The following is a 115,343-nucleotide window of genomic DNA, read 5'->3' on the forward strand; positions in this document are numbered from 1 at the left end:
TATGATTTCGGACTGAATTTAGGAATTGCATTTCAATTACAAGACGATTATTTAGATGCGTTTGGAAATCCAGAAACCTTTGGAAAACAAGTTGGTGGCGATATCATCGAAAACAAAAAAACCTATTTATACTTAAAAGCAATTGAGTTTTCAAAAGTCGAAGAAAAACAACAATTGTTGCATTTGTTTTCTATTCAACCTTCAGAAAACACAGACAAAATAGAATCGGTAAAAGCCATTTTTAATTCTTCTGGAGCAAGTGATGCAACTAAAAAAGCAATTCAAGACTATACTTTCAAAGCATTTGAAACCTTAGGGAAAATGGATATCGAAGCTGAAAAGAAAGCTATTTTAAAAGCTTTTGGTGAAAATTTAATGGGAAGAAATGTATAATCCACCTGCAAATATTGAGGCGCTAATTTCGCAAGCCGAAGAAGAGCATCTGTACTTCAAATTGATTGAGCAGGTAAATAAAGATTTTGCTTTGGCGAATGAAAGTTTAGACGTTCCAATGGGTATATTTCCTTTTGAATTTAAAAATTTGGTACAAGAAAAAATCTACAGACTCATTCAATACAAATTTGCAGAATATCTCAATTTACTTTACATCATTGATGTTCCAGAAGAGCAAATTAAAAAACTAGATGGCTCTGATTTGGTAGAATTATCGGAACAAGTTGCTTTCTTAGTGTTAAAACGTGAGTGGCAGAAAGTTTGGTTTCGAAACAAATATTAAAAATAAACCCTCACAAAAGGCATAAAAGGCTCTGTATAGATATTATCTCTATCTTTATGCAAAATATTATAACGAATTCCAATAGTTATATTTTCATTACGATAACCAGCACCTAAAAACAAAGCGGTATTCCAAAAATCTTGTTTATCACTTCCATAAGAATCCTCAAAAGTTCTATTCACTCTTAATTGCTCTAATTCAGTTGATAATTGTAACTCTTCAATAGGATGAAAAAGCGCAATTAAACTACCACCATACAAATTTGCTTTGTAGAAATCTTTTTGCTTTACATAGCTATATTGTGCTCCTATACCAGCTGATACATAATGATTAAAGTTATAAACTGCACTAGGAGCTACCATAATATCTGCATAACCATTCCCAACACCTAAACCGAAACCTCCACCAAATTGCATATGATTCCAGAAATCACTTTTTGTTTTCATTTCAGTGTTTTCTTGTGCAGAAATTTCAGAATTGAAACCAAATAAAAACACAATAGTTAACAAAAATGTTAAATTCATTACAGAATTCTTTTTCATAATTCGATTTTCAAAAAATTAATGTTATAAAAGTATAAAAATCCTTGAAAGATTATCATAAAATGTTTTACTTTTGCGTAAAATTTTTAATTAAAAGGTCTTTCAGACAACACAATATGGATAGGTTTTCCTTTTTAAACGCTGCACACACTGCTTTTTTTGCAGATTTATACGAACAATATTTACAAAATCCAGATAGCGTAGAGCCAAGCTGGAGAAGTTTTTTTCAAGGATTTGATTTTGCTCAAGCCAATTATGGTTCAGAAGAAGTTGCTCAGCAAATTGCATATGTAGCTTCAGGTGATTCTGGTGAAATTTCTGAAAAAATGCAAAAAGAGTTCAATGTTCTGAAATTAATTGAAGGATATAGAACACGCGGGCATTTATTCACAAAAACAAACCCAGTAAGAGACAGAAGACTTCATGGACCATCATTAGCACTTGAAAATTTTGGCTTATCACAAGCTGATTTGAATACGGTTTTTGATGCTGCTAAAATGGTAAATATGAAGCCTTGTACTTTGGCTGATATTATCAAGCATTTAGAAAATGTGTATTGTCAATCTATCGGTGTGGAATACATGTATATCCGCGAACCACACAAATTAGAATGGATAAAAAATCGTTTAGATATTAACGACAATTTACCAAACTTTACAGCTGACAAGAAAAAACACATTCTTAAAAAATTAAACGAAGCTGTTTCTTTCGAAAACTTCTTACATACCAAATATGTAGGTCAAAAACGTTTTTCATTGGAAGGTTGTGAAGCAGTAATTCCTGCTTTAGATGCATTAGTTGAAGCTGCTGCTGATAAAGGCGTAGAGCAATTTGTAATGGGGATGGCGCACAGAGGACGTTTGAATGTATTGGCCAATATCTTTGGAAAAAATACACAAAATATCTTCTCTGAATTCGACGGAAAAGACTATGACGAAGACGCAAATTTTGATGGTGACGTAAAATATCACTTAGGACTAACTTCAGATAGATTAACAGATTCAGGTAAAAAAATCAACTTAAATTTAGCTCCAAATCCTTCACACTTAGAAACAGTAGGTGCAGTTATTGAAGGAATCACAAGAGCAAAACAAGATAGAAATTATCCAAATGATTTTTCAAAAGTATTACCAATTGCCGTTCACGGTGATGCCGCTGTAGCTGGTCAAGGTATTGTGTATGAAATTATTCAAATGGCTAAATTGGATGGTTATAAAACAGGTGGGACAATTCACTTAGTAATCAATAACCAAGTTGGATTTACAACTAACTATTTAGATGCTCGTTCTTCTACTTATTGTACAGACGTAGCCAAAGTAACATTATCGCCAGTTTTACATGTAAATGCTGACGATGCAGAAGCGGTAGTTCATGCAATGTTATTTGCTTTAGATTACCGTATGGAATTTGGAACAGACGTTTTCATCGATTTATTAGGATACAGAAAATACGGTCACAACGAAGGTGATGAGCCTCGTTTTACGCAACCTATTTTATACAAAGCCATTGCAAAACATAAAAATCCAAGAGATATTTATGCTGAGAAATTAACTCAAGAAAACGTTATTTCTACTGGCTATGTTAAAGAATTAGAAGAGGCTTACAAAGCAAAATTAGATGAACATTTAGAAGCTTCTCGTAAAAAAGACTTAACCGTAATTACACCGTTCATGGAAAATGAGTGGGAAGGTTATAAACAAGTTTCTGACGATGTAATGCTTCAAAAATTTGATACAAAATTTGACAAAAAACAATTAGCTGAGATTGCTAATACGATTACCCAACTTCCATCTGACAAGAAATTTATCAGTAAGATTACTAAGTTAATTGGGGATAGAAAGAATATGGTGGAAACCAATAAATTAGACTGGGCTATGGGCGAATTATTAGCTTACGGTTCCTTACTAAAAGAAGGTTTTGACGTACGTATTTCTGGGCAAGATGTGGAACGTGGAACATTTTCACACCGTCATGCTGTTGTTAAAGTAGAAGATTCGGAAGAAGAAGTAATTCTTTTAGATAGCATAAAAGATAAAAAAGGAAACTTTTATATCTATAACTCACACCTTTCAGAATATGGAGTTTTAGGTTTTGAATATGGATACGCATTAGCATCTCCAAAAACCTTAACAATTTGGGAAGCACAGTTTGGAGATTTCTCTAATGGAGCTCAAATTATGATTGATCAATACATTTCGGCAGGTGAAGATAAGTGGAACAACCAAAACGGATTGGTAATGTTATTGCCTCACGGATATGAAAACCAAGGAGCAGAACACTCGTCAGCACGTATGGAGCGTTACTTACAATTATGTGCAAAACACAACATGTACATTGCCGATGTAACTACGCCAGCTAACTTCTTCCACTTAATGAGAAGACAATTAAAAACAGAATTCCGTAAGCCATTAGTAGTATTTTCTCCAAAGAGTTTATTGCGTCATCCAGATGTAGTATCTTCGATGGATGATTTAGCAAACGGACAATTCCAAGAAATATTAGATGATCCAAACGTAACAGATAAAAAAGCTATTAAAACATTGGTTTTCTGTACCGGTAAATTCTATTATGACATCATTGCAAAACGTGCTGAATTAGGCAGAAACGATGTGGCTGTGGTTCGTTTAGAACAATTATTCCCATTAGCGGTTGACCAAATCAAAGCAATCATTGACAGTTATCCAAATGTGGATGATTATGTTTGGGCACAAGAAGAACCTAAAAACATGGGAGCTTATGGTTATATGTTGATGAATTTTGATTTAGTAAAATTAAGATTAGCATCACCAAAAGCATATAGTGCTCCAGCTGCAGGTAGTTACGAACGTTCTAAAAAACGCCATGCTAACGCTATCGCAATGGTTTTTGATAAAAAATTATTTCAATAAAAAAAACAACTCAATTATCACCCTGAGCTTGTCGAGGGGTAAACTTTTTAAATAAAAAGATATGATTTTAGAAATGAAAGTCCCTTCTCCTGGGGAATCGATTAAAGAGGTAGAAATTGCTACTTGGTTAGTAAAAGATGGTGATTATGTAGAAAAAGACCAAGCGATTGCTGAGGTTGATTCAGATAAAGCAACATTAGAATTACCAGCTGAAGCAAGTGGAATCATTACATTAAAAGCAGAAGAAGGTGATGCAGTAGCTGTAGGTGCTGTAGTTTGTTTAATCGATACAGGTGCAGCAAAACCAGAAGGTGGTGCAGCTCCAGCAAAAGAAGAAGCAAAAGTAGTTGAAGCACCTAAAGCTGAGGCTCCAAAAGCAGCTCCAGTAGCTGAGAAAACATATGCAACTCAAGCGCCATCTCCAGCAGCTAGAAAAATATTAGAAGAAAAAAACATCGAGCCTTCTGCAATTGTAGGAACAGGTAAAGGTGGAAGAATTACTAAAGATGACGCTGTAAATGCAGTACCATCAATGGGAACTCCAACAGGAGGAAATCGTGGAACAGAAAGAACAAAACTTTCTATGTTACGTAGAAAAGTTGCTGAGCGTTTAGTTTCTGCTAAAAACGAAACGGCGATGTTAACTACTTTCAACGAAGTAGATATGTCAGCAATTTATGCTATTCGTGATCAATATAAAGAAGAGTTCAAAGCAAAACATGGTTTAGGATTAGGCTTTATGTCGTTCTTTACTAAGGCGGTAACTCGTGCTTTACAATTGTATCCAGATGTAAATTCTATGATCGATGGTCAAGAGAAAATTTCTTATGACTTCTGTGATATTTCGGTAGCAGTTTCTGGCCCAAAAGGATTAATGGTTCCAGTTATGAGAAATGCAGAAACATTATCGTTCAGAGGTGTTGAAGCAGAAATCAAAAGATTGGCTATTAGAGCTCGTGACGGACAAATTACTGTAGATGAAATGACAGGTGGAACATTCACAATTTCTAATGGTGGTGTTTTCGGTAGTATGCTATCTACACCAATTATTAATCCTCCACAATCAGGTATTTTAGGAATGCACAATGTGGTAGAAAGAGCTATCGTTAAAAACGGTCAAATAGTAATTGCGCCCGTTATGTACGTTGCATTATCATACGACCACAGAATCATTGACGGACGCGAGTCAGTTGGATTCTTAGTTGCGGTTAAAGAAGCTTTAGAAAACCCAGCAGAATTATTAATGGGTGGTAATGTGAAAAAAGCATTAGAATTATAATTACTTCGTCAAACTGAATTTATTTCAGATTATAAATAAAAAAATCCCAAACTCAATATGAATTTGGGATTTTTTCTTTAACTACTTTTTTATGGTAAACCGTTTATTGCAGCAATCAATTGTGCTTCAGAGCCAACTACAGTTTCAGAAAGTGTAAAACTATAAATTGCATTAGCCGTTATCGTAACACTTTTAATAGCATAGCGCCATTGCCAATTATCTTCAGTAATAAAAATAATATGGCATGCTAAACCAATTGGAACTTGCCCATAATGTTCAGAGAATAAGTCGGTAACATCATCATATGTATCTAATTGAGCAAGTCCATTTCCTAATCCGTCATAATGTAAATAAACCGCCGAATTTTGATTATCATATCCAGTAGGAGCCGATACCAAAATGGTTGTTTTTGGATTTGGATCACTATAAAATCTATCAACATTTGTCCATCCAAAATTATTTAATAATGCATAATATGTAGCATTAGGGCCTTGACCTTCTACAAAAACACCTCCAGCCCCTCCAGCTGCGTCTTCCTGTTCTTCCCAAACAATTCCAAGTGTGTCATTTTCAATTCCATTCCACAAAGTCATTTCAGAATCACCTCCAGCGTCAGTTAACGAAGTTGGAATGTTTAACGTAATAGGGCATGTAATTGCTAATTGTTGTCCGTTTTTTGTTGCATTAATAAAAAATTCACCTCCAGAAACCAGCATAGCTTTGTCTCCACCAGGCGTAATTCCCATTGTTGTAAAATTTGTTGCAAGCATAGTTCCGCCATCAAAAATCTCAACAAATTCTATATCAACAGTACCAGTAACTGGATTTCCATTTAAAGTAAGGCAATTACCATCTATAGAAATAGACACACCTTTAGTTGAAGTAAAATTAGCCACACCTGATTCTGCAATAAATTGAAAATTTTGTGTAATAGAGCTTAAAGCATCATCTCTAAGAGATTGAAGTTCTGCTGCACTTGGCAAGTTATTGTCGTCGTCATTGTTACAACTAGTAACAAATAAACTCAATAGTAGAAAAGCAACTATTGAATAAACGAATTTAAATTTTAATACTTTTTTCATAATATTTGTTTTTGTTTATATAATAGATTGAACAAATGTTAAAAAGTTGCGTCAATATAAATAAATCTGTTAAAAAGAATTAAAAAACAGTTTAAATGCTCTATTTTTTATCACATAAGTAGTATCATATAAAAATCCTAATAAACCAAGTGGGATTTTTATTTAAAAAATAAATGCCAATAATAAAAAAACTATTCTTAGATATAATTCAAAAAACTGTAGTTTATTATTTAATTTAGCGCATCAAAAAAGCTTTAGTTTAATTTTTCAGTTTTTTCAAAATGCATAAATTTATTTATTCTATAATAATGCTATTATTTTTTTTCTTGACGTTTGCTCAAGAATTAAATGAATCAGAAATTAAAAAAACTCGAAGTATCCAAGAACAACTTATTTCAAATCCAGAAGAAGCCTATACCGAAGCTTTAAAAATTAGTAAATCTAAAAAAGAATTGTTTAGCTTTTATGGCAAATATTACGTAGCCAATTATTTTTACAATAAATCAGAGTTTACTTACTCAAAGAAACTTCTTATCATACTTATAGATAGCATCGAAAAAAGTAAGATGGATAAATCAAGCAAAGTGTATCAAGATTTGCTTGGAATGTGTGTTAACAAACTTTTTTATATCCATAAAAATTTAGGAGAATACGACACGGCATTGTTTTATCTTGATAAATATAAAGCGAGTGTACCAAACAATCATTTTAACGAACAATACGGCTCAATAAAAGTAGCTATGGGTGATTACGTTAATGGGATTGCATTACTAAAAAAAGAATTGAAGACCACACCTCATCTAAAATTAGGAGTGGGCGAAAAAAAAATAATGAATAAAAAATTATTCGCAGATAAATATAATATGATAGGAGAAGCTTATCAAAAGTATTATATCCAATCAAAAAAAACTCTTCTTTTGGATTCAGCAAACTATTACTTTAATGTAGCTGCAAAAATGATGCTACAAGATAATTTTTACCCTGAATATACAAAAGCATTATTAAGCATGCGGGAAGCAAAAAGTGCAGCCTTGGAAGGAAATTATGTTAAATCATTATCCTTGTATAGAAAGAGAAAAAAGTATCCAATAATTCATGAAAATATAAGAACAGAACAATTATTTGATTTAGGAATGGCCGATTGTTTTCATCATTTAAAGCAAGTTGATTCAGCTCTTTTTTATTGTGAAAAATATGTAAAAAACTACCAAATAACTAAAGTTTCAAAAGAAAATCTTTTAATGGCTTATAACATTATGACTCAATGTTATAGTAAAAAAAATGACAATAGAAATGCATATATCTATGCTCAAAAAAGCTTAGAGCTAATTCAATCAATAGGAGGAATAAAAAATAAATCCTTAAATTTTCTTCACAATTACGATCTTAATATTATAAAAAAAGAATCCAATGAAATCATTGCGTCTAAGAATTATTTCAAGATTTCTCTTTTTAGTATTTTGGCAATTTTAGCATTAGTCATTTTTAGTTTTTATTATTATCACAAACTTCTGAAAGAAAAGCATCATCGTTTTTTAAAAATTATTCAAAACCTCAGAGAATCTAAAGTCTCAGAAATTAACAATACACAAATCATCAAAACCGAAACACAACCAAAACAAATAATTGATAATGAGCTTATTGAAAAATTAGCGTTTGGTTTAAAAAAACTAGAACAAAAAGAGGCTTTTTTAGATCCTAATTTCAAGTTGGCTTTTGTTGCCAAAAAATTAAATACAAATACAGCTTATTTATCACAATACTTCAATCAGGTAATCCAAAAAACTTTTTCAGAGTACACACAAGAATTGAGAATACAATATGTACTCCAAAAACTTGTTGACGCACCTTATTTTCGTAAATACACATTGCAAGCTATTGCTGAAGAAGTTGGTTATAAAGATGCAAATACTTTTGTTCGCGTTTTTAAAAAGCAAACAGGGCTCACTCCAAATTATTATATTGAAAAACTAGAAAATACAGATTAAGTGTTTGTTAATCAGTTAAATAAACATTATTAAATCTTCTGATTATTTATAAATAGTCCAATATATAAATTGGTCTAGTACTTCTTATCTCATAGTTTTGATGGAAATTTATTCAAATTAAGCTTCAAAATCATCAAAAACTGAAAATGAAAAAAAGAATTACTTTATTCTGCCTATTGGCATTTTTGTATTTAATTCCTAATGCTGTTGCGCAATGTACTACTGCAACCAATGGATTATTTCCAGCTAATACCTATACCCCAAACTGTAGTGGAAACTATGAGACAATAACCAGCCAAAGTTGGACAGGTGAATACAGCAATGTGAATGTAATTGCAAACAAACAATATTCGTTCTCGAGCTCAGTAGCAACTGATTATATTACAATTACTAATGGAAATGGAACTATTGTTTATGCAAGCGGAACACAACCAGTAATATGGGATTCTGGTAGCACCACAGGCGTTATCCGCTATTACCTGCATTCAAATACTAATTGTAGTAGTGAACAAGTGAACAGATCTCGCTATATTCGATGTGCAGATGCATCAAATTGCGTACCACCTTCAAATTTGGCTGTGTCAAATATAACATCCAATTCTTGTAAAATCACTTGGACGGCTGCATCACCGGTACCTTCTTCTAATTATGATATTTATATCGTTACAACAAATAGCGCTCCTACTGCAAATTCTACTCCTACATTATTTAGTACAACTAACTTAACTACCACTATGTATTTAAACGTTGCGGCAGGTACTACCTATTACTACTGGATTCGCTCTAACTGTGGAGCTACAACTGGTGTGTGGGTTTCTGGTGGTAATTTTACTACACCACCTGCATTAACTTGTAACGGTGCAATTTATGGATTATATCCTGATGCAACTTTTACACCTGCTTGTACAGGAAATACAGAACAAATCGTTGCAGATGCTTATGCGGGAGAATATTCAAATGTAAATGTATTGTCAAATAAACAATATACTTTTACTAGTTCAATTTCTACAGATTTTATTACAATAACTAATGCTACTGGAACAACGGTTTTAGCCAGTGGTTTAACTCCTTTAACTTGGTTATCTGGTTCAACCTCTGGAGTAGTTAGATACCATTTGAATGCCAATTCTAGTTGTGGAACTCAAAACACAAACAGAGTAAGATCTATTACATGTGCTACAATTTCAGTTTGTAATGCTCCAACGCAACTATTTTATGATGGTTTAACTTCGTCTTCAAATAATATTGCATGGACGGCACCAAATCCTGCGCCAAGCAATGGCTATGTTTATTGTTATAGTACTGTCAATGATCCATTTTCTGCTAATGCAATCACAGGAACGACGACAGATACCTTTGCGGTTTTAAATAATTTATTGCCAAATACTACCTATTATTTTTGGGTAAAATCAAATTGTGGACAAACACAAACCAATTGGGTTTCGGGAGGTTCGTTTACCACATATCCAGCATCTGGATGTAACGCACCAACGCAACTATTTTACGATGGTTTAACATCAACTTCTAATAATATTGCATGGGTAGCCCCAACGCCCGCGCCAAGCAACGGATATGTATATTGTTACAGTACTATCAACGATCCATTTTCTGCTAATGCAATCACAGGAACTACTACAGATACCTTTGCGGTTTTAAACAACTTATCGCCAAACACTACCTATTATTTTTGGGTAAAATCAAATTGTGGTAACACACAAACCAATTGGGTTTCGGGAGGTTCGTTTACCACATATCCAGCATCTGGATGTAACGAACCAACGCAACTATTTTACGATGGTTTAACATCAACTTCTAATAATATTGCATGGGTAGCCCCAACGCCTGCGCCAAGCAACGGATATGTATATTGTTACAGTACTGTCAATGATCCATTTTCTGCTAATGCAATCACAGGAACGACGACAGATACCTTTGCGGTTTTAAACAACTTATCACCAAACACTACTTATTACTTTTGGGTAAAATCTAATTGCGGGCAAACACAAACCAATTGGGTTTCCGGAGGTTCGTTTACCACATATCCAGCATCTGGATGTAACGAACCAACACAATTATTTTATGATGGTTTAACTTCAACTTCAAATAACATTGCATGGGTAGAAGCTACACCTACACCAAGCAATGGCTATGTATATTGTTACAGTACTATCAACGATCCATTTTCTGCTAATGCAATCACAGGAACGACGACAGATACCTTTGCTGTTTTAAACAACTTATCACCAAACACTACTTATTACTTTTGGGTAAAATCTAATTGTGGACAAACACAAACCAATTGGGTTTCCGGAGGTTCGTTTACAACCCAAATGCTTACTACGGAATCATTCTCAATGAAAAATTTGAAGCTTTATCCAATTCCAGTAAAAGATATTTTAAACCTTTCATTTGATAAAGAAATTACTACTGTTTCTATATACAATTTATTAGGCCAAGAAGTTTTATCAAAGCTTGTAAACAACAATGAAACTTCAATAGATTTTACAGATGTATCTGCTGGGACTTATTTTGCAAAAGTAACTTCTAATAATGAAGTGAAAACAGCAAAAATCATTAAACAATAAAACGAAATGTTTCATTTATTGATTGAAAGCATTTCTTAAAAAATCAAACTTATTTTATTAACCAATTTAAACAAACAAATTTATGAGAGTATTATCTTTAATTTTTATGATTTTAGCCTTTTTAGTAGGAGGTTTTTGTGCAGGAGTTTTATTTAAAAACATTGAAAACAGAATGGGAACTGATGGTGATTCAGAAAAGCTGGAAGAAGTGTATCGTTTAGTAGAAAACGAACAAAAACAAATAGATCAATTAAAAAAAGACGGAATTGACGTTACTAAAATTGAAGACCCACAAATAAAAGAAAGTTTAGAAATTATCGAAAGTACACCTGCAAAATGGAAAGTTTTGTATGCGGGTAAATTAGGCATTGTATTAGCTGTTCTTGCTTTTGTAATGGTTGTAGTAGCATTTATGAAAAAAGAATTTGTTTCTAAATTAAGTATTCTTGTTGCTGTATTGTCAATAGTTCTATGGGCTATTACACCATACATGGAAGAGGGAACATTCTCAGGCGCAAATCCTAAATCTCTTGCTTTAATTGCATGTATTGGTCTTATAGTATGCTCAGGATGTGCTTTTATGAGCTACAAATTATACTTGAAAAAATCTCAAGCAACAGCTTAATTAAGGATTCAAATTAATTTCATTTCACAATTACAATCTATGAAAATCAATCGCTTACTATTATTAGTTTCATTACTTTCTTTTACTTTTTCTCAAGCTCAATTATCAGCATTTATTAATGGGAAAGAAGTAAAGTCTGGTGCTACGATTTCTAAAAAGGACTTAGCAACATTACAAGTTAGTTTCAAAAAAGCCAAAAGCGTAACCGTTTATTCTGGTTATACAAATCTGTATGTAGAGTTTTCAGATAATTCTAATACCTACATAAATAGTTGGAGTCTTCAAAAAGAAGGCTATACTGCCATGTTAGATTTTATGAAGAATACACCTATAACAAAAAAATTTAGTGTTTTTGAAGGCAAAGATTTTATAAATAGAGGGAATACACTTGAATGGATTTTAAATGGCGCAAATGGAGTAGAAAAACAAAAAACGATAAAAGTTGAAATAGGATTTTGGGTTAGAGAAGAAACCGGATATAAAGAATATGGACCAAAAGTTCAATTATTAGAACCAATTTACTTTAATGTGCCTATTTGGGAACCAAAAAATCTATACCTTCCTTATCTTGATCTAACTGTAGATAAAACGAATATAAAAGAAGATATCAATACCAGCCAGACAGGAAGTACAGACAGGAGTGATACAGAAGTTGGCTACCAAATACACAAAAATCAAGAAACTTATAAAATTTATGCATTCGAAAAATCTGCACATCCAGGTTTGACGGTTGATGAATTAGCTAAAGATTTCATTCATAGAGTTACTTATCATTCAAATAATGATAAAGTAAAAAAAATCCATGAATATGATTTCGAAAAATATAATTTACCTTGGTATCATATCTGCGTACTTTTCCGAGATGAACAAATACAAAATGTGGATTATTTTATAAACAAAGATGTGAAATCAAAAGATTTAATGAGTTTATATGAAAAAGTAGAATTTGGAAATATGAAAGGATACACATTTCAATCTGGTTTGTACAATACAGGAAGACAAGATGGAAAAACTTATAAAGATGTAGGACAATTCAGAATCTATATTCTTAACCATCCTACAAACCCAGATATAGTATTAATGATATGCAATGAAATTGGAAGAGGCACAGAAACAGCACAATCTATAGATACTTATATGCAAACTTTTTTAAAGAGTATAAAGCAATAATTTTTAAAACAGATTCTAATCCCAAACTTCATAGTTTATGTTGTTTGGGATTAATTTTAAAACAAAAACAAAATGGAAAATTTATCGATTATAGGAATGATAATGATGGCGTTAGGATTTATCAATGCCGCTTGGGTTGGAATTCTTTACATCATATCATTAAGCGCTGTTGCTGGAACCAAATTATCAAAAAAAGTTGGAACAGCAAATGAAAAAACCGACGAATATCTTGAACAAGGAAAATCAATGTCTAGCGGTTTATTGAAGAAGTTGATTTGGAGGTTAGCAATTGGATGTATGGGTTGGCTAATGTTTTATATAGCAACGGGTCATTTTTAAAAATTTGTATTTAAATATGAAAAGTATTCTAATAAAGTTAATCATTTTAATTTTATTATCTACTTATAATGTACAAAGTCAAGAGGTAAAAGTTGTATACGATAGAACCGATATAGACACAAGTGACGTTATTAATCATACGATAAAGTTAAGGATTGATAATTTCCCGAATAACACAAACAGATGTGAACTTATTGACGCTTATGCAACTGATGAAACACATCATAAAATTAAACCTGAATATTTTTTAACTCAAGCAAACAGTGAATTTTGGATAACTTTTACAAAAAGTAAAAAATCTAAAAAAATAATGTCACTCAATGGTAAAGCACGCTTTTTTAGTGTTTCAGAAGAAGCAGAAACAACAATAAAAATTGACAGTCTCTTAGAAAAAGTGAATAAAACTATCTACTCAAAAAATGAGACTAAAATTATTGTTGTCGACATTGAAGCTTTAAAAAATATAAAAGGTAAAAACCTTTTTGAGTATAAAAAAGAAGTTGCAAGAATTGTAAAGGAAAACAAATTAAATCAAGAAAGGTTTGAAAATACATTGAAAAAGACCTTTGAAAATTATATTGATCTTTTTAATATGATGATTTATTGTGAAGATTCAAAAAATAGTATTGAAGACATTGATTCGCTATTTACAGAGTATAATAAATATCCTGAAGGAATTAAAAATGATTGCATTAAAACTTTTCTTTTTTCTAGAAGTGATGCCACTAATTTAGCTAGAATTAGCATCAGAGATTCCTTGACATATAAAGAAATAGACTTCAACGTAGTTATAAGTGATGATTAACTATTGTGAATTTTACTTAAAAATTGAACTTTAAAATCTAAAATTCCAAAAGAGTTTGGAATTTTAGATTTTCTTTATGGTTAATTCACTTCATATACAAACAATGATTACTATAATCAATAATTGCTTTTCCTTTTAGCAAAACATCAGCACCAATAATACCATCAACCGGTTTAGTTTTATATTGTATTAAAGCTTCATTTACATGACTCATATCAAAAACAATTAAATGGAAATTGTCACTCTTCCAGCTTCCTAATTGAATATGATTATTTTTAGCTAATTGAGTTTCCATACCAACAGCTCCTGCCCCAGCTGCTTTAGTTTCAGAAAATTGTGCATTTAAAAAAAAGCGTTCAACAGATTCAAACCCTACACAACTATTACTGGCACCTGTATCTAAAATAAAATTACCCTTAATGCAATTTACCTTTGCAGTAATTAATAAATGTTGGGTTTTTAAAACCTTAAATTTTACTTTTTTATATTCTTTCTCTTTTAAAAAATATTGCAAATCTTCCATAATTCAAAAATATAAAAATTTCAGTCTTAATTCTTAATTCTTTAATCTTAATACTTTTATTCTAACTTTGTACTTTGTAATCCAACCAACAAATGATACTTACCGACACGCACACCCATTTATATTCAGAAGAATTTGATCAAGACAGGAATGAAATGATGCAAAGAGCCATCAATGCAGGAATTTCACGAATGTTTGTCCCTTCAATTGATTCAAATTATACCCAAAAAATGTATAAATTAGAAAAACAATATCCCGAAAATGTATTTCTAATGATTGGCTTGCATCCTACGTATGTGAAAGAAAACTATTTAGATGAGTTGGCACACGTGGAACGAGAGTTGGCTTCAAGAAAATTTTACGCTGTGGGCGAAATTGGAATCGACTTATACTGGGACAAAACTTTCTTAAAAGAACAACAACACGCTTTCAAACACCAAATTCAATTAGCGAAAAAGTATAAATTAGGGATTAATATTCACTGCCGAGATGCTTTTGATGAAGTTTTTGAAGTCCTAGAAAGTGAAAAATCAACAGATTTATTCGGGATTTTTCATTGTTTTACAGGCGATTTGAATCAAGCCCAAAGAGCAATTTCTCTAGGAATGAAATTAGGAATTGGTGGAGTAGCCACTTTCAAAAACGGAAAAATTGATCAATTTTTGAATGAAATTGATTTAAAACACATTGTTTTAGAAACCGATTCGCCATATTTAGCACCCGTTCCTTATCGTGGAAAGCGCAACGAGAGTAGTTATACATTGCTAGTTGCACAAAAATTGGCTGAAATTTATCAATTACCGATATCCGAAATTGCAAAAATTACGACAGAAAATTCACAACAAATTTTCGGAATTTAATTCAAAATTAAAGGACAAGTCATAAAATTTTTGTTCATTTGTGCATTGTTTTCAAAATTAACATGACAAAATTCGATTCTATTCGTCCGTATTATGATTCAGAAGTAAACGAAGCTTTAAAATCTTCGTTAAATCATCCTATGATGAAGGCTATGATGGATTTTACCTTTCCAGAAATGGAAGAATCTGTTTGGAAAGAACAATTGAGTAGAACTCATTCTATTCGTGATTTCCAGATTAATTTTGTGTACCAATCTATTCAACGCGTTTTAGAAAGAAGTTCAGAAGGTTTATCTACTTCTGGTTTTGAAAAATTGGAACCTAACACTTCCTATTTATTCATTTCAAATCACCGTGATATCATTTTAGATACTTCTCTATTAAATGTATCGCTGTTTGATCATGGATTAGTCATGACAGCCTCGGCCATTGGAGATAATTTAGTACAAAAAGATTTTCTTTTAAAATTGTCAAAACTAAATCGTAACTTTTTAGTTCAAAGGGGATTATCACCAAGAGAATTATTACAAAGTTCTAAGCTGATGTCAGAATACATGTATCATTTATTGTCAAAAGAAAATCGTTCGGTTTGGATTGCTCAACGAGAAGGAAGAACAAAAGACGGAAATGATGCTACCCATCAAGGTGTATTAAAGATGCTAGCAATGGCAAATGACGAGGAAAAAGTAATGGATTTCTTTAAGAAATTAAAAATTGTTCCTGTTTCTATTTCCTATGAATATGACCCAACAGATGCTTTGAAAATGCCACAACTATTAGCACTTTCAAAAGACGAAGTATATATCAAAGAAAAAAACGAAGATTTCATAACGCTTTTAAGTGGCATTATTGGTCAAAAGAAACGTATACACATACATGTCGGTGATGTTTTAGAAAACGAATATGAAAAAATTAAAGCCGAAACCGACAATAACAACAAGCAAATTCAAGCATTAGCACAAGTAATAGACGATTCTATTTTACAATCGTACAAGCTGTGGCCAACCAATTTTATTGCTTACGATATCTTGTACAAAACCTCAAAATTTACGCATTTATATGATGAAAAAGAGCGTCAATTATTTGAACGAAGATTAGAAATGCGCATTGATGCTGAAAATGAAACTATGAAAGAAGGATTTTTAGCTATGTATGCCAATCCTGTGGTGAACAAACTAAAATACACCCATGACATCGCATAAAGCAAAAATATTGCTAATTTATACCGGTGGAACCATTGGTATGGTGAAGGATTTTGAAACTGGTGCCTTAAAAGCATTTGATTTTAAAGAATTACTGAATCGAATTCCAGAATTACAACTTTTAGACTGTTTAATAGAAACCATCTCCTTTGAAACTCCTATTGATTCTTCTAATATGGATATTTTGAGTTGGCAAAAAATAGCTAAAATTATTGAAGAAAATTATCCAAATTTTGATGGCTTTGTAGTGCTTCATGGTTCTGACACCATGTCTTATAGTGCTTCCGCATTGAGTTTTATGTTAGAAAATTTAGCTAAACCTGTTATTTTTACAGGTTCACAATTGCCAATAGGTGATTTACGAACTGACGCTAAAGAAAATTTAATCACTGCTATTCAAGTAGCCTCATTGCAAAACAATAAAAAACCTGTAATTCAAGAAGTGTGTTTGTATTTTGAGTACAAATTATACCGTGGAAATAGAACAACTAAAATAAGTGCTGAACATTTTAATGCATTCACTTCTCCAAATTTTCCTGAATTAGCCGAATCAGGTGTACATTTAAGAGTAAACTCTGATTTGATTTTAACCAACAAATCAAATAAAAAACTTAAAGTACACACCGTTTTTGATGATAATGTAGCTATTTTGAAACTTTTCCCAGGTATGAATGAAAAAGTATTGACTTCCTTTTTTACCATTCCAAATTTGAAAGGAATTGTTTTAGAAACTTATGGCTCAGGCAATGCACCTACTGAAAAATGGTTTGTTGATGCTTTAGCACAAGCCATCAAAAACAATATCCACATCATTAACGTAACACAGTGCAGTGGTGGAAGTGTAGCCATGGGAAATTATGAAACTAGCACGCAATTGAAGACCATTGGCGTTATCTCTGGAAAAGACATTACCACTGAAGCCGCAATTACGAAACTGATGTATTTACTTGGTCAAAATGTAGCCAATTCTGTTTTCAAAACAATCTTTGAAACCTCTATTCGAGGAGAAATGCAGTAATAAATGAGCTAAAATTTTTATTCCATTATTTTTTTGCATTATTTTACATAGATTTTAGAGAGGTGTCCGAGTGGTTGAAGGAGCAAGCCTGGAAAGTTTGTATATGGGTAACTGTATCGAGGGTTCGAATCCCTTCCTCTCTGCTGATTTTCATTTTAAGGTAAAGACATGAAGAAATTTCACTACATCGTACTTTTTTTATACACTGCAATTGGTTTTGCGCAAACCGATGTAAAAGTGGCGGATTCATTGTTTAGAGAAGATCAAATTTACTTTTCTGTTTCCTATAATTTTTTGCAAAATAAACCCGATAATTTTAGTCAATATTCTTTTTCGGCTGGACTAACTGCTGGTGTTTTTAGGGATTTTCCAATTACAAAAAACCGTCATTGGTCTATTGCGCCAGGATTAGGCTACTCTTATAACGATTTAAAACAAAATATAGAAATTCAGACGGTTTCACCTTATTCGCCTACTCCAGAAACTGGTATTGTAAGAAGTCGTATGATTTTACATTATCTTGAAATGCCTTTAGAAATTAGATGGCGTAATGCTTCCCCTGATAGTCATAAGTTTTGGCGTATTCACACGGGTTTCAAAGCAAGTTATTTACTAGGTGGAAAATTTAATTATGAATCTACAACACTTGGAAATGGAAGTGAAAACATTAAAGATGTATTAAATAAATTTCAATATGGCGTTTATGTCTCTTTTGGATTCAATACTTGGAATCCGTATATTTATTATGGGTTAAACCCAATATTTGACAAAAACAAAACAGCTGTAGAAAATAATGTTACTGCCTTAAATATTGGTTTGAAGTTTTATATTTTATAACCAATACTTAAAAAGTAACACTTGTGGAAGTAATCCGATAGCAATTCCTGCGATTAATTCAATTGGAGTATGCGCTTTCATATATAATCTTGAAGAAGCTACTAATCCCATACAAACAATGCAAAAGGCAATTAAATTCACAAAAGGTAGTTGATAATATACACTCAATCCATAAACAAAAGCTGTTAACGCACTAACACCTATCATGTGTAAACTGGCCTTGAATTTTAACATAACTGATGCTAAAACCAACACAGCACTAAATAATCCACCTAAAAAGAAAAAATAGAGTTCTGTAAATATTTCTTTTGAAACACTATACTTTATTAACACAAATAACAAAATGGCTTGAACCGCAATTGGCATGCGTCGTTCTGTTAAACTGGCTTCTGTGAATGAACTTACAACACCAAGTAATCGAAATAAAAAATACATCGACAAAGGCAATAACAAAGTTAAAATAGTGACTTGTAGTAAAGTAATGTAAATTTGAGAATCATAATAAAAGTTACTCGTGATTAAAAAGAAAAACAAAGTACCATATATTGAAACAAATATAGGATGAAAAATATAAGAGAATACCGGTAAAAGCTTTTTTAAGTCCATAATGGTCTATATCTTCTTTCTCAATCGCGCTACTGGAATATCCAATTGTTCTCTATACTTTGCAATGGTTCTACGAGCAATTGGATAACCTCTTTCTTTTAAAATTTCAGCCAGTTGATCGTCTGGCAAAGGTTTTCTTTTGTCTTCTTCCGAAATTACTTGCTGTAAGATATTTTTAATTTCTATAGTAGAAACTTCTTCTCCTTGGTCATTCGTCATTGATTCACTAAAAAATTCTTTAATTAGCTTCGTACCATAAGGCGTATCCACATATTTGCTGTTGGCAACACGCGAAACTGTTGAAATATCTAATCCAACCATATCGGCAATATCTTTTAGAATCATCGGACGAAGTTTAGTTTCTTCTCCATCTAAAAAATATTCTTGCTGATAAAACATAATTGCATTCATGGTCACATATAATGTTTCCTGACGCTGTTTAATTGCATCAATAAACCATTTGGCTGAATCTAATTTTTGTTTGATAAATTGAACGGCATCTTTTTGTGCGCTCGACTTATCAGAAGTGTCTTTATAACTCTGCAGCATTTCTTGATAATCTTTAGAAACGTGCAATTCTGGAGCATTTCTTCCGTTTAACAACAGTTCTAATTCACCATCCACTATTCGAATCGTAAAATCGGGAACAATATGTTCTACCATTTTTTGATTGCCATCAAAACTTCCTCCAGGCTTTGGATTTAATTTTTCGATTTCGTCAATTGCTTTTCTTAATTGTTGTTGTGAAACATCAAACTTTTGCAATAACTTATCGTAATGTTTCTTACTAAATGCATCAAACTGTTGCTCAATTACATGAATAGCCAATGTTATAGAATCTGATGGTGTTTTATGTTTAAGTTGTAATAGTAAACATTCTTGCAAATCACGTGCTCCTACTCCAACGGGTTCTAATTCTTGCACCAGATGCAATATTCGCTCCACAGTTGTTTCATCAGTATAAATACCTTGGGTAAAGGCCATATCGTCTACAATGTCTTGTGTAGTTCGTCTGATATAACCCATATCGTCTATACTTCCAACTAGGAATTCGGCAATATCGCGCTCATCATCCGTTAAAATAAAAGTATTTAACTGATTAATTAAATCTTGATGAAAGCTCACTGGTGCAGCAAATGGTGATGATTTATCTTCATCATCATCACTGTAGTTATTGGTTTGGTATTTATAATCAGGTGTTTCGTCGTTACTTAAATACTCATCTATGTTGATGTCTTGCGCATCGATATGTTCGTTGTCATAATCGTCGTAATCATCATTTGAATTTACCTCATAATCATCTAAATCATAATTATCATCCTTACTGCTTTCTTCCAAAGCTGGATTCTCAACCAATTCTTCCTGAAGACGTTGCTCAAATGCTTGTGTAGGCAATTGAATTAACTTCATCAACTGAATTTGTTGAGGCGATAATTTTTGAGATAATTTGAATTGTAAACTGTGTTTTAACATTAATTTTTATTTGTTTAACTGATTAATCGTTTAACTGTTGAGTTGTTTATCAAATTTACGATTTAACAAATCAACAGTTAAACAATTTAACAAGATTCTAAAATTCTGCGTTTTGCGGTGTTCTTGGGAAAGGAATTACGTCTCTAATGTTTGTCATTCCGGTTACAAAAAGCACTAATCTTTCAAAACCTAATCCAAAACCTGAGTGAACTGCCGAACCGAATCTTCTCGTATCTAAATACCACCAAAGTTCTTCTTCGTCGATTCCTAAGGCTTTCATTTTTTCTACTAAAACATCATAACGCTCTTCTCTTTGTGAACCTCCAACGATTTCTCCAATTCCAGGGAATAAGATATCCATTGCTCTAACAGTTTCTTTTCCTGGCTCAGTATTGTCGTTCAAACGCATGTAAAATGCTTTGATTTTCGCTGGATAATCAAATAAAATTACTGGACATTTAAAGTGTTTTTCCACTAAGAAACGTTCGTGCTCACTTTGTAAATCAGCACCCCATTCGTTAATGATATATTGGAATTTTTTCTTTTTATTTGGTGTAGAATCTTTTAAAATATCAATAGCTTCAGTATAAGAAACACGTTTAAAGTTGTTGTCTAATACGAAGTTTAGTTTTTCTAAAAGAGACATTTCGCTTCTCTCTGCTTGTGGTTTTGCTTTTTCTTCTTCTAACAATCTACTTTCTAAGAATTTCAAATCATCTCCACATTTATCAACTGTATATTTGATAACGTATTTAATGAAATCTTCCGCCAAATCCATATTGTCAGCTAAATCATTGAAAGCAACTTCTGGTTCAATCATCCAAAACTCTGCTAAGTGACGAGACGTATTAGAATTCTCCGCACGAAATGTTGGTCCGAATGTATAAATTTGACCTAAAGCCATAGCGAAAGTTTCACCTTCTAATTGACCAGAAACAGTTAAATTTGTTTGTTTTCCAAAGAAATCTTCTTTATAGTTGATGCTTCCGTCATCGTTTCTTGGAGCAGAACCATCAACTGGTAATGAAGTTACTTGGAACATTTCTCCAGCACCTTCAGCATCAGAACCTGTAATAATAGGTGTATTTACATAGAAAAAACCTTTCTCTTGAAAATATTGGTGCACTGCAAAAGCTAGTGTTGAACGCACACGCATAACTGCTCCAAAAGTATTGGTACGCACACGTAAATGAGCGTTTTCACGTAGAAATTCTAACGAGTGTTTTTTAGGTTGCATTGGGAATTTTTCCGCATCACTATCACCTAAAATTTCTAATTTAGTTACTTGAATTTCTACTTTTTGGCCTGCTCCACGACTTTCTGCTAAGGTTCCTGTAACACAAATAGCCGCACCAGTAGTAATTCTTTTTAAGATTTCTTCAGGTGTATTTTCAAAATCTACAACACACTGAATATTATGAATGGTTGAACCATCGTTCAAAGCTATAAACTGATTGTTTCTAAAAGTTCTAACCCAACCTTTTGCCGTTACTTCATGTAATGTTTTCGTGCTGTTTAAAAGGTCTATGATTTTTGAATGTTTCATTTCTTTTATGTATTATATAATGCAAATATACTATTTCTCGTTTGAATTTTCTTCTTCAAAATCTTCTTCATCAAATTCGTTAAATTCAATTTTTTCTACTTCTCCAACTTCTTCATCACTTAAGATATTAATGGTTGGTTCTACAAATTCTTGCTGATTAGCTAATGTTTTATTCAATGTTAAAACCAGCGATGGTAAGAGTACTAAATTAGACAACATTCCAAACAATAATGTTATGGAAACCAACCCTCCTAAAGCAATTGTTCCACCAAAACTAGATAACATAAACACCGAAAAACCAGAAAACAAAACGACTGAAGTATAAAACATACTCAACCCAGATTCGTTAATGGTAGCAAAAACAGATTTTTTAATTTTCCAATTGTTTCTTGTTAATGCTTGTCGATATTCTGCTAAAAAGCGAATAGTATCATCTACCGAAAGACCAAATGCAATTCCAAATACTAAAATAGTGGATGGCTTCAATGGAATATTAAAATAACCCATAATTCCTGCAGTCATTAATAATGGTAATAAATTGGGCACTAAAGCAACAACTATCATTTTAATCGAACGAAACATAAAAGCAATCAACAAAGCCGTTATGAAAACCGATAACAATAAAGATTGAAGTAAATTATCTAATAAATATTTTGTCCCTTTTTGAAATACTACTGCTTTTCCAGTTATTGAAACTTCATACCTTTCTTTTGGGAAAATTTCATCAATTTTTGCTTGTAATTTAGATTCTATTGCGTCTAAATTATTGATTCCTTCGTCTTTTATAAATGTGGTAATTCGGGTATATTGACCTGTTTCGTCTACATAACTTTTCATTATGTTATCCTTACTGTTTTTTACCGAATTTTTTGCAAATGACAAAATGAAAGCTTGTTCTTGCGAAGTTGGCAATTCATAATATTCAGGATTGTTATTGTAGTAAGCTTGCTTAGAATATTTTACTAAATTAACAATAGATATAGGTTTTGACAATTCAGGAATAGAGTCTATAATTTCCTGAAGTTCATCCATTCTTTTCAAAGTAGTTAATTTCATGACACCTTTTTTCTTTTTGGTATCAATCATAATTTCAATGGGCATTACGCCATCAAATTCTTTTTCAAAAAACACAATATCATCATAAAAAGCAGCTTTTTTAGGCATATCTTCTATCAAACTTCCAGAAATTCTCATTTTGAAAATCCCAAGAATACCTGTTGCTAATAACGAAATTGCTACTATGTAAACTATAGTTCTCTTGCTTTTAATTGTTTTTTGAATCCAATTTAAAAAACTTACCGCATAACTTCTTTCTAAATGATCTAAATGACGTTCTTTAGGAATAGACATATAGCTATAAGCAACAGGAATTACAAAAAGACACAAGAAAAACAATGCTATAATATTAATGGAAGTAACTACTCCAAATTCTTTTAGCAACTCATTATTAGTTACAATAAATGTTGCAAATCCAAAAGAAGTTGTAAGATTTGTAATCAGTGTTGGTGTTCCAACTTTTGTAATTACACGCACTAAAGCTTTGGCTTGATTACCGTGAATTCTGCACTCTTGATGGTATTTATTTGTTAGAAAAATACAATTTGGAATTCCAATAACAATCATTAAAGTTGGTACTAAAGCGGTAAGAACAGTAATTTCATAACGCAATAACCCTAAAAATCCGAAAGACCACATTACCCCTACAATTACAATACACATTGAAATTAAAGTGGTTCTGAAAGAGCGGAAAAAGAAAAAGAAAATCAATGAGGTTATTCCAAGTGCTGCACCAATAAATAAGCTGATTTCACTAATTATATATTCTGAATTTAAAGAACGGATATAAGGCATTCCTGAAACATGTAAATCTACTTTTGTTTCTTTTTCAAAAGCTTCAATAGCTGGAATAATTTTATGTAGAACAAGGTTCTTTCGTTCAGGAGTGTTTACAATTTTTTTATCCAAATAAATCGCAGAACGAATAATTCCAGATTTATTGTACAACAATCCTTCATAAAAAGGCATTTTAGTAAGTAATTCTTTCTTTCTTTCTTTTAAATAAGTAGCATCAGTTGTTTTTGAAGAATCAAGTAATGCAGCCAATTCAAAAGTGGATAAGCTATCGTTTTTTTGTAATCTTTTTAAATCATTTAAAGAAATAATTACCTCAACTTCTTTGTTTTGTTTTAACTGAAGCATTAATTTTTCCCAAGAAGCGTATATTTTTGGCGAAAAAATAAGACTATCTTGTATTCCTACAACAATTAGATTTCCTTCTTCTCCAAATTTTTCTAAAAACGAATTGTATTCTATATTGGCTTTTTCAGAAGCTGGTAATAGATTCGCTTCTGTGTTGGTAAACTTTATGTACTTCCATTGCGAAGCCATAAAAAGGGTAAAAAGGGCAACTAAAATTAATAATCCTATTTTATTTCTTAGTATTTTACTGGCGATAAAATCCCAAAAACTGGTGCTTAACCACTTTAACATCTCTCAAAAATTAGGGTGCAAAGGTATGTATTTTTGCTTAATTTATTGGTTTAGAGTGTAAGATTTAAGTTAATTTTAAAAGCCTAAATCCAAATAATAAGAAACTTTTATTGCGATGTTATCTTCAAAGTTTGCCAATTGGTTTGGACCATATCTATAAAATGCAACTAAACCAAAACCTTTGAACAGTTTATTACACTCAACTCCACTTTCAAAAAAACCATCCTGCATTGTTTTATAGGCAATTCCAAGGTGCTGATTGTTTTTGTTATTAGAACCAATAGCCATACGTGTCACAACAGTAAATTCTGGGTTAATTTTGTAGCCCAATCTAATTTTATTAAACGTATGTTTCAATTGCAATGACGCATATTTATTTGAGAAAAATTCATTAAAATACATGGTTTCAAAACTATTTTTCCCAGCAAAAGTAATTCGCTGTAAAATAGCATCGCGATTTAAATTATTTGGCACAATACTGTATAAATGTGTTATAGGAACATCTCCAAAAGCAATTCCTGTTTGTAATAAAATAGTGCTCTTTTGACCTGACAAATAAGGCAATTCATAATAGGTTTTAAAATCTATTTTAGAAAATTCAAAATCATTTTCTAAAATGTCGGGTAATGTTTGTGTGTATTGTATAGAAAATTTTGGATGACGCTTTTCCATTTCAATTTTCCCCATTGGTGTTTGCATGTAATTACTAAATGGGTTCCATTGAAAACCCAATTGAAGCGTGGTAATAGTGTAATCAGTATACGAAACGCCATTGTTTACAAAAGTATAATCAAACAAAGGTTTTACTTGACTTTGTGAAACAGCGAAATAACTTGTGGTCTTGGGCAAGACTTTACTTTCTACAAAAACAGAACCCACTTTATTGTTATAAAAAGTAGAAATATTAATTGGTCGCGGGTCATAAATTTTAAACCTTCTCGAATCAGTAGCAAAATTAGTTTGTGCAATTTCACTAATATCATCAGAATAAGAAGCACTTACCCATGTTTCTGAGTTTTTATGTGCTAAATAAGAAGGTGTGATTCCAAATTTAATTTCTTCATCCTTTAAACCATAGGCTCCATAAAATGCTACTTTATACTTTTGTGATAATTTATCGTTTGTTACACCTCCAAGACCTAACCTAAAACCTTCAAAATTATTGTACTTAACAATACTTCTCAAATCAACATCAATAACTGAAACTGGAAAATAGCCATTAATAATTTTTTTTCCTAAAAAAACTTTATGCTCTATTTTTTCTGACAAAGACAAACTATCGATTGAGGTATATGTTCTTAGTTTTCTTTTATCAAGTGTATCTTTTGTAAATGCATTCCAATATTCCGATGGTTTTTTCAAACTGCTTTGTGGAACTTCAATTTTTACATTTGGTTTTGTTATAGTAACTGGTTGATTGATTTCAATATCATAAGGTGTAGATTCTATATGTAAATAGGCTTGATCGGTGGCATTTTTACTTTCAATATTCTCTAGAGAAGATGTAAACTTAATGGTTCCTCCCAAAATATTCAAATCCTCATAGTTATTTCCTTTCAATACTTTGAAAGAGCGTTTTTCTGGAAACCAAATGTTATGCTCTTTTAAATAATTAAATGTATAGGTTGCATTAATGTTTACTACTCCATAAATACGATAATATGCCTTTGAAATGGCGTATGTCTCAGTATCGATGTATAACAAACCCCTAAGTCTATTTGCATTTAATTTTTTAGGTTGAAAATAAATTCGAAAAGCTTTTCTACCTTGAATAGAAACGGTATCAATAAGCTTATAGGAATACAATCTTCTTCCATAATTAGAAATTGGATTTTGAACCGGAATTTCTAATATTTCAAACGGATTTTCATATACCGAATATGAAACCAATTTTAAACCTAAATATTCATACAAAGGCTGTTCAAAACCGGCCATTCTAGTCGCTAGAATAGTTTCTTTACTTTTTTTATTTGAATACTGAATTAAGTTTACTTTTTCAGTTTGATATAAATGATGTTTTTCTACTACTTTTTTAAATTTATAATTAGTAGAATCTAATTTCATAAGTGGCTTTCTAAGAAACCTTTTCTTATAAATGGTATCTATTTTACTAGAAATGCTGTCTGGATTAGCCGTTACTTGTAAATACTCATAATTTTTATATTGAAAACTAGATAATGCCTTAACGGGATCGTTACTTTTTTTGTTTTCAATTACCTTTTTTATAATATTGTTTACTTCTATTTCAGAATATACTTCTGCTTTTTTATCGTTTAAATCTGTAATTAATTTAATAGTAAGTAGCGAAGTAGTGTTTGAAGCATAAACAACTTTTTCATAATATCCTTTATAATTTACTTTAATAGGAAGCTTAATGTCTTTTATTTCTATTGAAAATTTACCTTCCCAATCGGCCGTTATAGTAGTTTTGTTATAAGTTACAGAAGCAAATGCTATAGGCACTGCATTGTCAAAATCGATAATTTGTCCTTTTATTTTGATTTGTGCTACCAAACTATTAGTCAAGATAAAACACAAAAAAAGCCAAAAATATTTCATGTAAGTTTTTTCAAGTATTTCACAAAGATATTTAAAATAAAAAATCCCGAGTGTTAATCGGGACTTAAATTTATACTTTCATGATTTCAGCTTCTTTAACGGCTAAAAGTTCATCTATTTTCTTGATAAAAGAATCGGTTAGTTTTTGCACATCTTCTTCTGCTTTTTTACAAATATCTTCTGCTGTTCCATCTTTCTCTTCTTTTTTGATATCTGAATTAGCATCTTTTCTATGGTTTCTAATTCCAATTTTTGCGTCTTCCGCTTCTGCTTTTGCTTGTTTTACTAAATCGCGTCTTCTTTCTTCTGTTAATGCTGGAATATTGATGATAATATTATCTCCGTTGTTCATTGGGTTTAATCCAAGATTAGCAACCATAATTGCTTTTTCAATAGGATGTAACATGTTTTTCTCCCAAGGCGTAACCGTTAAGGTACGAGCATCAGGAGCATTAATGTTTGCAACTTGCGATAATGGTGTTTGTGAACCATAATAATCTACAAAAACACCACCCAACATTTGAGGCGAAGCTTTTCCTGCTCTAATGTTTAAAAATTCTTTCTCTAAATGCACAACAGAACCTACCATAGCTTCTTTTGCACTGTCTAAAATAAAGTTAATTTCTTCTGTCATCTCTTTAAATTTTTACCTCGTACTTCTAATTTTGTACTTCGTACTTTATATTGTTACTGTTGTTCCGATAGTTTCTCCCTCACATACTTTTAATAAATTGCCATCTTTATTCATATCAAACACAATAATTGGCAATTTATTTTCTTGACTCAATGTAAAAGCCGTTGTATCCATTACATTTAATCCTTTTGCTAACACATCTTCAAATGAGATATAATCAAATTTAACAGCGTCTGCATTTTTTTCTGGATCGGAAGTGTACACACCATCAACACGAGTTCCCTTTAAAATTACATCAGCACCTACTTCAATCCCTCTTAAAACGGCCGCAGTATCTGTTGTAAAATATGGATTGCCTGTTCCTGCTCCAAAAATTACGATTCTTCCTTTTTCTAAATGACGAGTAGCTCGTCTTTTGATGTATGGCTCTGCAATTGCTTCAATTTTTAAAGCTGTTTGTAAGCGCGTTTGCATTCCAGCTTCTTCTAATGCGCCTTGTAGTGCCATTCCATTAATAACTGTTGCTAGCATTCCCATATAATCTCCTTGCACTCTATCCATTCCATTGCTTGCGCCAGCTACACCTCTAAAAATGTTTCCGCCTCCAATAACGATAGCAATTTCAACGCCTTTATCGTGAATCTGTTTTATCTCAGCAGCATATTCAGCCAGACGTTGTGGGTCGATACCATATTGTCTTTCACCCATTAAAGCCTCACCACTTAATTTTAGAAGAATTCTTTTGTACTTCATTTTGTTGTATTGATTTGTTGTGCAAATATAGTTAAATAGCTTTTTTCTAAAAAAAATGTTTTAACAATTATAAAGACAAATTTTCAAATGCTTTTTTTGCTTCATTATATCCAATTTCAAATATCAAATCCATTTTGTTTTTATTAGTTTCAAAAGTGCTAAAACTGGTTAATTCTTTTGGCTCAATAATTAAATCGCAATGATTGAATTTTTGAAGATTAGAATTAGCTGTTAATAATTCTAAAGCTCTATAAGTGACTGATTTTATTGAACTCAATTGTTTTGCTTCCATATTTTGAACTGGACTCACATAAACACCAATAATAGAATCGCACTTTCCTTGTAATAAATCAGCCGGGAAATGATTCAAAATACCACCATCACTATATAGTTTTTCTTTAATAATGTAGGGAGAAATCATTCCTGGCACTGCAGTAGAAGCAAGCACTGCATCAACAATTTTAGTGTCGGAATTGAAGATCTTGAGTTTTCCTTTTACCATATCGGTAGCGGTAACATAAGTTGGAATATTCAATTCCCCTAAAGTAGTAGCACCAAACACTTCATCAAAATATTTTTTAAATGATTCCGAATCAACTATTCCCGCTTTTTTAAATGTAAAATGTTTCCAATGAAAAAAGTAGATTGACTTAAAAAAATCTAAAATTTCTTCTGGTTTTTTACCAAAAGCATACATAGTTCCAACAATAGCACCTGCACTGGAACCTGAAATGCAAGAAGGCACTATTTCTTGTTCTGACAAAAACTTTAAAACACCTGCATGAGCAATCCCTTTTGAACCTCCTCCCGAAAGTGCTAATCCTATTGATCTTGAAGCTAAATCCATGTGTAACATTTCTTACATTTAATTTCCAAAATTAGGCTTAAATTTGCCAAATAAAGTTAATAAGATGATAAATACAATCCAACAAACGTTACAAAATAGTTTTTCTTATATCGAATACAGAAATTTAGCCACTGATTTAATTGCTCAAGGGAAATCAACAGGACATGAACAATCTGAAGATTTATTACACTATTCTGAATTGAATGAAGCAAGAATGAATCGTTTAGAAAAAACTATTACTATTGCTGATGAAGTAAAAACCAAGTTAGAAAATTTAGACAAAAACTATATTTGGTTAGTATTAGCAGAAAGTTGGTGTGGTGACGCTGCTCAAATTTTACCTGTTATCTATAAAATGAGTGAAGCGTCAGAAAAAATAACATTAAAAATTGCTTTACGAGATGATAATGACACCTTAATGCAAGAATTTTTAACAAATGGTGGTAGAGCAATTCCTAAATTAATAGTTTTAGACGCAACTACTTTAGAAATTATTGTGGATTGGGGACCAAGACCACATGGTGCTAAACAATTAATCCTTGACTATAAAGCAACCTATGGAATAGTTGATGAAAACGCAAAAATAGCATTACAAAAATGGTATTTACTTGATAAAGGAAGAGAAATACAAAACGAGATTATTGCTTTATTTGAAAGTGTATTAGCGTAAAGTTCCGATTATTTTTAGTTTGTTTGAAGTGGAAATTCCACCAGGGTTACAACCAAGTTGTCCTTCTGGGATTTCCATTTTTAAATCTTTATAATAATCTACCCAAACTTCGAAAAAATTATTGCTTTTTGGAGATTTAAAAGTCATTGGAAACAATTCAAATAATGGTTTTTGGTAAGAATACAGAAATGCATCATAAATCAATTCCGAACAATAATATTTTCCATTATCATACAAATATTCGTCATCATATGGAACACCAACTTGTTGCAATGAAAACGAAACTGCTTCTGGAATATATTTTCTAAATTTTCGTTTTAATCTTCCAACAAACATTTCGTCTGTAGTATAGGTTTTAAAAGTATCATAAGGAGTGATTTTTACTTCTTTTCCAGAAGCTTCAATTACGAAAATAGAGTCATTTTTAATATAAACCATTCCTAAATGGCTAAAATCTTTTCCTTGATAACCTGCTGTAACTTCATTAATAGCTTCGCAAAGCGGTCCACAATTCATGGATTGAAATAAAATATCACCTGTTTTGAGTTTCACATTTTGAGCAAAACCAAATTGAATACATGAAAGAATTAGTATTAAAACTTTATTTTTCATCATTTATTTCTTTTTCAAAATCTGTTGGAGAAACTGCATTTTTAACATCATAATCTCCAATTTTCGTACGACGAAGCATTGATAAATATCCGCCAGATTGCAATGCTAAACCAAAATCATATGCTAATGAGCGAATATAAGTTCCTTTGCTGCATTTTACTCTAAAATCGACTTCTGGAAGCTGTATTCGGGTAATTTCAAACTCGTAAATAGTAGTTTTTCTAGCTTGAATTTCTACCTCTTCACCTGCTCTTGCATGCTCATACAAACGTTTTCCGTCTTTTTTGATAGCAGAAAAAACGGGTGGTTTTTGATCGATTTCACCAAGAAATTGTTTTGTAGTTTCTAGAATCAAAGCTTCTGAAATATGAACTGTTGGAAAAGTAGCATTCACTTCCGTTTCTAAATCATAGGATGGAGTTGTGGCTCCTAAAACAATGGTTCCTATATATTCTTTAGTTTGCGCCTGAATTTCAGTAATTTTTTTAGTGAATTTACCCGTACAAATAATCAATAATCCTGTTGCTAATGGGTCTAAAGTTCCCGCATGTCCAATTTTAAATTTTTTTGGTAAATCGTATTTACGTTTTAAAATGTATTTTAATTTATTTACCGCTTGAAACGACGACCAAGTCAAGGGTTTGTCTATTAGAATAACTTTTCCTTCTAAAAAATCTGTTGCTACTTTCAAAGTCTTATTTATTTAATGAAAAATAAGCCAATAATATAATTCCAGCTATAATTCTATAATAACCCCAAGGCTTAAAACCATACTTTTTAATAATCCCTATGAAGAATTTTATAGCAATAACAGCAACAATAAATGCAACAATATTACCAATAAAAAACAGTTTTAAATTATCATTTGATTGAGTCAACAATTCATATCCTTTTAATTGAGAAACTTCATATGTTTTTATGAATAAAGAATATGTAGTAACTGCTAACATAGTTGGAACTGCTAAAAAAAACGAAAACTCAGCAGCTGTTTCACGAGTCAAACCTTGTTGCATTCCACCAATTATGGAAGCAGCAGAGCGACTTGTTCCAGGCATCATCGCTAAACATTGCCAAACACCAATAGTTATGGCTTTTTTTATCGTAATATCTTCTTCACTTACAATTGTAGGATTGTTAAATCTCCCATCAATAAACAATAATACAATTCCACCTATAATTAACACAATCGCTATTGGAATAGGATTACCTAAAATTGCATCTATTTTATCATCAAATATTTTTCCTAAAACCAATGCTGGAATTACGGCGCAAGCCAATTTGATGTAAAAGTTAATCTTTGAAAAATCGAAAAATTTTTTCCAGTATAAAACAACCACTGCTAAAATAGCACCAAATTGAATTGAGACTTGGAATAATTTTACAAAATCATCTTCTTGAATCCCAAAAAAAGAACTAGTAAATATCATATGTGCTGTTGAAGAAACAGGTAAATATTCTGTTAATCCTTCAACAATTGCAATAAGTATTGCCTGTAAATAATCCATTTTTTATAGTAATTAATGATTAGTAAAAAGTGAAGAGTAAAAAAAAGCTAATTACTATTCTATTTTCACTATTTACTTTTTTTAAGAATAGAATAAATCGTGATTCCAAATCCAATTAAAACTACAGTTGGAGCCAAACGGATTCTTCTAAAATTAAACATCTCCTTATTATAAACATTTGGATCATCACTTCCTCCACCACTCATTAAAATAAATCCAAGTGCAATCACCGCTAAACCAATTAAAAGAATTTTATAGTTTACTTTATCAAAAAGAAATTCTGGTTTGTTATTATTTTCCATTTTTTTATTTTTAATTCACTGAGGCCTAATAAAGGTCATCTGTTTTTAAGTTTAAGAAACGTTGTGTTGCAAAATAAGTACTAATTGAAGTAATAATAATTCCTACTACTAATACCCCAAAAATCACAATTCCAATAGAAGTATAATCTTTAGCAATTCCTAAACTTGGAAACAAACCATCCACATAAATTACAACGCCTATTAATCCAATAATTGCTAAGGCAGATCCAATTAATCCTAATTTAATGCTGGTCCAAATAAAAGGTTTTCTAATGAATGATTTAGTTGCGCCAACCATCTGCATCGTTTTAATAGTAAATCTGTGAGAATACACAGAAAGACGTAATGAACTATTAATTAACAACATTGCAACAACCGTTAAAATTCCGCTGATGATTAAAATCCAAAAACTGATCTCTTTAACATTGTTGTTTACTAAATCTACTAATTGTTTGTCATAAATAATTTCGGTAACCATTTCGTTTTTACGAATTGTACGCTCAATTTTTTTGATACTATCAGCATTTACATAATCTCCTTTTAAGTGAATATCAAATGAATTTTGAAGCGGATTAAATCCTAAAAACTCCATAAAATCTTTACCAACAATATCTACGTTGTTTTTAGCAGCGCTGTCTTTATGTACAAATGCATAATCTTTGATGAATTTCGCATTTTTCATTTCTACATCAAAAGAATTCAACAAACTATCATTTGCTTCATTATTAAAAAAAACAGTCATTGGAATATTTTCTTTAAAATCATCAGATATTTTTTTAGAATTAATTACAAATAAACCTAATGTTCCCAAAAGGAATAAAACTAAAAAGATACTCAAAACTACCGAAAAGTAAGACGAAATTAAACGTCGCTTGTTGTAATTTTCAAATGATGATGCCATAAAAGTGTATTTAAGCTGTAAAAATAGTAAAGAATTTTTGTTTACACAGAATATAACAACAAAGTTTTAACTTTAGTATTTATTATCTGTAAATTTGTTTCCAAATATATATGTTATGTCATTCAAAATTAATTTGTTTTTTATTGCCTTTTTACTAAATTATTTTTCGCTATCTGCACAAGATATTGCAATCCCATATCGTGATGGAAACTTATGGGGGATGTGCAATCCAGAAGGAAAAATAATTATCGAACCTAAATTTGACAAACTTGAATTTCAACAAGATTACTCGACAAATCATGAAATTCTGATTCCAAAAATAAAAGACAAAAGAGGTTTGATAAGCAACGGAAAAGTCTTATTTGATGCTATTTATGACAACGTGTATGAAAAAAACGGAAATTATGTTTTAATTTCTGAAGACAGCAACACTAAACGCACAGATATTGTATCGCCTGAAGGAAAATCAATTCTTAAAAAACCTATTATTCAAATTATTAGTTCTGACAATATAAATGGCTCTATAACCGCTTTTCACATTTTAAATACCGATTATACAGAAAGTATTTTTATTTATGATAATATAAATAAATCTATTGCACAATGGTTGTATGAAGATTACCATTCCATCACTATTTTAGACAAACAAAGCAATATGACAAGTGTTGTTTTTGCCACAAAAAAATCTGAAAACGAGGCTTTAATCACAGAAGCTTGGGATTTTTCAAAATTACCAAAAGAAAAAGTAAAATGTAAATTATTATATAAATCTGAAGACGCTTACTTGAAACGATTCATGGAAAAATCATATAAATATAATGATGAATACGGAAGCGGTTCTGGAAGCTATGGTGGTGATGAAGTTGTAGTAATGGAAGACATCAAAGGCGATTATAGTTATGATGTTGTGGCTGAAGCTCCAAGAGAAGAAGATACTTCGCGCAATTACAAACCTTTAACATATTATTCCAACTCTTTTAAAATTGTAAATAATCAATTAGTGTTTGAAACATCCAATCAGTATAACCCAAAAGAGAAAAAAATAACTACTACGGTAGATTTAAAAATTCCAGTATCAGCAATTGAGATTAAAAGTTACTATAATAATGTAAAGAAAAACGACACCATACAATATTTTCAAAATTTTGTAGCGTATAAAAAGAAAGGAAAACAAGGTGTTTTATTTACTTCAGATGTAAAAAAAGCAATTGAATTTGACACCATCAGCAAAACATTTGTAACGATAAATAACTATAATGATAATGCAGAAATTGTATTTATTGTGGGTAAAAAAGAAAACAAAACCAATCGTTATAAATATAGTTTTTACTCCAACAACAAAGGTTTGCTTTTTCCTTTTCTATATGATGAATTAACCGCCTTAAAATTATATTCTAATCAAGGAAACATTACTTATCAATCTCGAATTGACAAAAAATACGGCATCGTTCAAATGAATGGACAAGAATTATTAAAACCCGAATACGAAGCGTTTAAGCAACCACAATATTCATCAACAAGCGCTGTTACTAAATTATACCACTTAAAAAAAGACAATAAATTTGGTATGATTTTCCAAAATACTAACACTTATAAAATTGAAATAATTGATGCTATTTTCGACTATGAAATTGGCGATATCTATTTGAATTATCCAAAACTAGAATATAAAAAAACAACCGAATCTAATCCGAAAGTGTTACCTAAAATAACGTTAATTTCTTTAAAAGATAAAAATGGAAATTTAAAAGGTTATGCTAATGCAAACGGTACATTATACTATAAAAATTAAGACATGAAAAAGTTTTTTATCCTATATATATTCTTTGTTACATTCACATCAGTTGCTCAAGATTGGTATCCAAATGATGGTTATGAATATCAAATCAGAATGCCAGAAATTAGAAATGTTGAAAATTTCTTTTATAACGAATGGGAATTAAATCCCGCCGAAATATCGTTTAAACTATTGGATATTGAAATGTTGAAGAAAACAAACTCACATGATAATATTCGTTATGAAATCACCAAAAACAAGCTTGGAATCACTACAGTTAGTATTTATGTAAACACTAGAATTTACTCCGAAGCAACATATAAAAACGGTGTTTTAGAAGGTAAAAAAATAATCTATCATATAAATGGATCTACTTTTCAAGAAATTGATTTTAAAAACGGAAAAGCTAATGGTGTATACAATATTTATGATGATGAATATCATTTAGTTATTGAAACACACTACAAAGAAAATCTTAAAAATGGAATTCGTAGATATACATATCCTAACCGAGATAAAAAAATATTAGAAGGAAACTATGTAAACGGAAATTTAGTAGGAAATCTAAAGTATTATGAAGATAATGATGTTTTTATTTTACCAAATGACATGAAAAAAGGCAAAGTACAACGCTTTGTAAATAATAAATTAATAGCTGAATACAACATGGTGAACAGCAGAGATATTCATGGTGAAGCAAAAATATACAACTATGATACTGGAAATCTAAGTGCAAAGATTCCATATTATCTAGGCAAAAAACACGGATTGGTAACATTTTATAACACCAAGGGAGAAATCACTTCAAAATATGAATATAGTTTTGGTAAAAAAATAGGAGAACACAAAACCTATTCTAATGACAAAAAATTAATCAAAGAAGAATATTATGATGATTTGGGTCAAAAAATAGGAACTTGGAAAAACTACAACGTAAATGGAGAACTTGAACGTGAACAAAACTACAAAAACGATAGTTTAAATGGTATATCTATTAACTATAAAAACGGAAAAATAACCAGTTCAACCGAATATAAAAACAACAAAAGAAACGGCTTAACTATATACAATAAAGACAACAATCAAAAATCGTCTGATGCAATATACGAAAATGATGAATTGGTAAAAGAAACGGCTTATTATGCCAATCAGTCCATATTTTATATTCAAGAAAGAGACAAAAATACTGGTGTTTACAACATAAAATATTATGATAAAACAGGAAAATTATTACACGAAAACAAGTATAACGACAAAAAACTTCCTGTCGGAATCAATAAGTTCTACACTTTAAAAGATGACGAAGCAAGTTCAAACAGTGAAACACATTATGATGTAAACGGTAAAAAAATCAAATACATTTATAAAATGTATGGCGGTGGCACTGTTGAAACCAACTACCGAAACGAATTAATGCACGGAGTAAAAATCATTTTTGACGAAAAAACCAATACAGAAACCAGAGAATACTATTACGAATCGAAAGGTAACTCAAAAAAAGTAACCCAAGAAGAGTTTGAAAGTCTGGTAAAGGCAGAAAAGAAATAGCTTTTTTGTACCCTTTCAACTTTGATATTTAAAACGTAAATTTGCACCTTATTTTTCGGCTAAAACCGATAACAGAAAACGGACATGAAATACCACCACGAAAAAATCGAAGCTAAATGGCAACAATATTGGGCAGAAAACCAAACTTTTGCTGCATCTAACCATTCAGAAAAACCAAAATACTATGTATTAGACATGTTTCCTTATCCTTCGGGAGCTGGGTTACACGTTGGGCATCCACTAGGTTACATTGCTTCCGATATTGTCGCAAGATATAAAAGACATCAAGGTTTTAATGTATTGCATCCGCAAGGATACGATTCATTTGGTTTGCCTGCTGAACAATACGCGATTCAAACAGGGCAACATCCAGAAAAAACGACACGTGAAAATATTGCTCGTTACCGTGAACAATTAGATAAAATCGGATTTTCTTTTGATTGGAGTCGTGAAGTACGTACTTCAAGTCCAGAATATTACAAACATACACAATGGATTTTTATTCAATTATTCGAATCTTGGTACAATAAAAATTCGGATAAAGCAGAAAGCATTTGCACTTTAATTCAAGAATTTGAAAAAAACGGAAATGCCAATGTAAATGCAGTTTGTGATGATAACATCGCACCATTTTCATCAGAAGATTGGAAAGCATTTTCATCGTCAGCACAACAAAAAATACTTTTACAATATAGATTAACCTATTTAGCAGAAACTGAAGTAAACTGGTGTCCGGCTTTAGGAACAGTTTTAGCAAATGACGAAATTGTAAACGGCGTTTCAGAACGTGGAGGACATCCAGTAGTTCGTAAAAAGATGACGCAATGGAGTATGCGAATTTCTGCTTATGCAGAACGTTTATTACAAGGTTTAGAAACTATCGACTGGAGTGAATCTATCAAAGAATCCCAAAGAAATTGGATTGGAAAATCAGTTGGCGCGATGGTTTCATTTAAAGTCAAAAGTCAAAAGTCGGAAAGTCAAACGCAAACTGAACCTTTAGACCTTCGACCTTCGACCTTCGACTATATTGATGTCTTCACAACACGACCTGATACGATTTTCGGAGTAACATTTATGACGTTAGCGCCAGAGCACGAATTAGTTGCTCAAATCACTACTCCAGAACAAAAAGCTGCAGTTGAAGCTTATGTTGAAGCTACAGCAAAACGTTCAGAAAGAGAAAGAATGGCAGATGTTAAAACGATTTCAGGAGTTTTCACAGGTGCTTATGCTGAACACCCATTTACCAAAGAACCGATTCCAGTTTGGATTGGAGATTACGTTTTGGCTGGTTACGGAACAGGAGCAGTTATGGCGGTTCCATGTGGTGATGAGCGTGATTATGCTTTCGCGAATTTCTTCAAAGGAACTAACGGAATGCCAGAAATTAAGAACATTTTCAATCAAGATATTTCAGAAGCAGCTTTTGGAGAAAAAAGCGGTTTCGAATTAGTAAATTCTGATTTCTTAAACGGATTAGATTACAAATCTGGGACAAAGAAAATCATCGAAGAATTAGAAAAAATAGGCGCAGGAAATGCCAAAGTAAATTACCGTTTACGTGATGCTGTTTTCTCTCGCCAACGCTATTGGGGAGAACCTTTTCCAGTATATTATGTGAATGGTTTACCACAAATGATTGACAAAAAACACTTGCCAATTGTTTTACCAGAAGTTGAAAAATATTTACCAACCGAAGACGGTCAACCACCATTAGGAAACGCAACCGTTTGGGCTTGGGACGTTGAAAAGTCCGGAGTTGTGAGTTGTGAGTTGATAGATAACGTGAAAGTTTTTCCATTAGAATTGAATACGATGCCAGGTTGGGCAGGTTCTTCATGGTATTGGATGCGTTATATGGATGCACACAACGAAGAAGAATTTGCGAATGAAGAAGCATTAAAATATTGGGAAAACGTAGATTTATACATTGGCGGAAGCGAGCACGCAACCGGACATTTATTATACTCTCGTTTTTGGAACAAATTCTTAAAAGATAGAGGTTTCGCTCCAACAGAAGAACCATTCAAGAAATTGATTAATCAAGGAATGATTTTGGGAATGAGTGCTTTTGTGTATAGACTTCCATCAGTTAGTATTGATGATACAAAAAAAACAAGAACAGTTTTCTTATCCAAGAAATATTCTGAAGTTCTTATGAAATTTAGAAGCATTGTTAATTTGAAAAATGAAGGTAAAAATGTTGAAGTTGATAATGAGTTAGGTACGCAATTTTTATTACTCAAGGAAGAGTTAACTAAGAGAAATATTACTTTTGATTTAGTTACAACTCCAATTCACGTTGATTTATCATGTATTAATGATGTTACTAACGAATTAGACATTGAAAAATTCAAATCACATCCATTATATACTGATTATAAAGATGCTGAATTCATTTTAGAAGATGAAAAATATATAGTAGGTCGCGAAGTAGAAAAAATGTCGAAATCGAAATACAATGTTGTCAATCCAGATGATATTTGTAATGAATATGGTGCGGATACATTGCGTTTGTATGAAATGTTCTTAGGCCCATTAGAACAAGCAAAACCATGGAATACAGCTGGTATAACAGGAGTCTCTGGATTCTTGAAGAAATTATGGAGATTGTATTTTGATGACAACGGTTCGGTAATTAAAGATGAAGAACCTACGGCAGAAATGTACAAATCGTTACACAAAACCATCAAAAAAGTAACAGAAGATATCGAGAATTTCTCTTTCAATACGTCAGTTTCACAATTTATGATTTGTGTAAACGAATTGCAACAATTAAAATGTAATCACAGAGCTATTTTAGAACCTTTAGCCATTTTAGTTTCTCCTTATGCGCCACATATCGCAGAAGAATTATGGAGTGGTTTAGGTCACGATGGTTCTATTGCAACCGTATCTTTTCCAAAATTTGAAGAAAAATATTTAGTAGAATCTGAAAAAGAATATCCTGTTTCGTTCAATGGAAAAATGCGTTTTACTATTAAGTTACCTTTAGATTTAACCAAAGAGCAAATTCAAGAAATTGTTCTAGCAGACGAAAGAACAATTGCACAATTAGCAGGAAATACACCAAAGAATATTATTATCGTTCCGGGTAAAATTATCAATTTGGTGGGATAACAACAAAATTCTAAAAATTAAAACTTCAAATCCCAAACTTAAAAATTTGGGATTTTTTGTAACATTTTTCACTTTTTACGTATAATAAATGTCAAGTTGTCATTTACCAAAATTGGCGCACAATTTGATATTTAAATTATAACTTTAAATTTTAAAATCCATAAACTATGTTAGGATATTATATAATGATTGGAGCTATTGCTCTAGTGAGTTGGTTAGTAAGTAATCGTTTAAAAAGCAAATTTGCACACTATTCAAAAGTTATCTTACGCAACGGGATGAGTGGTGCCGAAATTGCAGAAAAAATGCTTGCTGATCACGGAATTAGAGGTGTTCAAGTTATTTCTACACCCGGGCAATTAACAGACCATTACAATCCAGTAAATAAAACGGTTAACTTATCAGAGGCGGTTTATAATCAAAGAAATGCTGCCGCAGCTGCAGTTGCCGCTCACGAATGTGGTCACGCAGTACAACATGCGCAAGCCTATCAGTGGCTAACCATGCGTTCTAAAATGGTACCAATGGTAAACGTTTCATCAAGCATGTCACAATGGTTAATTATGGGAGGTTTGATTTTAGGTTTTGCTTCTAAATCTGGAATTGGTTTTTATGTTGCTTTTGCAGGATTAGTTTTAATGGCAATTGCTACTGCTTTTAGTTTTATTACTTTACCTGTAGAATATGACGCCAGTAACAGAGCTTTGGCTTGGTTAAAAAACAAAAACATGTTAAGTCAAGAAGAATATGCAGGTGCTGAAGATTCTTTAAAATGGGCGGCTAGAACCTATGTTGTTGCTGCTTTAGGAGCATTAGCCTCTTTATTATATTGGGCAGTTAGAATTTTAGGATCAAGAGATTAAAAATAAAATCTATACAAATAAAAAAATCCGCAATAAAGCGGATTTTTTGTTTTAGTAAACTTCTTCTAGTGCTTTTTCAATTACACCATATATTTTTTCAAGATGAAAATTATCAATAATATAGGGTGGTAAAATATAAATGATGTTACCTACTGGACGTAAAATAATACCATTTTCTATAAAAAAAGCATATAATTTATTTCGTAAATCACCATAATAAGCTTGCTCATTTTCTACCTTAATTTCCAATGCAAAAATAACCCCTAAAACTCTAGTCGTCTTCACTCTTGGATGGGTTTTGATTCGTTGTTCAAATATTCTATGTTGCAGATTTACTTGCTGAATATTATCTTTCATTTCTTGCTTTAATAATAATGAAATACTTGCCAAAGCAGCTGCACAACCAGTTGGATTTGCTGTAAAAGTATGTCCATGAAATAATGCTTTATTTGTGTCATCGGCATAAAAACCATCAAAAACTTCTTGCGAAAAACTAGTGACCGCCATAGGAATTGTTCCGCCTGTTAATGCTTTTGATAAACACATCATATCTGGTTTTTCGATAAGATAATCACATGCAAAAATTTTACCCGTTTTACCAAAACCTGTCATTACTTCATCCGCAATTGTAAAAACATTATTTGCTTTGGAAATGCGAATTAATTCATCTAAAGTTTCTGGCGCATACATAACCATTCCTGCGGCACCTTGCACTAAAGGCTCAAAAATAAAAGCGGCATATTCATTAGTTTCAACCAATTCTTTGAAAGTTTCAATAACCTCTTTTTCGTTTTCAAGCGTTGGAACTGGAATACGAACTACTTCTAGTAAAGAACCTATGAAAGCCTCTGTAAAAAAAGAAATTCCACTCGCTGCCATCGCTCCAAAAGTATCTCCATGAAAAGCATTTTCAAAAGCAATAATTTTAGTTCGTTTGTCTCCTTTGTTGTAAAAATATTGCATAGCCACTTTGAGCGCAACTTCTACTGCGGTTGAACCATTATCAGAATAGAAAAACTTTTTTTGGTTTTGTGGTAAAATTTGGGCTAACTTTTCAGAAAGCAAAATAGCAGGTTCATGAGTAAATCCACCAAAAAGAACATGCTCTAATGTGGTTAACTGTTTATAAATCGCATTTGCAATAAATGAATTACCATGACCAAAAGGATTTACCCACCAACTGGAAATAGCATCAATATATTCTTTTCCTGTTTCGTCCCAAAGTAATACACCTTCCCCTTTCACTATTACAGGATGAGGGAATGCTGTTTTGTGCTGGGTATAAGGATGCCAATTATATAAAATATCTTTTTCAGAAAGGTTCATTGTAAAAAAATAGGAAAAATAGGAAAGAGAAAGACTCTAGCTATTCTTATAATTAATTAGCAAAGATAAACAATATGGCTTTTTTTCCTTTTATAAATACTTATAATGCTATAAGATTATCATAAAATTTATCAGCATAATATCGAATTACATTTTGGTCAAAATAAGGTTCATTGTCAATTCGTCCAATACATGTAACACCTGTCTTGGAAAGAATAATTTCCTCCGTTGCTTCATTTTCATCCCCAGAAAAAATAATTCCGGCGATTTTAATTTTTCGGCTTTTTAATGCTTCGATTGTTAATAATGTGTGGTTAATGCTTCCTAAATAATGCCTTGAAACCACAATTACTTTATAATCCTTTTGAATTAAATCAATAATACAATCACTACTGTTTAAAGGAACAAAAACACCACCAGCTCCTTCTATCACTAAGTTGTTTTTTGTTTTGGGCTCTTTTATTGCTTTCAAATCAATCGTAACTTCATCTAATTTTGCTGCCAAATGTGGGCTTGCAGGTGTGTTTAATTTATAACTACTCTCGTGAATTACAGTTTTACGATTTGATATAAATTTTTGAATTTTATGACTGTCGGAATGATCTAAATCCCCTGCTTGAATTGGCTTCCAGTAATCCGCTTCTAATGCTTCCACAATAATGGAAGAAGTTATTGTTTTACCCACATCGGTGCCAATTCCTGTGATGAATAGTTTCATTTTTCTCTGTTTTTTGTTTCAAATTGATATCCGCAGGAGTTACATTGATATAAATAATTTACGAATAATGGTAATCCTCCAAACAAAAACACCGCAATAAAACCTAAAAAAGTCTTTTTGTCCTTTATTGTTGTAATTAAATTTACATCTGCAGTATTACAATTAGGGCATTGAATCAATTTATTATCATCATCTAAAGAAGATTTACTGATTTGATCTAAAATTGATTTTGCTTTGTGAAAATCTTGCTGCTTTACAAATAATTTAACACCACCAACAGCATTACTATACATTGGATTTGTATCAATCGTATTGTTATCTCTTAAGTAAACTTCTATTTCTTCAGCTTCCAGCCTACCTTTATAAATCATCGCTTCTGATGAATATTGATATGTTCCTATTAGTGTAAAAGTCTCTTTTTCCATTATTTTAAAATGCTTGATTTAATTGTGTTAAAACATTTAAAATTTCTTCTTTTGAATTATAAGAATGTAAACAAAAACGCAATCTTTCTTGTCCTTCAGGAACAGTTGGCGAAAGAATTGCCTTTACATCAAACCCTTTTTCTTGCAATTGAAAAGCAATGTTTTTTACTTTTTCATTCCCTGGAATAATCGCACATTGAATCGCAGATTTACTGTAAACAAATAAAGGTTTTAAACCAAGCTGCATTTTTTGTTGGTTAAAGTATTGAATATTTTCTTTTAAATCATTAATTATCTCTTTTTCAGTAGTAAGATACTTATAAGCCGTTAAAATAGTAGCTACAGAATGTGGAGAAAGTCCTGTAGTATAAATAAAACTTCGAGCAAAATTAAGCAAGTAATTTTTTAATTCTTGGCTCCCTAAAATGGCTGCACCATGACAACCCAATCCTTTCCCAAAAGTCATGATTCTAGCAAAAACAGCATTATGAAAACCTAAAGACTGAGAAACACCTTCGCCTTTTTCACCAAAAACACCCAAGGCATGTGCTTCATCAACTACTAAATAGGCTTTATATTTTTCACAAATTAAAACAAGTTGTTCAATATTTGGCACATCACCATCCATTGAAAAAACGGTTTCAGTTACCACATAAATTACATAATTTTCGGCTTGAAATTTTGAAAGCAATGCTTCTAAATCTTCTGTATCATTGTGTTGAAACTTATAAGCTTTTGCACGGCTCATTTGAATCCCATCTCGAATTGAAGCATGACACAATTCATCATATAGAATTATATCATTTCGTTGTGGAACAGCACTAAAAAAGCCAACATTAGCATCATATCCAGAATTAAAAATCAAAGCCGATTCTGTTTGATGAAAATTAGCAATAAAATCTTCAGTCTCTGTATATAAATTATGGTTTCCAGAAATCAATCTTGAACCTGTTGCACCATTTACTTTTATTTCTTTCTCTAAAAGTAATTGATGTGTTTGACTAAAAATAGCTTCATTTCTAGCAAATCCAAGATAATCATTAGATGAAAAATCTATCAAATTATTTTGAACAGGTAAAACTCGCAAAGCATTATTAGCAATACGACTATTTAATTTCTCATGTAATGATTTTGGAAATAATTTCATAGAGTACAAATGTAGAAAATCTAAATGAAATGCCTATTTTATATCGTCTTATGAAATTTATTTCTCTATTTTAAATTATTAACAAATACGAGGTAATTGTTCACCAATTAAAGGATTTACAACACGTTTTCCGCCAAAAGCACTTTCAATTATAATTTTAGAAGGATGATTAGACGATATTGAACCTATAATTGAAGCATTCTTGTTTGTTTTTTGCAATATGGCCAAAACTTCTTCTTTAATTTCTGACGCAACGATACAAGTGAAAAGCCCTTCGTTAGCCACATACAATGGGTCCAATCCAAGTAATTCACAAGCACTTTTTACTTGGGTTTCGACTTTTATATTTTCATCTAATAAATCGATTCCTAAATTACTTTCGGTTGTAATTTCGTGCAAAACAGACGCCAATCCGCCTCGAGTCGCGTCACGGAGAAAATGAATTTTATCGCCAAATTTTTCTATCAAATCAAAAACGATATAATTCAAATTGGTGGTGTCGCTTACAATATCACTCTCAAATTGCAAACCTTCACGTTCCGACATAATCGCCATTCCGTGAGAAGCAATTGGACCGTTGATAATGACAGCATCATTTTCTTTTATGTTCTTAATTTTGATATCAGCTTTGTCGTGTACCACACCAACTCCTGAAGTGTTGATGTAAATTTTATCTCCTTTGCCGCGTTCTACCACTTTAGTATCTCCAGTCACAATAAAAACGCCAGATTTATCGGCAGCAGTTTTAATCGACTGAATAATTTTTGTGAAATCATCCAAGCCAAAACCTTCTTCAATTATCAATCCCAACGACAAATATTTCGGAACGGCACCACACATTGATAAATCGTTTACTGTTCCATTTACTGCTAATTCACCAATATTTCCGCCTTTGAAAAAGATTGGGGAAATCACATAACTATCAGTAGAAAATGCCAAATTCCCTTGTAAATTAATAAAAGCGCCATCATGACGCACATCTAAAATGTCATTTCTTAAAGTTTTTAAAATAACTTCATTGAGCAATTTGGTCATGTGTTCACCACCGCTTCCGTGGTGTAAATTGATGGATTCTGAAGCTGAAGGATTCGTACTCATATTATACAATATCTTCGCCCATTTCTTTCAAAACGGCCATGGTTCGTTTGGCTTCTTCTTCATCAACAATTCCAATGGCAGCACCCACGTGTACCAATAAATAATCGCCGATTTTAGCGTCTGGAACCAAAGTCAAATTCACTTCTTTAGTAATACCTTCAAACGACACTTCTCCTATACGAAATGTTTCATCTAGTTCGGTCGTTATTCTTTCAAGTCTTCCTGGAACTGCTAAACACATAATTATTGATTTACAGATTGGGTTAAATAATTATACCAAGGTTCTAATCCTTCACCAGAAGTAGCCGAAACTTCAAAAAATTCTAAATGCGGATTTACTTTTCGAGCCGACTCTTTTAATTTTTCTATATCAAATCTCAAGTATGGTAATAAATCAATTTTATTAATGATACAAACTTGGGAACCATAAAACATATCTGGATATTTCAACGGTTTATCTTCGCCTTCGGTAACCGAAATAATCACCACTCGCTTGGATTCACCCAAGTCAAACATCGCTGGACAGACCAAATTTCCAACATTTTCAATCATCATAATCGAATTTTGTGTTGGTTTCAATTCTTTAACAGCTTTAGCAATCATTTCGCTATCCAAATGGCATCCCTTTCCAGTATTGATTTGAATTACAGGTACATTTAGTTTGTGAATTCGATCGGCGTCATTTGTAGTTTGTTGATCGCCTTCAATAACCGAAAACGAAACTTTGTCTTTCAAATCAGCAATAGTTCGCTCTAACAAAGAAGTTTTTCCCGAACCTGGTGAACTCACCAAATTGATGGAAAATATATTTAACGCTTCAAAAAAACCGCGATTTCTTTCGGCAGTTAATTGGTTTTTGTGCAAAATATCTTTCTCCAATTGCACCACGCTAATTTCGTGAGAATGATGTTGGTGGTTGTGATCGATATCATGGTTGTGATGATGATGTTCATGATCGTGATCATGATGATTGTGATGATGACAATGTCCATCGTGAGAATGTGCATGAACTTCTCCTATTTTTGTGAATCGTATTTCGTTTTCATTTGAACTGCATCCGCAAGTGGTACACATAGTTTTTATTTTATAATTAGCTTCTTAATTTTTAATTCTTTTCCAACTAAAATTTCTTTAAACGGACTATTACATTTTGGACAACTATCATAGAGTTTTTCTACTTCAAATTCGGTTTCACATTCGACACATTTTGCTTTTCCAGATGGTTCATCAATGAATAATTTTGCGTTTTCTAAAACACTATTAGTAATGCATTGAGGCCAAACAAAATGAAATGAATCCATTTCTACACCAGATAGTTTACCAATTTCTAGATAAATCTCAAGTACTTTTTTACCATTGATCTTCTGTGCTTCCTGTTCGGCAGTTTTAACAATTGAAGAAACAACTGAAAGTTCGTGCATATCGCTGATTTATAGTGTTTAACAAATATAAATATTAATTCATTTAAAGGGATACAATTTTGCTAAATAAGTCAATTTAAAACATGATAATTATCATGTTTTATTATAAATAAGAACTATAATTTTGATAGAATTGATTAATCATTGTTAATTTTTTAGTAAAAATGTTAATTAATTATATTAATGTCATTAAAACCAAACCATATGGGAAGTAAGAAAGAAACTAACGAAACCTATCTACAAAGTATTGAAAGACAAGGATATGACAGGAGAGACTTCTTAAAATTTGTTGCATATATTGGAGCCTATATGGGTGTTCAAAGTTCTGCAATTGGTCAAATTGCCAAAGCTTTAGAAAAAACACCAAGACTACCTGTTATATGGGAACATTTTCAAGAATGTACTTGTTGTAGTGAATCATTTATTCGTTCTGATCATCCTATTGTTGCGGATATTATTTTAGATAAAATATCATTAGATTACACTTTAACATTAATGGCTGCTTCTGGACATCAAGCCGAGGCTGCAAAACAAGCAACAATGAACAAATACAAAGGAGAATATATTCTTTGTGTTGAAGGGTCAGTCCCTTTAGGAGCTGACGGTCAATATTGTTGTATAGGAGGAAGAAGTGCAGTTGACATTTTAAAAGAATCAGCAGCTGGAGCTAAAGCAATTATTGCTTGGGGAAGTTGTGCTACTTCTGGGTGTGTTCAAGCTGCCAAACCAAATCCTACAGGAGCAGTTCCAATTCATAAAATAATTACAGACAAACCTATAATTAACGTTCCTGGTTGCCCTCCAATTGGAGAGGTTATGGCTGGAATTATAGTTCACGTAGTTGCTTTTGGTAAACTACCTGAATTAGATAGTGCAGGTCGTCCAAAAGCATTTTATTCTAAACGCGTTCACGACAGTTGCTACAGAAGACCTTATTTTGATGCTGGTTTATTTGCAGAAAACTTTGACGATGAAAATGCTAAAAAAGGATATTGTTTATATAAAGTTGGGTGCAAGGGCCCAAGTACATACAATTCTTGTGGTAACATGAAATGGAATGGTGGCGTAAGTTATCCTATCCAATCAGGTCATGGATGTATCGGCTGTAGTGCTAAAGATTTTTGGGACGCAGGAAGTTTTTACACGAGAGACACCTCCGTAGAAGTTGCTGGCGCAGAATCTGATGCAGACACCCTTGGAAAAGTTGCTTTAGGAGCTGTAGCTGTTGGACTTGGAGCACACGCTATAGTCTCAAATATTGCAAAAAAAGATGATTTGAAACGTAGAGCAGACCAAGGTATTATTAATGAAAAACAATTAGAAAATTAAACCTTAAAATAGAAATAAAATGGCAGAAAGAATAGTAGTTGATCCTATCACAAGAATCGAAGGACACTTGAGAGCAGAAGTTGAAATATCTGACGGAACTATAAAAGAAGCTTTCTTATCTTCTACTATGGTTAGGGGTTTAGAAAATATTGTAAAAGGCAGAAATCCTAAAGATGTTTGGGCGTTTGTTCAAAGAACTTGTGGTGTTTGTACAGCAACTCACGCAACAACATCAGTAAGAGCTGTTGAAGATGCTTTAGGAATTGTTGTTCCTCCAAACGCGGAAATGGTTAGAAACATAATGCTTGGTGCTCTATATCTACATGATCACGTTGTACATTTTTATCATTTACATGCCTTTGATTGGGTAGATGTGGTTAGTGGATTAAATGCAGATCCTGTAAAAACCTCACAATTAGCACAATCCATTTCAAATTGGCCAAAAAGTTCCCCAGGATATTTTTCTGATTTACAAAAAAGATTGAAAAAATTCGTAGAAAGTGGTCAATTAGGAATTTTTGCTAATGGGTATTGGGGTCATCCAGCCATGAAATTACCTCCAGAAGCAAATTTAATGGCAACCGCACATTATCTAGAAGCATTAGAATGGCAAAAAGAGATTGTAAAAGTCCATGCTATATTTGGAGGAAAAAATCCACATCCTAATTTCTTAGTTGGAGGTATGGCATGTGCTGTAAATTTAGATGACGCAAGCGGATTAAATACTGAACGCTTAGCGCATGTTAGACAATTACTGGAAGACGGAAAACGTTTTGTTGAGCAAGTATACATCCCTGATGTGATAGCTATTGCCGGTTTTTATAAAGATTGGGGTGCAATTGGAGGATTTCACAACTTTATGACTTTTGGTGATTTCCCAATGCAAGGATACAACAATACTAATAAGGATACTTTTAAATTTCCTTCAGGTGTAATTTTAAATAAAGATTTATCTAAAGTTCATGATTTAGACCTAAGAGATTTAAAAACAGTGGAAGAATATGTTAACAATTCTTGGTACGATTATGAAGGTGATGGAAATACTGGAAGACAACCTTGGAGTGGCGAAACTAAAATCAACTATACTGGTCCAAAACCTCCATATTCTCATTTAGATGTAAATCAAAAGTATAGTTTTATCAAAACACCAAGATGGAAAGGCCAAGCAATGGAAGTTGGACCTCTTGCAAGAATGCTAGTAGGTTATGCTTCTGGAAGACAAGAATACAAAGAAATTGTAGATGCAACGTTAACTAAATTAGATGTCCCTGCAGCAGCATTGTTTTCAACTTTAGGAAGAACAGCAGCAAGAGCATTAGAAACACAACTAGTTGCAAATTGGAATCTTGAATTTTTTGATAATTTAATTACTAATATCAAAAATGGTGATACTCGAATGGCTAATATGGAAAAATGGGAAACTTCCACTTGGCCAAAAGAAGCTAAAGGGGTTGGAATGGTAGAAGCACCTCGAGGAGCTTTAAGCCATTGGATTGTAATCAAAGATGGAAAAACCGAAAATTACCAACAAGTAGTTCCTTCAACTTGGAATGCTTCACCACGAGACCCTAAAGGGCAGCGTTCACCTTATGAGGCTACATTGTTGAACACTCCTGTAGCTAATCCTGAATTACCTTTGGAAATTATTAGAACTATTCACTCTTTTGATCCATGTATTGCTTGTGCCGTTCACTTATATGACGAAAAAGGAGAAATAATTAAAGAGGTTAACAATATTACAACTTGTACAATTTAATACTAAAACATAGTATTATGACAACACCAACAGACAATTATAAAAGAGCATATATATGGGAACTACCCATAAGAATATTTCATTGGGCAAATGCATTTAGTATATTAGGTTTAATAATTACTGGCTTTCTAATTGCTTATCCTCCTGGAATTATATCAACTAATGAAGCTACGAATCAATTCTGGTTTGGAGAAATCCGTAAAATACATTTTATGTTTGCATATATAATGGTAGCGGTTCTTATTATGAGGGTTTATTTTGCTTTTATGGGTAATAAATATGCTAGTTGGCGCGTATTCTTCCCTTTTAATAAAAAAGGGTTTTCCAAAATGTGGCATATTATCAAATATGACATCTTTCTACAAAGAGAAAAAGAATATGACTTTAAAAATATTAGTGTTGGACATAACAATATTGCTGCGGTATCCTATTTAATTATGTTCATTATGGCAATATTAATGATATTAACAGGATTTGGAATGTATGCTCCAACTGCAACATGGTTTTTCCCAAAAATGTTTGCTTGGGTTCCTGAATTTTTTGGAGGAGATTTAATCATCAGGACTATTCATCATATTACTATGTGGGGATTTATTTTATTCTCAGTAATTCATGTATATCTAGTTTTTTTCCACGATTGGTTAGAAAGCCGAGGCGAATCGTCTTCAATGATAAGTGGCTACAAATTTGTACGCTCAGAAAGACTTAACAGCGAATCAACAACAGAAGAAGAAACCACTAAAAAAAATAATTAACTTAAAAATTCCCTGGAAATCAGGGAATTTTTTTCGATTATTGAATTTAGCTATTAAATTTAAATGCTATGGAAGAGACAATAATAAAACATAAAATAGACGAATTTCATTCCGACGGAAATGATATTTTAGTTTTAGGAATTGGGAATTATTTGATGGGAGATGAAGGTGTAGGTGTGCATTTTATAAACCAAATTGATGCTAAAAAATTTCCTGATAAAATTTCTTTCATAGATGGTGGAACAGGTGGATTTACACTTATTCCGTATATCGAAAATCACAAACAAGTTATTATAGTTGACGCTACAATGGACGGAAAAGAAGAAGGAACAATTACCCTTTTAAAACCCAAATTTTCTAATGATTTTCCTATCGCTTTAAGTGGTCATAATTTCGGACTAAAAGATATGGTTGAAATTTTAACTATGTTTAATACAATGCCCGAAATTTATCTTTATACTATTACAATTTCTAAAATGGAGCCTATGTTCATGCAACTTTCTCCAAAAGTGAATGCTGCAATTGAAAAAGTAACCGAAGAAATTCTTAAATTAATAACCCAATTAAGAAACCAATAATTTCCTTTGAATACTTCTTTTCAAATAACAATTTCGGGCAGAGTGCAAGGCGTTGGGTTTCGACCTTTTGTCTACAATTTAGCTACAAAAATGTTTTTGAAAGGCTGTGTATCAAATGATGAATTTGGTGTAATTATTTTGGTTCAAGGAAAGCCTGAATTGGTTTCAGAATTCTCAAATATTATTAAAAATAATCCTCCAAAAAGTGCTCTAATTCATTCTATTAAAGTTTCTGAAATTGAAATAAAAGAGCAATTCGATTCATTTTTCATCAAACCAACCAAAGAAAATATTGTAATTGATTTACCATTAACGCCAGATTTTGCGATTTGTGAATCGTGTAAAACTGAAATTTTAGACACTAAAAATCCACGCTATTTATATCCATTTACAACTTGTACACAATGCGGTCCACGCTATTCGATTACTCAAGAATTTCCTTTTGAAAGAGAAAACACGAGTATCAATGTCTTCAAAATGTGTCCGAATTGTAAAGCAGAATACACCAATCCGAACGACATTCGTTTTCATTCACAAACCAATTCTTGCCCTAGTTGTGGTATCCAGATTTTGTTTACAGATAATTTAGGAATTGCATTTTCTGGTTCAAATAAACAAATCTTCGAAGTAATTTCTGAAAAACTGCATCAAGGCGCAATTGTAGCCGTAAAAAATACCGCAGGATATTTACTGATGTGTGATGCCACGAATTCGGAAGCAGTTCAAAAATTGCGCGATAGAAAAAAACGTCCCACTAAGCCATTTGCGGTTTTATTCCCAAATTTTTCTCAACTTTCAAGCTATTTGAATTGTACAGTAATCGAAGAAAATCATTTAAAATCAACTGAGGCGCCGATTGTTATTTTGAATGTAAAACAGCAAAACGATTTAGCATTGAAACAAATTTCACCTAATTTAGAAACGGTTGGTGCAATGTTGCCCAATTCGGGAACTTTATTCTTGCTATCTCATTTTTTCAATAAACCTTTGATTGCAACGAGCGGAAATTTTCATGGTTCGCCAATTTGTTCCGATGAAGCGGAAGCCATAAGTTTATTGAAACCAATTGCTGATTATTTTCTGCACAATTCCATGCAAATTCAACATCCTCAAGACGATTCAGTCATAAAATTTTCAAGTCAAAATCAACAAAAAATAGTGTTGCGTCGTTCGCGTGGGTTTGCTCCGAATTATTTATTTGAGAAACCTAAAAATAATACTCAAAAAATTATGTGTTTAGGTGGCGATTTGAAAAATACGGTAGCTATTATGCCTAACAATCAATGTTATGTTAGTGAATATATTGGCGATTTAGGAAATTATGATACGTTTAATCGATTTGAAAAAACCATAAAAAAATATCAAAATATTTTCAGTTTTTCACCTGAAGTTATTGTAGCTGATAAACATCCAAATTATGAAAATAATAAAAAGATTGCAGAATTTCCGAGTTCTAAAATCGTGAAAGTACAACATCATGAAGCTCATTTTGCTGCAATTTTAGGTGAAAAAAATCTTTGGAATTCCGATAAGAAAATAATGGGAATTGTATGGGATGGTATTGGATTTGGAACAGAAGATGAAATTTATGGTGGCGAATTTTTTCATTATCAAAACCAGAAAATCACTCGAATAGCTCATTTGAACTATTTTTCATGGATTTTAGGAAATAAGATGTCGAAAAACCCTATAATTTCAGCACTTTCTATTAGTGAAAATGATGTTGTTTTTCAAAAATATTTTGATGAAAACGAATGGAAAATCTACACCAAATTAATCGAAAATGCATCAATAAAAACATCTTCAATGGGGCGATTATTTGATGCGGTTGCTTTTGTGTTGGGATATGAAAATCTGATTTCTTTTGAAGGTGAAGCTGGAATGTATGTCGAAAAGTTAGCTCAAAAAGCCTTAGATAAAAATTATTTACCAAAAGATTATTTGAAAAACGAATTGGTTTCAGATTGTGTCTCAATAAAAAAATTGTTACAAAATATTATAAATGAAGTTCAAACTAAAATTGATATTGAAGAAATTGCTTTGGATTTTCATTTTACATTGATTAAATGTATTGAAAAGATGGCAACTTTTTCAAACGCAGAGGAGTTAGCTTTTAGTGGTGGCGTTTTTCAAAATTCTGTACTTATTGATTTGATAATAAATAATTTAAAATCAAAATACAAATTACACTTCCATGAAGTTCTATCGCCAAATGATGAAAACATATCGTTTGGTCAATTGAATTATTACTTAAATTTATAAAAAATAAAACTATGGATATTTTAGAATTATTAGGACATGTTGGTAAAACTGAAGAAAAAGATAAAATCTCCTATTCAACAGGAGTTGTTTTAGCAATGAGTCTAAAAGACATCGGATTTGAAGAGTTGAAATACGAAGATTTTGTAGAAGGAATGCAGTCGATTTTGGATAATGCAAGTGCGAAAATTTCTCCAAAGCGTTCTATCGAAATTTTCAATAATTATGTGGCACTTTTACAAGAAGAATTGAAAGTTAAAAATGCAAAAATTGGTACTGATTTTCTAATGAAAAATGCCGAAAAATCAAGTGTAAAAACATTAGAAAGTGGTTTACAATATGAAATTATGGAAAAAGGAACAGGAAGAATTCCAGCGATTTCTGATACAGTCAGTGTGATTTATGAAGGATACTTATTAAATAATAATGTTTTTGACTCTACAAAAGATTCTGGCCCGCAACAGATGAAAATTTCTCAAACTATCAAAGGTTGGCAAGAAGTATTGCAATTGATGCCAGTAGGTTCGCGTTGGCGAGTTACGATTCCACACGAATTGGCTTATGGTGAAATTGGTGCACCACCGATGATTCAGCCAAATTCTACACTAATTTTTATTATTGAACTATTAAATATCGTTTAGATGAAATACCTTTCCGAATATCGAAATCCCGAATTGGTAAAGCATTATATATCGGAGATAAACAAGATCGTTACAAAACCATGGAACATCATGGAGATTTGTGGTGGACAAACACATTCGTTGGTAAAAAACGGATTGTTGGATTTACTTCCGAAAGAAGTTACGATGATTCACGGTCCGGGTTGTCCAGTTTGTGTAACACCCATTTCGCTGATTGACAAAGCGATTGAATTAATGAAACAAGGCGTGATTATGTGTTCATTTGGAGATATGATTCGAGTACCAGGTTCATCGATAAGTTTGTTACAGGCTAAGGCAGAGGGTGGAGATTTGCGTATTTTGTATTCACCTTTAGAAGCCATAAATATAGCCGCTAAAAACCCTGATAGAGAAGTTGTTTTTTTTGCTGTTGGGTTTGAAACTACAGCTCCGAGTAATGCTTTAGCAGTGGTTCATGCGCAAAAATTAGGGTTAACTAATTTCACATTATTAGTGTCTCACGTTTTGGTTCCACCTGCTATGGAAGCGATTTTATCGGATGAATTTTGTACGATTGATGCCTTTTTAGGCGCGGGCCATGTTTGTACGATTGTGGGATTAGAAGAATATTATCCGATTGCCAAAAAATATAAAATTCCGATTGTAGTTTCTGGGTTTGAACCTGCCGACATGGTTCAAGCGATTTACCACGCGGTATTACAATTGGAAAACGAAAAATATGAAGTCGAAAATCAATACAAGCGTTTGGTAAAAGAGGAAGGAAATGTAAAAGCTAAAGAAATAGTAAATCAGGTTTTTGAAATCGGAACACAAGAATGGCGAGGTGTTGGTAAAATAGAAGACAGCGGATTAGTGATGCGTAAATGTTATGAAATATATGATGCCAATGTCAAATTTTCTATCAAAATAACCGATTATAAAACCGATAAAAATTGCATAGCTGGAGAAATTTTAAGAGGTAAGAAAAAACCTCATGAGTGCCCAGAATTTGGGAAAAAATGCAATCCTTCTAATCCTCTTGGAGCGCCTATGGTTTCATCTGAAGGAGCTTGTGCTGCTTATTTTAATTATCTATAAATGATTGGAGAAATATTAATTACAGTTTATGCTGGTTTAGAACATGCATTCGAAGTTGATCATTTACTAGCAGTAAATAATTTAGTCTCAAACCGAAATAAAATTAGAGAAGCAATTAAAGACGGTATATATTGGGGAATTGGCCATACACTAACAATTTTTTTTATTGGTATATTAATGATTGGTTTTAAATTAATTATCCATGAAAAAATATTTAGTTATTTAGAAGCTTGTGTTGGATTAATGCTCGTAATTTTAGGTATATATAGATTATTCAAATTATTCAAAAAAAACACGCATAGCCACACCTATTCACACAGCCATGAACACACTCATAAAGATGGAACTAAGCATAGTCATTTACACACACATACTTACACTCACTCACATCCAATAGATATTTTTTCACATGAACACCAAGAAAACGTTACAAATTTTAAAGCTGCATTTGGAGTAGGATTGGTACATGGTTTAGCAGGAAGTGGCGCTTTAGTAGTATTAATATTGTCTCAAATGAAGTCGGCATTTGATGGATTATTGTATATATTAATTTTTGGAATAGGATCTATTATAGGAATGCTGTTAGCTTCTGGATTGTTCAGTTTACCTTTCTCTAAAAAGATTCTAGGCTCTTACAAATTAAAATATTCCTTAATAATTATTTCCTCAATTCTCTGCATTATTTTTGGATTTAAAGTAATTATCGAAAATTATCTTCAATGGTAGAGATGTAATTTGTATAAAAAAAGTCCTGCAAAATTGCAGGACTTTTTTTATACATCTATTGTCTTTACTTAATCAGCTAAAACAATAATTTTGTTTTCATTCATTTCAATGGTACCCGAACTAATTGGCAACCAAAATGTTTGCTCATTTACTTTATTGAATTTAGAAACAAATTCTTTTTCAATTTTAATATTTTGAGCATTAATTTTCACATTCCCTTTTCCTAATAAAGAAACAATAGGTGCGTGATTATTTAGCATTTGAAACTCACCGTTAATACCAGGAACCGATACCGAAGTAACTTCTCCTTTAAATAATGTAGCTTCTGGCGATACTATTTCTAAAATCATTTTTATTAGTTTTCAGTCTCAGTTTTCAGTCTCAGTTAGTGCCAACTGCTACTGATAACTGATTACTAGTTATTATGCTTCTGCTAACATTTTTTGTCCAGCTTCAATAGCTTCTTCGATAGTACCTTTAAGGTTGAACGCTGCTTCTGGTAGATGATCTAACTCACCATCAATAATCATGTTAAATCCTTTGATAGTATCTTTGATATCAACCAAAACCCCAGGAATACCTGTAAATTGCTCCGCTACGTGGAATGGTTGAGATAAAAAACGTTGCACACGACGCGCTCTTGATACTGCTAATTTATCATCTTCAGATAACTCTTCCATACCTAAGATGGCGATGATATCTTGTAATTGTTTGTATTTTTGAAGTATCTCTTTTACTCTTTGAGCACATGCATAGTGTTCATTTCCTAAAATTTCTGGAGTTAAGATACGAGAAGTAGAATCTAATGGATCTACAGCTGGATAAATACCTAACTCTGCAATTTTACGAGACAATACTGTTGTTGCATCTAAGTGAGCAAACGTTGTTGCTGGTGCAGGGTCAGTTAAGTCATCCGCAGGTACGTAAACCGCTTGTACAGATGTAATTGATCCTTTTTTAGTTGAAGTAATACGCTCTTGCATTGCACCCATTTCTGTTGCTAATGTAGGTTGGTAACCTACTGCAGAAGGCATACGACCTAATAAAGCCGATACTTCAGAACCTGCTTGTGTAAAACGGAAGATGTTGTCCACGAAGAAAAGTACGTCTTTCCCTTGTCCGTCTCCAGCTCCATCACGGAAATATTCTGCAATTGTTAATCCAGAAAGTGCAACACGAGCACGAGCTCCTGGCGGCTCATTCATTTGTCCGAATACGAAAGTAGCTTTCGAATCTTTCATTAATTCTTTATCAACTTTAGCTAAATCCCATCCTCCATTTTCCATAGAGTGCATGAAATCGTCACCATATTTAATAATTCCAGATTCTAACATCTCTCTTAAAAGATCATTTCCTTCACGAGTTCTTTCACCTACTCCTGCGAATACTGATAAACCTCCGTGACCTTTTGCGATATTGTTAATCAACTCCTGAATTAATACTGTTTTACCTACTCCAGCACCACCAAATAATCCAATTTTTCCTCCTTTTGCATAAGGCTCAATAAGGTCGATTACTTTAATACCTGTAAATAAAACTTCAGTAGAAGTTGACAAGTCTTCAAATTTTGGAGCTTGTCTGTGGATTGGTAAACCACTTGCACCTGCTTTAGGTAAATCTCCTAAACCATCAATTGCATCACCAATTACATTAAATAAACGACCAAAAACTTCTCCTCCGATTGGCATTTGAATAGGTGCTCCAGTAGCAACTACTTCAACACCCCTTGCTAGACCATCTGTAGAGTCCATAGAAATGGTGCGTACAGTGTTTTCACCAATGTGAGATTGAACTTCAAGTACTAATAAAGTACCGTCTTTTTTAGTGATTTCTAATGAATCGTAAATTTTAGGTAATTCAGCATTTGCATCATTAAACACGACGTCAACAACTGGCCCGATAATTTGTGCAACTTTTCCTGTGATTCTAGACATTGCTTATGTATTTATTTAATAGCTAATTAATGTTGAAAAAAAGATATATTTTTTCGTGTGCAAAGATAGTTTTTTCTAAAACAATTTTGCAATATATTTTTTGAATTTTTTACAATAAAAAAGCGAAATTTCACAATTTCGCTTTTAAAATATTATTCTACCGTTACAGATTTCGCTAAATTTCTAGGTTGATCCACGTTACAACCTCTTAAAACTGCAATATGATACGATAATAATTGTAATGGAATTGTAGTTAATAATGGTGTAAATGGCTCATTTGTTTCAGGGATTTCAATAACATGGTCAGCTAAAGCTCTTACTTGTGTATCACCTTTAGTAACTACAGCAATAATTTTTCCGCTTCTTGATTTTATTTCTTGAATATTACTTACCACTTTATCATAATGTCCTTTATTAGGTGCAATTACAATAACCGGCATATGCTCATCAATCAATGCAATTGGTCCGTGTTTCATTTCTGCTGCTGGATACCCTTCTGCATGGATATATGAAATTTCTTTTAATTTTAAAGCTCCTTCCAAAGCCACTGGGAAGTTATAACCTCTTCCTAAGTATAAACAATTAGTTGCGCCTTTATAAATTTCGGCAATTTGTTTTGCCACTTCATTTGTTGATAATGCTTCTTGAACTTTTTCTGGCATTAATTCTAACTCTAATAAATAGCGTTGGTAATCCGAATTGTTCATTGTTCCTTTAGCTTTTGCTAAACGTAGTGCCAACAAAGTAAGAATAGTAATTTGTGTTGTAAATGCTTTTGTAGAAGCTACTCCGATTTCTGGACCAGCGTGTGTATATGCACCCGCATGAGTTTCACGAGAAATTGACGAACCTACTACATTACAAACTCCAAATACAAAAGCTCCATTTTCTTTAGCCAATTTGATTGCCGCTAACGTGTCAGCTGTTTCACCAGATTGTGAAATTGCAATAACTACATCATCTTTATTAATGATTGGATTTCTATAACGAAACTCTGATGCGTACTCTACTTCTACTGGAATTCTTGAGAATTCTTCGATAATGTATTCTGCGACTAATCCTGCGTGCCATGAGGTTCCACAAGCAACTATTAGAATTCGTTTTGCATTTAAGAATTTTTCTAAATTATCCTCAACACCTGACATTTGGATAATTCCTTTATTTGCCAAAAGTCTTCCTCTGTAAGTGTCTTTGATTACACTAGGTTGTTCATAGATTTCTTTCATCATGAAATGATCATAACCGCCTTTTTCAATTTGCTCAAGATTTAATTGAAGTTCTTGAATGTAAGGATCAACCAGTGAATCGTCTTTGATTTTTCTAACTTTTAATGGCTTGTGTAATCGCACAATTGCCATTTCTTCATCTTCTAAATAAATAGCATTTGAAGTATATTCGATAAATGGAGTTGCATCTGATGCAATGAAAAACTCATCTTCACCAATTCCAATTGCTAATGGACTTCCTAAACGCGCAACAATAATTTCATCTGGTTTCTCAACATCAATTACCGCAATCGCATAAGCTCCAATTACTTGGTTTAATGCAATTTGTACTGCCTTTCCAAGCTTACAATTTTCTTTTTTCTTAACTTCCTCAATCAGATTTACTAATACTTCTGTGTCTGTATCAGATTTGAAAGTATAACCTCTTTTAATTAATTCTTGTTTTAATGGCTCATAATTTTCAATGATTCCATTATGTATAATTACTAATTTCCCTGAATTAGAAAAATGCGGGTGTGAGTTAACATCATTAGGAACTCCATGTGTGGCCCAGCGTGTGTGACCCATCCCTATTTTACCAATAGTTGTTTTCTCCCTTTCTGCTTTTACTTCTAAGTCAGAAACTTTTCCCTTGGTTTTTGATAATTTTAAATCTTTTCCGTCATATAGCACAATACCTGCGCTATCATAACCTCTATATTCTAATCTGTGTAATCCTTTTATGATTACAGGATATGCTTCTCTATGACCTATATAACCTACAATTCCACACATATAATATTAATTAGGTTTGGTGTAAAATATTTGTAATTTTAATTTTTTTGCTTCATCAATTGGAGCAACATTATTACCGTATAAAATAGTTCCTAATGGGTTCATGACATTACCAATAGGTGTAAATTTTACCTCATCACCATTAATTGATATTGGAGTTTTTAAATATGCATTACTAGACAAATTAACATTTTCAGTTACACATAACCCAAGCCTAATATTTTTATTTAAATCTTCATCTTCGCTATTAATTATGTTTCTAATCTGGTTGGTTATTCTAACTTTATATTTAATTGCCCTTCCATTTTCAACATCTTCTAACTCAACTATTCCTCCATAATTATACTTATTATATTTTGAGTTTGAACTCACAGATGTATCAATTGAATAATCTAGTAATGGTTTATTATTTGTTGCATCAAAAAGTAAAATTCTATTTGGTTCAGAAATTGATGAATTACTCATTGCAGTTTTGTCTACATAAAAAATTAAAAAGGCATCGTTTATCAACCAATTATTAGCTCTTAAACTTTCTAATTCTTCAGGAATGTCGTCTGGATCACTATCATCAGCCCCAAACAAATCTATAAAAGCCATTGAACCATTATTCCCTTTAATATACAATCTATTATCTCCAATTATATTATTAGAACCATTTAATGAGTTTTGGTAGCTTGTTGCATTTGAATGATTTAATAAATTGACCGTATTTCCTCCAAATGTTAATTTTAATTTTCTTTTAGCATTAGTTGTTGTTACATTTCCTTCACTATCTGTAGTAGTTATATCAGAATGATATTGAATTACAACATATCCTTTTGAAAAATCCAACATCGCCATGGCTCCTGCTCCTGCAGATGTTTGTTGAGTTTTAAAATAAAGACCTTTAAAATATTCCTTAAAAACATTATTATTATATAATTTTCCATCTAATGATGCTTCTAGAATTCTGTCTTTTAAAATATTTTTATCTAAATTTATCCACATTCCTGGATTCATCCTCTCTTTTATTATCCTTACAGTAATATCGCTTTGACTACTTAGAGTTTCCCCATCTTCATCAACGTAAACATATGTTCCGTTATCTAATAATTTAGATTTATATAAAACTATTTCATTACTATTAAACTTAAAACTTGTATTTTGATAAATATCAGAACTTGTATTTAATTGAGCTCCAAGATTTGAATCAAACTTATTCATTTCATCTGAATAATGTTTTTGACTATTTTGGAAATCATCAGCTGCGCTAAAATCATTTAAATAATATCCATTTTCATATATCTTTAAATCAAATGTTGTATTTATATCTCCATAAATTGAATCAAGTTCATAAATTTTTAATTTAGTGTTCTCGTCAACAACTTCAGTATCTGTAGCAAAATAAGGAACATACAAATACACTGAATCCGTTGAGCTAAATGTAAAATTTTCACCTATAATCTTTTCTGGTTCGTTATATGTTCTTGTTAATTCTAATTGGGTTACAAAATGCGCAGTTGTAGTACCAAAAGCAGGGTTTTCATATATCCCTAATGCATTTACCGGCAAATTATTTGATTGAACCGCACCTGTTGCTTTTGTATATGCCACAAGATTTTGTACTTCATACTTATCTAAATCAAAGTGATCATCACCTAAAACATCAGAGCCTATTGAATTAAAATCTTTATCACAAGATACTAAACTAAATAATCCTAAAACAATTGCAGTTATTCTTATCAAACTATTTTTCATATTATAAAACTTGATTCTTAATAAATAAAGGATAAACTTCCTTCATGTTTTCTTTAGTGCCGAAAGGTAAAAAAGGTTTATTTGAACTTTCTATAAATTTTGTTAAAGTTGGAGAGAGTACTTCCGACCCAATTACAACAGCATCTGAATGCATAACTGAAAGCTTCATGATGTTTTCATACGTTGGATTTTCAATCACATCAACAACATCTTTTGAAATGTTATCAAACAATATTTTATCCAATAAATTAACATCTAATTTACCCTTAAAACCTTGCTCATAAACCGAAGATATAATTTTTGTCTCTGCAAAAATTCCTTCATCTTTATAATAATGCTTTAAATATACAGGTAATAAAGCTGCCATCCATCCATGAACATGGATAACATCAGGAACCCAATTTAATTTTTTAACCGTTTCAACTACTCCCTTTGCAAAGAAAATAGCTCTTTCATCATTATCTGGATACAAAACACCTTCTTCGTCAGAAAAAGTTGCTTTTCTTTTGAAATATTCATCATTATCAATAAAATAAACCTGAATTCTTTCTTTAGGAATTGAAGCTACTTTAATAATTAGAGGCATATCCATATCATTGACCACTAAGTTCATTCCTGATAAACGGATAACTTCATGCAATTGATGTCTTCTCTCGTTAATATTACCATATCTAGGCATAAAAATTCGTATTTGACCTCCTAAATCATTAATCATTTTAGGCATTTCATACGACTGTAACGACACTTCGTTTTCAGCTAAATAAGGCACCACTTCAGATGATACATACAATATCCTCTTGTCTTCCATAATGTATTCTAGTTAATTATTGTTTTAAAAAACCTTGCAAAATTACAAAATTTTATGGATTTATCCACTAAAATAGTAAGTTTGCATCTCAATTAACCGTTATCAAAATGCTCATTTTTAACAAAAAGTCTGATTTAAGTGCTTTTTTAAGCCCATTAATTAATCAAAATAAATCAATAGGATTTGTTCCAACAATGGGAGCACTGCATCATGGACACTTATCGTTACTGAAAAATTCACTTTCTGAAAACGATGTAACGGTGATGAGTATTTTTGTAAATCCTACCCAATTTAACAACGCAGAAGATTTAAATAAATATCCAAGAACCTTAGATCGCGATGTGCAAATCATGCAAGATTTGAGTAACAATATTATAGTGTATGCTCCAGAAGTAGCCGATATTTATGAAGGAAATACCGTTTCTGAAAGTTTCAATTACGATGGTTTGGAAAATCAAATGGAAGGCAAACACAGACCAGGACATTTTGACGGAGTAGGAACTATTGTGAAACGTCTTTTCGAAATTGTTAAACCGAACAAAGCTTATTTCGGCGAAAAAGATTTTCAGCAATTACAAATTGTAAAAAAATTAGTTACTAAATATAACATTCCGGTTGAGGTAATTGGATGCCCTATCCATCGTGAAGCAAATGGTTTAGCAATGAGCTCAAGAAATGAACGATTGTCAGTCATTGCAAAAGAAAAAGCAGCAATTATCTACCAAATTTTACTTGCTGCTAAAGATTTTTTCCAAACACATTCTACTGAAGAAACTACAAAATATGTAGAAGATGAATTCAAAAAACATACTGATTTTCAACTAGAGTATTTTGAAATTGCTGACGAAACAACGCTTTTACCTATTTCTGAAAAAGAATCCGACAAAAAATATCGCGGATTTATCGCCATTTTCATTGAGAATATCAGATTAATAGATAATATTTCACTAAATTAATTACCTTTGCATCATGCAAATTCAAGTAGTAAAATCGAAAATTCATAGAGTAACCGTAACAGGTGCCGATTTGAATTATATAGGAAGCATTACCATTGACGAAGCGTTAATGGAAGCTTCTAACATTATAGAAGGCGAAAAAGTACAAATCGTTAACATCAATAATGGTGAACGATTAGAAACGTATGCCATCAAAGGGCCAAGAAATACTGGCGAAATTACATTAAATGGACCCGCTGCTCGAAAAGTACACAGAGGCGATATTATTATCATTATTTCGTATGGAATTATGGACTTTGAAGAAGCAAAAAAATTCAAACCAACTTTAGTTTTTCCTAACGAAAAAGACAACTCTTTAACGTAGTTTGAAAACACCTATTCGTAAATTTTTGAGCTTAATTATTCCATTACTTATTGGAATAGGAATAATCTATTACCAATTTACGACATTAACCACTTATGAATTAGAAAAAATTAAAATCAGTTTCATAAAAGCTGACTATTTTTATGTTTTTTTATCGCTTTTTGTAGCTCTTTTTGGCTATTGGTCAAGAGCTTATCGCTGGAAATATGCTCTACAACATTTAGGTTATCAAACTAAATTTCAAAATGATTTGATGACGGTTTGCGTTTCTTATTTAGTCAATTTAACTATTCCGCGTTCGGGTGAAATCTCTAGAGCTGCTTTACTTAAAAAATACGAAAATGTACCTTTTGATAAAGCATTTGGAACCATAGTTGCTGAACGCATTGTAGACATGCTAATCTTTTTGCTTTTTGTTACTGTTGGATTTATTTCTCAGTATGATAAAATTTACTCCTTTTTACTCGAAAAAAATGTGAAATTTGAAACTTTAATTTGGGTTTCAATTGCGGGTTTCTTAGTGTTTGTTTTATTCATTTTAGTTTGGATTTACGCAGAATGGAAAATTATTTTAAAACTAAAACAAAAATTAGCTGGATTAATTGAAGGTATGCAAAGTATTTTGAAAATGAAAGATAAATGGAATTACATTTTTCATTCATTTTTTATTTGGTTTTCATACTTAATTATGTTTTATGTGACTATTTTCGCTTTACCAGAAACGTCGAATATTAGTTTTGATATCGTTGTAATGGGATTTATTTTCGGCACACTTGCTGTAGGTTTTACAAATGGTGGGCTTGGTGCTTATCCACTAGCCATTGCTATGATTTTTTCATTATATGGTATTTCAAATAATATAAGTGTAGCTTTTGGTTGGTTAATTTGGACTTCTCAAACACTTTTAACCATTTTTCTTGGTTTATTATCTTATTTACTTTTACCCGTATTAAATAAGAAATAAATTAGTAAATTGCTACTCCATTTAACCAAACTATTTATAATGAAAACCAAACTACTATTGCTAATTTTATTAGCTACTAATGCACTTTTTGCACAACGTACTAATGAATCCCTTGAATCAAAAAAGATTGGAACAAGAACTTTTACAGTGGTTACACCCCCTTCTTATGAATCAAGTCCTGAAAAAAAATACCCTACATTAGTTTTATTAGATGGGGAATATTTATTAGATCCTTTTGAAGGTGTTTTAAAATATGGCAGTTACTGGGATGATTTACCTGAAATGATTATCATTGCAATTAATCAAAATAATGGGGAAACTCGTTTTGCTGATAGCGAATTTGATGAAGCAGGATTTCCATCAGGCACAGGAGCAAATTTCTTTGAATTTGTAGGACAAGAATTGTATCCTTATGTTGAATCAAAATACAGAACACTTCCTTTTAGAGTAATTGCAGGTCACGACACTACTGCTGGATTCTTAAATTTTTATTTATACAAAGACAACCCAATCTTTAATGCATATATTTCATTAGCTCCTGAGATGGCTCCAGCTATGGAAACCAGAGTAGCTGAACGTTTAGCAAAAATTACAAAGCCTGTATTTTACTATCAAGCAACAGGTGAAAGTGATTTACCTGAAATCAACGAAAAAGCAACCGAATTAGATACAAATATTAAAGCCATTCCAAATCCAACTTTTAAATATCAAAACGACACTTTTAAAGGTGCATCTCATTATTCGTTAGTAGCAAAAGCAATCCCTAATGCACTATATTTTATTTTTGATGGTTACCAACCTATTTCTATGGTAGAATTCCAAGATAAAATCTTAAAATTAGAATCTGGCTATACTGATTATTTAATTAAAAAGTATGACGATTTAAATACAAAATTAGGACTACAAATCAAACCAAGATTATCTGATTTCAAAGCTATTGAAGCAGCGATTATGAAGAACAAAGCCTATGAAGATTTCCAAACGTTGTCTAATTATGCTAATAAACATTACCCAAAAACAATCTTAGGAACCTACCATCAAGCAATGTATTATGAGAAAACAGGTAACTTTAAAAAAGCATTAAAAGAATATCAAAAAGCTTATACACAAGAAGAAATTAGAGAATTAACAAAAGATTATATGCTGAATAAAGCCGAGGCTTTAAAAGGAAAAGAAGATAAACCTACTGAAGAAGCTCCGGCAGAAACTCCAACAGAAAAAACAGAATAAAACAAAATGAGTAAAGTAAAAACGGCTTTCTTTTGTCAAAACTGTGGTACCCAATATTCAAAATGGCAAGGACAATGTAACGCTTGTAAAGAATGGAATACCATTGTAGAAGAATTGGTTCAAAAAGAAGAAAAAGCAGCATGGAAAACCACAAGTGCTACTTCTAAAGTCGCCACCAAACCTTTACTGATCAAAGAAATAGATACCGCACAAGAAATCCGATTGAACACAACAGATAACGAGTTGAATCGGGTTTTGGGTGGCGGACTAGTTCCAGGTTCCTTAACGTTGTTAGGTGGCGAACCAGGGATTGGAAAAAGTACGTTGCTCTTGCAGATTGCTTTAAAATTACCTTACAAAACGCTTTATGTTTCGGGAGAAGAAAGCCAAAAACAGATTAAAATGCGTGCCGAACGTATTACCTCAACTGGTGATAATTGCTACATTTTAACCGAAACCAAAACCCAAAATATCTTCCGTCAAATTTTAGAAATTGAACCGGATATCGTGATTATCGATTCGATTCAAACCTTGCATACCGATTATATTGAATCATCTGCGGGAAGTATTTCTCAAATTAGAGAATGTACGGCGGAGTTGATTAAATATGCCAAAGAATCGAATGTGCCGGTTTTATTAATCGGACACATTACGAAAGATGGAACCATCGCCGGACCAAAGATTTTGGAACACATGGTGGATACCGTTTTACAATTTGAAGGCGATAGAAATCACGTGTATCGCATTTTACGTTCATTAAAAAATCGTTTTGGTTCTACTGCCGAATTAGGTATTTACGAAATGCAAGGTTCTGGTTTACGTGAAGTCGACAATCCATCGGAAATTTTAATTTCACACAAAGACGAGCAACTTTCAGGAACTGCAATTGCGACTACTTTAGAAGGAATGCGTCCGTTGATGATTGAAATTCAAGCGTTAGTAAGCACCGCTGTTTATGGAACTCCACAACGCAGCACCACAGGTTACAACGCTAAACGCTTAAACATGATTTTAGCGGTTTTAGAAAAACGTGCAGGTTTTAGATTAGGCACCAAAGACGTTTTCCTAAACGTTACAGGCGGAATTTCAGTAGAAGACACTGCGATTGATTTAGCCGTTGTAGCTGCTATTTTATCCTCAAACGAAGACATTGCCATTGCCGAAGGTTTTTGCTTTGCAGGAGAAGTAGGCCTTTCAGGCGAAATCAGACCCGTTAACCGCATTGAACAACGCATTCAAGAAGCTGAAAAATTAGGATTTACCACCATTTTTGTTTCCAAACACAATAAAATTTCCTTGAAAAATACCGGAATCAAAATTGTTTTAGTAGCGAAGATTGAAGATGTGGTGAGTGAGTTGTTTGGGTAATTATGAGTGATTTAAAAGAACGAAGGTTAAAAAGTCTTGACTATCAAATTCAAGAATTAGAAAATCGTCCCAGTTATTTAAAAAATTATTGGCTACGATTGGTTGTAGTTGGTGTTTTAGTGACATTAATTGCTCCAGAATACACTGCTAAAAATTCTAAAAATTTAATCTTTTATTTTGATTACAACTATCCATTAAGCTATACTGTTGTAGCACTTTCTTATATTGTACTTTGTGCAATCATGCTATTAACTTTTACGATTCAAGACAAGAAAAAACTAAAGAAATTAAAAGAAAAACGAGATTTTAATGATTTTTTTAGAGGATAAATAAACCTGTCAGGTTTAAAATTGATCTATCATTGCGGTGAGAAATCCGAGCGGTCGGGTTTACTAATTTTCCAAAGTACTTCAACTTTAAAAAGTTCTACTAGTGATTTAATTGATGAAAAATAAGTAAATGAAAAATATAAAAAAAATATAAAAGTATTTTCTAAAATTTGGAATAGTTATTCCAATCATGATTATTAGTGTTTTAATTATAAAACAATTCTTGTTTTTTTATGAGATTGATAATTACAAATGCAATACTTTTGGGACTATTCAATATACAACAGAAAATCTAAGAAGTATTAGCCTTCACTATAGATATATTGTAAACGATAAAGAATATATTGGTAATACATCAGTCAGAAATTTTAGTAAAATTAAAGATGAACTTATTTGTAAAAATTGTAACTTCAAAGTTTATTATTCTTCAAAAGACCCTAGTAAAAGTAGTTTACGTTTAGGTAAATATGAAAAATATAAAACGAAAGTTGAATTTGTAAATTTGGATGATTAAAAACCAGATAGACCAACCGCTTCTGATATGTTAACGTAACGATAGCGCGGAATTGCATTCCGTGCCCACAATACATTAAAAAAAACTAAATCCCCTCCAACAACTCCAATGCCTTATTCACTGATTTTACATTATCAAAAGTCAGTAATAAACGTAAGCCATTTTTGGTTTCTTTTTCTTTTATCTTACATACGTTGCCGTTGCGTTGGGCAAATTGTAGCACTTTCATAAAACGGTTACTTTGGTAGAAATCACTTTGTTGATCGCCAATAAAATAACCAATCATTTTGCCTTGTTTCATCATTAAACGTTCAATTCCCATTGCGGTTGCTTTCCATTTGATACGCACGCTATTTAGTAAGGCAACAGCTGGTTTTGGTAAGGCACCAAAGCGGTCAATTAGTTTTTGTTCGAATTGTTGTAGCGTGGCTTCGTCTTTAATTTGGCTCAACTCGTTGTATAAATTCAAACGTTCGGTGATGTTGTTGATGTATTCATCTGGGAAGAGCAATTCGAAATCGGTATCAATTTGAATGTCTTTGACAAATTCTTTGGTTTCGATGTCGTTTTCTTCTTGGTATAACTCTTTGAATTCGTTTTCTTTCAACTCGTCAATGGCTTCGTTCATGATTTTTTGGTAGGTATCAAAACCAATTTCATTGATAAAACCACTTTGTTCACCACCTAATAAATCCCCCGCACCACGAATTTCCAAATCCTTCATTGCAATATTGAAACCGCTTCCTAATTCGCTAAATTGTTCCAAAGCTGTAATACGTTTTTGCGCTTCACCCGTCATCATCGAATACGGCGGCGTAATGAAATAACAAAACGCTTTTTTATTACTTCTTCCCACGCGACCTCGCATTTGGTGTAAATCAGATAATCCAAAATTATTAGCGTTATTAATGAAAATCGTGTTGGCATTTGGCACATCTAAACCACTTTCGATAATGGTGGTTGCGACCAAAACATCAAATTCGCCTTCCATGAAAGCCAACATCAATTCTTCTAATTTTTTCCCATCCATTTGACCATGACCGATGCCCACTTTTGCTCCTGGAACCAAACGTTGAATCATCCCGGCAACTTCCTTGATGTTTTCAATTCGGTTATTGATAAAAAACACTTGCCCACCACGTTGAATTTCATACGAAATCGCATCACGAATGGCTTCTTCGTTAAAACGAATCACATGCGTTTCAATTGGATAACGATTTGGCGGAGGTGTTGTAATTACCGATAAATCGCGCGCCGCCATCAACGAAAACTGCAACGTTCTCGGAATTGGAGTGGCGGTTAATGTCAAGGTATCGACATTTGTAGCAATGGTTTTCAATTTGTCTTTTACGTTCACTCCGAACTTTTGTTCTTCGTCGATAATCAACAAACCTAAATCTTTAAATACCACATTTTTATTCACCAATTGATGTGTTCCAATCAAAATATCCACTTTTCCTTCTTGCAATTTTTGAAGTGTATCAGCTTTTTGTTTTGCCGTTCTAAATCGGTTCACATAACTTACGGTAACCGGCATATCTTTCAAACGTTCCGAAAAAGTTCTAAAATGTTGATACGCCAAAATTGTTGTTGGCACTAAAACCGCAACTTGTTTTCCGTTGTCTACCGCTTTAAAAGCTGCACGAATGGCAACTTCTGTCTTTCCGAAACCTACGTCACCACAGACTAATCGGTCCATCGGACGCTCGCTTTCCATGTCGGTTTTAACGTCTAAGGTTGCAGTAACTTGATCTGGCGTATCTTCGTAAATGAACGAACTTTCCAATTCTTTTTGCAAATAACTATCGGGTGCAAACTGAAAACCTTTGTCTAATCTTCGCTTAGCATACAACTGAATTAGGTTGAACGCAATGTGTTTTACACGTGCTTTTGTTTTTTGTTTTAGGGTTTTCCAAGCGTTGCTTCCTAATTTGTAAATCTTAGGAGGAGCACCATCTTTCCCATTATATTTTGAGATTTTGTGTAGCGAATGAATGCTCACATACACAATATCGTTATCGGCATAAACCAATTTTATGGCTTCTTGCGTTTTGCCTTCCACCTGAATTTTCTGCAAGCCACCAAACTTTCCAATTCCGTGGTCGATGTGAGTTACATAATCGCCAACCGACAATGAAGTCAGTTCTTTTAACGTAATGGTTTGCTTTTTAGAATAGCCATTTTTGATGGAAAACTTATGGTAACGCTCAAAAATTTGATGATCGGTGTAACACGCAATTTGATTTTCTTCGTCGATGAAACCTTCAAACAAAGGCAACACCATAGTTTTATATTGCTTGCGAATGCTTTCGTGATTAGCTTCATCAATATCTTCGAAAATATCATGAAAACGACTCGCCTGATTTTCATTGGAACAACACAAATAATTTTTGTTCCCATTAAAATGATTCTCGCTCAAATTGTTCAACAACAAATCAAATTGTTTATTGAAAGAAGGTTGCGGCTGAATATGAAATTCGACTTTTTTATCGGTTTTAAAGACAGCGTTAGCATGCAATTCAATCACTGAAAAATCAAGTGCACATCTTAAAAACTGCTTTTGATTTAAAAATAATTCTTCTGGTGGCGCGTGCTGAATATCCTTAGATAATTTCTCAAAAGCTTCATTGGCTTTGTCGAATAATTTATCCAATTGTTGTCCTAATAATTCGGTGTTTTGAATGACTAAAACCGTTTTTTCATTGATATAATCTAAGAAACTTTCACGGTTCTCTTGCAATAATTTATTTTCAACATTTGGGATAATCGAAATCTTTTTCAGTTTTTCAATCGATAATTGTGTTTCAACATCAAAACTTCGGATGCTGTCGATTTCGTTACCAAAAAATTCGATTCGGTACGGATTATCGTTGGAAAATGAAAACACATCGATAATTCCACCACGAACTGAAAATTCGCCCGGTTCGGTAACAAAATCTACGCGTTTGAAATTGTATTCAAACAAGGTTTCATTAATAAAATCAATAGAAAGTTTGTCTTCAACTGACAATTTCAACGTGTTTTTCTCTAATTCTTTTCGGGTAACGACTTTCTCGAAAATAGCTTCAGCATAAGAAACAATAATCGCAGGTTTTTTTCGCGAATTGATTCGGTTTAAAACCTCAGCCCGTAAAAGAACATTGGCGTTATCGGTTTCTTCAATTTGATAGGGTCTTCGGTACGAACTCGGGTAAAAAAGTACGTCTTCGGCATTAATTAATTGCTCCAAATCGTTTAAATAATACGCCGCTTCTTCTTTATTACTGAATAAAATCAGGAAAGGAAGTTCGGATTTTTTAAACAGTGAATGTGCCACAAAAGACAACGACGATCCTACCAAACCAGTCATTTGAGACTTTTGGCGTGCTGCGAATGTACTTTCTAAAACGGCAATCTTTGATGACTTATCGTAAATGGATATAATGTCGGACTTGCTCAAAATGAATTTTTTAATTGACTACAAAAATAAAAAAACCACTACGTTTTCAATAGAAAAGTAGTGGTTATATTACTGAAACGATTGTTAAAAAATAAATTTCTTAGCAACTGTTACGTTATTTTCTAATGTTGTTTTAATAATTAATGCTTGATTGTTCGCTATTAAATCTGAAAGGACAAGTTCTGAAGCGTTTACTTTATCTTTTGAAAAGACAATTCTTCCTAACATATCGTAAACCATTACATTTGTAATATTTGATTTTGTTGAAATGATTTTCGGTTGATTATTGTTCTTGAAAATATATACTGAATTTTCATTTCCGGTAAAATCTTGATTTGATAATGACAAATCTTGATAATGCAATATAAAGCGCGAATCAAAAGTTCCAATCGCTGTTGTAAAAGTATATGGACTTATTTTCAGGTTATGATAAGTGCCATTACTTGTATCTTCTAAGAAAACATCTTTATCATTGAAAAAAGTATCAAAATGGTCAATTGCAATATCAAAACTTCCATTTAATGTTGAAGTATAACCAATTGCCAACGTGTCGTCTATATCCCATGGATAAGCTTTTCCGTTAATTGCATAAGGTGCTGTACCAATCAAAGTGTAAAAACTAATATACGTTCCTGCCGCAGATGGCGCATCAATTCCGTTGTCAAAACCATCTGTTGCTCCGTCTAAATATCCTAATGCCAATTGTTTAAAAGCACCTCCAGAATTAGTCATGTTTAGCCACATAAAATAAAAGTCTGGGTCGGTTTGTACACTTATATTAGCATTGCTATTTTTATAAAACTGTGTATTATTGTTTGCAACACGCATTGCGTTTGTAAAAGTTACATTACCAGTAGCATTTGATTGTGCAAAAAAACCTTGGCCTGCAGAAATATAAGCGCTTGGCGAAGTTCCTCCGGAAACAGCTGCTACACCAATAAATTTTGTTCTTACTGCATAATCATCAGCTGTAAACACATTAGCATTAATTGGTGTGTTATGTGTCCAAAAATAAAATGATCCCAAACTTGAATTATTTACCAAACTCACAACACTAATTGCTGAAGGATAAGGATTGCTTAAAAAATTATAATTCCCTAAAGAAACATTATAGGCTTCCACAGGAACTACTACATTCCCGTTATTTGGAACACCAACAAAAGCACCACTAAATACTTGAGGAGTAGAAGTGTAGCCTTGAGGAGCGCGTATAGCATAACCTTTTCCAGGTGTCATTACATTGAGTTGATTTTCAATTACCCACTGATTTGATGCTGCATTAAATGAATAGAACTTATCGCCTAATGTTAACGGTGAAAACACATTTAGCACCTGACCTACAACTGGTGAACCCCAGTAGGTAAACTCATATTGACGCATAGGAGCTGCATTTCTTTTGTATGTAATATTACCAACATTTACAGCACTTGCATTGGTTTGTAATAACGAAGCATTATTTTCAAAAATAAAATTAGAACCCACATCAACAGTCACCCCATTTTCAACAGTTACTGTATGTGTTGCATTAATGGTAACAACCGTATTATTTGTTACAGATATAGAACAAGCATTAAATCCAGCTGTGGAAGCATAATTTCCAGTAAAAACAACATTTTTATTTGCATTTGGTTCTCCTTTATCCCAAGATGTTCCGTTCCAAGTGGTTGTCATTGCACAGTTTTGAACAACTAAATTATTTGCATGTAGATTATGCAAATCATTCCCTCCATCTGTATTTCCTACATATAATTTAAATCCAGAAAATTGTCCTATACGTATTCCTGAAGTATAAACATCAGAACCTCTTGTAATAATAACTTCATAAGCGTTTGTATCCGTTTGGTTCACTTGCAATTGAAAAACTGACGCTTGATTGTATGCCCAACCTAAATTAGCGTTTGTTGTTGCTCCATAAATATCTGAGCCAACATTAAAATTAAATAGTAGACCAAAATTTTGATCCATCAAATCAATTCCTTTATATCCATTTCTAAAAGCAATGGCTAAATCTATTTTGAAAGATTGTCCTGGCAACAAATATTGTCTTCCTCCTACAGCTGGTGAACCCGTACTCGTTAAAAATCGTTGCGCATTTGCTTGCACAAAAGTGCCTGACGGATTTGCATACATTGAAAATGAAGTCCCACTTGAGTTGATGTCTCCAAATCCTTGCCCTGCTGAACTTCCTAAAAAATGCCCTGCATAGTGTGTAGCATCCGTGTTTTGTGTCCACAAATCCCAAGTTGAAAAACCAGTTCCTGAGTTGCTCCCATTGGTCCAGGAACCATAATTTGAAGCATAATCTGAAAACAATGTGTTTTGAGCTGAACTAAACTGTAAGCACAATAAAGTTATAATTACTAAAAATCTATAGGGATGATTTTTTTTCATTTTGTAACTATTTAATTTGTTATTTCATTTTGTCTGAAATTTCCATTTTCTCATTCATTTGAGAAGGTCTGGCATTTCTTGCGGTGTCTAATGCTTGTAACATTAATTCTTCACCAATTTCTTTAGGAATGGCTTTTTTAATGATGATTTCATCCCATTGATTATACAAACCTTTTATTTCTTCGTTAATTTCTGGAATTAATTTAGCTACTTTTTGTTCAGGAATTACTTGTAAATTCATGAAAGTTTCTAAAGATTTTAATTTAGTGTTTAAAGTTGTTATTCTACTCAACACCTGAGGTTTTTTATATTCAAATGGAATTGTAAACGCCAAAGTATCTGCTTTTGATGATAAATTTTTGGTTTTTAATTGAAAAGCAGATAAGGTAGATTTTGGTTTTTGAAGCATTTCAATTTCAAATTGTCTCCATTCATTCCAAGAGTTTATTGTTGCTTTAACTTCTGGTCTTGCATTTGGAAAATGAAACTGCCACATTTTGGAAATATTTTTAAAAACCGCTTCATTTTTTCTTGCTATTTTTTGCGCTTCCAATTGTTGTTGCGAATCATTTTCACAGGCAAATAACCCTAACGTTAAAACCAATATACTTACTATAAAACCTTTCATTTTTCTATTTTAAAGAACAAAGGTACAAATGTTTATAAAAACTCCGTGCTAATCTAATAATATCTTGACACTGCTTTGATATGCAATTAGTTGCCTTTTCAATAATTCTCATTTTATGTGCTGATTTTTATTAAATACGGATTAAAATAAGGTTTTTACTAAAAATATAACAAATTTGTAGCTTTTCAATTCATTCGAAAACGTTATATTTGTTTCCTCTATATTCTATCAAATGGACACGAAAATTTTAATAATTGGTGCTTGTGGTCAAATAGGTACCGAACTTACTGCTAAGTTAAGAGCAACTTATGGTGTTAACAATGTTATTGCTTCTGATATCAGAAAATTGAATAACGATGTGGTGAATAATGGGATTTTTGAAGTAGTTAATGCTTTGGATTATAATCAAATTGAGCACTTAATAGAGCAATATCATATTACGGATGTGTATTTGATGGCTGCATTACTTTCGGCAACAGCAGAAAAAAACCCAGCTTTTGCTTGGGACTTAAATATGAATTCATTGTTTCATGTTTTAAATTTAGCCAAAGCAGGAAAAATTAAGAAAATTTTCTGGCCTTCAAGTATAGCGGTTTTTGGACCTACAACACCAAGACATAACACACCTCAATATACCATAATGGAGCCTTCAACTGTTTATGGTATCTCAAAACAAACAGGAGAAAGATGGTGTGAATATTACAACAAACAATATGGTGTAGATGTAAGAAGTATACGCTATCCGGGGCTAATTAGTTGGAGTACTGAAGCGGGTGGAGGCACAACAGATTACGCTGTTGACATCTATCACAAAGCTATTACTGATGGGAAATTTACTAGTTTTTTATCAGAAAACACCGAATTACCAATGATGTATATGGACGATGCAATAAAAGCAACTATTGGTATTATGCAAGCTCCAATTGAAAAAATTAAAATACGTTCTTCATATAATTTAGCAGCAATGAGTTTTACGCCAAAACAAATTGGAGCTGAAATTCAAAAACATTATCCTGAATTTGAATTGAGTTATAAACCTGATTTCCGACAAAAAATTGCAGATAGTTGGCCTGCGAGTATTGATGACTCATCAGCAAGAGAAGATTGGGGTTGGAAAAATGATTTCGACATTTCAACAATGACAACAGATATGTTCCAAAATTTAAAAGAACACGTTTATAAAAAATAAAAAAACGCTCCAAATATTTGGAGCGTTTTTAGTTAAAACAAAAAACAAACTTACTCCTGAACTATAGGAGCTCTCAATGATTCTAACACAGCTACAACTTCATTTATTAATTGTGGATCCGTAACACCATTCAATCCTGCTGCTGTACCAACATAACCAATAAATTTATCGTAATCAGCATCAGTAGATTTTACACCCATACGAGGATTTTGAGCCGGATCATGTGCCGCTACCATATCTAAACCTGTATAAACATTAGTAGCACCACCACCTGTATTTGCTGAAAAGAAATCTGTTAAATTTTTGCTCAAAATAGAAACATTTGTAGCATTTCCACTTGAAACTTCGGAAACAATAGGGGCAAAATGAGCGCCTAAATTTCCTTCAGCTCCCGTGACAATATCTGCCACAATTAATGTAATAGTTGAATCTACAACCGAACGATAACTTAAACGTCCTTGCTCAATCATTTGTCCTGGATTGTTTGGATCAGAAACCTTTGTAGTTCCTCCTAGTTTTGCATACAAAGATGCTGGTTCCGCTGCTTTATTGTCATCGTCATTACAAGATGTCATAAATGCTCCTGAAGCAATAAATAAAGCCACTAAGGCTAATTTTGAAAAATTTTTCATAGTAATTGTATTTGGATATTAATTAAAAATTCGTTGGATGCCTCTTGAAAATTTATAGCTAAAACTATCGTCATTCATTACAGGACAAACCTTTTTATTTGCAATAGCTTGTGGTACAACAAAACGTTCTGCTTTGTAATTTCCCATAGCTATCAATTGATTATAGATGGTTTGAGAATTGGCCACTTTTGTATCATGAAAAAAAACCAAAACACCAGTTTCCTGATTTAATCTATCTGTCTTTACACCTGGTATTTTTTTTAAATTTCGGTGAATCTCTTTTGCTTTGAGCGAATCTATTGGTTCTTTGAAATCAATTCGACTAATTTGAAGCGAAGCATTATCAATTTCAACTGGTTTTGCGGTTGCGATATGCACTACTAAAACCAAAAAAAGAAGTACAAATATTCCGAGAATACTTCCTGCAATAATTTTGACTTTTCTATTGATTTTCATTTTTTTGAGAATTTTGTTTAGATGCATTTACGAGAAGAAAATTATATTGGTTTTCTCAAAATGAAAAAAAAGTAAATTTTAACATTTGGTCAAAAAAAATCCCAAGACAAATTATCTTGGGATTGAATGTTGTTTTTGTTTATCCTTACTTTTTTTCGAAAAGTATTTTGTCTTCAATAGGTGCTTTTATTTTTACTACATCATTTGTATTCTCATTCGGTACCGTCATAGAAAGCACATAATGTTTTATTTTCCACTGTCCATCCTCTTGCACTAAAACACCAGAACCTCGACATATTTTCATTTGTGTATTTAATAATTCATCAAACCACACTAGTTTACCGTCTTGACTAAAATAAATATTGCGCTCAATAGCTTTGAAGTTCCATGCTTTTCCTTTGTCAAAATAAGGTTTTGCAAAAGCTTGAAATGCAGTTTTATTCCAATTCTCTGTAGCATCAGTTCCTATAAAAATTGATTCGTCTGACATTGCGTTGAAATAATTATCATAATTTGCCTCTGCTGCAGCTTTATGCCAATTGTCTAAAAAAAATGTGATTTCAGCTTTTTTATCGCTTGTGTTTTGTGTTGAAGCACAACTCATTAATACTAGAAAAAAGAGATAATATACTTTCATGATAGTCTAACTTTTAATTATAAACAAATCAAAAATACCATTTTATCTTTAAAACTTTTCGTTATGTTGCGATAAATCAAGTCCTATACGTTCAGATTCTTCGGAAACACGTAATGGAATAAACCAATTTGTTACTTTATATAGTATTAATGAACCCAGAAAAGTAAATAATGAAACTAAAACTAATGCCATCATATGATGTCCAAAAACCGACCAACCACCATGTAATAAACTCGCATTTTCTCCTTCTGCAAAAACAGCAGTCAATATCATTCCCATAATTCCCCCAACTCCGTGGCAAGCAAAAACATCTAGTGTGTCATCAATTGCTTTCAACTTATTCCAATATAACATTTTATTAGAGACGATAGCTGCAATAAATCCGAAGAAAATACTCTTAGGTATGGAAATAAAACCAGCAGCTGGTGTAATAGCAACTAACCCTACCACCGCTCCAATACAAGCACCTAAAGCAGAAACTTTTCTACCATTTAATCTGTCAAAAAATATCCAAGTTAACATTGCTGAAGCAGAAGCTACTGTGGTGGTTGCAAAAGCTATTGCTGCTGTTCCATTTGCCGCTAATGCCGAACCTGCATTGAATCCAAACCAACCAAACCATAACATTCCGGTTCCTAATAACACAAAAGGAATATTGGTAGGAATATGCTCACTGTTTTTTCTCTTACCTAAAACCAAAACACCAGCCAAAGCAGCAAAACCTGCACTCATGTGAACAACTGTTCCACCTGCAAAATCTTTCACACCAAAATAACTTCCAAGCAATCCATTAGGATGCCAAACCATATGACACAATGGAGTATAAATAAACAAAGTAAACAAACAAATGAAAAGCAAATACGAAATAAAACGAACACGCTCTGCAAATGAACCAGTAATAATAGCTGGTGTAATTACGGCAAATTTCATTTGAAACAAAGCAAACAAAACAAATGGAATTGTACTTGCTAACTGTTTATGTGGTAAGGAACCCACATTATCAAAAAACATAAAATCTAATGGATTTCCAATTATTCCATAATGCTTCCCTCCTATTTCAAATCCTAAACTTTCTCCAAAAGCCAAGCTAAATCCCACCACTATCCAGAGCAAACTCACTACACCGAGTGAAATAAAACTTTGTAACATCGTAGAAATTACATTCTTTTTTCCCACCATTCCTCCATAAAAAAAAGATAATCCAGGCGTCATTAATAACACAAAAGAAGACGAAGTTAATAACCAAGCTACATCGGCATAATTAATAGCTTCATCAGTTAGGAAGTTTGCTCGCAATTCATTTTTGTTTTCCCAAAATAAACTAGCAGTAGCAATAAAGCAAATGATTACAAAAGAAACAATCCAGCGTTTTTCTATTTTCATACCCTAAAATTTATAGGGTAAAATTACAAAAAAAGCATTTTTAAAACATTGTATACATAAAAAATAAGGGGTTAATTACTATTTTTAGTAAAAATTCAATTTTAACCCTATATTTATACACCCAATTGTGTTTTATCTAAAAAAATCAAAATTAATTTCTATTGATTCAAAATTTTATAGCGTATTAATTAGAACTGTTTTTATATTTACAAACTCTTTTATACCTTCTTCTGCCAATTCCCTTCCATATCCTGATTTTTTAATTCCACCAAAAGGCACTCTTGGATCCGATTTTACCATTTCGTTGATAAAAACCGCTCCTTCATTAAATGCAGAAATTTGCGATTTAATTGCGGCTATATTTTGCGTAAAAACCGAAACTCCTAAACCAAATTCTGACCTATTACTCAATACAATAGCTTCTTCAATAGATTTAAAAACTATAATTGCAGCAACTGGCCCAAAAGTTTCTTCTCTAAAAACAGGCATTTCAGTTGATACTTCGGTTAAAATTGTGGGCTCATAAAAAGCTTCCTTTCTTTTTCCTCCCAAAACCAATTTAGCACCCATTGCTATTGATTTTTGAACCTGCAGCTCTAACACTTCAGCTAAATCTAATCGTGCTAACGAACCTATTTGTGTGGTTTCTTCTAATGGATTTCCTGTTTTTAAGTTTTGAATTGCAATCTTAAATTGAGTTATAAAATCCTTCGCAATTTTTTCGTGTAATAAAAAACGCTTCGCGGCGATACAACTTTGCCCAGCATTTTGCATACGAGCATTTACGGCAATTGCCACCGCTTTTTCTACATTTGCATCTTCTAAAACCACAAAAGCATTATTCCCTCCTAATTCAAGTACACATTTCTTTAAATACTTCCCCGCTTCAGCTGCTACAGCTATCCCAGCTTGTTCACTACCCGTTAAAGAAACTGCTTTTACAATAGGATTTGCGATAACATTAGCTACTTTATTACTTGAAATTGGCAAATTTTGATAACAACCCTTTGGAAAACCAGCTTTTTCAAAAATATATTCAATTGATTCAGCACATTTTGGAACATTACTTGCATGTTTGATAACTACTGTATTTCCAGCAATTATTGTTGGAATAGCAAATCGAAATACTTGCCAAAAAGGAAAATTCCACGGCATGACTCCTAAAACTACTCCTAAAGGCTCATACACTACAAAACTTTCAGTTGCATCCGTTTTAATAATCTTTGTGGCTAAAAATTTTTCAGCATTTTCATAATAATACTGACACAAAAGCGCACATTTTTCAACCTCAGCAATAGATTGTGTGATTGGCTTGTGCATTTCTTGTGTGATTATTGTTGCATAATCTATCTTGTTTTCTAACAACACTTTAGCTAATTTTGGCAATAACAAAACACGTTGATGTACAGACTGTTGTTTCCAAGTTTGTTGTGTAAAAGATGCAAAAGATAGGATTGTTTCCATAGAATATATTTACAAAGTAAAGATACGCTATAATACTATTTTAACAAATACTCATTTATGCGTTTTAATTAGACTACCTTGCCAAAACTTGTCTATTCAGGTATGATATGTGATGGAAAACTGTTTTGAAACCTTAATAGCAAGTTATATTGCTACAAAAGTGGGTGTTGTCGAAAATTTTATTGGAACAGATTTAATAAAACAATTGACAAAAAATTTACTATTATTGAAGAATCAAAACTTGCTTCAAGCAGCAGGTGTTGGGAATGCAAAAAAATTACAACATAACGAATTAATTCGTACAGACACTATTTATTGGTTAGATAAAAAGCACAACAACGTATACGAAAATGAATTCTTAACGCAAGTGGAAGCTTTTATAGTTTATTTAAACCAAACCTGTTATACTGGAATAACAGGTTATGAATTTCATTATTCTCTTTATGAAAAAGGAAGTTTTTACAGAAAACATTTAGATCAATTTCAAAACAACTCTAGCCGGAAGTTTTCGCTAATTAGCTACTTGAATGCTGATTGGAAAACAAATGATGGTGGAGAATTATGTATTTATCAAGAACATCAAAATCAAACCATTACCCCAACTCAGGGCAAAACAGTGTTTTTTAAAAGCGACGAACTAGTTCATGAAGTTTTAGTTACTCAAGAACAAAGAATGAGTATAACTGGCTGGTTAAAAATTGAGAAATAAAAAAGCCCAGTATAACTACTGAGCTTTTTGCATTAATTTGTTATACCCTTATTTTGGCAATTGCGTAAAACCCATGTTGAATAAAATAAATGCTTGTATATCAACATTTTCTTGAATTGTTGCTGCAACAGATTTTCCAGCTCCGTGACCAGCATTAATATCAATACGAATTAATGTTGGGTTATTTCCAGCTTGTTTATCTTGCAATTCTGCCGCAAATTTGAAACTATGCGCTGGCACTACTCTATCATCATGATCTCCTGTTGTAACCATTGTGGCTGGATATTTCACTCCTGATTTTACATTATGCACCGGTGAATATCCCTTCAAATAATCGAACATTTCTTTACTATCCTGAGATGTTCCATAATCATATGCCCAACCAGCACCTGCGGTAAAAGTATGATAACGCAACATATCCATAACACCTACAGCAGGAACAGCAACTTTCATTAAATCTGGTCTTTGGGTCATAGTTGCACCAACTAATAAACCTCCATTTGAACCTCCTCTTATGGCTAAAAAATCAGAAGAAGTGTATTTTTGAGCAATTAGGTATTCAGCTGCAGCTATAAAATCATCAAAAACATTTTGCTTTTGCATTTTTGTTCCAGCATCGTGCCATTTTTTGCCATATTCACCACCGCCTCTAATGTTTGGAACTGCATACACACCACCATTCTCCATCCAAACTGCATTTGCAATACTAAAACTTGGGGTAATACTTACATTAAATCCACCATAAGCATATAGAATCGTTGGGTTTTTGCCATTTAATTTTAATCCTTTTTTATAGGTTATAATCATAGGTATTTTCGTTCCATCTTTTGATGTGTAGAAAATTTGTTTTGATTCGTAATCGCTTGATTTAAAATCAATTTTAGGCGTTTCATACACTTTTGATAAACCTGAATCCGCATCAAATGAATATGTAGAACCAGGAGTTATATAATTTGTAAACGAAAAATATAACGTCTTCTCTTTTTTCTTACCCCCAAATCCTCCTGCTGTTCCAACACCTGGAAGTTTTATTTCACGAACTAATTTTCCTTGATAATCATATTGCTTCACTACTGAAACAGCGTCTTTCATATAATGCGCAAAAAAATAGCCTCCACCAGTAGATGGCGACAATACATTTTCTGTTTCAGCGATAAAATCTTTCCAGTTTTCAGGCTTTGGATTACTGAAATCAACCGTAACAATTCTCCTGTTAGGTGCATTCCAATCGGTTTCTATAAATAATTTTGTACCTTCATTATCAATTATACTATTTGAGGTGTTGAAATTATCTACAATTGTAATTATTGGACTGTTTGGTTTTGTCAAATCTTGAACATATAACTCATTCCCATAGGTAGAATTAGCTGCAGAAATAATTAAAAAACGATTATCTTCTGTAACATAGCCACCAACATATCTGCGTTTTTGTTCTAAACCAAAAATAACTTTATCTTCTTTTTGACTTGTTCCTAATTTGTGATAATATAATTTGTGTTGGTCTGTTTTTGCTGAAAGTTCACTTCCATTAGGTTTGTCATAACTCGAATAATAAAAACCTTCATTTCCTTTCCAAGAAACACCACTGAACTTAATATCTACGAGAGTAGGCTCTAAGATTTTCTTAGAAATGGCATCCATGACAATTACAGAACGCCAATCGCTTCCGCCTTCTGAAATTGAATAAGCTACAATTGAACCATCTTCAGAAAAATTGACTCCTCCAAGTGATGATGTTCCATCTTTTGAGAAAGTATTTGGGTCTAAAAAAACAGATTCAACTCCTTTTGCATCTTTTCTGTATAAAACAGATTGATTTTGAAGTCCATTGTTTTTATAATAATATGTGTAGCTACCTTCTTTAAATGGCGCACTTATTTTTTCGTAATTCCAAAGCTGCTCTAATCTTGATTTTAAATCATTTCTAAATGGTATTTTAGAAAGGTAATTATAAGTAACTTCGTTTTGGGCTTTTACCCAGTCGCCTGTTTCTACAGACCTATCGTCTTCAAGCCAACGATAAGGATCGGCAACTTTTGTGTCAAAATAGACATCAATAACTTCTCCTTTTTGGGTTTTAGGATATTTTAATTGGGTTTGACCCAATGAGACCATAGAAGTTGCTAAAGCCATTATTAAAATTGTGTTTTTCATGATTTTTCAAATAAGATAAAAACAAAAATAACAATTATAATGTTAAGAAAATGTTTGTGTTATAATTGTTTATTATTTTTCTCCATCCCATTCAGCATAAAACTGTGAGAGAAATAGCTCCATATATTTATGACGTCCTTCGGCTAATTTTTTACCAGTTGGCGTATTCATTTTATCTTTTAGCAATAATAGCTTTTCATAAAAGTGATTTAAGGTAGGTGACTCGCTGTTTTTATATTCTTCCTTGTTCATGTTGAGATTTGGCTGAATATTTGGATTGTAAAGCGCTCTATTTTTAAAACCTCCATAATTAAATGTTCTTGCAATTCCAATGGCTCCAAGTGCATCTAATCGATCGGCATCTTGCACAATTTCCAATTCTTTAGAATTGAATTTTTTTTCAAAATTACCTCCTTTGAACGAAATATTCTCAATTATTGCAATTACATGATATATAGATTCTTCTTTTAAACTCTGTGTCTCTAAGAATTCGCGCGCAATTTTTGGGCCTATCGATTCATCTCCGTTATGAAATTTTGAATCAGCAACATCGTGCAATAAAGCACCAAGTTTTACAATTAATATATCACATTCTTCCTCTCTAGCAATTAATAACGCATTTTTATACACACGTTCTATATGAAACCAGTCGTGCCCACCTTCTGCATTTTCAAGTTGTTGCTTTACAAAAAGAATTGTATTGTTTATTAATTGCATATCGTTTATTTAAAAGCTAAAAATCTAGTTTTAAGATTTTTAGCTTTATTCTAATTATCTAACCAATGCGGGTTCTACCCATTTGAAAATATGTCCTGTTTCTGGAATTACCAATCTCTCAGAAATTCTAGCCATTCTTGCTGGTAATTTCATTAAGAAATCTCTTGCTTTTTCAGCTTCATCAGTTAATCCTGAAATTTTATCAATTTCCCATTTATCAATTAATTTTTGCATGATATCTACATAATCAGCAGCTGTATACACTCCAATTCGTTGTGCAGAATCAGAGAATTGTTCAAAAGCAGTACTTATTTTTTGCCCAGATTCTCTTAAAAAATGAGCTGGCATCGTGATTTTATGTTTCATCATGTGTTGAAAAGCTAACATCATTTCACTTGGGTCAACTTTAAAAATTTGATTGATAAATTCACTATAAGCTAGATGATGACGCATTTCGTCACCCGCAATTAGATTACACATTTTGTGTAATTTTTTATCGCCATATTTTTTTGCAATTAGCGCCACTCTATTGTGAGAAACATAAGTTGCTAATTCTTGAAAGCTAGTGTAAACAAAGTTTTTATAAGGATCATTACTTGTTCCAATATCAAAACCATCATTAATTAAATGCTGTGTTGTCATTTCTATTTCACGCATATTTACTCTTCCTGAAAGGTATAAATATTTGTTTAATACATCTCCATGACGATTTTCTTCTCCAGTCCATTGACGAATCCATTTACTCCATCCATTTTGTCCTTCTTGTCCCACACCTTCAACATTCATAAGCCATGATTCATAGGTTGGCAAAGCTTCTTCTGTAATAGTATCCCCAACTAAAGTAACCCAAAAATCGTAAGGTAAATCTTTAGCAATTTCACGAAGTTCTTTTACATCATCAAAAAAAGTTTCATTTTGAGAATTTGGAAGTAAATCGGTAGGTTGCCAGATTTTTTCAACAGGAATTAAAAATTCATCGACAAAAGTGTCAATTTTCTTTTCTAGAAATTGCATCACTTCTAGTCGTACATTTTGTATAGACATGGGTTTATTTTTTTATGTTTTCGGTAATTACTTTTTCGGTTTTTTCAAAAATTTCTTCAAACTTATACTCAGAAATTTTCATCGGTTCGTGGATTTGGAACTCTAATTTATTGCCAAGACCTAGAGGGAATTGCCCAAATTTAGTCATTTTCCAAGAATTATTAATTGTAATAGGTAAAAAATAAGCATCCGGCGCAAATTTGTATAGCATTTTTAGTCCATTCACAGCAAATGGTTTAGGCGCTCCAGTTTTACTCCTAGTCCCTTCTGGAAAAATTACTACCGAGTAATTATTGTTGTTTATTAATTCGGCTACTTTTTTAATTTCTGGCAATGCCTGCTTTGGATCTTTTCTATCAATTAATGCTGACCCTCCGTGCTTTAGATTGTATGAAACACTTGGAATTCCTTTTCCTAATTCTATTTTACTTATAAATTTTGGATGCGTTTTTCTTAAAAACCAAATAATCGTAGTGATATCGTGCAAACTTTGGTGGTTAGCAACAATAATTAAGGGTTTGTTGTCTGGAATGTTTTTCATCCCTTTAAGATGATAGGAAGTACCTAAAATATGCGTTGTTCTTACTAAAAACCAATTTAAATAGGCAACACTTAAACGATGTGCATTATACCCAAAAATATTGAGGCACAACCATTGTATTGGGTGAAAAATTACTAACCAAAGTAAAAAAAAGAAGTAATACACTATAGAAAGTGGATAGGATATTATTTTTTCCATTTTAAACGAATTTGCACAAAAGTAAGGTTTAAAATAAAAAAACCACCAAAAAAATGGCGGTTTTATTGTATGCTAGCATAATATGATTAACAAAATTCGTTGTAGGCGTCTTTTAGATTTTCAGCGATTAATTCTGCTGGTCGACCTTCAATATGATGACGTTCTAACATGTGTACTAACTCACCATTTTTAAATAATGCCATGCTTGGTGATGACGGTGGAAAAGGAAACATTTCTGTTCTTGCTGCATCTACAGCTTCCTTATCTACACCAGCAAAAACAGTGATTAAATGTGCCGGTTTTTTACCACCCTCTAAACTCATTTTTGCCCCTGGACGTGCATTTCTTGCAGCACAACCACAAACAGAATTAATTACAACTAATGTTGTTCCTTCAGCTTTGATAGCGTTTTTAACGTCATCAGCCGTATATAAATTTTTGAAACCTGCATCTGTTAATTCAGCACGCATTGGGTTTACCATTTCATCTGGATACATAATTTGATTTGTTATTAGTTAACGTGTTGCAAAGTTACAAAGTTTTTTGCTTGTTATAGAAAACCAATTCATAAAGATTTGTTATGATTTCATAGTTTACACTTATTTGAAAATTCTGGTCATAAGTGCTTTTACAAAAATTATCTTCGGACATTTCCAAATCACTTGCAAATCTTCCCAAATAGAAGTTTCTTCATCTAAAAATTTAAAAATTATAGTTGAGTTTCCTTTTTTGAACATCGAAGAAAATATTTTGGAGCCTAATTCGTTTTTTGAACTTAAAATATCCAATAATAACAAATCATAGAGCCAAAATTTATTTTTTTTATAAAACTTCGAAAAGTCGGATTCTGATTTTAGAAATCGAACTAAAGCTTTCGATTTTTTGGATGCGTTTTTAAAAGTATAACCTGTGCTAGCTTTTGTCCAACCGCCAGCCGAACCAATATTGATTATGTTCTTTGTATTGTGTTTCCAGAAAGGATAACACGTCATTGGGATATTGCCTTGTTCTTTTTCGATGATTTCGTATTCCTTTATACCTAAATTTTCAATGTATTTCTGGATTTCAAATTCGTATTCTTCCCTCAGAAGTAAATCTTTTGAAAACAATGTATATTCTAACAAAGCTTCATTTTCTGATGTTGGTAAAACATATATAAAACGCGTATTGCCTTTTTGTTCGACCGAAAAATCCATGAAGGTAGCACAATTTGAAGTAAAAACAGCTTCTTTACTTTTGATAAACCAACCTATAAAATGTTGTTGAATTAATGGAAATTTATTTTGCGCTGTAACAATTTCAGGATTGAAAATCGAATTGAAAATTTTGTTGCAAGTGAAGGTTTCTTCTTTGGTTTTTACAACACAATGATTACCTAATTCTGTAAAATCAACTACTTTCTGATTTAGGAAATGAATGTTTTTATGTTCGGAAATCTTCTTGAAAACCAATTCATAAAAATCTAAACCATTAATTTTCTTGTATTGATAAGGCGTTAGTTCTAAAACCCGATTGAATTTTTCATTGGCAAAAACAGCTTGATTCCATTTTTTTGAAACGATTTCATCAAATAAATTATCTTCATCCCAAAAACACCAAGTTCTATCGTTTACTTTTTTGGTATTTTCATCAATTAGCAAAATGGATTTATCCTCAAACTTTCCAGATAAAAGCATTTCATAAACTGTCATTAAAGCCGATAATCCTGAACCTGTGAAAATGTAATGATAATGTTGCATTAATAAATGGTATATCGAATTCCTAAAAAACCTCTAATTCCTTGATTGGGTGCGTACACATAACTTGGATCAAAAGTTAAGGCGTATGGATTTGTTGGTGTCGCTAAAACATTTCCGTTTGTATCGTATTCAACACCTTCATCAAACGGATCGTTTGCTCTAGCTATTATAAATGGAGTTCCTCTATTAGGTGTCCAATTCAAAATATTTTTAACCCCGCCATAGATTTCAAAACTACGAATTTTTTTATAAGTAAATTGAATATTCTGCAAACTCCAAATAGGTGAAAATTCAGCCCTCGGATCTAAATCACTCAACAAAGGCAAACGCATTGGTCCGTAAAGATTTCCAGTGTAATCAATCGTTAAAAACCATTTTGGAATATCGTATGTTATTGCCCAATTGGTACTATATTTTTCCGTTAAAATAGGTTGTGAACTTATGCCATTTTGTACGTTTTTTGATTCCATAATCGTAAAACCAACAATTGCTTTCAATCCGAAAGGAGTGACTAAGTCTATATTACCACTTACTCCTAACGTTTGTGCATAGCCGTTTAAGTTCGAATAAATAATTTGATTAGGATTTGTGTCGTAATCCGGAATAATTTGGTTGTTAAAATAAGTGTACCATGCCGAAGTTTCGAAACCTAAAAAAGTGCCGTTTTCAAATCTAATTTTCTTCAAATAGTTGAAATTGATGTTGTATGAAGTTTCAGGTTTTAAATCTTCGGTAATAACAACATCTCTTGAACCTGTTAAAGCAGCATGTTCTTCGGTAAATAAATTTACGATTCTAAATCCAGTTCCTGCATTAATTCGGAACACATCATTTTGTGTTGGATTCCATTTGTAGGCAATTCTAGGTGTAAAAATATTGCCGTGATTGTTGTTGTAATCGTATCGAATACCCAATAAAATGTGATGCTTTTCTGCTATTTTTATTTCATCTTGAAGAAAGATACTGTAAATTTTTGTTTTTTCTGCCGAAATAGTCGCTGTTGTATTGTCATTGTAATATTGATAGCGAAAAGTGGCACCCAATAACATATTATGATTTTCTATTTTTTTATCCCAAGTATATTGTCCAAAAGCGATTTTTTGATTCGCCAAGTAAATCGTATTTCCATACACCGAATTTTGGTCGTGAGCGGTTACCGAAAAAGAAAGACACATATCTTCTTTGGTTGGTAATTGGTATTTACTCAAAAGTTCCACGCGTTTCGTATAAATACTTTCACCATACACTTCCGAGCCACCACGATACGATTTGTTCCATTGCATGTCGCCACCCCAACGGTCTTCGTAAAAAAGGCGTCCTGCGATGGTGAACTCTTTATTGTTTTTTCGATCGAAATTCCATTTGTTGAAGACGGAAATTCGTTCTTGCAAGGTTACATCGGTAAAATTATCGTTGTTATTATCGATAGGCTGGTTGTAATTGTAATAATTGATGCCGACTAAAGTAACCGCTTTTTTACCAATGTTACTTTTAAATCCTAAATCTACATTGTTTTCTAACCAAGAAGTTGAAAAAATATCCGCAGAAAGCAAGGGAGCATTTAGAGATTTTTTAGTAATTATATTGATTAAACCACCAACCGCTTCACTTCCATATAAACTTGAAGCTGGACCCTTTACAATTTCAATTCTTTCAATTAACGAATTCGGAATTCCAGATAATCCATAAACGGTAGAAAGTGAACTCACGATGGGCATCCCATCAATTGTAACCATAGTGTATGGCCCTTCTAATCCGTTGATATGAATATCGCCCGTGTTGCAAATATTACAATTTAGTTGTGGTCTAACACCATTTACATTTTGTAAAGCTTCAAAAACATTAGACGTTGGATTTTTCTTCAAAAACACTGGAGTATATATTTCAACAGGCACAGGTGATTCCAGTCTTTTTACAGGCTTTAGTGTTCCCGAAATTACAACATCATTCATCATTTCAGAATTATTTGCAATAGTGTCTTTCGTTTGTGAATAAGTAAAAGTTGAAAATATAATAAGTAAAATGTAAATTTTTGTTTTCATAAATTTATTTTTAGACAAAACTAAAAATAAAATATTTAGTAATCTAAAAAAAGAACATATATTTGTCGAAATGAATTGCTTATGACTATTTCTGAAGAAAATTATATTAAAGTTATTTATCATTTGTCATTAGTTTCTCCAAAAGGGGTCAATACAAATGCCATTGCTGGAATGTTAGACACTAAAGCATCGTCAGTGACCGATATGATGAAGAAACTTTCGGATAAAGATTTGGTAAGTTATCAGAAATATCAAGGAGTTACTTTAACAGATAATGGATTGCATTCAGCAAAAATGATTGTAAGAAAACATCGTTTGTGGGAAGTTTTTTTAGTAGATAAATTAGGGTTTTCTTGGGACGAAGTACATGAGATTGCAGAAGAGTTAGAGCATATCAAATCAGAACAATTGATAAATAAATTGGATGCTTTTTTAGGCTTTCCGGTTTCTGACCCACATGGTGATCCGATTCCTAATGAAAAAGGTGTAATTAAAAAAATTGAAAAACAACTACTCTCTGAAGCTGAACTGAACAAAGCATTTCATTGTGTAGGTGTAAAAGATTCTTCTACCGATTTTTTAAAATATTTAGATAAACAAAAAATAGCTTTAGGTTCTGTTGTTAAAGTAATTGACAAAGAAGATTTTGATGACACATTAACTGTAGAAATCGATGGAAAGCGTTTGACCATTTCCAATAAAATTGCTAATAATTTATATGTACAATAATTATGTTTGATACAATAATTCATTTTTTTGAAAGCATTGATCCTATTCTAGCGGCTTTATTAGCCACAACTTTTACATGGGGATTAACCGCATTTGGCGCTTCGTTTGTATTCTTCTTTAAAAACATGAATCGAATAGTTTTAGATGGAATGCTTGGTTTTACAGGTGGCGTTATGGTAGCGGCTAGCTTTTGGAGTTTATTGGCGCCTGCAATTGAAATGAGCGAAGGAGCTGGCTTTGTAAAAGTAATTCCAGCTGCTGTTGGTTTTATGTTGGGAGCCATTTTTATTTTTGGATTAGACAAAGTATTACCACATCTGCATATCAATTTTAAAGAGACAGAAGGAATTAAATCTCCGTGGCAACGTACTACCCTATTGGTTTTAGCTATTACGTTACATAATATTCCAGAAGGATTAGCGGTGGGTGTATTGTTTGGTGGTGTAGCTGCAGGAATTCCTGAAGCATCGATTGCCGGAGCAGTTACTTTAGCTATTGGAATTGGAATTCAAAATTTTCCCGAAGGAATTGCCGTTTCAATGCCTTTAAGAAGAATGGGAATGAGCCGTTGGAAAAGTTTTATGTATGGTCAATCTTCTGCAATTGTGGAGCCAATTGCTGGAGTATTGGGAGCAGTAGCGGTAACATTTTTTACGCCTTTATTGCCTTATGCTTTAGCTTTTGCTGCTGGAGCAATGATTTTTGTAGTAGTAGAAGAAGTAATTCCAGAAACCCAACAAGATAAAAATACTGATATAGCCACACTAGGTTTTATCGGTGGATTTATTGTGATGATGACTTTAGATGTGGCTTTAGGTTAATGACAAGCGCAGTCATCACCACATGGCTTTGACTTTTTAGTACGCTTTTTCCAAAAGAATTTTTTTACCAAAAATCCTATAGCAATAGCTAGGGATAAGTAAACTAAGATTTGTTGTATGTCCATAATTTTAAAAATATATTCCAGCACCTATTGTAATAAAATTATAACTTGGAGATGCTATTTTTAAATGTTCGTAACCTGCTGAAAAAAAATAATTCTTTTTATGATATTTACCTCTAAACTCAAAAGAATTCACAGATAATCCATTTATCTTACTCAATTGAAATGCACCATTAAAACTTATATTTTTAAAAGCAAACACATCTGCATTTAATCCATAGGAAATTCCTGCTTTGTTTACTTCGTTTCCAATGTAAGTTGCTCCAAGCGTCCATCCAAAATTAAATTTTTTAAAACGAATTCTATCATATGCAAAATTAAATTGAAATATGGATAGATTATCATATTGATTTGTGAAAATATTTTTCTCTATCAACTCGCGATAATCTGCTTGTAAATAAAAATATTGAAATGGTCTAATTTTAGCTTTTATGTGGTTCCCAAAGGAAGTATTATTAATATAAAGAAAATGATTTTCTATATCAAATCGCATTTTGTTTTTACTTTGAATACTATCACTATTACTAACAAAATTACCAGATTCTCCATCAAAATAAGGATATTTAGAAAGAGAATTATACAAATGATCTTCATTTCTATAATCTCCTATTGTTGAATAAAAACCTACATATAAAAATCCTTCAGCCAGTAAACCTACAAGACCGAAATCATCAGAACTAGAAGAACTTCTAGAAGACGACGAACTACTGCTTGATGAAGAACTTGATGTGCTGCCGGCATTTAACTCTTTTTTTGATTTATCAATTTTCTGAGAAAAAGAAGTGTTTAAAGTTAAGATGAACAAAAGTACAAGTATTGTATTTTTCATGTGTTTTTATTTTCTCTTTTTAATCAAAAACTATGCCTATTATTTTAAAACTTGATAGGCAATTAATGCTGTTAAATAGGCAAAACCACTCATAAATACTAATTGAACTATAGGCCATTTCCAAGAATTCGTTTCTTTTTTTACAATAGCTAACGTAGAAATACATTGCATTGCAAAGGCATAAAAAAGCAATAACGAAATTCCAGTAGCAAAATTAAATACTTTACTTCCTGTTATTGGATGTACTTCAGCGGCCATTCTGTTTTTAATAGTAGTTTCTTCGTCACTATGGCTTCCTACACTATAAATAGTAGCTAAAGTTCCTACAAAAACTTCTCTGGCAGCAAATGAACTTACCACTGCAACACCTATTTTCCAATCATAACCTAGTGGTTTAATTACTGGTTCTATCGTTTTTCCCATATAACCAATATAGGAATTTTCAAGTTTATAGGCATTTACTTTATCTTCAATTAAAGAAGGATTTAGTTTGATACCTTTAGATTGAAGTTCAGTTATTACATTTTTTTCTGCATTGTTAAAATCATCACTTAATCCATGAGATCCTAGATACCACAGAATGATTGAAAGTGCTAAAATAATTTTTCCTGCTCCTGTTACAAAAGCCCTTGTTTTTTCAAGTACATTAATTCCAACGTTTTTAAACATCGGGATTTTATAGCTTGGCATTTCTACTACAAAATAAGATTTACAATTTAGCTTTAAATATTTATTGAGTAAATAAGCAGAAAAAATTGCCATTCCAAATCCTAATAAATATAAAGCCATTAAAGTTAATCCTTGTAAACTTAAAAAGCCCAATACTCTTTTTTCAGGAATAATTAATGAGATTAATATGGCATAAACAGGCAACCTCGCAGAACAAGTTGTAAAAGGGGTTACTAAAATAGTAATTAATCTTTCCTTCCAGTTTTCAATATTTCTTGCTCCCATTATAGCGGGTATAGCACACGCAGTCCCTGAAATTAGAGGCACAATACTTTTTCCAGATAAACCAAATCTTCTCATGATTTTATCCATCAAAAAAACTACGCGACTCATATATCCGCTTTCTTCTAAAACCGAAATAAATAAGAATAAAAATGCGATTTGTGGAATAAAAATTACGATGCCGCCAATTCCTGGAATAATTCCTTCACTAACTAAATTTGTAAACTCTCCTGCTGGTAAATTTTGCTTTGCGAGTGAACTAAAATTAGCAAAAGTTTCGTCAATAAAATCCATTGGAATACTACTCCAATCAAATAAAAACTGAAAAATAAGCATTAATATTCCAAAGAAAATTACATAGCCATAAACTTTATGCGTCAAAACCCTATCTATTTTTGCACGAATATCAGATGCCTTTGAAACGTCTATTTTTTGACCTATTTTCAGTGTATCATTAATAAACTGATAACGTTTTATAGTTTCTTTTTGTTGCAATCGTTTTAAATCAGCATGCGATTTAGTAAACGAACTTTTAATTTCGTTTCGGTCAAGGTTTAAGAAATTAACGTCTTGCGTAATCACTAACCAAAGCTTATATAACAACTGATTCGGAAATGCTCTTCTTAAATTATTAAAATAATCTGGATCAATCGAAGATGCATGCAAACAAGGTTCTGTTGAAAGCGTTTCGTGGTTTAAAATTAGGCTTTTAAGATTTTCAATCCCTATTTTTTTTCTTGAACTTACTAATGCAATTTTAGTTTTTAATTCCCTTTCTAGAATTGGAATATTTAATTCAATTCCTTTTAATTGCATTCTATCAGCCATGTTAATGACTAAAATAGTTGGTATTTCTAGATCTTTAATTTGGGTAAAAAGGAGTAAATTTCGCTTTAAATTTTCAACTTCTGAAACTACAACGGCTACATCTGGAAAATCTTCATCATTTTTATTTAGGAGCAATTCAATTACTACATTTTCATCAATTGAACTAGCGTTTAAACTATATGTTCCTGGCAAATCAATAATTTTTGCTTTAACACTATCAGATAGTTTACAAACACCTTGTTTTTTTTCAACAGTAATTCCCGGATAATTTCCTACTTGTTGATTTAAACCAGTAAGCTCATTAAAAACAGATGTTTTACCCACATTTGGGTTTCCAATTAAAGCAACTTTTATAAGATTTGAACTCATTTAATTATCTTTTAAAACGCTTATTTCTCTTGCGGTTTCAACTCGAATAGCCACATGAGAATCATTTACATTAAAATATAATGGGTCGCCAAAAGGTGCCACTTGAAGTAATGTGATTTTATTACCCGGCAAGCATCCCATCTCTAATAATTTTAGAGGGATTTCGTCTAAATTAACAGCCGTTATAGTTGCTGTTTCTCCTATTTTAAGAGCTGACGAATTAGTGTTCATTTTCTTATTTAGATTGAATTAAAATACAAAAGTAAAAATTATAAATTTAGAAAACCTGATAATTATCAATTTAATACCAATTATTTTTGATTTTCAACTAACCAAATTATATCAGCGAGTAATTGCTGCATGTTTTTTGCTTTTGGGTCATCACTTGGTTGGTTTAGATTTGTACCATCATAAAAACCACGGATTCTTTTATTTTTGTCTACTAAAATAAAATTTTCAGTATGAACCATGTCGTATAATTCTTCTGGCTTACCTGTTTTAACGGCTAGATATGATTTTCTTGCTAGGTAATAGATGTCTTTTTTATCACCTGTTACTAAATTCCATCTTGAATCATCTACTCCTTTTTTAAGGGCATATTTTTTCAATACCTCTGGAGTATCAATATCTGGAGTTACTGAAAAAGACAAAAGTTTTACACTTGGATATTTTTTTAACTGTTCTTGCAACCAAACCATGTTGTTTGTCATTTTGGGGCAAATCGTTGGACAAGTAGTAAAAAAGAAGTCGGCTACATATATTGTATTTTCATAATTTTTCTGTGTAATTATTTTCCCATTTTGATTGGTAAAAGCAAAGTCAGCAATTTTATGGTCGTTGCCAATATGTTGTATTGTAGAATCAACTAATTCAGGATTAATATCTCTTGGTGAATATATAGGTAACATTTTTTCGGGAGTTTGTAAAGAATAAATTCCAAAGAAAATTGCTGTTGACAAAATCAAAAAGACAATTATAAATGTTCTATATGGTTTCAGATAGGTTAGCATTATATTTTTTTTGCAAAAATAAACATAATTAAGTTTTAAAGCCACTTCAAACGAACGTTAAAGTTGTAATAAGTTGATTTTCTTTATTATATTTGTGAAATTTTACTATTAAACTACTACTAATATGACTAAAAATTACTTGATTGTTAGTTTATTGTGCTCCTTTTTAGGTTTTTCACAATTTAATCCTTCTGCCCCTTGGATGACTAACGTTTCTACAGCGCGAACTGGCGAAGCCACTATTGACGAATTGGTAACTTCATTTAACCAATACTGGTCAACAAGAGACAAAAACGTTAAAGGCTCTGGTTATAAGCCTTTTATGAGATGGGAATACCATTGGAGAAGTTATACTAATGATCAAGGTTACATCATGTCATCTGATGAATTTTGGAATGCTTGGCGTCAAAAAAACATAGCGAAGACAAATAAAAATAGTGCTTTTTCATTACCTGTGAGTAACTGGCAACCTGTGGGCCCTTTTACCCATACAAATACTGGCTCTTGGTCTTCAGGTCAAGGTCGTGTAAATACGGTTCATGTTGACCCATCAAACAGTAACATTGTTTATTTGGGATCACCTGCCGGAGGAATATGGAAATCTACCGACAATGGAGCAACATGGGCTCCACTTACAGATGAATTACCTCAAATAGGTGTCTCTGGAATTGCTGTTGATTATTCTAATTCAAATGTAATTTACATAGCTACTGGAGACAAAGATGCAGGAGATTCATATTCGGTTGGTGTATACAAATCGACAGATGGTGGTTTAACTTGGAATGCCACTGGTACTATGGGAGGTTCTAATCCATCAAGAGCTGGTGATTTAATCATTCATCCCACGAATAATCAAATATTATGGTGCGCAACAAATAATGGAATTTATAAAACTACAAATGGCGGTACTACTTGGTCAAGTGTACAATCTGGTGATTTTTCTCAAGGCAGTATAAGATTAAAACCAAGTGACCCAACAACTGTTTATGCTGTCTCAGACACAAATTTTTATCGTTCAACGAATTCAGGAACAAGTTTCACGCAAATCTCATTAGGACTGCCTGCAACTTCTAGTAGACTTTTATTAGACGTAACACCAGCAAATGCAAGTTACATATATGTTTTAAGTGCAAATTCCAGCGGTGATATGCAAGGAATATATCGTTCAACTAATTCTGGAACAAGCTGGACTAAAACCTCTTCTAACGAAACTACTACAGGAAATGTTTTCGAGTCTAATCAATCATGGTATGACCTAGCATTAGCCGTTTCAACAACAAATGCTGATGAAATTTATACAGGATGCTTGAATGTGTGGAAATCTACTGATGGTGGTGCAACTGTAACCAAATTAAACAATTGGAGTTCGCCAACTGCTCCATCTTATACTCATGCTGACATCCACTACTTAGGATTTCATGGAAGTAAACTTTTTTGCGGAAGTGATGGGGGAATTTATGTTTCAAGTAATGGCGGAACTAACTTTACCGATTTAACGGCTGGAGTTCAAATTAGCCAATTTTATAAAATTGCCGTTTCAAAACAATCGGCCGCTAATATGGTTGGTGGATTACAAGATAATGGCGGGCACGCATACAGTAGTGGCCAATGGAAAAATTATTATGGGGCTGATGGAATGGACACAGCTATTAATCCAAATAATCCAAATCAATATTACGGGTTTATTCAAAGTGGAGGAAGTCTTTACATAAGTAACAACGCAGGAAATGGAATTAGTGCTTCAGTAGGTTCCCCTGGGGTAGATGGTAACTGGGTAACTCCTTTAATGGCTAACGCTGCTGGCGATTTGTTTGCAGGTTATAATAACTTGTATAAATTAGTTTCTGGAGCTTGGGTTCAACAAAACACAGGAACCATTGGTACTGGTAATCTAGAACTAATCAGTATTGACCCATCAAATGACAATATTATGTATGTTGCTAATGGTTCTAGTTTATACAAGAGCACCGATTTAGGTATTACTTTTACAAATGTATATACAACCACAAGTAACATAACTTCTATAGAAGTTCATTCAACTGACAGTAATATTGTTTATATAACAACTCAAAGTACTTCTGGAGGCGTTTTAAAATCTACAAATGGAGGAACATCTTTTACTAATTTTTTCACAGGATTACCAAATATTGGTAAAAACATAATTGTACATCAAGGAAGAAACACCGACAATCCTTTATACGTTGGAACTGATTTAGGGGTTTACTATAGAGACGATTCAATGTCTACTTGGCAAGCATTCGATACAAATTTACCAAATGTGTCTGTAACCGATTTAGAAATAAACTTAGAAGACGCCAAACTTATAGCAGCAACATATGGAAGAGGTATTTGGCAAACAGATATTCCTATTCAAATTCCTGCTAACGATGTGAAATTTGTAAGCATTCAAAGCCCAGGAGTAAACATTAATTGTGGTGATACAGTTATCCCTCAAATTGAAGTTAAAAACAGTGGTACAAATCCAATCACATCAGTTACAATTAATTATACAATAGACAGCACACCAAATAGCTTTACTTGGAATGGTTCAATTGCACCAAACACAAATACTAGCATTAATTTACCTGCTGTTACTCTAACAAGAGGTGTACATACTTTAAATGTAACCACAACCATAACAAATGATGCCTATTCAGACAACAATAGTGGCTCCTCAACATTTTATGTTAATGATGCTGGAACTGTAGGAGTAGTTAATCCTTTTACAACGCCTTCTAATGCTTTAATTTCATATAATGATGGCGGCAGTGGATCACAATGGCAAAGAGGTATAAGAACAACTGGAGCAATGAGCTCTGCAGGTAATACAGTATACACAACAAATGTTACTGGAAATTATCCTAATGTAACTAAATCATACTTAGTGTCTCAATGTTATAACTTATCAAATGTGATAAATCCTCAAATTAGTTTTGCAATGAAATATGATTTAGAGGTAAATTGGGATGTTACTTATGTTCAATACTCAACCGATTTTGGAGCAACTTGGAATTTACTAGGAACTATGGGGACTAATTGGTACAATAGTGACAGAACTCCTCTTACCACTGGAACAGACTGTAATAATTGTCCTGGTGGTCAATGGACAGGAACAAATACTACTCTAACCACATACACTTATCCATTAAATGCTTTAAACTCGGAAACAAATATCATCTTTAGAATTGTGTTTCATTCAGACGAATCTGTTACTCAATTAGGTGTTAATATTGATGACTTTGTTATTAATGGAACGCTTTCAAATCAAAATTTTGAATTAAATAATGTTTATGTCTATCCTAATCCATCAAAAGGAATTTTCAATATTTCATTAGGAAACATCCAACCAACAGGAATTGATGTTTATGATTTAACAGGTAAAATTGTTTGGTCTAAAAAAGTAATTTCAGTATCAAATTTTGAAACCGCAATTGATTTATCAAACGTATCTCAAGGAATTTATTTTGTAAAAATCATGAGTAACGAGCAAGCAACTGTAAAAAGAATTATTAAAGAATAAATTATGAATAAATTCATTTTAAAAGGAAGTCTAGGCTTCCTTTTTTTAACAGCAACGTTCTATTCGTGTAAATCGAATCAAGAATCAGTAAAAAAACAAGAACCAATTGGTATCAATGTTAATTACATGGACAAATCAACAAGTCCAGCAGACAATTTCAATAGATATGTAAACGGAAGCTGGCTAGATAAAACCGAAATTCCAGCTGATAGAACAAGATGGGGAAGCTTTGATGAACTTCGAAAAAATACTGACGATGATGTCATGGCCATTCTTAAAGAAGCAATAAATGATAAAACGATTGATCCAAATTCAGATCAAGCAAAAGCAATTAATCTATACAAATCTATATTAGACACTGTTAGTAGAAATAAATTAGGTATTGAACCTCTTAGACCTTATTTAGCTAGAATAAATGCTGTTAAAAATTCAAAAGAATTAGTAACATTATTAGCTGAATTAGAACCAGAAATGGGATTAGGTTTCTTTGGAAGTTATGTTGGTGCTGATGCTAAAAACAGCAATAGAAATGTTGTTTATGTAGGAACTGGAAGCTTAGGTTTGCCAGACAGAGATTATTATGTATCTGATGCACCTGACAACAAAGAGAAACGCGAAAAATACATTGCTCATGTTTCAAAAATGCTTCAATTTATTGGAGAATCTGAAGCTACAGCAACAGAAAATGCGAAGAAAATTTTAGCTTTAGAAACTAAAATGTCAACAGCTACTTTTGACAGAGTAGAGCGCAGAGACAGAAGAAAAACTTACAACCCAATGGCAATTGCTGATTTACAAAAATTATTACCATCGGTAGAATGGAATAGTTATTTTCAAACAGTAGGTATTGGAAAAATTGATTCTGTAGTAGTTTCTCAACCAAAATACTTACAAGCTATTGAAACTATTTTTCAAGAAAACAAAATCGAAGATTGGAAAGCCTATATGCGTTGGACAGCCCTTAGAGGTTCATCAGGAATCCTTTCTACAGAAATTGAAAATACCAACTGGGAATTTTATGGTAAAACTTTAACTGGAGCAGTAAAACAACGTCCAGCTGATGAAAGAGCTTTAGCAACTGTTAACGGAAGACTAGGTGAAGCTTTAGGAAAATTATATGTTGCGAAAAAATTCCCACCAGAAGCAAAAGCAAAGGCAGAAGCAATGATTAAAAACGTTTTTGCAGCATTTGAAAATCGTATCGATAATTTGCCTTGGATGACAAAAGAAACAAAAGAGAATGCAAAATTAAAATTACAAAAATCAAGAATAAAAATCGGTTATCCTGATAAATGGAAAGATTACTCAAAATTAACAGTAGTAAGTCCTAATAACGGCGGAACCTATTTCGAAAATTCAAGATTATATGCATTATGGAGTCATCAACAAAATGTTGAAAAACTTGGAAAACCAGTAGATAAAGAAGAATGGGGTATGTCGCCACAAACAGTGAATGCTTATTTTAATCCAACCAATAACGAAATTGTATTTCCTGCGGCTATTTTACAACCTCCTTTTTATGATTATAGAGCAGATGAAGCTGTAAATTATGGCGGAATTGGAGCTGTAATTGGTCACGAAATTTCACATGGATTTGACGATTCAGGTTCAAGATACAATGCTGAAGGAAATTTAGTAAACTGGTGGAGTGACGAAGATTTAAAACAATTCACAACATTAGGAAGTGCTTTAGCAGACCAATATTCTGCTTTAGAACCATTACCTGGAATTTTTGTGGACGGAAAATTTACATTAGGAGAAAACATCGGAGATTTAGGTGGAGTTAACGCGGCTTACGACGGATTACAAATCTATTTGAAAGCAAATGGAAATCCAGGATTAATTGACGGATTCACACCAGAACAACGTTTCTTTATTTCTTGGGCAACCATTTGGAGAAGTAAAATGCGTGACGAAGCCATAAAAAATCAAGTAAAAACCGATCCACATTCACCAGGAATGTACCGTGCTTATGTACCTTTACAAAATGTGGAAGCATTCTACAAAGCATTCAACATTCAACCAAACAACGGAATGTATGTAGCACCAGAAAAACGTGTGAAAATTTGGTAATCAAATTCATAAATAAATCAAATCCCATCTTTTAGGTGGGATTTTTTTATTTGTTGTGATAGGAAAAATAATCGCCACTAATTAAAAGATTAGAAGGATTCCAATCTGTGAAAATCCTTTAATCTATGTCTAAAAATTATTTCTTCTTAATCGCTCGATTCACTAAATAAAGTCCAATAATGGTTATTGTTCCGCCAATAATAATCGCTGTAGTTAAGGGTTCATTAAATAACAAATAACCAAAAAACAACGCCACCATTGGATTGATGTAGGCATACAAACTGCTGATTTCGGTTGGTAAATTTTCCAAAGCATAAATAAATGCAATAAAGGTTAACACTGAGCCAAAAACTACCAAATAACCAATCGACCACCAAGAAATAGCTGGAATCTCACTCAATGGAACCGAAGTGCCATTAAATCCAATCACACTCGAAATCACAATACTTGAAATCAACATTTGTAATCCTAAACTAAAATATGGATTGAAATTGGTCTTATTTTCCTTGATATAAATAGAGGATAACGCCCAAGTAAATGTAGCAATTACAGAAAGTAAAATTCCAAATCTAAATTCTGGTTCTAAAAAATCATTGAGGTAATCGTAGAAAATAACACAAATTCCGCCAAAAGAAATAACCAAACCTAAAATGGCTTTCCAAGAAATACGTTCTCCTTTAAAAAAAGTAATAATTACAATCCATAGCGGAAAAATAGAGCCAATAATCGCACCTAAACCACTTGAAATATATTTCACGCCCCAAGTACTCAAACCATTACTCAACATAAAGTTTAACACACTTAAAACGAGAATATTTCTCCATTGACGTTTGTTTGGCCAAGGATGTTTTTTAATTAAAAAGTAAAGTAAATACAACAATCCGCCAAAAAGTTGACGTAACGCGACCAATTGCATAGGCGGCATGTGCTTTACTCCTTCTTTAGAAGCAATCCAAGTGGTTCCCCAGAAAAAGCTAATCCAGCAAAGCGCTATAAAAGGCAACCCAATAGCGTTTTTCTTTTGTTTGATATACTCGCGAAAAACACTATAATATTCCATCATTTTAAATGTTATTTTTAAAAGTATATCCTAAAATGGTTCCCACCTTTTCACTAGAAACTATTTTACCTTTTGATACCAAATCTTCTGCAAAGATAGGCAATGGCAAGTTCAAAATTTTGGCTTTTTTGTGATAATATGCTTTACGTGTTGGATGCTGAGGTACAACAGCATTAAAGGTTTGATTCCATTCCCAATTATCATCTCGAGCGAATTCGAGAGACTTTTCTATAATTCCAATACAATCTTCTCTATGAATCATATTTACCGGAGCATCTGGATTTTCAACATTGGTCCTTCCTGCTAAAAATTTCACTGGATGACGATCATCACCAAGCAAACCACCAAAACGAATTACCGTAGTTTTAAAATGCGAATTCGATTGTAAAAGTGATTCGGCAATAACTAATTGTTTACCACTTTCGGTATCGGGATTTGGTTTTGTTTCTTCCGTAATTTCAACAATTGGAAAACTATCACCATAAACCGAAGTCGAACTCACAAAAACAACTTTCTGAATCCCTGATTTTTCAATAAATGGAATTAAAGTTTTTACTTTATTTACAAATGTCATTTCTAGCGAAGTCGAAACTTCTCTTCTCAATCCTGGTGGAATATCAATCACTAAAACATCCGTTTCATTCAAAAAATCTACAATATTCCCAATGATTTGTTTTTCTTCCAACTGAATTTGGAAAGGCGAAATTCCGGCATTTTTCAACACGTCTAATTTACTTTCCGAAGTCGTAGAACCTTTTACTTCGTAACCTTTTGAAAGTAATGATTGGGCTAACGGTAATCCGAGCCAACCACAGCCTAATATGGCAATCTTTTCTCTTCCTTCTTTCATCTATCTTCTTAACTATCTTTTTTCACCAACATATAAAAATCATCTTCCAAAGCACGATAGCCTTGGTCGTACAAAAAGAAATAAGTGTTGCCCGTTTTGGTTTGTAACATGCTTGTAAAAAACTCAAAATCGAAACCTTTACTTAATAATTTGGTTTTGGTGGTTTTTCCTTTGTCTTCTGGGTTGAGTTCACACAAAATGCGGTAATTTTTACGCAATTTGTTGTTTATGTTGCGCATCAGATTGTTCTGATCTTTGTTCATTTTATTGTTGTACGCATTGCGGCAGCCATCCGAACAAAACTTTTTGTCTTCGCGACCAATGATTTTATCGCCACATTCTAAACAGGTTTTACTCATGGTTTACTTCTTAAAATTAAACTTCATTTCTTTACCACTATCTTCAAAAACTACGTAAATATTGATTTCATTATCCGAAATTTTCTCAAAAGTAAATTTGTCGAAATACACATGGGTTGGTGTGACTTTTACTAATCTGAAATTTTCGCTAACTTCCGCTTTTTCCCAACCTTTCAATTCGCCATCAAAGTGTTTGAGTTGTAATAAAAGGGTTTTGTCTTTTTCAATAATGTGTCCTAATTCGTAGAAAGCAACTTTGCCATCTACCACTAATTTGAAACTAAACATCATCGAATTTCCAATTGGCTCACTCCAAGTTTCTTGACAAATTCCGCCTAAAGCTTCGCCTGTCCAATTACCAACAATCCATTTTACATCTTGCAAAACAGCTTTTGGCGAACCTTTTTCATCGTTATAATTCAGGGTGTTTTGTGCAAATGCGCTAAACGAACAAATAAAAAGTAAAAAATAAATACTTTTTTGGAAGAGTGATTTTTTCATCTGTAAAGCCTTATAGTTAAAGCGAATATACAAAAATAATTTTCATTTACAAACGTTTACAAATATTTACAACCGATATTAAATAGCTAATAACCGAATAACTTTTTTTTTCGCCACATCTTTGCACTGTCGAAATGAATGAGTTCAAGTTCAAAAACAAGAGCAAGTTCAATTTTCAAATTTTTAAACATTAGATTTTTTTAATTAATTCAATTTCTTAAATCTGTATTCCAATAAGAATCAATTAATATTAAATATTTACACGCCATGAAAAACAGAGTACAATTAATCGGACATGTAGGTCAAGAACCAGAAATCAAAAACTTAGAATCTGGAAAAGTAGCTAACTTCACTATTGCTACAAATGAAAATTACACCAACGCCAAAGGTGAAAAAGTAGAACAAACCGAATGGCACCGTGTTTCCGCTTGGGGAAAAACAGTAGATATTATCGAAAAATTGTTAACCAAAGGAAGCTATGTAGCCATTGAAGGTAAATTAACCCACAGAAGCTACGACGACAAAGATGGAAACAAACGTTACATCACAGAAGTAGTTGCGAATGAATTGGTCTTATTAAGCAAATAAGCAAGTACAATTTCAAATTCAAAACATAGATTTTTCAGATTTTTTTAATTTCTTAAATCTGTGTTCTAAAAAATCAAGTTACACAAACATTAAATATTTATACGCCATGAAGAATTCAGTACAATTAATCGGACACGTTGGTCAAGAACCAGAAATCAAAAACCTTGAAGGAGGAAAAAAATTAGCAAACATCAGTATCGCTACAAACGAAGTTTATTATCGTGAAAACGGTGACAAAGTAGAACAAACGCAATGGCACCGTGTAACCGCTTGGGGCAAAACGGCTGATATTATCGAGCGTTTTGTAACCAAAGGCAAAGAAATTGCTATTGAAGGCAAACTAACACACAGAAGTTACGATGACAAAGACGGAAACAAGCGCTATGTTACCGAAGTTGTTGCAAACGAAATTTTGTTAATCGGTAAATAAGGATGTTATGCAAGTTAGAGTATTTTCAATCCGTTTGGATAACGAATTTTTGGAGTACGATCAACAACAATTGAATGCTTTTTTGAGTTCGGTTACATTTAAAAAATCGAGCACGCAATTTGTGGAGAGTGAAGAAGCACATTGGTCGGTTATCGTTTATTACGAATCAGAGGAACAAGAAAAACCAGAACGATTAGAGCGAAAATCTTACGAAGATTTGAATCCGAAAGACAGACAAGTGTATAATTACTTAAGACAATGGAGAATTGAAAAAGCAGAACAACTCAAAATAAAGAATTTCATGATTTGTCACAATTCAGAATTAATCGATTTAGCAATGTATAAGCCAAGCAACTTAGATGAATTACAACAAATCAAAGGTTTCGGAAAACAAAAATCGGAGCGATTCGGTGAAGATATTTTATCAATTTTGAATGCAGTTTGAGAACAAACCACCAGCGCAAGTTGGTGGTTTATTTATTTAATTCAGTTTGTAATGCTTCAATAAATAGTCCAATATGATAACCATCAACCAAACCATGATGCGCCGTAACAGAAAGCGCCATCGATTTTTTTTCGTTTTCATCTACCACTTTTCCATAGGAAATTTTTGGACAACTATCTGAAACACCAAAGTTCCTAGAATGTGTTAATCCTGTGAAATTGACCCAAGGAATAGCCGAAAAATGAATAATATTTTCAGGATATTCTCTAGTTAAAATTCCAGTCGTGGTTTGGATTCTTTCAATTTCTGCTTGTACAATTTTATTAAATTCATGAATATCTTTTTGAAACTTCATAAACGAAAATCCAAACGTTTTGTCTTCTCTCATGATAGTTGCAGAAGCATCAATTTCATTGTATAGAAATACATCTTCACCTTCAATTCTATATCTGAAATTCTCAATTTGATTAACCGCAGCTAAAGTTTTATGAAGATAATATACGAAGAATGAAATTTGCATTTCCTTAGCCTTTTCATAAGCAATTGTACAATCAATGGTTGTTGTAATTCCGAAAAAAGGTTCTTGGAAAGCTGAGAAAAATTCCAAATGTCCTTTTCGATTCCAAGTGGATTTGTCTATTTTTTGCTTCATTTTAGTAAAGGTAAAATCTCCGTAATATTGGTAAACGATTTAAAATTTTCGTGTTCAATTTCAAAATCAATTTTTTCGTATTCCCAAGTCGTGTGATACGGAATGTGAATCGCATGTCCGCCAATATTTAAAACTGGTAAAACGTCTGATTTTAATGAATTTCCAATCATTAGAAAATCTTCGGCTTTGCAATCCAAACGACCTAACATTTTTTCATAATCCAATTCGGCTTTGTCGCTCATGACTTCAATATGATGAAAATAAGCGCCAATTCCAGAATCGTGTAATTTGCGGTGTTGGTCTTTTAAATCGCCTTTAGTAGCAACAATTAATTTATGACTTCCTTTCAATTGTTCCAATACTTCGGTAACATTAGGTAATAATTCGACTGGTTTTTGTAGTAAATCTTTCCCAATTTGAATCACTTTTTGAATATTTTGTCCCGAAATTTTATGATTGGTCAATTCCAAAGCCGACTCAATCATAGACAACGTAAACGCTTTGATTCCGAAACCATACAGCGGTAAATTCTTAATTTGATGATTCAAAATCAATCCCAAAATTTCTTGACTCGAAGCATAATCTTGAAACAAAACACAAAAACGTTCTTGCGCCTCATCGAAATAAGGTTCGTTGTGCCATAAAGTATCGTCGGCGTCGAAAGCGATTATTTTTGGGTTCATGTTTACAGTGTTTCAGGATTATTTACATCCTCATTTAGAATGGAATGTATTAGCAATTCTTTCATGAGTAAATATACTTTTGAAGAGTTTTTAGAAGGAAAAAAATTAGTTTTATCATTATCAGCATTTTCTGCTTCTTCGATTGCTTTTTTTATTCGTTCAGCTGTTAAATAACCTTTTGGGTAATTTTTTATTTTTAACTCTGTGTGCTTTACTCCTAATTCTGTTTTCATATCAGAACTAGTATTGCTTTCGATTTTCTCTCTTTTATCTAAATGAAAATATAACCAAACTTCAAAACAAATATTGCTAATATATAAGTTAGCATCATTTAATTTATTACAATATTCAAAGAGCTCATTAAACTGATCTGCAGGATGCTGGTCTACATCTAATACAAATCTAAATTTATCATCTTCACTAGGAGTAACTGAAATATCTTTTGGAGGGTTTTTTATAAAGAAATCTGCTCTTTCAATTAGTTTTTTGGGTTGAGAACCAACTATAGTGTCTTTTTCTAAAACATGAATAATACTTGCGTTTTCTGGAGGTAGAAATAAATAGTTGAATAGTTGAAAATAATTCAACTCTTTTTCGCCTTCATATACAATAAAAAATTTAGTAGCATCTCTAAAAGGCTCCCTTTTGTTATAATCATCGATTTTGAATTTTTTTCTTTCCATTTATTACTGAATTTCTTCTGTAACTAATTTTGAAAAATCTCCTAAAAAAGGAATTCCTCCATATCTTCCTTGCAAATAACCTCTTTCTAAAACTTTATCTCCTCTAGGATTAAAATTGCTTAAAGGGTAAAATTCAGTACTTCCGTCAGCTTTTTTTTCTGTAAACCAAATTTCATCTCTTCTAAGTAAATTATCATCTAACAAATGACTTTCATGGGTAGTAAAGATCAACTGACTTTTAGAAGTTTTTGCTACTGAAAATAATTTTAATAATTCTTTTGCTAAAAGAGGATGCATACTTCTTTCAAGCTCATCAATAATATAGACAACATCATCTTCATAAATTAATTGTTCAAAGGCAGGTGAAAGTTCGTATAGACGATTAGTGCCATCTGATTCTTCCTCTAAATCGAACAGCTCATCAGAATTAAAATGTTTAGTTTTTAAAATTGAAACAAAATATTTATCTTCTTTTTTCTTTAAAACATTTATTTGAGAATTGAAAGGAAATGTCAATACTAAATCTTTAGATTTATCATCTCTTGCTTCCAAAGCACTTTCCAAGTCATCAATCATTTCTTTTTTAAAATCTTCGTCGGCATAACTGAAGAATGTGTCAGCGTTTATTTCTTTAACAATTAGGCTTTCAATTCCAGTTTTACTATTAATTAATAAATCAGTAGCAAACTTAGTTGATTTGGTGCCGGTTAAAACTGATTCTGAATAAACATAACTTTTGGAAAATGGGGTTACAATAGTTAATTTACTAAATCCAATATAAATATTATCTAAAATGTTAATATCATCAAGCACACCATAGCAAGCATCCAAAACAGATTGATTCTCCCTTAGTTCTTTGTTAATATATTTTTCAAGATAACTGAAATCTTTAGATTTTTTAAATATATCCCCAAATTCCACATTGTTGCCAATTCTTTTATAAAGTAATTTTTCTTTATTTGTTTTTATTGATTCGATAGAATAAAGATATTCTTCATTTATTTTCCCTTTAAAAATTTCAATTGCATAATCAAAATGAATTCCTTTGTATTCGTATTCAATTCTAAACGTTGTAGGTTTTGATTTAAAACTTGTATCAATTCTGAATCTTTTACTTTGAGGCATTAGTAACTGCTCTTCATAAAAAACAACATTTTTAAAATACGAAATGGCTTTTATTAAATTACTTTTACCTGAAGCGTTCGCGCCGTAAATAGCTGCTGTCTTTAAAACTTCAACACCTGATTTTGTTTTTTTAATATGGTCTTTTAATTGGCGCGAGCCATTACCCTTGGATGGTAACATATTAAATTCTGTCTCTTCTTTGAATGACATGAAATTACTAACAACAAAACGAATCAGCATGTTTTTACGATTTTTTCGTTAAAAAATAAATTATTAAACAAATAAACGCAATTTATACTTTTAAACAAAATAAAAAATCGATTTTATCGTAAAATTAACTAATCATCGCGCCATTAATCACACCTTCCGCATCTGGATTTACGAAAACCAATTTACCTTCTGCGTTATTCGTTAACAATAACATGCCTTCACTTTCTACGCCACGCAAAGCTCTTGGTGCTAAGTTTACTAAAACAGTTACGCGTTTTCCAATCACTTCTTCTGGTGTAAAATGCTCAGCAATTCCAGAAACAATAGTTCTTACATCAATTCCAGTGTCTACTTTTAAAACTAAAAGTTTGTTAGCTTTTGGCATTTTTTCTGCTTCGATAATCGTACCGATTCGTAAATCTATTTTGGCAAAATCTTCAAACGAAGCCGTTTCTTTTTGCGGTTCAGCTTTTGCATTTTCCACTTTATTGGCGGTTCTAGTTGCTTCTAATTTGTCTAATTGTTTTTGAATTTCAGCATCTTCAATTTGGGCAAACAAAATTTCTGCTTGACCAATTTGATGTCCAGCTGGTATTAAATCTGTTTTAGTAGTCACATCGTTCCAACCTAAAGCATCGATTTTTAAAATATTCGATAATTTTTTAGCCGTAAAAGGTAAAAATGGTTCCGATAAAACCGCTAATGCAGAAGCAATTTGTAACGCCACATACATTTGTGTTTGTACTCTTGCCGGATTTTCTTTTACCATTTTCCATGGTTCTTCATCCGCTAAATATTTGTTTCCTAAACGAGCTACGTTCATCAATTCTCCTAACGCTTCTCTGAATCTGTAACGCTCAATTGAACTTGAAATTACGGCTGGATACGCTTTTAATTCAGCTAAAGTTTGTTCGTCAACTTCAGAAAATTCGTTTGGAGCTGGAACAATTCCGTTGTAATATTTGTTAGTTAAAACCACCACACGATTGATGAAATTTCCAAAAATCGCCGCTAATTCATTATTATTTCTTGCTTGAAAATCTTTCCAAGTAAAGTCATTATCTTTTGTTTCTGGAGCATTTGCCGTTAACGCATAACGCAACGAATCTTGTTTTTCTGGGAAATCTTGTAAATATTCGTGTAACCAAACCGCCCAGTTTTTAGAAGTCGATAATTTGTTTCCTTCTAAATTTAAAAATTCATTTGCCGGAACATTATCAGGTAAAATATAACTTCCCTCTGCTTTTAACATCGCTGGGAAAATGATGCAATGGAAAACGATATTGTCTTTTCCAATGAAGTGAACCAATTTTGTATCGGCATCTTTCCAATACGGTTCCCAATCTTTACCTTCGCGAGCCGCCCATTCTTTGGTTGAAGAAATGTAGCCAATTGGCGCATCAAACCAAACGTATAATTTTTTTCCTTCCGCACCTTCTACTGGAACATCGATTCCCCAATCTAAATCACGAGTTACCGCTCTTGGTTCTAAACCACCATCAACCCACGATTTTACTTGTCCGTAAACATTTGGTTTCCAGTCGTTTTTATGACCTTCCAAAATCCATTCTCTTAAGAACGATTCGTAACGATTTAAAGGTAAAAACCAGTGTTTTGTTGATTTTAAAATCGGAGTTTCGCCTGTAATAGTTGATTTTGGATTAATTAAATCGGTTGCATTTAAAGTAGAACCACATTTTTCACATTGATCGCCATACGCTTCCGGATTGTCACACTTTGGACAAGTTCCAGTTACGAAACGGTCGGCTAAAAATTGGTCAGCTTTTGCATCGTATAATTGTTCGGTAGTTTCTTCGATGAAATCGCCGTTATCGTATAATTTTTTGAAAAATTCTGATGCGGTTTTATGATGAATCTCCGCAGAAGTTCTCGAGTAATTATCAAAAGAAATTCCGAAATCTAAAAACGATTGACGAATAATTCCGTCATATTTATCAATTACTTGTTGCGGCGTAATGCCTTCTTTTTTCGCTTTCATTGAAATCGCCACACCGTGCTCGTCGCTTCCGCAAATGAAAGCCACATCTTTTCCTTGCAAACGCAAATATCTTGCATAAATATCGGAAGGAACATAAACACCTGCTAAATGTCCAATGTGAATAGGTCCATTTGTATAGGGTAAAGCCGCTGTAATCGTATATCTTTTCGGATTTTCTAACATATCATCATAAAATTTGATGCAAAAATAATCGATTAGTGACGAAATCCCGAATTTTAATTGGATTTTGTTTACTTTTGAGTTAATAAAATCTGACGATGTATAGATTTATTTTAATACTTATTTTAATTTCAAACTTTTCTCATTCGCAAAAGAAAATGAAAATTCCACCTTATCTCAAAAAAGGCGACACAGTTGCTATTGTTTGTACGGCTCGTAAATTTTTTCCAGAAGATGCAAAACCCGCTATTGAATTATTAGAATCTTGGGGATTAAAAGCCAAATTAGGCAAAACCATAGGTTTAGACAGTTGTCAATTAGGAGGAACTGATGCCGAAAGAATTGCCGATTTTCAAGAAATGATAAATGACGACAATATCAAAGCGATTTGGTGTGCTCGCGGTGGTTATGGAACGGTTCGAATTATCGATTCGTTAGATCTTACCAAGTTTAAAAAGCATCCCAAATGGATTATGGGATTTTCTGATGTTACAGTTTTACATAGTCAATTGAATGTGGAACGCGTTGCAACTTTGCATTCGATTATGCCATTTACAGTTCCAAAAGCGCCTGAAGAAGTGAAAGAAACCTTACGAAAAGCACTTTTTGGTGAAGCTATTTCGTACACCATTCCGTCTAAATCGTATGATGTAAAAGGAAAAGCTTCGGGTGAATTAGTGGGTGGGAATATTTCGATTTTATATAGTTTATTGGGTTCAAAATCTTCGATTGATACCAAAGGGAAAATTCTTTTTATTGAAGATTTGGACGAATATTTGTATCACATTGATAGAATGATGTACAATTTAAAACGCAATGGTTATTTCGAAAATGTAAAAGGAATTATAGTGGGAAGTATGGCCGACATGCACGATAATGAAATTCCTTTTGGACAAAATGAAGTGCAAATTATTACTGAAATTGCAAAAGAATACAACATCCCAATTGCTTTCGAATTCCCAGCCGGACATCAAAAAGATAATCGAACTTTGATTCTTGGAAAACAAGTAGATTTTGAAGTGAATGATAAAGAAGTGATTTTGTCTTTCAAATAAATGATTGCTTCATAAACTCGCAATGACATGGCGGAACATAATGATTTAGGAAAATTTGGAGAAGAATTAGCTGTTGATTTCTTAGAAAAAAACGGCTACGAAATTTTAGAAACAAATTGGGTTTTTGATAAGGCTGAAATTGACATTATTGCTCAAAAAGATAATATTTTGGCAGTCGTTGAAGTTAAGACTCGCTCAAGTTTAGATTTTGGCTTGCCTCAAGAATTTGTAAAACCTAAAAAAATCCAATTATTAGTTAAAGCTATAAATGAATACGTTACCCAAAACGACATTGATGCAGAGGTTCGATTTGATATTATAGCTATTTATAAAGAAAATTCAGAATTTGTTATAGAACACATTGAAGAAGCTTTTTATTATTTTTAATGTTACATTTGTAACAATTTGTTTTTAAATTTATATATTTGCCTCAAATAACAACAAATACAACAAATTAGAATGAAAACTATCTCATCAGTAGTAGAACAATACATAAAATCTAAACCCTTCTTACTAAGCTCGCTTTCACAAGGAATTATTAATTTAACATCTTTGGCCAGAATAATGATGCCAGAATTAGAAGCACATTTAGGAAAAGATGTAAAACAAGGTGCGGTAGTAATGTCTTTAAAAAGACTTTCCGAAGAATTGGATTTCAAAATCAATTATAAAATTTCAAAAGTTTTAAAAAATATAGGAGAAATAACCGTTCGTTCTTCTTTAACTGATTATGCCTTCGTAATTTCTGACACCTTATTAGACAATCAAGCAAAATTATTGTCTGAAATCAATAAATTACAAGATATATTTTACACTTCATCGCGTGGAGTAAATGAAACTAATATTGTAACTAGTGCTTCAATTGGATCAATGATTGATGTTTTGTTTAAAAATGAAAAGCTAACACATAAAATTGAAAATTTATCTTCGATTACTGTTAAGTTACCTCAAGAAAACATCTCAACTCCAGGTGTTTATTATTATATTTTTCAACGTTTAGCTTGGGAAGGAATAATAATTCATGAAGTAATTTCAACCACAAATGAGTTTACAATTATTGTAAGTGATGAACAAATCGACATTGCTTTCAAAGTAATCAAAGACCTAAAAAACGTGTTTGATTAACAAAAAATTGCTTATTTTTTTTCACTTCAAAAAAAGAAACGTATTTTTACCATTCTGTACATACTAAAAACAAGTTTTAGTAGTTAAAGAAACAAAAAACGTTTTTACCTTGAAAAGCAACATATTAAAATACTCTTTATCGATTAGTTTTGTGCTTTTTTTAATAGCTTGTTCTGTTAAAAAAGACAAATTTATTAACCGTAATTTCCACGCAGTTACTACAGAATATAATGTTTTGTATAATGGGAATGTGGCGCTAGACAAAGGTTTAGCCGATTTAAAAACTACCTATCAGGATAATTTTTGGGAAATTCTTCCAATTGAAAGAATGCCAAGTAATGAAGAGGCTTTATTACCCGGTCAAACAAAAAACCCAAATTTTGAACGTGCTGAAGAAAAAGCCGTTAAAGCCATTCAAAAGCATTCCATGAACATTGCTGGCACAGAAAAAAATCCACAAATGGATGAAGCATATTTGTTATTAGCTAAAGCGCGTTATTATGACAATCGTTTTATTCCTTCGTTAGAGGCATTAAATTACATCTTATATAAATATCCACTTAGCGATAAAATTTATCATGCGAAAGTATGGCGTGAGAAAGTAAACATTCGCTTAGATAATGATGAAGTTGCGATTAAGAATCTGAAAAAACTTTTAGAAGATAAAAAAATTTCGGGTCAAGATTTAGCAGACGCTAATGCTATGTTAACACAAGCCTATCTTAACATTCAAGCAAAAGATAGCGCAATTGCTACAATAAAAGTTGCCAAAGAGACAACGGAGAATAATGAAGAAAAAGCAAGGTATTCTTTCATTTTAGGGCAATTGTATGAAAGCATGAACTATCAAGATAGTGCTTATGTAGCTTTTGATGATGTAATCCAAATGAATAGAAAATCTCCACGCAGATATGTTATTCAAGCACACGCTAAACAAGCGCAACAATTTGACTACAAAAAAGGTGACACATTAGCTTTTGTTGAAAAATTTACAAAACTTTTAGAAGACAGAGAAAATCGTCCATATTTAGATGTTTTAAATCATCAAATGGGACTTTTTTATGACAAACAAGGAAAAAACAGAATTGCCGAAAAATATTATAATAAATCTATCAAATCCATATCGCAAGATAAATATTTAGTTTCTTCAAATTATAGAAATATTGGTGAAATATATTTTAGAGAAGCTCAATATAAAATTGCTGGAAAATATTACGATAGCACATTACTTCGTTTAGACGAAAGAACTAGAGAATACAGAAAAATTAAAAAGAAAAGAATTAATCTTGACGATGTAATAAAATATGAAACTATTGCGCAACAAAACGATAGCATTTTGGCTGTAGTAGCAATGAATGATTTAGACAGAAAAAAATATTATGAAGATTACATCATAAAACTAAAAGCATCAGATGAAAGAAAGGCTAAAATTGCAGCAGAAAAAGCGGAAAAAGAAGCCAATATTTTAGCAGCCAACAATAAGAATACTGGTGATCCATTGAAACAAGGAAAAAATAATCTTCCAACAATGCCTATAAAAGATGGCGAGCCATCAACTTTACCACCAGGAATGGGAGACATGGGAAGTATAGACAACAACAGTTTTTATTTCTACAACCCCGTAACGGTTGAATATGGTAAAAAAGAATTTAATAGTAAATGGGGGAAACGTATTCTAAAAGACAATTGGAGATGGTCTTCCGATACAAATGAAGATTCAAATAATAAAAATGAAGAAGATTTATCAGATGAAAAAGAAACCGATTCTGCTAGTGTAGCTGTAAATCCGAAATATAATTCTGATTTTTATTTGAAACAAATACCAACTGACGCAAAATTATTAGATAGTTTAACAAAAGATAGAAACTTTGCCTATTACCAATTAGGTCTTATTTACAAGGAAAAATTCAGAGAAAATGAATTGGCGGCTGCTCGCTTAGAACAATTATTAAAAAACAATCCAGAAGAACGATTAATTCTTCCTGCAAAATACAATTTGTTTAAAATTTATCAAGTAATAGCTCCTGCAAAAGCAGAGCTAATGAAACAACAAATTTTATCAGAATACCCAACTAGTAGATATGCCGAAATTATAAAAAATCCAAGTGTTGAAATTACTGATGAAGCAAATCCAGAAATTGTTTACAATGCTTTGTACAAAAAATTTGAAAACAATCAAATTAGAGAAGTATTTGCAGAAGTTGACTCACTAATCAATCGATTTACAGGAGAAGAAGCTGTGTCAAAATTTGAATTACTCAAAGCAAAAGTAGTTGGGAAATTACATGGTTTAGACGAATACAAAAAAGCATTAAACTTTGTAGCTCTAACCTATCCAAATATCGAAGAAGGAAAACAAGCTGAAAATTTACTTAAGACGGACATTCCTAAATTAGAAGCTTTAACTTTTAGTAAAGAAGAAGCTGCAGAATGGAAAATAATTTTTCCAAAGAAATTCCCTTTGGATAAAGAGGTTAAAAATTTGAACGATAAAATTGAAAAATATCTAAAAGATGCTAACGCAGTATTACTAAAATCTTCAAATGATATTTACACTATAACTGATAATTTTATAGTAATTCATGGATTCAGTTCAAAAGAATCTGCAAATTCAGTCTTGTCCGTTTTAAAAGAG

The 115,343-nt window shown here is 32.2% G+C and carries 104 protein-coding genes and 1 tRNA gene (2 of these 105 running past the window's edge); 48 read left to right on the forward strand and 57 right to left on the reverse strand.

What is annotated here, in order from left to right; all coding sequences use genetic code 11:
- Together VK164_RS09635 and VK164_RS09640 are read left to right on the forward strand one after the other, a co-directional pair.
- Positions 1-393: the end of a polyprenyl synthetase family protein gene (locus VK164_RS09635; RefSeq protein ID WP_324209134.1), read on the forward strand. 582 nt of this gene lie to the left of the window's left edge; 393 of the gene's 975 nt are visible here — the last part of the coding sequence; its start codon lies off the left edge, out of view; the stop codon is at positions 391-393.
- Positions 386-736 carry a hypothetical protein gene (locus tag VK164_RS09640; protein ID WP_324209135.1) on the forward strand — a complete coding sequence of 117 codons (351 nt, stop codon included), beginning with the start codon at positions 386-388 and terminating at the stop codon, positions 734-736. The genes VK164_RS09635 and VK164_RS09640 overlap by 8 nt, the downstream gene beginning before the upstream one ends.
- Here VK164_RS09640 and VK164_RS09645 read toward each other — a convergent pair.
- Complete coding sequence (locus tag VK164_RS09645; protein ID WP_324209136.1) at positions 733-1,278, reverse strand: hypothetical protein; 546 nt, start codon at positions 1,276-1,278, stop codon at positions 733-735. The two genes, VK164_RS09640 and VK164_RS09645, sit on opposite strands and share 4 nt — an antisense overlap.
- Before the next feature lie 116 nt (positions 1,279-1,394).
- Here VK164_RS09645 and VK164_RS09650 point away from each other — a divergent pair, with 116 nt between their 5' ends.
- Together VK164_RS09650 and odhB are read left to right on the forward strand one after the other, a co-directional pair.
- On the forward strand, positions 1,395-4,166 hold the full coding sequence (locus tag VK164_RS09650; RefSeq protein ID WP_324209137.1) for a 2-oxoglutarate dehydrogenase E1 component: 2,772 nt from the start codon (positions 1,395-1,397) through the stop codon (positions 4,164-4,166).
- Between the two features lie 61 nt (positions 4,167-4,227).
- A complete protein-coding gene (gene odhB, locus VK164_RS09655; RefSeq protein WP_324209138.1) occupies positions 4,228-5,445 on the forward strand; it encodes a 2-oxoglutarate dehydrogenase complex dihydrolipoyllysine-residue succinyltransferase in 1,218 nt (405 codons plus the stop codon).
- Between the two features lie 89 nt (positions 5,446-5,534).
- On the opposite strand, the gene VK164_RS09660 is transcribed toward odhB, so the two are convergent.
- A complete protein-coding gene (locus VK164_RS09660) occupies positions 5,535-6,527 on the reverse strand; it encodes a hypothetical protein (RefSeq protein WP_324209139.1) in 993 nt (330 codons plus the stop codon).
- 281 nt (positions 6,528-6,808) lie between these two features.
- Between VK164_RS09660 and VK164_RS09665 the strand changes: the two genes are divergently transcribed.
- The 6 genes from VK164_RS09665 to VK164_RS09690 all read left to right on the forward strand — a co-directional run bounded on the left by VK164_RS09665 (position 6,809) and on the right by VK164_RS09690 (position 14,039).
- Positions 6,809-8,515, forward strand: coding sequence for a helix-turn-helix domain-containing protein (locus VK164_RS09665; RefSeq protein WP_324209140.1), 1,707 nt, complete (start codon positions 6,809-6,811; stop codon positions 8,513-8,515).
- 146 nt (positions 8,516-8,661) lie between these two features.
- The gene (locus tag VK164_RS09670; RefSeq protein WP_324209141.1) at positions 8,662-11,100 is read left to right on the forward strand and encodes a fibronectin type III domain-containing protein; all 2,439 of its coding nucleotides are present in this window, start codon (positions 8,662-8,664) and stop codon (positions 11,098-11,100) included.
- An 82-nt stretch (positions 11,101-11,182) separates the two neighbouring features.
- Positions 11,183-11,725 carry a hypothetical protein gene (locus VK164_RS09675; RefSeq protein WP_324209142.1) on the forward strand — a complete coding sequence of 181 codons (543 nt, stop codon included), beginning with the start codon at positions 11,183-11,185 and terminating at the stop codon, positions 11,723-11,725.
- A gap of 39 nt (positions 11,726-11,764) precedes the next feature.
- The gene (locus tag VK164_RS09680; protein ID WP_324209143.1) at positions 11,765-12,895 is read left to right on the forward strand and encodes a hypothetical protein; all 1,131 of its coding nucleotides are present in this window, start codon (positions 11,765-11,767) and stop codon (positions 12,893-12,895) included.
- Between the two features lie 72 nt (positions 12,896-12,967).
- Entirely contained in the window at positions 12,968-13,234 is a 267-nt protein-coding gene (locus VK164_RS09685; RefSeq protein WP_324209144.1) for a hypothetical protein, read from the forward strand.
- Positions 13,235-13,250: 16 nt separating this feature from the next.
- Positions 13,251-14,039 (forward strand): hypothetical protein, encoded by a 789-nt coding sequence (locus VK164_RS09690; protein ID WP_324209145.1) that lies wholly within the window; start codon positions 13,251-13,253, stop codon positions 14,037-14,039.
- Between the two features lie 85 nt (positions 14,040-14,124).
- Here the strand turns inward: VK164_RS09690 and VK164_RS09695 are convergent, their stop codons facing one another.
- On the reverse strand, positions 14,125-14,562 hold the full coding sequence (locus tag VK164_RS09695) for a retropepsin-like aspartic protease (protein WP_324209146.1): 438 nt from the start codon (positions 14,560-14,562) through the stop codon (positions 14,125-14,127).
- A 92-nt stretch (positions 14,563-14,654) separates the two neighbouring features.
- On the opposite strand from VK164_RS09695, the gene VK164_RS09700 reads away from it, so the two are divergent.
- From VK164_RS09700 to VK164_RS09720, 5 genes are all read left to right on the forward strand, one after another.
- Positions 14,655-15,422, forward strand: a complete 768-nt coding sequence (locus VK164_RS09700) for a TatD family hydrolase (protein WP_324209147.1) — start codon at positions 14,655-14,657, stop codon at positions 15,420-15,422.
- A 62-nt stretch (positions 15,423-15,484) separates the two neighbouring features.
- Positions 15,485-16,624: a 1-acyl-sn-glycerol-3-phosphate acyltransferase gene (locus tag VK164_RS09705; protein WP_324209148.1), complete on the forward strand. Its 1,140-nt coding sequence runs from the start codon at positions 15,485-15,487 to the stop codon at positions 16,622-16,624.
- A complete protein-coding gene (locus VK164_RS09710) occupies positions 16,611-17,642 on the forward strand; it encodes an asparaginase (protein ID WP_324209149.1) in 1,032 nt (343 codons plus the stop codon). Before VK164_RS09705 ends, VK164_RS09710 begins: the two co-directional genes overlap by 14 nt.
- Before the next feature lie 56 nt (positions 17,643-17,698).
- Positions 17,699-17,785: transfer RNA gene (locus VK164_RS09715), tRNA-Ser, on the forward strand.
- 25 nt (positions 17,786-17,810) lie between these two features.
- Positions 17,811-18,479: a porin family protein gene (locus tag VK164_RS09720; protein WP_324209150.1), complete on the forward strand. Its 669-nt coding sequence runs from the start codon at positions 17,811-17,813 to the stop codon at positions 18,477-18,479.
- Here VK164_RS09720 and VK164_RS09725 read toward each other — a convergent pair.
- The 8 genes from VK164_RS09725 to VK164_RS09760 form a co-directional block, all read right to left on the reverse strand.
- Positions 18,474-19,085, reverse strand: a complete 612-nt coding sequence (locus VK164_RS09725; RefSeq protein ID WP_324209151.1) for a hypothetical protein — start codon at positions 19,083-19,085, stop codon at positions 18,474-18,476. The two genes, VK164_RS09720 and VK164_RS09725, sit on opposite strands and share 6 nt — an antisense overlap.
- A 6-nt stretch (positions 19,086-19,091) precedes the next feature.
- Positions 19,092-20,558: an RNA polymerase factor sigma-54 gene (gene rpoN, locus VK164_RS09730; RefSeq protein WP_324209152.1), complete on the reverse strand. Its 1,467-nt coding sequence runs from the start codon at positions 20,556-20,558 to the stop codon at positions 19,092-19,094.
- A gap of 97 nt (positions 20,559-20,655) precedes the next feature.
- Positions 20,656-22,104 (reverse strand): asparagine--tRNA ligase, encoded by a 1,449-nt coding sequence (gene asnS, locus VK164_RS09735; protein WP_324209153.1) that lies wholly within the window; start codon positions 22,102-22,104, stop codon positions 20,656-20,658.
- A gap of 30 nt (positions 22,105-22,134) precedes the next feature.
- The gene (locus VK164_RS09740; RefSeq protein ID WP_324209154.1) at positions 22,135-24,594 is read right to left on the reverse strand and encodes an efflux RND transporter permease subunit; all 2,460 of its coding nucleotides are present in this window, start codon (positions 24,592-24,594) and stop codon (positions 22,135-22,137) included.
- Between the two features lie 75 nt (positions 24,595-24,669).
- Entirely contained in the window at positions 24,670-27,153 is a 2,484-nt protein-coding gene (locus VK164_RS09745) for a DUF5686 family protein (protein WP_324209155.1), read from the reverse strand.
- A 70-nt stretch (positions 27,154-27,223) separates the two neighbouring features.
- A complete protein-coding gene (frr, locus tag VK164_RS09750; protein ID WP_324209156.1) occupies positions 27,224-27,787 on the reverse strand; it encodes a ribosome recycling factor in 564 nt (187 codons plus the stop codon).
- Between the two features lie 45 nt (positions 27,788-27,832).
- The gene (gene pyrH, locus VK164_RS09755) at positions 27,833-28,540 is read right to left on the reverse strand and encodes a UMP kinase (RefSeq protein ID WP_166235114.1); all 708 of its coding nucleotides are present in this window, start codon (positions 28,538-28,540) and stop codon (positions 27,833-27,835) included.
- 67 nt (positions 28,541-28,607) lie between these two features.
- On the reverse strand, positions 28,608-29,387 hold the full coding sequence (locus tag VK164_RS09760; RefSeq protein WP_324209490.1) for a patatin-like phospholipase family protein: 780 nt from the start codon (positions 29,385-29,387) through the stop codon (positions 28,608-28,610).
- Positions 29,388-29,451: 64 nt separating this feature from the next.
- Here VK164_RS09760 and VK164_RS09765 point away from each other — a divergent pair, with 64 nt between their 5' ends.
- Positions 29,452-30,057, forward strand: a complete 606-nt coding sequence (locus VK164_RS09765; protein ID WP_324209157.1) for a thioredoxin family protein — start codon at positions 29,452-29,454, stop codon at positions 30,055-30,057.
- On the opposite strand, the gene VK164_RS09770 is transcribed toward VK164_RS09765, so the two are convergent.
- From VK164_RS09770 to VK164_RS09790, 5 genes are all read right to left on the reverse strand, one after another.
- Complete coding sequence (locus VK164_RS09770) at positions 30,049-30,672, reverse strand: YiiX/YebB-like N1pC/P60 family cysteine hydrolase (RefSeq protein ID WP_324209158.1); 624 nt, start codon at positions 30,670-30,672, stop codon at positions 30,049-30,051. The genes VK164_RS09765 and VK164_RS09770 overlap by 9 nt on opposite strands.
- Positions 30,659-31,360 (reverse strand): tRNA pseudouridine(55) synthase TruB, encoded by a 702-nt coding sequence (gene truB / locus VK164_RS09775; protein WP_324209159.1) that lies wholly within the window; start codon positions 31,358-31,360, stop codon positions 30,659-30,661. Before truB ends, VK164_RS09770 begins: the two co-directional genes overlap by 14 nt.
- A gap of 4 nt (positions 31,361-31,364) precedes the next feature.
- Positions 31,365-32,174: an undecaprenyl-diphosphate phosphatase gene (locus tag VK164_RS09780; RefSeq protein WP_324209160.1), complete on the reverse strand. Its 810-nt coding sequence runs from the start codon at positions 32,172-32,174 to the stop codon at positions 31,365-31,367.
- 68 nt (positions 32,175-32,242) lie between these two features.
- The gene (locus tag VK164_RS09785) at positions 32,243-32,476 is read right to left on the reverse strand and encodes a DUF3098 domain-containing protein (protein ID WP_324209161.1); all 234 of its coding nucleotides are present in this window, start codon (positions 32,474-32,476) and stop codon (positions 32,243-32,245) included.
- Positions 32,477-32,501: 25 nt separating this feature from the next.
- Positions 32,502-33,377: a cell division protein FtsX gene (locus tag VK164_RS09790; protein ID WP_324209162.1), complete on the reverse strand. Its 876-nt coding sequence runs from the start codon at positions 33,375-33,377 to the stop codon at positions 32,502-32,504.
- A 115-nt stretch (positions 33,378-33,492) separates the two neighbouring features.
- Here VK164_RS09790 and VK164_RS09795 point away from each other — a divergent pair, with 115 nt between their 5' ends.
- The 4 genes from VK164_RS09795 (at position 33,493) to VK164_RS09810 (ending at position 40,688) form a co-directional block, all read left to right on the forward strand.
- Positions 33,493-35,169 (forward strand): WG repeat-containing protein, encoded by a 1,677-nt coding sequence (locus VK164_RS09795; RefSeq protein WP_324209163.1) that lies wholly within the window; start codon positions 33,493-33,495, stop codon positions 35,167-35,169.
- A gap of 3 nt (positions 35,170-35,172) precedes the next feature.
- A complete protein-coding gene (locus VK164_RS09800; protein ID WP_324209164.1) occupies positions 35,173-36,702 on the forward strand; it encodes a hypothetical protein in 1,530 nt (509 codons plus the stop codon).
- Between the two features lie 84 nt (positions 36,703-36,786).
- Entirely contained in the window at positions 36,787-39,825 is a 3,039-nt protein-coding gene (locus VK164_RS09805; protein ID WP_324209165.1) for a leucine--tRNA ligase, read from the forward strand.
- A 167-nt stretch (positions 39,826-39,992) separates the two neighbouring features.
- On the forward strand, positions 39,993-40,688 hold the full coding sequence (locus VK164_RS09810) for a zinc metallopeptidase (protein WP_324209166.1): 696 nt from the start codon (positions 39,993-39,995) through the stop codon (positions 40,686-40,688).
- 51 nt (positions 40,689-40,739) lie between these two features.
- Here VK164_RS09810 and bioA read toward each other — a convergent pair whose 3' ends face one another.
- From bioA to hypA, 8 genes are all read right to left on the reverse strand, one after another.
- Complete coding sequence (gene bioA, locus VK164_RS09815) at positions 40,740-42,014, reverse strand: adenosylmethionine--8-amino-7-oxononanoate transaminase (RefSeq protein ID WP_324209167.1); 1,275 nt, start codon at positions 42,012-42,014, stop codon at positions 40,740-40,742.
- Positions 42,015-42,114: 100 nt separating this feature from the next.
- Entirely contained in the window at positions 42,115-42,732 is a 618-nt protein-coding gene (bioD, locus tag VK164_RS09820; RefSeq protein ID WP_324209168.1) for a dethiobiotin synthase, read from the reverse strand.
- Positions 42,729-43,157 carry a DUF2007 domain-containing protein gene (locus VK164_RS09825; RefSeq protein WP_324209169.1) on the reverse strand — a complete coding sequence of 143 codons (429 nt, stop codon included), beginning with the start codon at positions 43,155-43,157 and terminating at the stop codon, positions 42,729-42,731. Before VK164_RS09825 ends, bioD begins: the two co-directional genes overlap by 4 nt.
- A 4-nt stretch (positions 43,158-43,161) precedes the next feature.
- Positions 43,162-44,304, reverse strand: a complete 1,143-nt coding sequence (locus VK164_RS09830; protein WP_324209170.1) for a pyridoxal phosphate-dependent aminotransferase family protein — start codon at positions 44,302-44,304, stop codon at positions 43,162-43,164.
- A gap of 78 nt (positions 44,305-44,382) precedes the next feature.
- Entirely contained in the window at positions 44,383-45,402 is a 1,020-nt protein-coding gene (gene hypE, locus VK164_RS09835; RefSeq protein ID WP_324209171.1) for a hydrogenase expression/formation protein HypE, read from the reverse strand.
- A gap of 1 nt (position 45,403) precedes the next feature.
- Positions 45,404-45,643 carry a HypC/HybG/HupF family hydrogenase formation chaperone gene (locus VK164_RS09840; protein ID WP_324209172.1) on the reverse strand — a complete coding sequence of 80 codons (240 nt, stop codon included), beginning with the start codon at positions 45,641-45,643 and terminating at the stop codon, positions 45,404-45,406.
- A 2-nt stretch (positions 45,644-45,645) separates the two neighbouring features.
- A complete protein-coding gene (gene hypB / locus VK164_RS09845; protein WP_324209173.1) occupies positions 45,646-46,476 on the reverse strand; it encodes a hydrogenase nickel incorporation protein HypB in 831 nt (276 codons plus the stop codon).
- 5 nt (positions 46,477-46,481) lie between these two features.
- Positions 46,482-46,823, reverse strand: coding sequence for a hydrogenase maturation nickel metallochaperone HypA (gene hypA, locus VK164_RS09850; protein ID WP_324209174.1), 342 nt, complete (start codon positions 46,821-46,823; stop codon positions 46,482-46,484).
- A gap of 204 nt (positions 46,824-47,027) precedes the next feature.
- On the opposite strand from hypA, the gene VK164_RS09855 reads away from it, so the two are divergent.
- The 8 genes from VK164_RS09855 to VK164_RS09890 all read left to right on the forward strand — a co-directional run bounded on the left by VK164_RS09855 (position 47,028) and on the right by VK164_RS09890 (position 55,944).
- Positions 47,028-48,152, forward strand: coding sequence for a hydrogenase small subunit (locus tag VK164_RS09855; protein WP_324209175.1), 1,125 nt, complete (start codon positions 47,028-47,030; stop codon positions 48,150-48,152).
- Between the two features lie 19 nt (positions 48,153-48,171).
- A complete protein-coding gene (locus VK164_RS09860) occupies positions 48,172-49,908 on the forward strand; it encodes a nickel-dependent hydrogenase large subunit (protein WP_324209176.1) in 1,737 nt (578 codons plus the stop codon).
- Positions 49,909-49,925: 17 nt separating this feature from the next.
- Positions 49,926-50,663: a Ni/Fe-hydrogenase, b-type cytochrome subunit gene (gene cybH / locus VK164_RS09865; RefSeq protein ID WP_324209177.1), complete on the forward strand. Its 738-nt coding sequence runs from the start codon at positions 49,926-49,928 to the stop codon at positions 50,661-50,663.
- A gap of 68 nt (positions 50,664-50,731) precedes the next feature.
- Positions 50,732-51,241 carry a HyaD/HybD family hydrogenase maturation endopeptidase gene (locus tag VK164_RS09870; protein WP_324209178.1) on the forward strand — a complete coding sequence of 170 codons (510 nt, stop codon included), beginning with the start codon at positions 50,732-50,734 and terminating at the stop codon, positions 51,239-51,241.
- A gap of 6 nt (positions 51,242-51,247) precedes the next feature.
- Entirely contained in the window at positions 51,248-53,503 is a 2,256-nt protein-coding gene (gene hypF, locus VK164_RS09875) for a carbamoyltransferase HypF (RefSeq protein ID WP_324209179.1), read from the forward strand.
- 11 nt (positions 53,504-53,514) lie between these two features.
- Positions 53,515-54,141, forward strand: coding sequence for an FKBP-type peptidyl-prolyl cis-trans isomerase (locus VK164_RS09880; protein WP_324209180.1), 627 nt, complete (start codon positions 53,515-53,517; stop codon positions 54,139-54,141).
- Complete coding sequence (hypD, locus tag VK164_RS09885) at positions 54,142-55,218, forward strand: hydrogenase formation protein HypD (protein WP_324209181.1); 1,077 nt, start codon at positions 54,142-54,144, stop codon at positions 55,216-55,218.
- Positions 55,219-55,944: a sulfite exporter TauE/SafE family protein gene (locus VK164_RS09890; protein ID WP_324209182.1), complete on the forward strand. Its 726-nt coding sequence runs from the start codon at positions 55,219-55,221 to the stop codon at positions 55,942-55,944. It begins immediately after the preceding gene.
- 68 nt (positions 55,945-56,012) lie between these two features.
- On the opposite strand, the gene VK164_RS09895 is transcribed toward VK164_RS09890, so the two are convergent.
- The 5 genes from VK164_RS09895 to VK164_RS09915 form a co-directional block, all read right to left on the reverse strand.
- The gene (locus VK164_RS09895) at positions 56,013-56,294 is read right to left on the reverse strand and encodes a F0F1 ATP synthase subunit epsilon (RefSeq protein WP_324209183.1); all 282 of its coding nucleotides are present in this window, start codon (positions 56,292-56,294) and stop codon (positions 56,013-56,015) included.
- 72 nt (positions 56,295-56,366) lie between these two features.
- A complete protein-coding gene (gene atpD, locus VK164_RS09900) occupies positions 56,367-57,878 on the reverse strand; it encodes a F0F1 ATP synthase subunit beta (RefSeq protein ID WP_166235144.1) in 1,512 nt (503 codons plus the stop codon).
- Positions 57,879-58,030: 152 nt separating this feature from the next.
- The gene (gene glmS, locus VK164_RS09905; RefSeq protein WP_324209184.1) at positions 58,031-59,878 is read right to left on the reverse strand and encodes a glutamine--fructose-6-phosphate transaminase (isomerizing); all 1,848 of its coding nucleotides are present in this window, start codon (positions 59,876-59,878) and stop codon (positions 58,031-58,033) included.
- A 6-nt stretch (positions 59,879-59,884) separates the two neighbouring features.
- Positions 59,885-61,615: a DUF4270 domain-containing protein gene (locus VK164_RS09910; RefSeq protein ID WP_324209185.1), complete on the reverse strand. Its 1,731-nt coding sequence runs from the start codon at positions 61,613-61,615 to the stop codon at positions 59,885-59,887.
- A gap of 1 nt (position 61,616) precedes the next feature.
- Positions 61,617-62,423, reverse strand: coding sequence for a glycogen/starch synthase (locus VK164_RS09915; protein WP_324209186.1), 807 nt, complete (start codon positions 62,421-62,423; stop codon positions 61,617-61,619).
- A gap of 107 nt (positions 62,424-62,530) precedes the next feature.
- Here VK164_RS09915 and panC point away from each other — a divergent pair, with 107 nt between their 5' ends.
- The 7 genes from panC (at position 62,531) to VK164_RS09950 (ending at position 68,148) form a co-directional block, all read left to right on the forward strand.
- Positions 62,531-63,379 carry a pantoate--beta-alanine ligase gene (gene panC / locus VK164_RS09920; protein ID WP_324209187.1) on the forward strand — a complete coding sequence of 283 codons (849 nt, stop codon included), beginning with the start codon at positions 62,531-62,533 and terminating at the stop codon, positions 63,377-63,379.
- Positions 63,380-63,392: 13 nt separating this feature from the next.
- Entirely contained in the window at positions 63,393-63,743 is a 351-nt protein-coding gene (gene panD, locus VK164_RS09925) for an aspartate 1-decarboxylase (protein WP_026725939.1), read from the forward strand.
- A 25-nt stretch (positions 63,744-63,768) separates the two neighbouring features.
- Entirely contained in the window at positions 63,769-64,707 is a 939-nt protein-coding gene (locus VK164_RS09930; protein WP_324209188.1) for a lysylphosphatidylglycerol synthase transmembrane domain-containing protein, read from the forward strand.
- Between the two features lie 39 nt (positions 64,708-64,746).
- A complete protein-coding gene (locus VK164_RS09935; protein WP_324209189.1) occupies positions 64,747-65,937 on the forward strand; it encodes an alpha/beta hydrolase in 1,191 nt (396 codons plus the stop codon).
- A 6-nt stretch (positions 65,938-65,943) separates the two neighbouring features.
- Positions 65,944-67,305, forward strand: coding sequence for a DNA repair protein RadA (radA, locus tag VK164_RS09940; RefSeq protein WP_324209190.1), 1,362 nt, complete (start codon positions 65,944-65,946; stop codon positions 67,303-67,305).
- Positions 67,306-67,307: 2 nt separating this feature from the next.
- A complete protein-coding gene (locus VK164_RS09945) occupies positions 67,308-67,634 on the forward strand; it encodes a hypothetical protein (RefSeq protein ID WP_324209191.1) in 327 nt (108 codons plus the stop codon).
- A 190-nt stretch (positions 67,635-67,824) separates the two neighbouring features.
- A complete protein-coding gene (locus VK164_RS09950) occupies positions 67,825-68,148 on the forward strand; it encodes a hypothetical protein (RefSeq protein WP_324209192.1) in 324 nt (107 codons plus the stop codon).
- Between the two features lie 85 nt (positions 68,149-68,233).
- Here the strand turns inward: VK164_RS09950 and mfd are convergent, their stop codons facing one another.
- From mfd to VK164_RS09965, 3 genes are all read right to left on the reverse strand, one after another.
- Positions 68,234-71,497 (reverse strand): transcription-repair coupling factor, encoded by a 3,264-nt coding sequence (mfd, locus tag VK164_RS09955; RefSeq protein ID WP_324209491.1) that lies wholly within the window; start codon positions 71,495-71,497, stop codon positions 68,234-68,236.
- Positions 71,498-71,671: 174 nt separating this feature from the next.
- A complete protein-coding gene (locus VK164_RS09960) occupies positions 71,672-73,978 on the reverse strand; it encodes a T9SS sorting signal type C domain-containing protein (protein WP_324209193.1) in 2,307 nt (768 codons plus the stop codon).
- Positions 73,979-73,997: 19 nt separating this feature from the next.
- On the reverse strand, positions 73,998-74,606 hold the full coding sequence (locus VK164_RS09965; RefSeq protein ID WP_324209194.1) for a hypothetical protein: 609 nt from the start codon (positions 74,604-74,606) through the stop codon (positions 73,998-74,000).
- A gap of 232 nt (positions 74,607-74,838) precedes the next feature.
- On the opposite strand from VK164_RS09965, the gene VK164_RS09970 reads away from it, so the two are divergent.
- Positions 74,839-75,795: an NAD-dependent epimerase/dehydratase family protein gene (locus VK164_RS09970; protein WP_324209195.1), complete on the forward strand. Its 957-nt coding sequence runs from the start codon at positions 74,839-74,841 to the stop codon at positions 75,793-75,795.
- Positions 75,796-75,845: 50 nt separating this feature from the next.
- On the opposite strand, the gene VK164_RS09975 is transcribed toward VK164_RS09970, so the two are convergent.
- From VK164_RS09975 to VK164_RS09995, 5 genes are all read right to left on the reverse strand, one after another.
- The gene (locus tag VK164_RS09975) at positions 75,846-76,427 is read right to left on the reverse strand and encodes a hypothetical protein (protein ID WP_324209196.1); all 582 of its coding nucleotides are present in this window, start codon (positions 76,425-76,427) and stop codon (positions 75,846-75,848) included.
- A gap of 18 nt (positions 76,428-76,445) precedes the next feature.
- Positions 76,446-76,883 carry a hypothetical protein gene (locus tag VK164_RS09980; protein WP_324209197.1) on the reverse strand — a complete coding sequence of 146 codons (438 nt, stop codon included), beginning with the start codon at positions 76,881-76,883 and terminating at the stop codon, positions 76,446-76,448.
- Positions 76,884-77,028: 145 nt separating this feature from the next.
- Complete coding sequence (locus VK164_RS09985; RefSeq protein WP_324209198.1) at positions 77,029-77,520, reverse strand: nuclear transport factor 2 family protein; 492 nt, start codon at positions 77,518-77,520, stop codon at positions 77,029-77,031.
- A 48-nt stretch (positions 77,521-77,568) separates the two neighbouring features.
- Positions 77,569-78,903 carry an ammonium transporter gene (locus VK164_RS09990; protein WP_324209199.1) on the reverse strand — a complete coding sequence of 445 codons (1,335 nt, stop codon included), beginning with the start codon at positions 78,901-78,903 and terminating at the stop codon, positions 77,569-77,571.
- Between the two features lie 174 nt (positions 78,904-79,077).
- Positions 79,078-80,367 carry an NAD-dependent succinate-semialdehyde dehydrogenase gene (locus VK164_RS09995; protein WP_324209200.1) on the reverse strand — a complete coding sequence of 430 codons (1,290 nt, stop codon included), beginning with the start codon at positions 80,365-80,367 and terminating at the stop codon, positions 79,078-79,080.
- A 112-nt stretch (positions 80,368-80,479) separates the two neighbouring features.
- On the opposite strand from VK164_RS09995, the gene VK164_RS10000 reads away from it, so the two are divergent.
- Positions 80,480-81,076, forward strand: a complete 597-nt coding sequence (locus VK164_RS10000; protein WP_324209201.1) for a 2OG-Fe(II) oxygenase — start codon at positions 80,480-80,482, stop codon at positions 81,074-81,076.
- A gap of 48 nt (positions 81,077-81,124) precedes the next feature.
- Here VK164_RS10000 and VK164_RS10005 read toward each other — a convergent pair whose 3' ends face one another.
- From VK164_RS10005 to VK164_RS10035, 7 genes are all read right to left on the reverse strand, one after another.
- Positions 81,125-83,230, reverse strand: a complete 2,106-nt coding sequence (locus tag VK164_RS10005; protein WP_324209202.1) for a prolyl oligopeptidase family serine peptidase — start codon at positions 83,228-83,230, stop codon at positions 81,125-81,127.
- Positions 83,231-83,302: 72 nt separating this feature from the next.
- A complete protein-coding gene (locus VK164_RS10010; RefSeq protein WP_414655548.1) occupies positions 83,303-83,947 on the reverse strand; it encodes an HD domain-containing protein in 645 nt (214 codons plus the stop codon).
- 54 nt (positions 83,948-84,001) lie between these two features.
- The gene (locus VK164_RS10015) at positions 84,002-84,991 is read right to left on the reverse strand and encodes an acyl-ACP desaturase (RefSeq protein ID WP_324209203.1); all 990 of its coding nucleotides are present in this window, start codon (positions 84,989-84,991) and stop codon (positions 84,002-84,004) included.
- A gap of 4 nt (positions 84,992-84,995) precedes the next feature.
- Complete coding sequence (locus tag VK164_RS10020) at positions 84,996-85,730, reverse strand: lysophospholipid acyltransferase family protein (RefSeq protein ID WP_324209204.1); 735 nt, start codon at positions 85,728-85,730, stop codon at positions 84,996-84,998.
- An 86-nt stretch (positions 85,731-85,816) separates the two neighbouring features.
- A complete protein-coding gene (locus tag VK164_RS10025) occupies positions 85,817-86,227 on the reverse strand; it encodes a BrxA/BrxB family bacilliredoxin (protein WP_324209205.1) in 411 nt (136 codons plus the stop codon).
- 102 nt (positions 86,228-86,329) lie between these two features.
- Entirely contained in the window at positions 86,330-87,469 is a 1,140-nt protein-coding gene (locus tag VK164_RS10030; protein ID WP_324209206.1) for a lycopene cyclase family protein, read from the reverse strand.
- Entirely contained in the window at positions 87,469-89,511 is a 2,043-nt protein-coding gene (locus VK164_RS10035) for a TonB-dependent receptor plug domain-containing protein (protein ID WP_324209207.1), read from the reverse strand. The genes VK164_RS10030 and VK164_RS10035 overlap by 1 nt, the downstream gene beginning before the upstream one ends.
- Positions 89,512-89,592: 81 nt before the next feature.
- On the opposite strand from VK164_RS10035, the gene VK164_RS10040 reads away from it, so the two are divergent.
- The gene (locus VK164_RS10040; RefSeq protein WP_324209208.1) at positions 89,593-90,240 is read left to right on the forward strand and encodes a metal-dependent transcriptional regulator; all 648 of its coding nucleotides are present in this window, start codon (positions 89,593-89,595) and stop codon (positions 90,238-90,240) included.
- Positions 90,241-90,242: 2 nt separating this feature from the next.
- Entirely contained in the window at positions 90,243-91,061 is an 819-nt protein-coding gene (locus tag VK164_RS10045; RefSeq protein WP_324209209.1) for a ZIP family metal transporter, read from the forward strand.
- Positions 91,062-91,190: 129 nt separating this feature from the next.
- Here the strand turns inward: VK164_RS10045 and VK164_RS10050 are convergent, their stop codons facing one another.
- From VK164_RS10050 to VK164_RS10065, 4 genes are all read right to left on the reverse strand, one after another.
- On the reverse strand, positions 91,191-92,012 hold the full coding sequence (locus VK164_RS10050) for a hypothetical protein (protein ID WP_324209210.1): 822 nt from the start codon (positions 92,010-92,012) through the stop codon (positions 91,191-91,193).
- A 39-nt stretch (positions 92,013-92,051) separates the two neighbouring features.
- Positions 92,052-94,160 carry a ferrous iron transport protein B gene (feoB, locus tag VK164_RS10055; protein WP_324209211.1) on the reverse strand — a complete coding sequence of 703 codons (2,109 nt, stop codon included), beginning with the start codon at positions 94,158-94,160 and terminating at the stop codon, positions 92,052-92,054.
- Positions 94,161-94,391 carry a FeoA family protein gene (locus VK164_RS10060; RefSeq protein WP_166235203.1) on the reverse strand — a complete coding sequence of 77 codons (231 nt, stop codon included), beginning with the start codon at positions 94,389-94,391 and terminating at the stop codon, positions 94,161-94,163.
- An 80-nt stretch (positions 94,392-94,471) separates the two neighbouring features.
- On the reverse strand, positions 94,472-95,170 hold the full coding sequence (locus VK164_RS10065) for an SCO family protein (RefSeq protein WP_324209212.1): 699 nt from the start codon (positions 95,168-95,170) through the stop codon (positions 94,472-94,474).
- Between the two features lie 124 nt (positions 95,171-95,294).
- On the opposite strand from VK164_RS10065, the gene VK164_RS10070 reads away from it, so the two are divergent.
- On the forward strand, positions 95,295-98,690 hold the full coding sequence (locus VK164_RS10070; RefSeq protein ID WP_324209213.1) for a VPS10 domain-containing protein: 3,396 nt from the start codon (positions 95,295-95,297) through the stop codon (positions 98,688-98,690).
- Between the two features lie 3 nt (positions 98,691-98,693).
- Complete coding sequence (locus VK164_RS10075; RefSeq protein WP_324209214.1) at positions 98,694-100,763, forward strand: M13 family metallopeptidase; 2,070 nt, start codon at positions 98,694-98,696, stop codon at positions 100,761-100,763.
- A gap of 136 nt (positions 100,764-100,899) precedes the next feature.
- Here the strand turns inward: VK164_RS10075 and VK164_RS10080 are convergent, their stop codons facing one another.
- Genes VK164_RS10080 through VK164_RS10095 form a run of 4 tightly spaced genes read right to left on the reverse strand, consistent with a single transcriptional unit; the run spans position 100,900 to position 103,533 of the window.
- Positions 100,900-101,826, reverse strand: coding sequence for a DMT family transporter (locus VK164_RS10080; RefSeq protein ID WP_324209215.1), 927 nt, complete (start codon positions 101,824-101,826; stop codon positions 100,900-100,902).
- Between the two features lies 1 nt (position 101,827).
- Positions 101,828-102,673 carry an SDR family oxidoreductase gene (locus tag VK164_RS10085; RefSeq protein ID WP_324209216.1) on the reverse strand — a complete coding sequence of 282 codons (846 nt, stop codon included), beginning with the start codon at positions 102,671-102,673 and terminating at the stop codon, positions 101,828-101,830.
- A gap of 8 nt (positions 102,674-102,681) precedes the next feature.
- Entirely contained in the window at positions 102,682-103,032 is a 351-nt protein-coding gene (locus VK164_RS10090) for a hypothetical protein (RefSeq protein ID WP_113987668.1), read from the reverse strand.
- Between the two features lie 3 nt (positions 103,033-103,035).
- Positions 103,036-103,533, reverse strand: coding sequence for a DUF6265 family protein (locus VK164_RS10095; RefSeq protein WP_324209217.1), 498 nt, complete (start codon positions 103,531-103,533; stop codon positions 103,036-103,038).
- Positions 103,534-103,800: 267 nt separating this feature from the next.
- Between VK164_RS10095 and VK164_RS10100 the strand changes: the two genes are divergently transcribed.
- The 3 genes from VK164_RS10100 to VK164_RS10110 all read left to right on the forward strand — a co-directional run bounded on the left by VK164_RS10100 (position 103,801) and on the right by VK164_RS10110 (position 104,996).
- The gene (locus VK164_RS10100; protein ID WP_324209218.1) at positions 103,801-104,121 is read left to right on the forward strand and encodes a single-stranded DNA-binding protein; all 321 of its coding nucleotides are present in this window, start codon (positions 103,801-103,803) and stop codon (positions 104,119-104,121) included.
- Between the two features lie 106 nt (positions 104,122-104,227).
- Entirely contained in the window at positions 104,228-104,551 is a 324-nt protein-coding gene (locus VK164_RS10105) for a single-stranded DNA-binding protein (RefSeq protein WP_324209219.1), read from the forward strand.
- A gap of 7 nt (positions 104,552-104,558) precedes the next feature.
- A complete protein-coding gene (locus VK164_RS10110) occupies positions 104,559-104,996 on the forward strand; it encodes an HRDC domain-containing protein (protein WP_324209220.1) in 438 nt (145 codons plus the stop codon).
- A gap of 28 nt (positions 104,997-105,024) precedes the next feature.
- Here VK164_RS10110 and VK164_RS10115 read toward each other — a convergent pair whose 3' ends face one another.
- The 5 genes from VK164_RS10115 to metG all read right to left on the reverse strand — a co-directional run bounded on the left by VK164_RS10115 (position 105,025) and on the right by metG (position 110,531).
- Positions 105,025-105,648, reverse strand: a complete 624-nt coding sequence (locus VK164_RS10115) for a chloramphenicol acetyltransferase (RefSeq protein ID WP_324209221.1) — start codon at positions 105,646-105,648, stop codon at positions 105,025-105,027.
- Positions 105,645-106,331, reverse strand: coding sequence for an HAD family hydrolase (locus VK164_RS10120; RefSeq protein WP_324209222.1), 687 nt, complete (start codon positions 106,329-106,331; stop codon positions 105,645-105,647). The genes VK164_RS10115 and VK164_RS10120 overlap by 4 nt, the downstream gene beginning before the upstream one ends.
- 2 nt (positions 106,332-106,333) lie before the next feature.
- Positions 106,334-107,014, reverse strand: a complete 681-nt coding sequence (locus tag VK164_RS10125; RefSeq protein ID WP_324209223.1) for an RloB family protein — start codon at positions 107,012-107,014, stop codon at positions 106,334-106,336.
- 3 nt (positions 107,015-107,017) lie between these two features.
- Positions 107,018-108,379, reverse strand: coding sequence for an ATP-binding protein (locus VK164_RS10130; RefSeq protein WP_324209224.1), 1,362 nt, complete (start codon positions 108,377-108,379; stop codon positions 107,018-107,020).
- 94 nt (positions 108,380-108,473) lie between these two features.
- Positions 108,474-110,531, reverse strand: a complete 2,058-nt coding sequence (metG, locus tag VK164_RS10135) for a methionine--tRNA ligase (RefSeq protein WP_324209225.1) — start codon at positions 110,529-110,531, stop codon at positions 108,474-108,476.
- 155 nt (positions 110,532-110,686) lie between these two features.
- Between metG and VK164_RS10140 the strand changes: the two genes are divergently transcribed.
- From VK164_RS10140 to VK164_RS10155, 4 genes are all read left to right on the forward strand, one after another.
- Positions 110,687-111,583 (forward strand): LD-carboxypeptidase, encoded by an 897-nt coding sequence (locus VK164_RS10140; protein WP_324209226.1) that lies wholly within the window; start codon positions 110,687-110,689, stop codon positions 111,581-111,583.
- A 27-nt stretch (positions 111,584-111,610) separates the two neighbouring features.
- Positions 111,611-111,970 carry a YraN family protein gene (locus VK164_RS10145; protein ID WP_324209227.1) on the forward strand — a complete coding sequence of 120 codons (360 nt, stop codon included), beginning with the start codon at positions 111,611-111,613 and terminating at the stop codon, positions 111,968-111,970.
- Positions 111,971-112,042: 72 nt separating this feature from the next.
- Positions 112,043-112,708 (forward strand): aspartate kinase, encoded by a 666-nt coding sequence (locus tag VK164_RS10150; protein WP_324209228.1) that lies wholly within the window; start codon positions 112,043-112,045, stop codon positions 112,706-112,708.
- 109 nt (positions 112,709-112,817) lie between these two features.
- A protein-coding gene (locus VK164_RS10155; protein WP_324209229.1) for a gliding motility protein crosses the window boundary here: on the forward strand, positions 112,818-115,343 show its 5' portion. 108 nt of this gene lie beyond the right edge of the window; the window shows 2,526 of its 2,634 coding nt (coding positions 1-2,526); it begins with the start codon at positions 112,818-112,820; the stop codon falls past the right edge of the window.

This window comes from Flavobacterium sp., from assembly GCF_035299005.1.
GTDB lineage: Bacteria > Bacteroidota > Bacteroidia > Flavobacteriales > Flavobacteriaceae > Flavobacterium.

Coding starts and splice junctions, on each gene's coding strand:
- VK164_RS09710 (WP_324209149.1), top strand. CDS start 16,611: ATGACATCGCATAAAGCAAAAATATTGCTAATTTATACCGGTGGAACC.
- VK164_RS09910 (WP_324209185.1), bottom strand. CDS start 61,615: ATGAAAAATAGTTTGATAAGAATAACTGCAATTGTTTTAGGATTATTT.
- VK164_RS09795 (WP_324209163.1), top strand. CDS start 33,493: ATGTCATTCAAAATTAATTTGTTTTTTATTGCCTTTTTACTAAATTAT.
- VK164_RS10130 (WP_324209224.1), bottom strand. CDS start 108,379: ATGCTGATTCGTTTTGTTGTTAGTAATTTCATGTCATTCAAAGAAGAG.
- VK164_RS10090 (WP_113987668.1), bottom strand. CDS start 103,032: ATGAGTAAAACCTGTTTAGAATGTGGCGATAAAATCATTGGTCGCGAA.
- VK164_RS09975 (WP_324209196.1), bottom strand. CDS start 76,427: ATGAAAAATTTTTCAAAATTAGCCTTAGTGGCTTTATTTATTGCTTCA.
- VK164_RS09640 (WP_324209135.1), top strand. CDS start 386: ATGTATAATCCACCTGCAAATATTGAGGCGCTAATTTCGCAAGCCGAA.
- VK164_RS10035 (WP_324209207.1), bottom strand. CDS start 89,511: ATGAAAACAAAAATTTACATTTTACTTATTATATTTTCAACTTTTACT.
- odhB (WP_324209138.1), top strand. CDS start 4,228: ATGATTTTAGAAATGAAAGTCCCTTCTCCTGGGGAATCGATTAAAGAG.
- feoB (WP_324209211.1), bottom strand. CDS start 94,160: ATGAGTTCAAATCTTATAAAAGTTGCTTTAATTGGAAACCCAAATGTG.
- VK164_RS09860 (WP_324209176.1), top strand. CDS start 48,172: ATGGCAGAAAGAATAGTAGTTGATCCTATCACAAGAATCGAAGGACAC.
- VK164_RS09705 (WP_324209148.1), top strand. CDS start 15,485: ATGACAAAATTCGATTCTATTCGTCCGTATTATGATTCAGAAGTAAAC.
- VK164_RS09745 (WP_324209155.1), bottom strand. CDS start 27,153: ATGAAATATTTTTGGCTTTTTTTGTGTTTTATCTTGACTAATAGTTTG.
- VK164_RS10075 (WP_324209214.1), top strand. CDS start 98,694: ATGAATAAATTCATTTTAAAAGGAAGTCTAGGCTTCCTTTTTTTAACA.
- frr (WP_324209156.1), bottom strand. CDS start 27,787: ATGACAGAAGAAATTAACTTTATTTTAGACAGTGCAAAAGAAGCTATG.
- VK164_RS09945 (WP_324209191.1), top strand. CDS start 67,308: ATGAGTGATTTAAAAGAACGAAGGTTAAAAAGTCTTGACTATCAAATT.
- hypD (WP_324209181.1), top strand. CDS start 54,142: ATGAAATACCTTTCCGAATATCGAAATCCCGAATTGGTAAAGCATTAT.
- VK164_RS09700 (WP_324209147.1), top strand. CDS start 14,655: ATGATACTTACCGACACGCACACCCATTTATATTCAGAAGAATTTGAT.
- glmS (WP_324209184.1), bottom strand. CDS start 59,878: ATGTGTGGAATTGTAGGTTATATAGGTCATAGAGAAGCATATCCTGTA.
- VK164_RS10070 (WP_324209213.1), top strand. CDS start 95,295: ATGACTAAAAATTACTTGATTGTTAGTTTATTGTGCTCCTTTTTAGGT.
- VK164_RS10005 (WP_324209202.1), bottom strand. CDS start 83,230: ATGAAAAACACAATTTTAATAATGGCTTTAGCAACTTCTATGGTCTCA.
- VK164_RS09650 (WP_324209137.1), top strand. CDS start 1,395: ATGGATAGGTTTTCCTTTTTAAACGCTGCACACACTGCTTTTTTTGCA.
- VK164_RS09765 (WP_324209157.1), top strand. CDS start 29,452: ATGATAAATACAATCCAACAAACGTTACAAAATAGTTTTTCTTATATC.
- atpD (WP_166235144.1), bottom strand. CDS start 57,878: ATGTCTAGAATCACAGGAAAAGTTGCACAAATTATCGGGCCAGTTGTT.
- mfd (WP_324209491.1), bottom strand. CDS start 71,497: ATGACTGGTTTGGTAGGATCGTCGTTGTCTTTTGTGGCACATTCACTG.
- VK164_RS09960 (WP_324209193.1), bottom strand. CDS start 73,978: ATGAAAAAAAATCATCCCTATAGATTTTTAGTAATTATAACTTTATTG.
- VK164_RS09810 (WP_324209166.1), top strand. CDS start 39,993: ATGTTAGGATATTATATAATGATTGGAGCTATTGCTCTAGTGAGTTGG.
- VK164_RS10145 (WP_324209227.1), top strand. CDS start 111,611: ATGGCGGAACATAATGATTTAGGAAAATTTGGAGAAGAATTAGCTGTT.
- VK164_RS09990 (WP_324209199.1), bottom strand. CDS start 78,903: ATGAAAATAGAAAAACGCTGGATTGTTTCTTTTGTAATCATTTGCTTT.
- VK164_RS09660 (WP_324209139.1), bottom strand. CDS start 6,527: ATGAAAAAAGTATTAAAATTTAAATTCGTTTATTCAATAGTTGCTTTT.
- VK164_RS09840 (WP_324209172.1), bottom strand. CDS start 45,643: ATGTGTTTAGCAGTTCCAGGAAGACTTGAAAGAATAACGACCGAACTA.
- VK164_RS09720 (WP_324209150.1), top strand. CDS start 17,811: ATGAAGAAATTTCACTACATCGTACTTTTTTTATACACTGCAATTGGT.
- VK164_RS09680 (WP_324209143.1), top strand. CDS start 11,765: ATGAAAATCAATCGCTTACTATTATTAGTTTCATTACTTTCTTTTACT.
- VK164_RS09685 (WP_324209144.1), top strand. CDS start 12,968: ATGGAAAATTTATCGATTATAGGAATGATAATGATGGCGTTAGGATTT.
- VK164_RS10050 (WP_324209210.1), bottom strand. CDS start 92,012: ATGAAAAATACAATACTTGTACTTTTGTTCATCTTAACTTTAAACACT.
- bioA (WP_324209167.1), bottom strand. CDS start 42,014: ATGAACCTTTCTGAAAAAGATATTTTATATAATTGGCATCCTTATACC.
- VK164_RS10105 (WP_324209219.1), top strand. CDS start 104,228: ATGAAGAATTCAGTACAATTAATCGGACACGTTGGTCAAGAACCAGAA.
- VK164_RS09665 (WP_324209140.1), top strand. CDS start 6,809: ATGCATAAATTTATTTATTCTATAATAATGCTATTATTTTTTTTCTTG.
- VK164_RS09870 (WP_324209178.1), top strand. CDS start 50,732: ATGGAAGAGACAATAATAAAACATAAAATAGACGAATTTCATTCCGAC.
- hypE (WP_324209171.1), bottom strand. CDS start 45,402: ATGAGTACGAATCCTTCAGCTTCAGAATCCATCAATTTACACCACGGA.
- VK164_RS09985 (WP_324209198.1), bottom strand. CDS start 77,520: ATGAAAGTATATTATCTCTTTTTTCTAGTATTAATGAGTTGTGCTTCA.
- pyrH (WP_166235114.1), bottom strand. CDS start 28,540: ATGAAGTACAAAAGAATTCTTCTAAAATTAAGTGGTGAGGCTTTAATG.
- metG (WP_324209225.1), bottom strand. CDS start 110,531: ATGTTAGAAAATCCGAAAAGATATACGATTACAGCGGCTTTACCCTAT.
- VK164_RS10030 (WP_324209206.1), bottom strand. CDS start 87,469: ATGCAACATTATCATTACATTTTCACAGGTTCAGGATTATCGGCTTTA.
- VK164_RS09725 (WP_324209151.1), bottom strand. CDS start 19,085: ATGGACTTAAAAAAGCTTTTACCGGTATTCTCTTATATTTTTCATCCT.
- VK164_RS09830 (WP_324209170.1), bottom strand. CDS start 44,304: ATGAAATTATTTCCAAAATCATTACATGAGAAATTAAATAGTCGTATT.
- VK164_RS09825 (WP_324209169.1), bottom strand. CDS start 43,157: ATGGAAAAAGAGACTTTTACACTAATAGGAACATATCAATATTCATCA.
- VK164_RS10080 (WP_324209215.1), bottom strand. CDS start 101,826: ATGATGGAATATTATAGTGTTTTTCGCGAGTATATCAAACAAAAGAAA.
- VK164_RS09915 (WP_324209186.1), bottom strand. CDS start 62,423: ATGGAAGACAAGAGGATATTGTATGTATCATCTGAAGTGGTGCCTTAT.
- radA (WP_324209190.1), top strand. CDS start 65,944: ATGAGTAAAGTAAAAACGGCTTTCTTTTGTCAAAACTGTGGTACCCAA.
- bioD (WP_324209168.1), bottom strand. CDS start 42,732: ATGAAACTATTCATCACAGGAATTGGCACCGATGTGGGTAAAACAATA.
- VK164_RS09790 (WP_324209162.1), bottom strand. CDS start 33,377: ATGGCATCATCATTTGAAAATTACAACAAGCGACGTTTAATTTCGTCT.
- hypB (WP_324209173.1), bottom strand. CDS start 46,476: ATGTGTACCACTTGCGGATGCAGTTCAAATGAAAACGAAATACGATTC.
- VK164_RS09670 (WP_324209141.1), top strand. CDS start 8,662: ATGAAAAAAAGAATTACTTTATTCTGCCTATTGGCATTTTTGTATTTA.
- VK164_RS10120 (WP_324209222.1), bottom strand. CDS start 106,331: ATGAACCCAAAAATAATCGCTTTCGACGCCGACGATACTTTATGGCAC.
- VK164_RS10085 (WP_324209216.1), bottom strand. CDS start 102,673: ATGAAAGAAGGAAGAGAAAAGATTGCCATATTAGGCTGTGGTTGGCTC.
- VK164_RS09805 (WP_324209165.1), top strand. CDS start 36,787: ATGAAATACCACCACGAAAAAATCGAAGCTAAATGGCAACAATATTGG.
- VK164_RS09890 (WP_324209182.1), top strand. CDS start 55,219: ATGATTGGAGAAATATTAATTACAGTTTATGCTGGTTTAGAACATGCA.
- VK164_RS10125 (WP_324209223.1), bottom strand. CDS start 107,014: ATGGAAAGAAAAAAATTCAAAATCGATGATTATAACAAAAGGGAGCCT.
- panD (WP_026725939.1), top strand. CDS start 63,393: ATGCAAATTCAAGTAGTAAAATCGAAAATTCATAGAGTAACCGTAACA.
- VK164_RS09980 (WP_324209197.1), bottom strand. CDS start 76,883: ATGAAAATCAATAGAAAAGTCAAAATTATTGCAGGAAGTATTCTCGGA.
- hypA (WP_324209174.1), bottom strand. CDS start 46,823: ATGCACGAACTTTCAGTTGTTTCTTCAATTGTTAAAACTGCCGAACAG.
- panC (WP_324209187.1), top strand. CDS start 62,531: ATGCTCATTTTTAACAAAAAGTCTGATTTAAGTGCTTTTTTAAGCCCA.
- VK164_RS09970 (WP_324209195.1), top strand. CDS start 74,839: ATGGACACGAAAATTTTAATAATTGGTGCTTGTGGTCAAATAGGTACC.
- rpoN (WP_324209152.1), bottom strand. CDS start 20,558: ATGTTAAAACACAGTTTACAATTCAAATTATCTCAAAAATTATCGCCT.
- VK164_RS09760 (WP_324209490.1), bottom strand. CDS start 29,387: ATGGATTTAGCTTCAAGATCAATAGGATTAGCACTTTCGGGAGGAGGT.
- VK164_RS10025 (WP_324209205.1), bottom strand. CDS start 86,227: ATGTATCCAGATGAAATGGTAAACCCAATGCGTGCTGAATTAACAGAT.
- VK164_RS10010 (WP_414655548.1), bottom strand. CDS start 83,947: ATGCAATTAATAAACAATACAATTCTTTTTGTAAAGCAACAACTTGAA.
- VK164_RS10040 (WP_324209208.1), top strand. CDS start 89,593: ATGACTATTTCTGAAGAAAATTATATTAAAGTTATTTATCATTTGTCA.
- VK164_RS09880 (WP_324209180.1), top strand. CDS start 53,515: ATGGATATTTTAGAATTATTAGGACATGTTGGTAAAACTGAAGAAAAA.
- VK164_RS09695 (WP_324209146.1), bottom strand. CDS start 14,562: ATGGAAGATTTGCAATATTTTTTAAAAGAGAAAGAATATAAAAAAGTA.
- VK164_RS10150 (WP_324209228.1), top strand. CDS start 112,043: ATGAAAACTATCTCATCAGTAGTAGAACAATACATAAAATCTAAACCC.
- VK164_RS09935 (WP_324209189.1), top strand. CDS start 64,747: ATGAAAACCAAACTACTATTGCTAATTTTATTAGCTACTAATGCACTT.
- VK164_RS09770 (WP_324209158.1), bottom strand. CDS start 30,672: ATGATGAAAAATAAAGTTTTAATACTAATTCTTTCATGTATTCAATTT.
- VK164_RS09995 (WP_324209200.1), bottom strand. CDS start 80,367: ATGGAAACAATCCTATCTTTTGCATCTTTTACACAACAAACTTGGAAA.
- VK164_RS09675 (WP_324209142.1), top strand. CDS start 11,183: ATGAGAGTATTATCTTTAATTTTTATGATTTTAGCCTTTTTAGTAGGA.
- VK164_RS09645 (WP_324209136.1), bottom strand. CDS start 1,278: ATGAAAAAGAATTCTGTAATGAATTTAACATTTTTGTTAACTATTGTG.
- VK164_RS09895 (WP_324209183.1), bottom strand. CDS start 56,294: ATGATTTTAGAAATAGTATCGCCAGAAGCTACATTATTTAAAGGAGAA.
- VK164_RS09950 (WP_324209192.1), top strand. CDS start 67,825: ATGATTATTAGTGTTTTAATTATAAAACAATTCTTGTTTTTTTATGAG.
- VK164_RS09855 (WP_324209175.1), top strand. CDS start 47,028: ATGGGAAGTAAGAAAGAAACTAACGAAACCTATCTACAAAGTATTGAA.
- VK164_RS09965 (WP_324209194.1), bottom strand. CDS start 74,606: ATGAAAGGTTTTATAGTAAGTATATTGGTTTTAACGTTAGGGTTATTT.
- VK164_RS10020 (WP_324209204.1), bottom strand. CDS start 85,730: ATGGAAAAAATAATATCCTATCCACTTTCTATAGTGTATTACTTCTTT.
- VK164_RS10100 (WP_324209218.1), top strand. CDS start 103,801: ATGAAAAACAGAGTACAATTAATCGGACATGTAGGTCAAGAACCAGAA.
- VK164_RS10140 (WP_324209226.1), top strand. CDS start 110,687: ATGAAAATTCCACCTTATCTCAAAAAAGGCGACACAGTTGCTATTGTT.
- VK164_RS10065 (WP_324209212.1), bottom strand. CDS start 95,170: ATGCTAACCTATCTGAAACCATATAGAACATTTATAATTGTCTTTTTG.
- VK164_RS10115 (WP_324209221.1), bottom strand. CDS start 105,648: ATGAAGCAAAAAATAGACAAATCCACTTGGAATCGAAAAGGACATTTG.
- VK164_RS10045 (WP_324209209.1), top strand. CDS start 90,243: ATGTTTGATACAATAATTCATTTTTTTGAAAGCATTGATCCTATTCTA.
- VK164_RS09690 (WP_324209145.1), top strand. CDS start 13,251: ATGAAAAGTATTCTAATAAAGTTAATCATTTTAATTTTATTATCTACT.
- cybH (WP_324209177.1), top strand. CDS start 49,926: ATGACAACACCAACAGACAATTATAAAAGAGCATATATATGGGAACTA.
- VK164_RS10015 (WP_324209203.1), bottom strand. CDS start 84,991: ATGTCTATACAAAATGTACGACTAGAAGTGATGCAATTTCTAGAAAAG.
- VK164_RS09740 (WP_324209154.1), bottom strand. CDS start 24,594: ATGTTAAAGTGGTTAAGCACCAGTTTTTGGGATTTTATCGCCAGTAAA.
- VK164_RS10000 (WP_324209201.1), top strand. CDS start 80,480: ATGGAAAACTGTTTTGAAACCTTAATAGCAAGTTATATTGCTACAAAA.
- VK164_RS10095 (WP_324209217.1), bottom strand. CDS start 103,533: ATGAAAAAATCACTCTTCCAAAAAAGTATTTATTTTTTACTTTTTATT.
- VK164_RS09785 (WP_324209161.1), bottom strand. CDS start 32,476: ATGGAAAATAATAACAAACCAGAATTTCTTTTTGATAAAGTAAACTAT.
- VK164_RS09800 (WP_324209164.1), top strand. CDS start 35,173: ATGAAAAAGTTTTTTATCCTATATATATTCTTTGTTACATTCACATCA.
- VK164_RS10060 (WP_166235203.1), bottom strand. CDS start 94,391: ATGAACACTAATTCGTCAGCTCTTAAAATAGGAGAAACAGCAACTATA.
- VK164_RS10110 (WP_324209220.1), top strand. CDS start 104,559: ATGCAAGTTAGAGTATTTTCAATCCGTTTGGATAACGAATTTTTGGAG.
- asnS (WP_324209153.1), bottom strand. CDS start 22,104: ATGAAACATTCAAAAATCATAGACCTTTTAAACAGCACGAAAACATTA.
- VK164_RS09780 (WP_324209160.1), bottom strand. CDS start 32,174: ATGGATTATTTACAGGCAATACTTATTGCAATTGTTGAAGGATTAACA.